This window comes from Marinomonas posidonica (genome assembly GCF_043643765.1).
Taxonomy (GTDB): domain Bacteria; phylum Pseudomonadota; class Gammaproteobacteria; order Pseudomonadales; family Marinomonadaceae; genus Marinomonas; species Marinomonas posidonica_A.
On sequence record NZ_JBHZSP010000004.1, the window covers coordinates 114883 to 230225 of the forward strand.

Annotated in this window: 103 protein-coding genes and 1 pseudogene (1 of these 104 running past the window's edge); 55 read left to right on the plus strand and 49 right to left on the minus strand. The window is 44.4% G+C overall.

Going from position 1 to position 115343, the window contains the following annotated elements; all coding sequences use genetic code 11:
- Nucleotides 1–23: 23 nt before the first annotated feature.
- Complete coding sequence (locus ACHUFM_RS06030) at nucleotides 24–722, minus strand: GntR family transcriptional regulator (protein WP_394180546.1); 699 nt, start codon at nucleotides 720–722, stop codon at nucleotides 24–26.
- Nucleotides 723–1073: 351 nt separating this feature from the next.
- On the opposite strand from ACHUFM_RS06030, the gene ACHUFM_RS06035 reads away from it, so the two are divergent.
- Nucleotides 1074–2540 carry an NAD-dependent succinate-semialdehyde dehydrogenase gene (locus ACHUFM_RS06035; protein WP_394180548.1) on the plus strand — a complete coding sequence of 489 codons (1467 nt, stop codon included), beginning with the start codon at nucleotides 1074–1076 and terminating at the stop codon, nucleotides 2538–2540.
- Nucleotides 2541–2641: 101 nt separating this feature from the next.
- Entirely contained in the window at nucleotides 2642–3919 is a 1278-nt protein-coding gene (gene gabT, locus ACHUFM_RS06040) for a 4-aminobutyrate--2-oxoglutarate transaminase (RefSeq protein WP_394180550.1), read from the plus strand.
- 88 nt (nucleotides 3920–4007) lie between these two features.
- On the opposite strand, the gene ACHUFM_RS06045 is transcribed toward gabT, so the two are convergent.
- Nucleotides 4008–4199: a hypothetical protein gene (locus ACHUFM_RS06045; protein WP_394180552.1), complete on the minus strand. Its 192-nt coding sequence runs from the start codon at nucleotides 4197–4199 to the stop codon at nucleotides 4008–4010.
- 107 nt (nucleotides 4200–4306) lie between these two features.
- On the opposite strand from ACHUFM_RS06045, the gene ACHUFM_RS06050 reads away from it, so the two are divergent.
- On the plus strand, nucleotides 4307–5257 hold the full coding sequence (locus ACHUFM_RS06050; protein WP_394180554.1) for a LysR substrate-binding domain-containing protein: 951 nt from the start codon (nucleotides 4307–4309) through the stop codon (nucleotides 5255–5257).
- A 16-nt stretch (nucleotides 5258–5273) separates the two neighbouring features.
- Here the strand turns inward: ACHUFM_RS06050 and uxuA are convergent, their stop codons facing one another.
- From uxuA to manD, 7 genes are all read right to left on the minus strand, one after another.
- Complete coding sequence (uxuA, locus tag ACHUFM_RS06055) at nucleotides 5274–6461, minus strand: mannonate dehydratase (protein WP_394180556.1); 1188 nt, start codon at nucleotides 6459–6461, stop codon at nucleotides 5274–5276.
- 11 nt (nucleotides 6462–6472) lie between these two features.
- On the minus strand, nucleotides 6473–7939 hold the full coding sequence (locus ACHUFM_RS06060; protein ID WP_394180558.1) for a mannitol dehydrogenase family protein: 1467 nt from the start codon (nucleotides 7937–7939) through the stop codon (nucleotides 6473–6475).
- Nucleotides 7940–7951: 12 nt separating this feature from the next.
- Entirely contained in the window at nucleotides 7952–9226 is a 1275-nt protein-coding gene (locus tag ACHUFM_RS06065) for a TRAP transporter large permease (RefSeq protein ID WP_394180560.1), read from the minus strand.
- Nucleotides 9226–9771, minus strand: a complete 546-nt coding sequence (locus ACHUFM_RS06070; protein ID WP_394180562.1) for a TRAP transporter small permease — start codon at nucleotides 9769–9771, stop codon at nucleotides 9226–9228. The genes ACHUFM_RS06065 and ACHUFM_RS06070 overlap by 1 nt, the downstream gene beginning before the upstream one ends.
- 89 nt (nucleotides 9772–9860) lie before the next feature.
- A complete protein-coding gene (locus ACHUFM_RS06075; RefSeq protein WP_394180564.1) occupies nucleotides 9861–10817 on the minus strand; it encodes a TRAP transporter substrate-binding protein in 957 nt (318 codons plus the stop codon).
- A 46-nt stretch (nucleotides 10818–10863) separates the two neighbouring features.
- Nucleotides 10864–11886 (minus strand): Zn-dependent oxidoreductase, encoded by a 1023-nt coding sequence (locus ACHUFM_RS06080; protein ID WP_394180566.1) that lies wholly within the window; start codon nucleotides 11884–11886, stop codon nucleotides 10864–10866.
- 6 nt (nucleotides 11887–11892) lie between these two features.
- On the minus strand, nucleotides 11893–13104 hold the full coding sequence (gene manD, locus ACHUFM_RS06085; protein WP_394180568.1) for a D-mannonate dehydratase ManD: 1212 nt from the start codon (nucleotides 13102–13104) through the stop codon (nucleotides 11893–11895).
- A gap of 215 nt (nucleotides 13105–13319) precedes the next feature.
- On the opposite strand from manD, the gene ACHUFM_RS06090 reads away from it, so the two are divergent.
- Nucleotides 13320–14042 carry an FCD domain-containing protein gene (locus ACHUFM_RS06090; RefSeq protein WP_394180570.1) on the plus strand — a complete coding sequence of 241 codons (723 nt, stop codon included), beginning with the start codon at nucleotides 13320–13322 and terminating at the stop codon, nucleotides 14040–14042.
- Between the two features lie 3 nt (nucleotides 14043–14045).
- Here the strand turns inward: ACHUFM_RS06090 and ACHUFM_RS06095 are convergent, their stop codons facing one another.
- A complete protein-coding gene (locus ACHUFM_RS06095; RefSeq protein WP_394180572.1) occupies nucleotides 14046–14984 on the minus strand; it encodes a LysR family transcriptional regulator in 939 nt (312 codons plus the stop codon).
- A gap of 391 nt (nucleotides 14985–15375) precedes the next feature.
- On the opposite strand from ACHUFM_RS06095, the gene ACHUFM_RS06100 reads away from it, so the two are divergent.
- The 4 genes from ACHUFM_RS06100 (at nucleotide 15376) to ACHUFM_RS06115 (ending at nucleotide 20686) form a co-directional block, all read left to right on the plus strand.
- Nucleotides 15376–17265 (plus strand): methyl-accepting chemotaxis protein, encoded by a 1890-nt coding sequence (locus ACHUFM_RS06100; RefSeq protein WP_394180574.1) that lies wholly within the window; start codon nucleotides 15376–15378, stop codon nucleotides 17263–17265.
- Nucleotides 17266–17664: 399 nt separating this feature from the next.
- Nucleotides 17665–18693 carry a TRAP transporter substrate-binding protein gene (locus ACHUFM_RS06105; protein ID WP_113873094.1) on the plus strand — a complete coding sequence of 343 codons (1029 nt, stop codon included), beginning with the start codon at nucleotides 17665–17667 and terminating at the stop codon, nucleotides 18691–18693.
- Between the two features lie 123 nt (nucleotides 18694–18816).
- A complete protein-coding gene (locus tag ACHUFM_RS06110; protein ID WP_394180577.1) occupies nucleotides 18817–19374 on the plus strand; it encodes a TRAP transporter small permease subunit in 558 nt (185 codons plus the stop codon).
- Nucleotides 19367–20686, plus strand: a complete 1320-nt coding sequence (locus tag ACHUFM_RS06115) for a TRAP transporter large permease (RefSeq protein ID WP_220150969.1) — start codon at nucleotides 19367–19369, stop codon at nucleotides 20684–20686. The genes ACHUFM_RS06110 and ACHUFM_RS06115 overlap by 8 nt, the downstream gene beginning before the upstream one ends.
- 115 nt (nucleotides 20687–20801) lie before the next feature.
- Here the strand turns inward: ACHUFM_RS06115 and fabF are convergent, their stop codons facing one another.
- A complete protein-coding gene (gene fabF, locus ACHUFM_RS06120) occupies nucleotides 20802–22076 on the minus strand; it encodes a beta-ketoacyl-ACP synthase II (protein ID WP_394180579.1) in 1275 nt (424 codons plus the stop codon).
- A 157-nt stretch (nucleotides 22077–22233) separates the two neighbouring features.
- Here fabF and ACHUFM_RS06125 point away from each other — a divergent pair, with 157 nt between their 5' ends.
- Entirely contained in the window at nucleotides 22234–22809 is a 576-nt protein-coding gene (locus tag ACHUFM_RS06125; protein WP_394180581.1) for a TetR/AcrR family transcriptional regulator, read from the plus strand.
- Nucleotides 22810–23033: 224 nt separating this feature from the next.
- Here ACHUFM_RS06125 and cysQ read toward each other — a convergent pair whose 3' ends face one another.
- Nucleotides 23034–23900: a 3'(2'),5'-bisphosphate nucleotidase CysQ gene (cysQ, locus tag ACHUFM_RS06130; protein ID WP_394180583.1), complete on the minus strand. Its 867-nt coding sequence runs from the start codon at nucleotides 23898–23900 to the stop codon at nucleotides 23034–23036.
- Nucleotides 23901–23942: 42 nt separating this feature from the next.
- Between cysQ and ACHUFM_RS06135 the strand changes: the two genes are divergently transcribed.
- A complete protein-coding gene (locus ACHUFM_RS06135) occupies nucleotides 23943–24362 on the plus strand; it encodes an RNA-binding S4 domain-containing protein (protein ID WP_394180585.1) in 420 nt (139 codons plus the stop codon).
- 76 nt (nucleotides 24363–24438) lie between these two features.
- Here ACHUFM_RS06135 and dprA read toward each other — a convergent pair whose 3' ends face one another.
- Nucleotides 24439–25749, minus strand: coding sequence for a DNA-processing protein DprA (dprA, locus tag ACHUFM_RS06140; protein ID WP_394180587.1), 1311 nt, complete (start codon nucleotides 25747–25749; stop codon nucleotides 24439–24441).
- A 263-nt stretch (nucleotides 25750–26012) separates the two neighbouring features.
- On the opposite strand from dprA, the gene def reads away from it, so the two are divergent.
- The 7 genes from def (at nucleotide 26013) to gmhB (ending at nucleotide 33620) form a co-directional block, all read left to right on the plus strand.
- On the plus strand, nucleotides 26013–26531 hold the full coding sequence (gene def, locus ACHUFM_RS06145; RefSeq protein WP_394180589.1) for a peptide deformylase: 519 nt from the start codon (nucleotides 26013–26015) through the stop codon (nucleotides 26529–26531).
- A 137-nt stretch (nucleotides 26532–26668) separates the two neighbouring features.
- Entirely contained in the window at nucleotides 26669–27691 is a 1023-nt protein-coding gene (gene fmt, locus ACHUFM_RS06150) for a methionyl-tRNA formyltransferase (protein WP_394180591.1), read from the plus strand.
- Nucleotides 27688–29088: a 16S rRNA (cytosine(967)-C(5))-methyltransferase RsmB gene (gene rsmB / locus ACHUFM_RS06155; protein ID WP_394180593.1), complete on the plus strand. Its 1401-nt coding sequence runs from the start codon at nucleotides 27688–27690 to the stop codon at nucleotides 29086–29088. The genes fmt and rsmB overlap by 4 nt, the downstream gene beginning before the upstream one ends.
- A 524-nt stretch (nucleotides 29089–29612) precedes the next feature.
- Nucleotides 29613–30986: a Trk system potassium transporter TrkA gene (trkA, locus tag ACHUFM_RS06160; RefSeq protein WP_394180595.1), complete on the plus strand. Its 1374-nt coding sequence runs from the start codon at nucleotides 29613–29615 to the stop codon at nucleotides 30984–30986.
- A 99-nt stretch (nucleotides 30987–31085) separates the two neighbouring features.
- Nucleotides 31086–32534, plus strand: coding sequence for a TrkH family potassium uptake protein (locus ACHUFM_RS06165; RefSeq protein ID WP_394180597.1), 1449 nt, complete (start codon nucleotides 31086–31088; stop codon nucleotides 32532–32534).
- Nucleotides 32535–32567: 33 nt separating this feature from the next.
- Complete coding sequence (ybaK, locus tag ACHUFM_RS06170; RefSeq protein ID WP_394180599.1) at nucleotides 32568–33041, plus strand: Cys-tRNA(Pro) deacylase; 474 nt, start codon at nucleotides 32568–32570, stop codon at nucleotides 33039–33041.
- A 21-nt stretch (nucleotides 33042–33062) separates the two neighbouring features.
- Nucleotides 33063–33620 carry a D-glycero-beta-D-manno-heptose 1,7-bisphosphate 7-phosphatase gene (gene gmhB, locus ACHUFM_RS06175; protein ID WP_394180601.1) on the plus strand — a complete coding sequence of 186 codons (558 nt, stop codon included), beginning with the start codon at nucleotides 33063–33065 and terminating at the stop codon, nucleotides 33618–33620.
- A gap of 55 nt (nucleotides 33621–33675) precedes the next feature.
- Here gmhB and ACHUFM_RS06180 read toward each other — a convergent pair whose 3' ends face one another.
- A complete protein-coding gene (locus tag ACHUFM_RS06180) occupies nucleotides 33676–34800 on the minus strand; it encodes an MFS transporter (protein ID WP_394180603.1) in 1125 nt (374 codons plus the stop codon).
- Between the two features lie 206 nt (nucleotides 34801–35006).
- On the opposite strand from ACHUFM_RS06180, the gene ACHUFM_RS06185 reads away from it, so the two are divergent.
- The 4 genes from ACHUFM_RS06185 (at nucleotide 35007) to ACHUFM_RS06200 (ending at nucleotide 39919) form a co-directional block, all read left to right on the plus strand.
- Nucleotides 35007–35888, plus strand: coding sequence for a helix-turn-helix domain-containing protein (locus ACHUFM_RS06185; RefSeq protein ID WP_394180605.1), 882 nt, complete (start codon nucleotides 35007–35009; stop codon nucleotides 35886–35888).
- Nucleotides 35889–35960: 72 nt separating this feature from the next.
- The gene (locus tag ACHUFM_RS06190) at nucleotides 35961–38102 is read left to right on the plus strand and encodes a TonB-dependent siderophore receptor (protein WP_394180607.1); all 2142 of its coding nucleotides are present in this window, start codon (nucleotides 35961–35963) and stop codon (nucleotides 38100–38102) included.
- Nucleotides 38103–38118: 16 nt separating this feature from the next.
- Nucleotides 38119–38889 carry a siderophore ferric iron reductase gene (locus ACHUFM_RS06195; RefSeq protein WP_394180609.1) on the plus strand — a complete coding sequence of 257 codons (771 nt, stop codon included), beginning with the start codon at nucleotides 38119–38121 and terminating at the stop codon, nucleotides 38887–38889.
- A 178-nt stretch (nucleotides 38890–39067) separates the two neighbouring features.
- A complete protein-coding gene (locus ACHUFM_RS06200) occupies nucleotides 39068–39919 on the plus strand; it encodes an SDR family oxidoreductase (RefSeq protein WP_394180611.1) in 852 nt (283 codons plus the stop codon).
- 96 nt (nucleotides 39920–40015) lie between these two features.
- On the opposite strand, the gene gyrB is transcribed toward ACHUFM_RS06200, so the two are convergent.
- The 4 genes from gyrB to dnaA all read right to left on the minus strand — a co-directional run bounded on the left by gyrB (nucleotide 40016) and on the right by dnaA (nucleotide 46304).
- Nucleotides 40016–42439 carry a DNA topoisomerase (ATP-hydrolyzing) subunit B gene (gene gyrB, locus ACHUFM_RS06205; RefSeq protein WP_063332327.1) on the minus strand — a complete coding sequence of 808 codons (2424 nt, stop codon included), beginning with the start codon at nucleotides 42437–42439 and terminating at the stop codon, nucleotides 40016–40018.
- Nucleotides 42440–43546 (minus strand): DNA replication/repair protein RecF, encoded by a 1107-nt coding sequence (gene recF / locus ACHUFM_RS06210; protein ID WP_394180614.1) that lies wholly within the window; start codon nucleotides 43544–43546, stop codon nucleotides 42440–42442.
- An 80-nt stretch (nucleotides 43547–43626) separates the two neighbouring features.
- On the minus strand, nucleotides 43627–44724 hold the full coding sequence (gene dnaN, locus ACHUFM_RS06215; RefSeq protein ID WP_063332329.1) for a DNA polymerase III subunit beta: 1098 nt from the start codon (nucleotides 44722–44724) through the stop codon (nucleotides 43627–43629).
- A 32-nt stretch (nucleotides 44725–44756) separates the two neighbouring features.
- Complete coding sequence (dnaA, locus tag ACHUFM_RS06220; RefSeq protein ID WP_394180806.1) at nucleotides 44757–46304, minus strand: chromosomal replication initiator protein DnaA; 1548 nt, start codon at nucleotides 46302–46304, stop codon at nucleotides 44757–44759.
- Nucleotides 46305–46816: 512 nt separating this feature from the next.
- Between dnaA and rpmH the strand changes: the two genes are divergently transcribed.
- From rpmH to mnmE, 4 genes are all read left to right on the plus strand, one after another.
- Entirely contained in the window at nucleotides 46817–46951 is a 135-nt protein-coding gene (rpmH, locus tag ACHUFM_RS06225) for a 50S ribosomal protein L34 (RefSeq protein ID WP_013663328.1), read from the plus strand.
- Between the two features lie 8 nt (nucleotides 46952–46959).
- Nucleotides 46960–47358: a ribonuclease P protein component gene (gene rnpA, locus ACHUFM_RS06230; protein WP_394180617.1), complete on the plus strand. Its 399-nt coding sequence runs from the start codon at nucleotides 46960–46962 to the stop codon at nucleotides 47356–47358.
- 96 nt (nucleotides 47359–47454) lie between these two features.
- Nucleotides 47455–49110 (plus strand): membrane protein insertase YidC, encoded by a 1656-nt coding sequence (yidC, locus tag ACHUFM_RS06235; protein ID WP_063332331.1) that lies wholly within the window; start codon nucleotides 47455–47457, stop codon nucleotides 49108–49110.
- A gap of 119 nt (nucleotides 49111–49229) precedes the next feature.
- Entirely contained in the window at nucleotides 49230–50609 is a 1380-nt protein-coding gene (gene mnmE / locus ACHUFM_RS06240; protein ID WP_394180620.1) for a tRNA uridine-5-carboxymethylaminomethyl(34) synthesis GTPase MnmE, read from the plus strand.
- Between the two features lie 2 nt (nucleotides 50610–50611).
- On the opposite strand, the gene ACHUFM_RS06245 is transcribed toward mnmE, so the two are convergent.
- The 3 genes from ACHUFM_RS06245 to acuR all read right to left on the minus strand — a co-directional run bounded on the left by ACHUFM_RS06245 (nucleotide 50612) and on the right by acuR (nucleotide 53503).
- A complete protein-coding gene (locus ACHUFM_RS06245) occupies nucleotides 50612–51766 on the minus strand; it encodes a glycerate kinase family protein (protein ID WP_394180622.1) in 1155 nt (384 codons plus the stop codon).
- 31 nt (nucleotides 51767–51797) lie between these two features.
- Nucleotides 51798–52787, minus strand: a complete 990-nt coding sequence (gene acuI, locus ACHUFM_RS06250; RefSeq protein WP_394180623.1) for an acrylyl-CoA reductase (NADPH) — start codon at nucleotides 52785–52787, stop codon at nucleotides 51798–51800.
- A 77-nt stretch (nucleotides 52788–52864) separates the two neighbouring features.
- Entirely contained in the window at nucleotides 52865–53503 is a 639-nt protein-coding gene (gene acuR / locus ACHUFM_RS06255) for an acrylate utilization transcriptional regulator AcuR (protein ID WP_394180625.1), read from the minus strand.
- Between the two features lie 653 nt (nucleotides 53504–54156).
- Between acuR and mnmG the strand changes: the two genes are divergently transcribed.
- The 13 genes from mnmG to ACHUFM_RS06320 all read left to right on the plus strand — a co-directional run bounded on the left by mnmG (nucleotide 54157) and on the right by ACHUFM_RS06320 (nucleotide 65713).
- Entirely contained in the window at nucleotides 54157–56046 is a 1890-nt protein-coding gene (mnmG, locus tag ACHUFM_RS06260; RefSeq protein WP_394180626.1) for a tRNA uridine-5-carboxymethylaminomethyl(34) synthesis enzyme MnmG, read from the plus strand.
- A 39-nt stretch (nucleotides 56047–56085) separates the two neighbouring features.
- Entirely contained in the window at nucleotides 56086–56712 is a 627-nt protein-coding gene (gene rsmG, locus ACHUFM_RS06265; RefSeq protein WP_394180628.1) for a 16S rRNA (guanine(527)-N(7))-methyltransferase RsmG, read from the plus strand.
- 3 nt (nucleotides 56713–56715) lie between these two features.
- Entirely contained in the window at nucleotides 56716–57486 is a 771-nt protein-coding gene (locus tag ACHUFM_RS06270) for a ParA family protein (protein WP_394180630.1), read from the plus strand.
- Between the two features lie 46 nt (nucleotides 57487–57532).
- A complete protein-coding gene (locus ACHUFM_RS06275; RefSeq protein ID WP_394180632.1) occupies nucleotides 57533–58432 on the plus strand; it encodes a ParB/RepB/Spo0J family partition protein in 900 nt (299 codons plus the stop codon).
- A 163-nt stretch (nucleotides 58433–58595) separates the two neighbouring features.
- Nucleotides 58596–59003, plus strand: a complete 408-nt coding sequence (locus tag ACHUFM_RS06280) for an ATP synthase subunit I (RefSeq protein ID WP_394180634.1) — start codon at nucleotides 58596–58598, stop codon at nucleotides 59001–59003.
- Between the two features lie 50 nt (nucleotides 59004–59053).
- Nucleotides 59054–59902: a F0F1 ATP synthase subunit A gene (atpB, locus tag ACHUFM_RS06285; protein ID WP_394180635.1), complete on the plus strand. Its 849-nt coding sequence runs from the start codon at nucleotides 59054–59056 to the stop codon at nucleotides 59900–59902.
- A gap of 67 nt (nucleotides 59903–59969) precedes the next feature.
- Nucleotides 59970–60227 (plus strand): F0F1 ATP synthase subunit C, encoded by a 258-nt coding sequence (atpE, locus tag ACHUFM_RS06290; RefSeq protein ID WP_012072127.1) that lies wholly within the window; start codon nucleotides 59970–59972, stop codon nucleotides 60225–60227.
- Between the two features lie 57 nt (nucleotides 60228–60284).
- Nucleotides 60285–60755 carry a F0F1 ATP synthase subunit B gene (locus ACHUFM_RS06295; RefSeq protein WP_013798012.1) on the plus strand — a complete coding sequence of 157 codons (471 nt, stop codon included), beginning with the start codon at nucleotides 60285–60287 and terminating at the stop codon, nucleotides 60753–60755.
- A gap of 11 nt (nucleotides 60756–60766) precedes the next feature.
- Nucleotides 60767–61303: a F0F1 ATP synthase subunit delta gene (locus ACHUFM_RS06300; protein WP_063332341.1), complete on the plus strand. Its 537-nt coding sequence runs from the start codon at nucleotides 60767–60769 to the stop codon at nucleotides 61301–61303.
- A gap of 38 nt (nucleotides 61304–61341) precedes the next feature.
- Nucleotides 61342–62886, plus strand: a complete 1545-nt coding sequence (atpA, locus tag ACHUFM_RS06305) for a F0F1 ATP synthase subunit alpha (protein ID WP_063332342.1) — start codon at nucleotides 61342–61344, stop codon at nucleotides 62884–62886.
- A gap of 78 nt (nucleotides 62887–62964) precedes the next feature.
- Entirely contained in the window at nucleotides 62965–63825 is an 861-nt protein-coding gene (gene atpG / locus ACHUFM_RS06310; RefSeq protein ID WP_394180639.1) for a F0F1 ATP synthase subunit gamma, read from the plus strand.
- A 27-nt stretch (nucleotides 63826–63852) separates the two neighbouring features.
- Nucleotides 63853–65229, plus strand: coding sequence for a F0F1 ATP synthase subunit beta (gene atpD / locus ACHUFM_RS06315; RefSeq protein WP_394180641.1), 1377 nt, complete (start codon nucleotides 63853–63855; stop codon nucleotides 65227–65229).
- A gap of 64 nt (nucleotides 65230–65293) precedes the next feature.
- Nucleotides 65294–65713, plus strand: coding sequence for a F0F1 ATP synthase subunit epsilon (locus ACHUFM_RS06320; RefSeq protein ID WP_063332345.1), 420 nt, complete (start codon nucleotides 65294–65296; stop codon nucleotides 65711–65713).
- Nucleotides 65714–65807: 94 nt separating this feature from the next.
- Here the strand turns inward: ACHUFM_RS06320 and ACHUFM_RS06325 are convergent, their stop codons facing one another.
- Nucleotides 65808–66548, minus strand: coding sequence for a TrmB family transcriptional regulator (locus ACHUFM_RS06325; protein WP_394180808.1), 741 nt, complete (start codon nucleotides 66546–66548; stop codon nucleotides 65808–65810).
- Between the two features lie 121 nt (nucleotides 66549–66669).
- Between ACHUFM_RS06325 and tcdA the strand changes: the two genes are divergently transcribed.
- Nucleotides 66670–67449, plus strand: coding sequence for a tRNA cyclic N6-threonylcarbamoyladenosine(37) synthase TcdA (gene tcdA, locus ACHUFM_RS06330; RefSeq protein WP_394180643.1), 780 nt, complete (start codon nucleotides 66670–66672; stop codon nucleotides 67447–67449).
- A 3-nt stretch (nucleotides 67450–67452) separates the two neighbouring features.
- A complete protein-coding gene (gene yqfB, locus ACHUFM_RS06335; protein WP_394180645.1) occupies nucleotides 67453–67770 on the plus strand; it encodes a N(4)-acetylcytidine aminohydrolase in 318 nt (105 codons plus the stop codon).
- Between the two features lie 145 nt (nucleotides 67771–67915).
- Here the strand turns inward: yqfB and ACHUFM_RS06340 are convergent, their stop codons facing one another.
- The gene (locus tag ACHUFM_RS06340) at nucleotides 67916–68323 is read right to left on the minus strand and encodes a SufE family protein (protein ID WP_394180647.1); all 408 of its coding nucleotides are present in this window, start codon (nucleotides 68321–68323) and stop codon (nucleotides 67916–67918) included.
- 6 nt (nucleotides 68324–68329) lie between these two features.
- Nucleotides 68330–69547 (minus strand): aminotransferase class V-fold PLP-dependent enzyme, encoded by a 1218-nt coding sequence (locus tag ACHUFM_RS06345; RefSeq protein ID WP_394180649.1) that lies wholly within the window; start codon nucleotides 69545–69547, stop codon nucleotides 68330–68332.
- A 158-nt stretch (nucleotides 69548–69705) separates the two neighbouring features.
- Here ACHUFM_RS06345 and ACHUFM_RS06350 point away from each other — a divergent pair, with 158 nt between their 5' ends.
- A complete protein-coding gene (locus tag ACHUFM_RS06350) occupies nucleotides 69706–71283 on the plus strand; it encodes a GntR family transcriptional regulator (protein WP_394180651.1) in 1578 nt (525 codons plus the stop codon).
- A gap of 20 nt (nucleotides 71284–71303) precedes the next feature.
- On the opposite strand, the gene ACHUFM_RS06355 is transcribed toward ACHUFM_RS06350, so the two are convergent.
- The 3 genes from ACHUFM_RS06355 to ACHUFM_RS06365 all read right to left on the minus strand — a co-directional run bounded on the left by ACHUFM_RS06355 (nucleotide 71304) and on the right by ACHUFM_RS06365 (nucleotide 73746).
- Nucleotides 71304–71927: a DsbA family protein gene (locus ACHUFM_RS06355; protein ID WP_394180653.1), complete on the minus strand. Its 624-nt coding sequence runs from the start codon at nucleotides 71925–71927 to the stop codon at nucleotides 71304–71306.
- A 150-nt stretch (nucleotides 71928–72077) separates the two neighbouring features.
- A complete protein-coding gene (locus tag ACHUFM_RS06360; RefSeq protein WP_394180654.1) occupies nucleotides 72078–73274 on the minus strand; it encodes an amino acid aminotransferase in 1197 nt (398 codons plus the stop codon).
- 277 nt (nucleotides 73275–73551) lie between these two features.
- Nucleotides 73552–73746 (minus strand): PA3496 family putative envelope integrity protein, encoded by a 195-nt coding sequence (locus ACHUFM_RS06365; RefSeq protein ID WP_394180656.1) that lies wholly within the window; start codon nucleotides 73744–73746, stop codon nucleotides 73552–73554.
- Between the two features lie 292 nt (nucleotides 73747–74038).
- Here ACHUFM_RS06365 and uvrD point away from each other — a divergent pair, with 292 nt between their 5' ends.
- The 5 genes from uvrD to ACHUFM_RS06390 all read left to right on the plus strand — a co-directional run bounded on the left by uvrD (nucleotide 74039) and on the right by ACHUFM_RS06390 (nucleotide 80823).
- Nucleotides 74039–76252, plus strand: coding sequence for a DNA helicase II (gene uvrD / locus ACHUFM_RS06370; protein ID WP_394180658.1), 2214 nt, complete (start codon nucleotides 74039–74041; stop codon nucleotides 76250–76252).
- Between the two features lie 76 nt (nucleotides 76253–76328).
- Nucleotides 76329–76826: a 2TM domain-containing protein gene (locus ACHUFM_RS06375; protein WP_394180660.1), complete on the plus strand. Its 498-nt coding sequence runs from the start codon at nucleotides 76329–76331 to the stop codon at nucleotides 76824–76826.
- 143 nt (nucleotides 76827–76969) lie between these two features.
- Nucleotides 76970–78025 (plus strand): Gfo/Idh/MocA family oxidoreductase, encoded by a 1056-nt coding sequence (locus ACHUFM_RS06380; RefSeq protein ID WP_394180662.1) that lies wholly within the window; start codon nucleotides 76970–76972, stop codon nucleotides 78023–78025.
- A gap of 260 nt (nucleotides 78026–78285) precedes the next feature.
- A complete protein-coding gene (locus ACHUFM_RS06385; protein ID WP_394180664.1) occupies nucleotides 78286–79398 on the plus strand; it encodes a TRAP transporter substrate-binding protein in 1113 nt (370 codons plus the stop codon).
- A gap of 312 nt (nucleotides 79399–79710) precedes the next feature.
- Nucleotides 79711–80823: a TRAP transporter substrate-binding protein gene (locus ACHUFM_RS06390; protein WP_394180665.1), complete on the plus strand. Its 1113-nt coding sequence runs from the start codon at nucleotides 79711–79713 to the stop codon at nucleotides 80821–80823.
- A 121-nt stretch (nucleotides 80824–80944) separates the two neighbouring features.
- Here the strand turns inward: ACHUFM_RS06390 and ACHUFM_RS06395 are convergent, their stop codons facing one another.
- The 7 genes from ACHUFM_RS06395 to ACHUFM_RS06425 all read right to left on the minus strand — a co-directional run bounded on the left by ACHUFM_RS06395 (nucleotide 80945) and on the right by ACHUFM_RS06425 (nucleotide 89768).
- A complete protein-coding gene (locus ACHUFM_RS06395; RefSeq protein ID WP_394180667.1) occupies nucleotides 80945–81628 on the minus strand; it encodes a 1-pyrroline-5-carboxylate dehydrogenase in 684 nt (227 codons plus the stop codon).
- 12 nt (nucleotides 81629–81640) lie between these two features.
- Nucleotides 81641–84763 (minus strand): bifunctional proline dehydrogenase/L-glutamate gamma-semialdehyde dehydrogenase PutA, encoded by a 3123-nt coding sequence (putA, locus tag ACHUFM_RS06400; RefSeq protein ID WP_394180669.1) that lies wholly within the window; start codon nucleotides 84761–84763, stop codon nucleotides 81641–81643.
- A 313-nt stretch (nucleotides 84764–85076) separates the two neighbouring features.
- Nucleotides 85077–85850 carry a helix-turn-helix domain-containing protein gene (locus ACHUFM_RS06405; RefSeq protein WP_113873143.1) on the minus strand — a complete coding sequence of 258 codons (774 nt, stop codon included), beginning with the start codon at nucleotides 85848–85850 and terminating at the stop codon, nucleotides 85077–85079.
- A gap of 174 nt (nucleotides 85851–86024) precedes the next feature.
- Complete coding sequence (locus ACHUFM_RS06410; RefSeq protein ID WP_394180672.1) at nucleotides 86025–86984, minus strand: NADPH:quinone reductase; 960 nt, start codon at nucleotides 86982–86984, stop codon at nucleotides 86025–86027.
- Nucleotides 86985–86994: 10 nt separating this feature from the next.
- The gene (locus ACHUFM_RS06415) at nucleotides 86995–88383 is read right to left on the minus strand and encodes a TRAP transporter large permease (protein WP_394180674.1); all 1389 of its coding nucleotides are present in this window, start codon (nucleotides 88381–88383) and stop codon (nucleotides 86995–86997) included.
- 3 nt (nucleotides 88384–88386) lie between these two features.
- Nucleotides 88387–88905, minus strand: a complete 519-nt coding sequence (locus ACHUFM_RS06420; RefSeq protein ID WP_394180676.1) for a TRAP transporter small permease subunit — start codon at nucleotides 88903–88905, stop codon at nucleotides 88387–88389.
- A gap of 299 nt (nucleotides 88906–89204) precedes the next feature.
- Nucleotides 89205–89768: a YrbL family protein gene (locus ACHUFM_RS06425; RefSeq protein ID WP_394180678.1), complete on the minus strand. Its 564-nt coding sequence runs from the start codon at nucleotides 89766–89768 to the stop codon at nucleotides 89205–89207.
- Nucleotides 89769–90137: 369 nt separating this feature from the next.
- Between ACHUFM_RS06425 and ACHUFM_RS06430 the strand changes: the two are divergent.
- The 7 genes and pseudogenes from ACHUFM_RS06430 (at nucleotide 90138) to ACHUFM_RS06460 (ending at nucleotide 98899) form a co-directional block, all read left to right on the plus strand.
- Nucleotides 90138–91274 (plus strand): annotated as a pseudogene (locus tag ACHUFM_RS06430) (ISAs1 family transposase).
- A 375-nt stretch (nucleotides 91275–91649) separates the two neighbouring features.
- Nucleotides 91650–92618 carry a PstS family phosphate ABC transporter substrate-binding protein gene (locus tag ACHUFM_RS06435; RefSeq protein ID WP_394180680.1) on the plus strand — a complete coding sequence of 323 codons (969 nt, stop codon included), beginning with the start codon at nucleotides 91650–91652 and terminating at the stop codon, nucleotides 92616–92618.
- 118 nt (nucleotides 92619–92736) lie between these two features.
- The gene (locus ACHUFM_RS06440; protein WP_394180682.1) at nucleotides 92737–94995 is read left to right on the plus strand and encodes an ABC transporter permease subunit; all 2259 of its coding nucleotides are present in this window, start codon (nucleotides 92737–92739) and stop codon (nucleotides 94993–94995) included.
- 11 nt (nucleotides 94996–95006) lie between these two features.
- A complete protein-coding gene (gene pstA, locus ACHUFM_RS06445; RefSeq protein ID WP_394180684.1) occupies nucleotides 95007–96707 on the plus strand; it encodes a phosphate ABC transporter permease PstA in 1701 nt (566 codons plus the stop codon).
- A gap of 20 nt (nucleotides 96708–96727) precedes the next feature.
- Nucleotides 96728–97558 carry a phosphate ABC transporter ATP-binding protein PstB gene (pstB, locus tag ACHUFM_RS06450; protein WP_394180686.1) on the plus strand — a complete coding sequence of 277 codons (831 nt, stop codon included), beginning with the start codon at nucleotides 96728–96730 and terminating at the stop codon, nucleotides 97556–97558.
- A 14-nt stretch (nucleotides 97559–97572) separates the two neighbouring features.
- Complete coding sequence (gene phoU / locus ACHUFM_RS06455) at nucleotides 97573–98286, plus strand: phosphate signaling complex protein PhoU (protein ID WP_394180688.1); 714 nt, start codon at nucleotides 97573–97575, stop codon at nucleotides 98284–98286.
- 115 nt (nucleotides 98287–98401) lie between these two features.
- On the plus strand, nucleotides 98402–98899 hold the full coding sequence (locus ACHUFM_RS06460) for a GAF domain-containing protein (RefSeq protein WP_394180690.1): 498 nt from the start codon (nucleotides 98402–98404) through the stop codon (nucleotides 98897–98899).
- 56 nt (nucleotides 98900–98955) lie between these two features.
- Here ACHUFM_RS06460 and ACHUFM_RS06465 read toward each other — a convergent pair whose 3' ends face one another.
- The 8 genes from ACHUFM_RS06465 to ACHUFM_RS06500 all read right to left on the minus strand — a co-directional run bounded on the left by ACHUFM_RS06465 (nucleotide 98956) and on the right by ACHUFM_RS06500 (nucleotide 107392).
- The gene (locus ACHUFM_RS06465) at nucleotides 98956–99297 is read right to left on the minus strand and encodes an Hpt domain-containing protein (RefSeq protein WP_394180692.1); all 342 of its coding nucleotides are present in this window, start codon (nucleotides 99295–99297) and stop codon (nucleotides 98956–98958) included.
- Nucleotides 99294–101111, minus strand: a complete 1818-nt coding sequence (locus ACHUFM_RS06470; RefSeq protein ID WP_394180694.1) for a sensor histidine kinase — start codon at nucleotides 101109–101111, stop codon at nucleotides 99294–99296. Before ACHUFM_RS06470 ends, ACHUFM_RS06465 begins: the two co-directional genes overlap by 4 nt.
- 12 nt (nucleotides 101112–101123) lie before the next feature.
- Complete coding sequence (locus tag ACHUFM_RS06475; protein WP_394180696.1) at nucleotides 101124–101633, minus strand: putative pterin-binding protein; 510 nt, start codon at nucleotides 101631–101633, stop codon at nucleotides 101124–101126.
- Between the two features lie 157 nt (nucleotides 101634–101790).
- Nucleotides 101791–102804, minus strand: coding sequence for a murein tripeptide/oligopeptide ABC transporter ATP binding protein OppF (gene oppF / locus ACHUFM_RS06480; protein ID WP_394180698.1), 1014 nt, complete (start codon nucleotides 102802–102804; stop codon nucleotides 101791–101793).
- Nucleotides 102801–103775, minus strand: coding sequence for an oligopeptide ABC transporter ATP-binding protein OppD (oppD, locus tag ACHUFM_RS06485; protein ID WP_394180700.1), 975 nt, complete (start codon nucleotides 103773–103775; stop codon nucleotides 102801–102803). The genes oppF and oppD overlap by 4 nt, the downstream gene beginning before the upstream one ends.
- A 9-nt stretch (nucleotides 103776–103784) precedes the next feature.
- Complete coding sequence (oppC, locus tag ACHUFM_RS06490; RefSeq protein ID WP_394180702.1) at nucleotides 103785–104711, minus strand: oligopeptide ABC transporter permease OppC; 927 nt, start codon at nucleotides 104709–104711, stop codon at nucleotides 103785–103787.
- Nucleotides 104712–104723: 12 nt separating this feature from the next.
- Entirely contained in the window at nucleotides 104724–105644 is a 921-nt protein-coding gene (gene oppB, locus ACHUFM_RS06495; RefSeq protein WP_113873158.1) for an oligopeptide ABC transporter permease OppB, read from the minus strand.
- Between the two features lie 131 nt (nucleotides 105645–105775).
- Nucleotides 105776–107392, minus strand: a complete 1617-nt coding sequence (locus ACHUFM_RS06500; protein ID WP_394180704.1) for a peptide ABC transporter substrate-binding protein — start codon at nucleotides 107390–107392, stop codon at nucleotides 105776–105778.
- Nucleotides 107393–107616: 224 nt separating this feature from the next.
- Here ACHUFM_RS06500 and cysZ point away from each other — a divergent pair, with 224 nt between their 5' ends.
- A complete protein-coding gene (cysZ, locus tag ACHUFM_RS06505) occupies nucleotides 107617–108396 on the plus strand; it encodes a sulfate transporter CysZ (protein ID WP_394180706.1) in 780 nt (259 codons plus the stop codon).
- Nucleotides 108396–109247, plus strand: a complete 852-nt coding sequence (locus ACHUFM_RS06510) for a response regulator (protein WP_113873161.1) — start codon at nucleotides 108396–108398, stop codon at nucleotides 109245–109247. The genes cysZ and ACHUFM_RS06510 overlap by 1 nt, the downstream gene beginning before the upstream one ends.
- 64 nt (nucleotides 109248–109311) lie before the next feature.
- Here ACHUFM_RS06510 and phoR read toward each other — a convergent pair whose 3' ends face one another.
- The 7 genes from phoR to ACHUFM_RS06545 all read right to left on the minus strand — a co-directional run.
- Nucleotides 109312–110637 carry a phosphate regulon sensor histidine kinase PhoR gene (phoR, locus tag ACHUFM_RS06515; protein WP_394180708.1) on the minus strand — a complete coding sequence of 442 codons (1326 nt, stop codon included), beginning with the start codon at nucleotides 110635–110637 and terminating at the stop codon, nucleotides 109312–109314.
- On the minus strand, nucleotides 110634–111329 hold the full coding sequence (phoB, locus tag ACHUFM_RS06520) for a phosphate regulon transcriptional regulator PhoB (protein WP_113873163.1): 696 nt from the start codon (nucleotides 111327–111329) through the stop codon (nucleotides 110634–110636). The genes phoR and phoB overlap by 4 nt, the downstream gene beginning before the upstream one ends.
- A gap of 84 nt (nucleotides 111330–111413) precedes the next feature.
- Entirely contained in the window at nucleotides 111414–112268 is an 855-nt protein-coding gene (gene ubiA / locus ACHUFM_RS06525) for a 4-hydroxybenzoate octaprenyltransferase (protein WP_394180710.1), read from the minus strand.
- Nucleotides 112265–112825 (minus strand): chorismate--pyruvate lyase family protein, encoded by a 561-nt coding sequence (locus ACHUFM_RS06530; RefSeq protein WP_394180712.1) that lies wholly within the window; start codon nucleotides 112823–112825, stop codon nucleotides 112265–112267. Before ACHUFM_RS06530 ends, ubiA begins: the two co-directional genes overlap by 4 nt.
- Nucleotides 112826–112831: 6 nt before the next feature.
- Nucleotides 112832–114100, minus strand: coding sequence for an HDOD domain-containing protein (locus tag ACHUFM_RS06535; RefSeq protein ID WP_394180714.1), 1269 nt, complete (start codon nucleotides 114098–114100; stop codon nucleotides 112832–112834).
- Nucleotides 114101–114196: 96 nt separating this feature from the next.
- Nucleotides 114197–114976: an amino acid ABC transporter ATP-binding protein gene (locus ACHUFM_RS06540; RefSeq protein ID WP_394180716.1), complete on the minus strand. Its 780-nt coding sequence runs from the start codon at nucleotides 114974–114976 to the stop codon at nucleotides 114197–114199.
- A gap of 22 nt (nucleotides 114977–114998) precedes the next feature.
- Nucleotides 114999–115343 carry the end of an amino acid ABC transporter permease gene (locus tag ACHUFM_RS06545; protein WP_394180718.1) on the minus strand. 756 nt of this gene lie beyond the right edge of the window, so 345 of the gene's 1101 nt are visible here — the last part of the coding sequence; its start codon lies beyond the right edge, outside the window — the gene reads right to left on this strand; its stop codon occupies nucleotides 114999–115001.

Here is a 115343-nt window from a genome sequence, read left to right on the forward strand (position 1 = left end):
AGTAAAGAGGGCGGTTTAAAAAGCTAAGAAGCAGAAATCTGTTCTTTCTGCTGTCTATGCTCAGCAATCCAGGCAATGACTTGTTGCTTAGTATTCACTAAATGAGCACGTAATAGACGGGTTCCGGCCTCAACATCACCTCGCTTTGCACATTCCAAGAGCGCGTAATGATCCTGACTGGCGTGATCTCGATTATTGAGTTTTCCAATGTGCATACTGACATAGCGATTGGCTTGCAAGGTCACTCGCTGAAGGACTTGCTCCGTTAAATGGCGTCCAGCGGCTTCGTATAGTTTGCTATGGTAGTCAGAATTTAATGGCCCCCAATCCGCAACGTTACCTGTTAGGTAAGACGCATCCATTTGCTTGAGTATGTCTTCACAGGCGGCAAATTGTGCTGCTGTCATATTGGGAATAGCACGGGCAAATAAATCTATTTCGAGCAAAATGCGAATGTCAAAGATTTCTGCAATTTCATCTAAAGAGTGCTTGGTTACCGTTGCGCCACGATTATTTTTGAATACCAACAGACCTTCGGCGTCGAGTCGCTTTAATGCCTCTCGGATCGGCATGCGTGAGACATCGTATTCCTCGGCCAGCAATTCTTGACGGATCAGAGCGCCTTCTTCTAATTCCCCCGAGAGAATTCGCTGACGTAAATCTGCCACTATGACATCCGGTAGACTTTGACGTACCACCGCTCTTTTTTGAGCCAAATTCATTACCTCATCATTTCCATTCTAGTCGTTCGATTTCGGCAAACAGAGCCCTAATCTCATTTTGACCATATCAACGCTCGGCATAGTATAGCAAAGCTAGGCAAGCCGCTGGTATGACCATCTTACTATGAATGCTCATCAAGCTTATCAAGTGTGATACCAGAGCAATACCTCCTGATGAGTATTATGTTTGAACATCATCAAACAAAGCATTGATAGCTTCTCATTTTTCAACGCTTTGCCTTTGCCTACTATCGATAATCACAAATAGTTAATGATCATTGCCAGTACCGCTTTTTGTTACAATTAATTAGGTACTGAATTTTTTCTCCACAGCCAAGTCTGGAGCCTATTATGAATGTCACACTTTCTCAGCCTGAATTGTTGAAAAGCCACTCTTATGTTGGTGGTAAATGGATTGCGGCCAAGTCGGGTAACACTTTTGCGATTACAAACCCAGCCAACGGTGAGCACATTATTGAAGTCGCTGACCTTGGTGCAGAGGAAACCACTCAAGCCGTTGAAGCGGCTGAGAAAGCACAAAAAGCATGGCAAGCACTAACCGCCAAAGAGCGCGCTACCTTATTACGTCGTTGGAATCAACTGATTCTGGATAATCAAGATGATTTAGCCAAGTTGATGACCCTAGAACAAGGTAAACCTTTTGCAGAAGCCAAAGGGGAAGTGGCGTACGGTGCTTCTTTTATTGATTGGTTTGCTGACGAAGCTCGTCGCTTATACGGTGATGTGATTCCGACCTTCGCTAGCGATCGTCGCGTATTAACAATTAAACAAGGTATCGGTGTGGTTGCAGCGATTACACCTTGGAACTTTCCTATTGCCATGATTACTCGTAAAGCCGGTCCAGCATTAGCGGCCGGTTGTACCATTGTCATCAAACCTTCGGACGAAACACCTTTGTGTGCCCTTGCCTTGGCAGAGTTGGCTCATCAAGCGGGTATTCCAGCGGGTGTATTGAACGTAGTGGTGGGTAAAAACGCTAAAGACATTGGCAGCGTACTGACCGGCAACCCAATTGTGCGTAAATTAAGTTTCACAGGTTCAACACCAGTCGGCAAGTTGTTGCTGTCACAATGTGCGCAAACCGTGAAACGTACTTCCATGGAATTAGGTGGTAACGCGCCTTTCATCGTGTTTGATGATGCAGATCTTGACGCCGCTGTAGAAGGCGCCATCAATTCTAAATACCGTAATGCTGGTCAAACCTGTGTATGCGCTAACCGTATTCTTGTTCAAGAAGGCGTTTACGATGCTTTCGCAGAAAAACTAGCACAGCGCGTTTCCAGCTTTAAAACCGGTGATGGCTTCGCCGAAGGCGTCAACATTGGCCCTCTTATTAATGGTGCGGCGGTAAACAAGGTAGAGCAGTTGGTTGAAGATGCTGTCACGAAAGGTGCCAGAGCGTTGATTGGTGGTTCCGTAGCACAAGCTGCAGGGGCGCAATTCTTTGAACCAACCGTCTTGACGGGCGTGACCGAAGACATGGACATTTTCTCTAATGAAATTTTTGGTCCAGTTGCGCCATTGTTTAAGTTCAAGACGGAAGAAGAAGCCGTTGCCATGGCAAACAATACCCCATTTGGCTTGGCTTCTTATTTCTATTCCCAAAACTTAGGTCGAATCTGGCGTGTTTCTGAAGCTTTAGAATACGGCATGGTGGGCATCAATGAAGGTTTAATTTCCAGTGAAGTTGCGCCATTCGGTGGTGTAAAAGAGTCTGGTAGCGGTCGCGAAGGTTCTAAGTATGGCATCGATGAATACGTTGAAACTAAGTATTTATGCATGGGTGGTTTAGCTTAAACCCTCTCTCGTTTGTTTGCTGGGTGATAACGGTCATCCATTTTAGACTTTAAGGCAAAGCCAGTGCGACATTACTGGCTTTCATAACTAAGGTAGTACACATGAAAAACGCTGATTTACAAAAACGCAAAGAAGTAGCCATTGCACGTGGCCAAGGAAACATGGCACCAGTCTATGTTGACCGAGCGGTAAACGCTGAAATTTGGGATGTTGAAGGCAAACGCCACATTGATTTTGGTGCTGGTATTGCCGTAGTCAATACGGGTCACAATCACCCAAAAGTAAAGGCCGCTGTGCAAGCACAGCTAGAGCGCTTCACACATACTTGCGTTATGGTTAGCCCTTATGAATCTGCTGTTGAGTTGGCCGAAAAGCTAAACGCAGCAGCGCCTGGTAATACGCCGAAGAAATCCATCTTTGTAACCACAGGTGCTGAAGCCGTAGAAAACTGTGTGAAGATTGCTCGTGCTCATACTGGCCGTCCGGGTATTATCGCGTTCAATGGTGGCTTCCACGGTCGTACCAATATGACCATGGGCCTAACAGGTAAAGTGAACCCTTATAAAATTGGTTTCGGTCCATTCCCTAGCGATATCTTCCACGTGCCTTATCCAAATGACTACTTAGGCATCACTGAAGAGCAAGCACTTGCTGACCTGCAAATGCGCTTCACTTGTGACATCGAACCTTCTCGCGTAGCTGCCATTATCATTGAGCCAGTGCAAGGTGAAGGCGGTTTCTATATGGCGTCAGCCAGCTTCCTACAGAAGCTTCGTGCGCTATGTGACGAACACGGTATTTTGTTAATACTTGACGAAATCCAAGCCGGTTTTGCTCGTACAGGAACTATGTTCTGCCACGAACAAGCCGGTATCGAAGCGGATCTGATGACGGCAGCAAAAGGCATCGCAGGCGGTTTCCCAATTGCGGCGGTAGTGGGTAAAGCGGATATCATGGACGCACCCATTCCTGGTGGTTTGGGCGGCACTTACGGAGGCTCTCCAGTAGGTTGTGCGGCTGGCCTTGCAGTATTTGACGTAATTGAAGAAGAGAAGCTGTGCGAGCGTGCCGTGCAAGTAGGTGATCACTTTGTCAAACACCTAACTGAAATGCAGCAAGCCTACCCGAACATCATTGGTGATGTGCGTAATGCAGGCGCTATGATCGCGGTAGAGTTCGTTCACGATGGCGATGTAAACAAGCCATACCCAGAGTTAGCGAAAAAATTGTCAGCGAAAGCTGCTGAAAACGGTTTGGTTCTTCTGTCTTGTGGTATTCGTGGTAACGTCATTCGTTTCCTACCAGCGTTGACTATCGAAATGAACATCATCGACGAAGGTATGGACATCTTCAAACGCTGCTTTAAAGAACTTATCTAAAGACTTCCGTTCAACTTATTGCATTCCATGTTGTGAGTAGAGCAAGCCACTTCTTAGGAAGTGGCTTTTTTATGTCGTGGCGATATTCTCAATGATCATGCTTATCAAAGGAATCATAAGGAGGTAGTCCTAAGTCTTTTCTTAAATACTCTGGCAAATTACGGCTCTCTAAATGCACTTCTCGTAATTCTTCACGCCTTTTCCTTTCTTCTCTTTTTTCTTTCAACTTATTGTTTAATAGTAATATTTTTTGATTTAACCACAATAATAGTACCCACATACTCTCACCTCCTATTGAATTATCACTTTATTCTGGAGGCAAAAGCGGGTAAAAACGAACGTTATATTCTTACGGGAAAGATTAGAAAATCTTATGGATTAAGGCCTATGAATCATAGAGTGACCCATCTTAAAGCCAGTCATTATTTCTCCGTTGCCAGTCAGACCCTAAGTTACACCAAAGCCGCGGAGCAACTGAATGTTTCACAGGCCGCAGTCAGTCAACAAATTCGCTTACTGGAAGAATACCTAGGCGTACCGCTATTTTATCGTTCGGGACGTGACATGCGGCTAACCGTACAAGGTAAAGAGTTGGCGAGTCATCTCACACAAGCTTTCGAACACATTAGTCAAGGATTAGAAAGCGTCAAACTCGAGCCAGTGGAAGGAACCTTGCTCGTCTCGGGGTTACAAAGCTATGTGTCTCTATGGCTAATGCCAAGACTGTGGCGTTTCTCAGATCTTCAAAAAGATATTACAGTAAAACTCTTCTCAGCAGACGAACGAATAGACATACATGCGGGCAAAATAGACGTCGGTATTGATGATAATAAACATTTAATAGTCGATAGAGAAGACACGGTAAAGCGGACACTTATATCGTCTGACATTATTCCTGTTTGCTCTCCATCATTAGCGGACAGAATTGGCCTATTTCAACCTACTGATTTATTAAAGTGTTGGATGATTCAGGTAGATGATTCATCTTATCAGTGGAAAGCTTGGTTTGAAGAACTGGAAATTTGCCCTATCAGAAACAAGAGCATTCTTTGGGCGGAAGTGAATTCTTGGTACATGGGGATCAGCGCCGTAAAAGCTGGCCACGGCGTCTTTTTATGTCCGAAGTTTATGGTCCAAAAAGAGCTTGATGAAGGAACACTCGTCCAACCCCACCCAAAAACATTGAATGAAAAGATCGAGTTTTATGCTTATTACGCGAAGAGCTCCCCACGCAGAGCTCGAATTGAAGCTTTTGTCGATTGGTTAAGAGAGGAAAGTAGCGGGCAGGGTGAGAGCATCCTTAAAACAAACACTCATCAACCGCTGCCTTGGCCATAATAACAAGGCTAAGACTCTATTCGCCTTTCAAGACATATTTCTTCAGAGCAAATTCAACACCACGGATTTCAGCTAAGCCCTTCATTCGACCAAGAGCTGAGTAACCGGGTTTAGCGTCACGGCGTAAATCATCCATAATCTGATGACCATGATCCGGGCGCAATGGAATACCTTTGTCTATGCCAGCTTGTTGGCGACGTTGCTCTTCTTTCAATAACACCAGAATCACATCCGAAATGTCTGTATTCCCTTCTAAATGCGCTGCTTCATGAAAACTTCCCCACGTCTCTTCTCGTTGAGTCGAGCGCAAGTGAGTAAAGTAAATTCGATCTGCAAAGGTGGTCGCCATGTCGCACAAGTCGTTATCTTCGCGCACACCATAGGATCCGGTGCAGAAAGTAATGCCATTGGCTGATGAAGGGATTCGCTCAACTAACCATTCAACATCTTGCTTGGTCGAAACAATTCGAGGCAAACCTAAAATTGGACGCGGTGGATCATCAGGGTGAACGGCTAAACTAACACCACAAGATTCCGCTATTGGTACAATATGTTCTAAAAAGTAGGCGAAATTCTCTCTTAATACGTCTTTATCAATATCATCGTATGCCGCTAATGCAGCACGAAAGTTATCTAATGAATAGCTTTCTTCGGCGCCGGGAAGTCCTGCCAATATGGTATTTATTAACTGCTCTTTTTTCTCGTCACTGAGTGCTAAGAAATAAGTTTGAGCTGCGGCTATTTCTGTCTTACTGTAACTTTTTTCGCTATTTGGTCGCTGTAAAATGAATAGATCAAACGCCGCAAAAGCGGTTTGATCAAAACGCAAGGCTCGGGAACCGTCTGGTAAGGCATAAGTAAGATCCGTTCGAGTCCAATCAAGCACCGGCATAAAGTTATAGCACACGGTTTGAATGCCACAGGCTGCAAGGTTTTGAATGCTCTTACCGTAGTTTTCAATGTACTTTTGGTACTCACCCGTACGTTGCTTAATATCTTCATGAACGGGAATACTTTCCACAACGGACCAACGCAGACCCGCTGCTTCAATCTTATCTTTCACCGCTTGGATGGCCGTAACGGGCCACACTTCACCATTGGGTATGTCATGTAATGCTGTAACAATGCCAGTTGCACCGGCTTGACGAATATCTTGTAAGGTTATGGAGTCATTTACTCCAAACCAACGCCATGTATGTTCCATAATAAATTCTCTTACTTATCTTTATTCTGAAAAGCGCTACGCATCAGGCTCTGTACTTTTGTACCAGCTAATAAGCCATCTGCTACACTCGCTAGACGAGTCAGTAACGCTTGGTCCTGAGCCAAGGTCGCGGGAAAGATATCCTTACGCTGCAACAAAGCAGGAATCAGACGCCTCCCATCATTTCGATGACGGCGCACTAATGCGAATAACTCCGTTTCAAGTGGATCATTGATACTTTGTTGATTCTGTTCGGCATGACAAAGAAAGGTGATCCAGCCAGCAATACCAAGCTCTATCGCTGGTACCTTAAGGTGTTTTCCCTGTAATTCGGTTAAACCACTTAACCAACGTTGCGGCAGTTTTTGACTACCATCCATCGCAATTTGTTTAAGCTGATGCTGCAGGCTGTCGTTTTCAAAACGAGATAATAACTGTTGGCAATACGTTGCTAGTTCCGAATGCTTAAAACTAGGTAATGTCGGTGCGACTTCTTGCATCATATAATGCTCAAGGAAGGCTCGAATATCCTTGTCTTGCATGGCATCTGCGACCGTTTTGAAGCCTGCGATAGTACCCAAATAAGCCAATAATGAATGACTGCCATTGAGCATTCTCAGCTTCATCATTTCATAACTAGACACGTCTTCAACCATTTGCACACCAGCTGATTCCCATTGTGGACGACCCGCAGGGAAATGATCTTCCACTACCCATTGGCTAAATTGTTCGCACTTCACCACGGTAGGCTCACTGATGCCAGTGTCCACTTTTATCATCGCAAGGTCTTGATCAGAAACAGCAGGAACAATGCGATCTACCATGGAATTTGGAAACGCGACGTTTTGTTCAATCCATTGGGCAAATTCATCATCTTGTACTTTAGCTAGCGCCACGACCGCACCTTTGGCTCGAAGACCGTTATGAGGCATATTGTCACAAGACAGCACAGTAAAGGCTGCAAGGCCTTGCGCACGGCGCTGTTTCAATGCTTGAAGAATCAGGCCCAAAGCCGTTTTAGGTTGCGATGGATATGCCATATCATGTTGAATTTCTTGCGCATCTAATAACAACTCGCCCGTGGATGGCGCTAAGTAATAGCCTTTTTCCGTAATTGTTAAGGTGACAATCTTGGTAGCAGGCACTGTCATTTTTGACAGTAGCGCTTCTCTTCCTTCATCAGAACCACAGAAAAATGTGTTTTTAATCGCTTTAATTTCTCTTAGATTAGCGTTGCTCGTATCCGCATATTCCACCACATGATAACGATGCCCAGCCGCCTGCATCTGCTCAACCAACTTATGATTAGATCGAATGTTGGCACTGGCGATCATCCAATCACCACCATGAAGTGCAAGTGTTTGCTCTAGATACACAGCTTGGTGAGCACGATGAAATGCACCTAAACCAATGTGAACGATGCCAACATCATGCAAGCTTGGTTCAATTTGGCTATTTATACGTTGAATATTTGTCATGAAATCACCCAATTAACCCAGCAAAGAAGGCAGCCACAATGAGATAGCCGGAACATAAGAAACCAGTAAAAGCACAACAAGGTTACAGAGTAAGAAAGGCCAAATCGCTTTTACAATGGTAGTCATTGGCAACTCACTGATCCCTGCCGCGACAAATAAACACACCCCAACAGGCGGTGTTGTTAAGCCGATAATCAGGTTCAAGACAGCCATCACACCAAAGTGAATGGGATCCATACCAATGCCTTCAGCTACTTTTAGTAAAGTAGGAAAAAGAATAATCAATGCTGCGATGGTTTCCATAAAACCACCGACAATCAACAACACGATATTGATGATTAGGATCACTACCAATGGGTTCTCACTAATGCTAAATATCGCACTCGCTAGCATTTGTGGAATTTGCTCGCTAGTCAGAATCCAACCAAATAAGTTCGCCATGCCCACCAACAATAACAAGCTAGTTGAGCTAAGCACGGTGTCTACTAACAACTTTGGTAAGTTCTTCCAAGTCAGGCCTTTATATACAAACATCCCGACCACAAAAGCATATAGGCTTGCCATAATAGACGCTTCGGTTGGCGTGAATAGGCCGCCAATAATCCCGTACAGGATGATAAAGGTCATCAACAGAGCCCAAAAAGCCCCTTTCCCCACGACGTAAATTTCTTTTAGCGTTGCACGTTTTTCACGAGGATATTGGCGTTTCACCGCAATAATATATGCCGTTACCATCATCGCCAGCCCTAGCATTAGACCTGGTACAACACCGGCTAAGAACATCTTGCCAACGGAAATACCACTTAAAGAACCAACAATAATCATTGGTACACTAGGTGGAATAATCGGGCCAATGGTTGATGACGCCGCGGTTACGGCTGCAGCAAAGGGTTTGTCGTAACCACTTCGAGCCATCCCTGGAATCATTACAGCACCAATGCTCGCTGTGTCCGCCACAGCAGTACCGGAAATGCCGCCAAAGATCATTGAGCCGCCAACATTCGCCAGTCCGAGACCACCACGAATATGGCCTAACAAGGCATTGCTGAAACGAATAATATAATCCGTAATATTGCCGACATTCATTAAATTCCCCGCCAAAATAAAGCCGGGAATACAGAGTAAAACAAAGGAATCCATGCCAGCGTACAAACGCTGAGGCACTATGGTTAGCGGAATACCCGCCATCGTTAAATAAGTAAGCGAGGCAATACCTAAGCAAAACACAATAGGCACGCCAACAAACAACAACAGAAAGAATACGAGAAACAGTAAAATGACTTCCATTATGAAGCTACTCCTTGGTCATCACGCTGAAGCAGAACAAGCAGCACACTAATAAAGCTATAAAAGGCCGTTAACGCGAAGAAAAAAGTCACGGATAGGAATGCCCAGTACATAGGAACCTCTAAAGCTGGAGAGGTCTGCCAGCGTCCTATTTGAGCGTATTTAATAGCATAAGGCAGGATATAAATAGCAAAACTACCAGCCAAAAGGTGACAGAAAATCTGATAAAATTTTGTCCAAAATCGATTCAAAGCGCCTTGAAATAACTCCAAACGCACATGACGGTTATGTCGAATCACCAATCCTGAGCCCATAACAATAAGATAAACAAATAAATATCGAGACAGCTCTTCTGTCCAAATAGGGGAACTGGGCAACAAGAAGCGTGAAACAACTTGCAAGATGACCACAGCAGCAATCGCTAATAGAGCCGACACAGCCAATACAGAAAATACCCAATCAATAATATGCAGCAACCACTGGATACTCTTTTCCAGCTTGCTCACAAAACCTCTTGGGCTATTGGTTTGAGATGAGCTACTCATCGTATTTCTCTCCAAAGAAGCCTATTTTCGCTATATAAACGAAAATAGGCAGTCCGGTCTTAAACGGATTTAGATTTACCTATGGAAATTTAGATCTTTTTATAAAGCTCAAGCTGCTCAGGCGTTAAAGCCTCTTGTACTGCTTTTTGGGCCGCCGCTTTAAAAGCAGCAAGATCTGGCTGTACAAATTCCATTCCACGAGCTTCTAGAGTAGAGCGTAATTTCGCTTCATCCGCGGCAAACATGCCATGTTCATAGCGTTGCATTTGTTGACCAGCCTCTAATACGATGTCACGCAAATCAGCAGGCATGCTATTTAGCTTATCTTGGCCAATCACCACATAAATCCAACTACGAACGTGGCCAGTTAAGTTCACATACTTCTGAACTTCGTAGAAACTCGCACTATTGATCAAGCTAAGCGGATTTTCTTGTCCATCAATTGTATGCTGCTGCAAAGCGGTAAACACTTCGCTAAACGCCATTGGGATTGGTTTTGCCCCTAGTGCTTGCCACGTTTTTACAAACAGAGGTACATTAGGTACACGCAGTTTCAAGCCATCTAAATCACTTGGAGATTGAATTTTACGATTAGAGGTTAAATGACGAGGACCACGTTCAAACCAAGCAATCGGTTTCAGTCCTGTACGTTCAGAAATCTGTTCGCTGATTTCTTTACCCACTTCGCCATTTACCGCTTTTGTAAGTTGTTCAGAGCTGGTAAAAGCATAAGGAACCGCCATCAGCGCCGCTTTTGGTGCCCAGTTCTGTAGAGACTCACCCGTAATCGTCATGTCAGCAGTACCAAGCTGAATGCTATTAATAACATCCATTTCTTTGCCTAACTGCTCGTTAGGGTAAAGCTTAACGTCAATGCGACCATTTGATTTTGTTTCGGCGACTTCTTTGAATTTCAACGCCGCTTTATGCCAGATATTGTCTTCGTTAGCTGGGTAGCCAAACTTCAACGTAACATCAGCAGCTTGAGATAGCCCAGCCAACAAGATAGATGACATGACGGCGACTTTTAACATTGGTTTAATCATGGTGAACTCCGTTTTTATTATTAGATTTATACTCTAGGGTTATCAATTACTTACTCATTTCAACAAGCACTTTACGAGTAAGCTCAGGGTGGTTTTCCATTAGCTGAATACCATCGCCAATGTCGTTTAAAGCAATCCGATGGCTAATTAATGCCAAAGGATCTAAACGACCTGATGCAATCATTTCAAGCACTTGAGGAAAACGACGATTGTTAAGGCGCGAGCCCACAATCGTCAGTTCTTTCTTAATCACTTCAATTTGAGCCAAGTCACTTGGTGTTGAACTAAAGCCCAACAAACCAATACGTCCTGCAGGGCAAGCGATACGGAGAATTTCAGGTAAAAGAGCAGGAATGCAAGCAGCGTCAGCAATTAAAGGCACACCTTCGCCATTTGTCCATTCTAGGATACAGTCTTCAACTTTATTTACTCGACTATTAATGACATCCGTCGCACCAAGGGATTTCGCCGTTTCTAAGCGCTCATCAACAATGTCCGTCACGATAATGCGCTCTATGCCCATCGCTTTCGCCACTTGCACTATGGTCAAACCAATCACACCAGCACCATAAACCAGCAAGGTATCGCCTGGAATTGGCCCCATTCGAGACAACACATTAGTGGCAATAGAGTAAGGCTCGACTAAGGCCGCTTGCTCAAGTGTGACATTGTCCGGAAGCACTAATACGTTGCTTGCTGGCGCACTGGTGAACTCACCAAAGCCGCCATTACGATGAACGCCAAACACTTGTAATTTTGCGCACACATTAAAGCGGCCTGCACGGCAGGCATAACATTCACCACAGCTAATAACTGGATCAACACAGACTTTATCGCCAATTTTTACATGGGTGACGCCTTCGCCAACGGCGGAAACAACCCCCGAAAACTCATGCCCCGTAATTCGAGGAAACTGAACAAAAGGGTTCTGTCCGTGAATAATATGCAGATCCGATCCGCAAATTCCCGCAAAGGCGGTTTTAATTAATACTTCTCCAGCTTCAGCAACAGGCTGTTTGATATCAATTAAGGCATAGTCATTTACATTCGCTACTTGAAACGCTTTCATAATTTTCTACCAATTCCACAAGGTGCCATCTTCTAGGCGATTAACCGGAAGATAAGCAGGTTTATAAGGGTATTTCGCGGCAAGTTCTTCATCAATATCGACACCATGACCAGGAACGTCACCAGGCGTAAAGAAGCCATCTTTAAACTCATAAGCATGAGGAAAAACTAAATCGGTTTCCTTGGTATGTGGCATATGTTCTTGAATCCCAAAGTTAGGCACCCAAGTATCAAAATGCAGCGCTGCGCCCATACAAACAGGGGAAAGGTCCGTCGCACCATGAAAGCCTGTTTTGACATGGTAGATAGAAGCAAAATCAGCGATACGGCGTACGTTGGTAATGCCACCAGCATGGGTAATGGTTGCTCGGATATAATCGATGAGCTGATTTTGAATCAACTCTTGGCAATCAGACAAGCTATTGAAAACTTCGCCAATCGCTAGGGGAGTCGTCGTATGCTTACGAATTAATTCATAGGAAGACTGATTCTCAACGGGCGTACAATCTTCTAACCAAAATAAATGAAACTTCTCGATTTCTTTGCCTAAACGCGCCGCTTGAATTGGCGTGAGGCGGTGATGCACATCATGCAGAATATGTAGATCTTCCCCAAACTCTTTGCGAACAGCAGCAAAGAGTTTGGGAACATGATTAAGGTATTTTTCCGTCGACCAAACATTTTCAGAGGGTAAAGTAGAGTCTGCAGGCTCATAAGGTTTACCTGCTTCTTTGGAAACACCATAGGTAGTTGGTATACCTGGTATACCACATTGCACTCGAACGGCTTTATAACCAAGCTCAACATGCTTACGAACTTCTTCTAGGCAGGAATCAATATCTAACCCTGTAGCATGCCCATAGACCATCACTTTCTCACGACTTTTTCCGCCAAGTAATTGGTACAAAGGCATTCCCGCTAATTTCGCCTTTATGTCCCACAAAGCCACATCGACGGCTGCAATAGCCGTCATGCCAACAGGACCGCGTCGCCAATAAGCGCCACGATATAAATACTGCCAAATATCTTCTATTCGCTGAGGGTCTTTACCTATTAGGGTAGGGATAACATGATCTTCAAGGTAGGCAACAACGGATTTTTCACGACCATTAAGCGTTGCGTCGCCAATGCCGTAAATACCTTGGTCAGTCTCTATTTTTAATGTAACTAGATTGCGGCCAGGGCAAGTCACGATTACTTTTGCTGATCGAATTTTCATGGATAAAGGTACCTTATTATTTTTTTGGCATACCAAATTTCTATAATCGGACAAAAATAACTGAATAAATAGATTAAAACAAGCGAAAACAAAATATTGGCATACCAATATGATTTATTCTTTGTCTATGCTGATTAAAATATCGACTTCTTATACAAGTTACGTAAAAATGGCATACCAGATTATTGGCAATATAGAATCACTAAGAATCCACCATGGCAGAACGACTCTACAGAGAAATTGGCGAAAGCATTAAACAAGAGATAGCAAAATCGAACATTAAAGTTGGAGATAAATTGCCAACGGAGCGCGTCTACGCGGAACTATTTGGCGTCAGCAGAACCTTAGTCAGAGAAGCTTTTATCATGCTGGAAATCGAAGAGTTGATCGAAGTTCGAAAAGGCTCTGGCAGTTATTTAAAAAACCACCTTTCTTTAAAAGCAAACAGTAAGGTGTCAGATGTGGGTCCATTTGAACTCTTACAAGCACGCCAAGAAATAGAAAGCTCCATCGCGGCTTGTGCAGCGCTGGTAATCACAAAACAAGAATTACAAACATTACAAGACCTACTAGAAATAGAAAGCGCGGAGTTGGAGTCAGTAGAAAAAGCCAATAATGCAGACAGAGACTTTCATTTGCTAATAGCACAATCCACACAAAACACCGTACTTCTAGATACTGCAACGCGCTTATGGGATATGCGCGATGGTAACCCTATGTGGAAAAAACTTCATGCCCGCATACAGGATACGTCTTACCATGACCAATGGTTAGAGGATCACAAAAAAGTACTCGTTCAACTGCGTAAACGGAATGCGGAGGGGGCAAGACAGGCTATGTGGCAGCATTTAGAAAACGTTAAACAAACCTTGTTTAAGCTCTCAGACACAGACGCTCCAGATTTCGATGGTTATCTTTTTGCCCAACCGCACAGCTAGACATTAATAAGGTGCGACGATGAGTTCTTCTACCGTCTGATGTAATACTCGAAGGAATAACTCGCGAGGTTTATTCGGTTGAGTGGTTTTCTTACAAATCACAGCGACGCCTAAAGTATAAGACTTACTGTTAGGTGCAACCGCAAGAATGTCACCTTTGTCTACATAGGGTTGAGCATATTGCTCAGGCAAAAAGCCTATGTATTGGCCTGATAAAATGAGCGCTAAACGACTATCGTAAAAATAAGATATGGCGGTGAGGTTCATATGAGAAATTTGCTCACTCACGGCTTCATGAGGCTTTAAACCAGCATGAGTCGCAGGGTAGACGTCAGCTTGTTCTACTTGATTAACTTCAGATAAACTCGCTAATGGATGATGCTTACCGCAATACAGATGACAGTCGTCGCTGTACAAATGCACGTAATCTAAACCATCTAACTTACGATGATAAGGAATGAAACCAATATCCGCTTCATCATTTAATATCATTCTTTCTATATTTGACATGGACGATACATTAGTGGTGATGGAGACTTCAGGTGCTTCACTGACAAAACGCTGGATTAATTCAGGAAAGTGACTACGCGGATCCAAGCTCACCTTATCTGACAAAGCCAAGCGCAATTTGCCTGTCAAACTGGCATTCAAGTTATTCACTGTGGTTCGAAACGCATCCAAAGATTCCAAAAGTTTTTCTGTCATCTCATAAATAATGATGCCTTCTTCGGTCAGGGAAAATCCCCCTCGGCCACGTTTGCACAATACTAAGTTCAAGCGAGCTTCTAGGTTCGAAATATGCAAGCTAATGGTTGATCGACCAATGTTTAATGAGGTTTCCGCTGCAGAAAAGCCGCCACAGTCCACTACCGTCTTGAATACTTTAAGCTGTTTGATTTCATAATCACCAACTTGTCCTAGTGAATAGTTTTTTGCGCTCATCTCTGCCTCATTCGCCTTCGTGATTCATTATTATGAGTCAATTATCCTTCTTCTGACCTTAACAGGGTAGACACTGACATCCCTTATTCTTTGCAATTTTAGCAACTAAGTTCGTTGATCCTCTAACTTTACATTGATTGATCCTACTTTCATCCGACTTAGTGCTTGATTAAGGTTATATAGGTCGAACACTCTCATGATCTCAATAATCTGATTACTGAGAAAGTAACGTGTTTGCTCGGTTATACCTTAGAAATGGACTTTTGCCTATCGCATCTTTCATTTCGACCTTCCAGCATATTTGTTTTTGGCCTGTCTATCTATTTGGGTAGGCGGGCTTTTTTAATTTTACAAATAGCCTATTTGAAAAAGCGATTCTAGGGAGCTTAATATGTCGATCGCGTTATCCGTCCGTCAGAAACTCATCGCCATAGTGATCATGGTATCTATTGGTTATGCTGGTTTTGGCGCTTATGCCATATATAACTTGGCAAAAATGTCGAGTGCCGCCGACGATGCCAGTCAATTAAGCGCACTGACCACTCAAGTAAAGAACACTGAAGTAGTATTGTTAAAATTTGAACGCACCATGTCGGTCGTCACAACAGACAGTCTACCTCAAGTTCGAAATACACTGGCCAATATTCAACAAAATACAGCAGCAGGGTTTAATATCGAAGCAGATCTCGTCGGAAAGCGTGGCGCGCAATACCTTGAACAAAGCCAAGCCATTCTACCGAAGTATATTGAAGCGCTAGGCCAGCAACTCACACAATTAGAAGCCTTAGGGTTGGACGAAAAATCCGGGGCGTTGCGAGTGCTAAATCAATCAGCGCAAGTTCTAGAAGAGCAATTCAGCACATTGGCAAGCTTTGCAGCCAGTTTTAAAGAAGTGCGTAACCAAGAAAAGAACTTCCTAGCTTATCGAGACGAAAGTCATAGAAATAGTTTGTTTGAAGCCATTAACCAACTAAAAAACAACGTTAATAACATAGGCTTTGGGGATGTTTTTAACCCTTTTATTAAAACTTATGAAGACGCCTTAACTCCTGTTATTCAACGTGCAATGGCCATTGACTCTCAACAAATCGCACTGGCTAAGTTGAGTCATGATTTTACGGAATTAATGGATCAAAGTGCCGACTATTTACAGGGCACGCTACTATTGCAAGCTCAACAACGCTCTAAACAGACAGCACAGCAAGCACGCAATTCTTTAATCATCGCTTGTTTATTACTGACAGCCTGTATTGGCTTTGTCTTGATTGGCGTTATGCGCTCCTTAAATCAGAATCTGTTTTCTGTATTAAACGTATTAAAGCAAGTTGCACACGGCAAACTCACCTCGCAACGTTTTCAGGTGAATACCACTAAACCAGATGAATTCCAGCAGCTTTCCATCGCCTCTTATCAAATGTCGAATGAGTTGCATCAATTAGTGGGCCATCTACTGTCCAGTAATCAACACCTCATTGTCACCGCCGATGAGTTAGATGCCGGCATTCAAACCATAATTACTGGCAGTCAACGCATTCGTGATCGTAGCCATACTTTAGCGGCCTCGACAGAAGAAATTTCAGCCACAGCTGACACCGTCCGTAATATGACACAAGCGGTGGAAAGTGGCGCTCAACTGGCTTATGAATCGGCCAGTCATGGTGCGAAGACGATGGAGCAAGCCATGACCAGCATTGGTGATGTAGCAGACTCTATTCAGCAGACTAATAATCGGGTTGATCGACTGGGGGCGTTATCAAAAGAAATCGATGTGGTGATTGAGCTAATCGTTGGTGTTGCTGAGCAAACTAGCCTATTAGCTCTGAATGCTGCCATTGAAGCCGCCAGAGCGGGTGAGGCCGGCCGAGGATTTGCCGTAGTTGCGGATGAGGTCAAAGCGCTATCAGAGCAAACCGTAAAAGCGTCTGGCGACATTACCAACAAGGTAGAGAACATTCAGCGAGAGACACAAGCCGTCATTGAAGCCATGGTTCAAAGCTTATCGAAGGTTGAGCAGAGTCGGAATCAGGGTGAGAACGCGGTCACCACCATACATCAGATTGAGAAAAATACCTTAGACGCCATGAAAAACAGCCAAGAAATCAGCCAAGCGATTCAAGAAGTGGCGTTAACCACGACACAAATGGCACAAGACATGGATATCATCGCCCAAGAGATCAAAGAAAATCACTTTGCCACAGAATCCATTCAATCTGCTAACGATAATATTCACCAACAAACAAAACAATTGGCGAAACAAATCCAGGGGTTTGAACTGTCTTAATGGGCTTGAATGATTGATTCTCAAAAGTTAATTACTTAACAAGCACCAATTTAGGGCATCGACACATCGAAACGATTGTCTCGCTATTCGTTTTAAAATTTGCAAAAAATATGCATATTTTTCAATGCGATAGAATAGATTTACTCATGTTATTATTGACTTAAAATAAATCTTATCTCGCACCATATTGATGCATTGAGGCATCTTTGTGGTGCGGTTTTTTATATAGTTAGCTGATTTTAAAAGGCTTTTTAATTTTTCAATAGTTTGATGATGGCAAAACTTTAGATGGATTTTGTATGCTTTAACGCCTGTTGGCTTTTTGAAAGTATCCAATACAAGTTGTCACAACATCTGGTTGATGACCTTTTTCTGCAAACTTTGTTTATGAGGTAGTTCATGTTAAAGACGATTCAAAAAGCAAAAAAACGTTTGGTCGCAAGTTCGTTAGCAGTGGCGCTTGGCTTAGGAGCAGTGGCTTCTACCGCGGCTCAAGCAGCAGACCACAACTGGCGTTTCGCTAACCTATACAGCCGTGGTAGTGCATTCGGTGAAGTATACGAAAGCTTGGCGAAAAACATTGAAACTATGTCTGAGGGCCGAATTAAGGTCCAAGTTCTTTACTCTGGTGAAGGCGTTGGTACAACCGGTATCCTAGGTGCGGTTAAATCTGGTCTAATCACTATGGGCGCGCCTTTCCAATCTATGCACGCTGGTGAGCTTCCTGCGGGTATCGTAGAAATTGGTCTACCAGGTGGTACAGACGATGCTGCTGAATTGACAACCTTGTTCCAAGAAAAGGGATGGGCACCAATTCTTAAAGAAGCTTACGGTTCTCAAGGTCTTGTTTGGCTTGACCCATACATCCAACCTGCTGTTTATGTACTGACCAAAAAACCAATCAACTCTATTGAAGATTTCCAAGGTTTGAAGATCCGTGCACCAGGTGCTTACGGTAAATTCCTTCGTAATCTAGGCGCGTCTCCTGTTTCTCTAGCTTGGGGCGAAATCTACACGTCACTATCAACTGGTGTAATCGACGGTTCTATCGGTTCTAACATGATCGACCACCGCGACGGTAACCATGTTGAAGTAGCAAAATACATGTACCCACTTCCTCTAGCTGGCGCTCAGGTGTTACCTATCATCGTAAACCGCAGTGCTTGGAGCAAATTGTCTCCAGACCTACAAGCGATTGTTTCTGCAGCGACAACGGTTCACGCTCGTGATCAGTTGACTAAGTCTAAGCTTTGGGAATCTCAAGCGGTAGCTGAAATGGAAGAGAAAGGCCTACAGTGGAGTCCTGCACCAAGTGATGCAGATAAAGCTGCTTGGCAAGCTGCTGGTGCTGGCTTGTGGGATGAATACGCTAAATCTGACAAATACAGTGCTGAGTTGATTGAAGTACTACGTAAAGAAGCGAACTAATACTGCTTTTCATCAAAGGATTGATACAATAAACAAAGGAGACATATTTTATTGTCTCCTTTGTTTTTAATAATTTGTCATAACGCACAACCAACCCTTCCCATCCTTTTAAGGTATTACACAATGATAGAGACAGCGATTAGGCGCTATTGCCTAACCATTCATGCGCTGGTGGCCTTTGTCGGCAAATCCATATCTTATTTGATGCCGGTTTTGGCGTTTGTGGTAGCCTTCGAAGTGTTCTCACGCTACTTTCTAAACAAACCGACCATCTGGGCATACGACTTATCCTTATTTATTTTCGGTTATATTGCCGCTTTAGGTGGTGCCTACGCGCAACAGCAGCGAGCACACATCAACGTCGATATTCTTTACAACAAAGTATCGCCACGTATGCGCAGTTTGTTCAATATTATTTCTTTCTGCCTCGCCATCTTCTTTGTCGCCATTATCTGCAAAATGAGTATCGGCAAATTCGAGGAAGCCTTACAGTTTAACTATCGCCGTCAAAGTGAATGGGCACCTCATATGCACCATTACTGGGTCATGATGGCCGTTGCCAGCTTTATGCTTGGTCTGCAATTGAGCAGTGATTTATTAGAAGAAGGTTTTCATCTGATTACTGGCAAGACATTACTTCCAGATTCCATTCGAAATGTAGAGGAAACGCCTCATGATTAGTATCGAACTGCTTACCGGCGTTTTATTACTTTGTATTCTTGTCACCTTCGCGCTGGGTGCACCAGTTGGTTTGGGCCTAGGCGGTATCGCGATGGCGGTAGGTTACATCACATGGGGTGACGGCCTTTTTAATGTGATTCCTACCACTCTAGAAGCAACTCACTTTAGCTTTATCTTGTTGGCCATTCCTTTGTACATTTATATGGGCCAGCTACTAACACGCTCTGGTATCGGCGATGCTATGTTTAACGCCAGTCAGATGTTAATTGGTAAAGTACGTGGCTCATTAGCCATTAGCGTTATTATCGTATGCTCTATGATTGGTGCCATGGTTGGTATCATCGGCGCCGGTATTATGACGTCCGGCAGCATTGCTTTACGCCCTATGCTAGAACGTGGTTACAACAAACGTTTGGCCTTGGGTGTGATCATGGCAGGTGGTGGTTTGGGAATTTTGATTCCCCCTAGCATCCCAATGATCATGTTTGCTTCGGCGACACAAAACTCAGTAGGGCGCATGTTCATAGCGGCCTTGGTGCCGGCTTTAATCACCATTGTGTTACTAATCACTTATGTGGTGATTGCTTGTAAGCTGGATCACAGCAAAGCTCCTTTGGATAAAGCCCCAGATGTACCACCTACGCTAAAAGAAAAATGGTTCACTGCACGTGATGGCCTGTTGTCCTTACTACTGATTGTGGCAGTGCTAGGCAGTATTATCATGGGTGTTGCGACGCCAACAGAGTCTGGCGCAATCGGTGTCGTGGGTGCCATTTGTTTGGCCATACTGTTTAAGCGTTTTAAACCTCGTATGGTTCGTAATGCTGGCATGCAAGCAGCCTTGTTGGTCAGTGTCGCCATGTGGATCATTTTTGGTGCTACGGTCTTCAGTAACTTCCATCTTTTGATGGGGGTACAGAACATGGTTGCCAGCTTCACACAAGACCTTGGTTTATCGCCAATGATGGTCATCATTATGTTCCAGCTAATCATGTTATTGCTGGGTTTCATTATTGATGAATTCATCATTGTTTTAATGTGTGCGCCAATCTTCACACCAATTGCCGTTTCGTTGGGTTTTGATCCTATTTGGTTTGGTATCTTGATGATTCTTAACATTGAGATAGCCGTACAAACACCGCCTTATGGTTTTGCTTTGTTCTATTTGAAGGGCATCGCACCACCAGGCATCACTATGTTAGACATCTACAAATCCGTAACCCCCTTTGTTCTTATCAAACTCTTGGTGTTGATCATTTGTATGTGTTTCCCAGAGTTAGTCATGTGGTTACCGAATAAACTCATGGGATGACGATTGTATTCCTGTCACTCTAGGCGAATAAAAAATAAAAGCGGCTCTGTGATCAAAACAGCGCCGCTTTTTTAATGGCTTTATCTTTTAGTATTTTACTGGCTATGAGCCATTTTTATTGCTCAAACCGCTTTAAAATAATCGCAGCATTCACCCCGCCAAAGCCAAAACTATTAGACAAAACATAGTCGACTTTTTTGTCACGTGAAACCAACGGTACCAAATCCATATCTGCGATGCTGTCTTCCGGCTGATGTAAATTCAGTGTCGCTGGTAACGTACCAGTGAGAATACTTTGCGCACTGAAAATGGCTTCCACACCACCCGCAGCGCCAAGTAAGTGCCCAATAGAGGACTTAGTAGAAGAGACCGCCACTTTGCTCACAGAGTCGCCAAAGATACTTTTTAGCGCATTAATTTCACCACGATCACCAACAGGAGTTGATGTCGCATGGGCATTAACATAGCCAATTTGGTCAGCGCTGATACTAGCCATGGTCAAGGCGGCCGATATCGCACGCGCAGCCCCTTCGCCGCTCTCAGGGCCTGAGGTTAAATGGTAAGCATCAGCACTGGTGCCGTAACCGACAATCTCAACCAGTGGCGTCGCACCTCTGGCTAGAGCATGCTCTAGGGTTTCCATAACAATGAGACCTGCACCTTCCCCCATGACAAAACCATCTCGCTCAGAGTCAAAGGGCTTTGAGGCTTGCTCTGGGTTGTCATTATTGGTTGAGAGTGCTTTCAAAGCACCAAAACTAGCCAATGACAAAGTATCAATACACGCTTCCGTGCCGCCAGCTAAAGCTACCTTAGCTTCACCAAATCGCAGCAAACGCATAGCATCTCCTATGGCCTGAGCACCAGCAGCACACGCAGTAACAGGTGTACCAAGAGGGCCTTTGAAACCATACTTTAGAGACACATTACCTACGGCAAGGTTGGCCAGAAAGGCGGGTACTGTAAAAGGAGATATTCTTTTTGGTCCTGATTCCTGTAATGTTGTATGGGCTTTCGTAATGGTGGGGAAGCCACCTATGCCCGTACCAATCACAGTGGCCGTCGCTTGTTTTTCTTGTTCCATCTCAGGTAGCCAATTTGCCTGTTTTAGCGCTTCATCAGCGGCCGCTAAAGCAAACAATGTAAACAGATCTACTCTTTTTCTTTCTTTTGGTAACAGATAGTCGGATTCATTCAATCCATTCTCTTGCTCCGTAATACTCGGCACTTGCCCAGCGATCTTAGTTGATAAGTTTGCGGCAATGGACTCGGGTAAAGCACGAATACCAGATTCACCAGAAATCAGCCTTTTCCAAACGGATTCGACGCCAACGCCCAGTGGCGATACCAAGCCCATTCCGGTAATAACGATTCGATCTTGTGACGACATGAGTTAACCCTCGGCATTTCAAATAAGTGGTTTTGCATTTTTGATCGTTTTATTTGATCTCTGCAAAATGACCTTACCCATGCTAGAGTGAGACTTAATATGATCAAGATAATATTTTATTTTTACTGCAAGATGGCTACATTAAGGAGGGAACAAGATGCCTTATACTCAGCAACACAAGGAGCAAACTCGCCAACGTATTTTAGTCGCGGCGGCAAAATTGTTTTGCTCTAGAGGGTTTGATCGTGTGACGTTAACGCAAATTATGTCAAAAGCCAATATGACGCACGGAGCTTTCTACGCACATTTTTCCGGTAAGAGTAGCCTTTACGAAGCGGCCATGCAATTCGCAGCCTCTCACGCTTTTTGGGCACGAGACGACAAGCGAACCGAAGGCAAAGAGACTCATCTTAAGGCACTCGTGACACGTTATTTAAGTTGGAGCAAGACAGATCAAGATCATCCTTCGCCTTTGGAATTTCTTGTGACGGATGCGGCCCACAAAGAAGAAAAGGTAAGGCAGGCATATCAAGCGTGTTTCGACACCTTGGTGGAACGTTTGGCGACCATTTTAAAAAAAAGAGGTAACCCTGAGGCGGAAGCCTTAGCGGAAGAAACCGTAGTTTCGTTAGTCGGAACCGTTTCGATTGCACGCTCCATCAGTCAACCATTACAAAATGACTTCTTGAAACGGGCACATGAACGCATTGTGTCTAGATTGAAAATGGCTTGAATGATCACCTTTATAGCGACATAGCAACATAGCGACATAGCGACATAGCGACATAGCGACATAGCGACATAGCGACATAGCGACGATGATGTCTCGTTATTATAAATAAAACAGACAAGATCAATAAGATAAAAGCCATGTGTTTCACGTGAAACACATGGCTTTTATCTTATTCTTTCTGCGGACTATGAATCAGATAGAAGTTCACCAACAATCCGAATTAACTAGTCTGTTTCATTGCCTTTGTTTTCGTACCAGCGCATGATAATTGGAGCAATTTCATCGCCAGAAACAAAGAAGTGACCGTTTAATAAGGTCTCTCTTTGATTGTATCGAAATGGTTTTCCTTCTGGCGTCACCAGCATACCACCCGATGCTTCAATAATCGCCTGTTGCGCCGCCGTATCCCATTCACTGGTGGGGCCACGACGTAGGTGTAAATCTGCAATCCCTTCTGCAATGCGACATCCCTTAATTGAACTGCCTTTTGGCAACTCTCTGACTTGCTCATAATTGGCTTTTAGCGTGTCTTTTAAATCAATAGGCAGAGCAGGGCCATGACTGCGACTGGTCATGACAATAATAGGCTCTCTTGGCTCTCTGACATTAATGGATTCATACGTCGCTTCTCGTTCTACGTCGTCATGCCATTTAATCGCGCCAACCGGCAAGTCTCGCCAAGGTTCCGTTACGCCAAAGTAACCTTCTGATGTGGTTGGCAAATACACCATGCCAACAATGGGTTTGCCATCTTGCACTAATGCAATGTTAATGCTGAATTCACCATTTCGCTTAATGAACTCTTTGGTGCCATCTAAAGGGTCAACGATCCACAGGCTTGGCCATTTAACGCGCTCTTCAAATTTAACCGTCTCTTCCTCAGACAATATTGGTATGTCAGGTGTAAGTACTTGCAAACCCGCAATAATCACACGGTGAGCTGCTAAGTCAGCCGCCGTCACAGGGCTATCGTCCGACTTCTGTTGAATTCCTAAATCGGCACGTTGATAAATTTCCATGATCGCTGTGGCTGCATCGTGTATTATTTTTTGTAGCGCTTGAAAAACGGGGTGTTGATTAACGTCCTGCATAACAGCCTCAATATGACAACAATATAGGTCAATGTATTCCTTATGAGTAAAACAGAAAAACAGTCAGAACTACAAGCTGTTCGTTTAGATAAGTGGCTTTGGGCGGCACGATTCTTCAAAACTCGCTCACTCAGTAAAGACGCCATTGACGGTGGTAAGATTACATACAATGGCAGTAAGGGCAAAGCCAGTCGTAATGTTGAAGTCGGCGCTTTGATCGGCATTCGAATAGGCTGGGATGAGAAGGTCGTCGAAATCAAAAGCATTAGTGGGCAAAGAAGAGGCGCGCCAGAAGCAAGGCTGCTTTATGAAGAAACACCAGAGTCCATTGAGAAACGGGAAAAAAGAGCATTGGAACACAAGTCTTTTGGTGGTCGCATCATGGCAGATCATAAACCAAATAAGAAAGAGCGTCGTGACATCAAACAGTTAAAACAAGACATCTTTGGTGGCATGGATTAACAAACACTCTATCTATATGTATCCGCTTATACGTTGCTAATAAGACCCTGTGTTGCTCTATTAAATACGCACATAGCTAAATACGCACATAGCGACCGTCTTTATTTTCTAAGCAAGCATTCAACTCTAATTCCATGAGTGCTTGCATTAACCCACTTGCATTGAGCTTAGTCGCACGAGCCAATTCATCAAAGTCCATTGCTCTTGCTTGATCCTCGATACAGTTAATGATCTGTTTCGCATTTGATGAGAGTGATTTTGGAATCTGCTTAGGCTTGTTATCTTGTTTGAAGAGAACCGCCTGTCCAGCACAAGCCTCCGATGAAGAAGCCTGTGTCAGCCTTTCTTCGGCAGTAGGCGCATCATGCTCCGTCGTCCTATTCATTGGCAAACAGTCATTAGGGCACTCATCAAGAATGTCTTGAACGTTACGAACCAGGGTCGCGCCTTGACGAATAAGCTGATGACAGCCTGCTGAATTCATATCGTTAATCCGACCAGGTAAGGCAAACACTTCTCGATTCTGTTGTAGCGCATAACTGGCGCTGATCAGTGAACCACTTTTGAGAGACGCTTCAGCCACCAGTACCCCCATGCTCAAACCGCTTATGATTCGATTTCTTGGGGGAAACAAGCTAGGTTTTGGTGTTGTTGTTAGTGGGTATTCACTTATTAGCAAACCTCCCTGATCTAATAGTTGTTGAAACAATAAGGCGTTCTTTTGCGGGTATAAATGTTTGAGTCCTGTCCCCATCACGGCAACACTAGGGGTCTGGTTAGAGGCTAATGCGCCTTGATGCGCTGCGGTATCGATCCCCATTGCCCCACCACTAACAATGGCAATGCCCAACGCTGACAATTCATAGGCCAGATGAAATGCCATGTCCCGTCCATAACTTGAACAGCGTCTTGCACCGACAATGCCAAATTTAGGGACGCTCAATGCTGTTAAACTTCCTTTTGCATACAGTAACACAGGGGCAACACTAATTTGTTTTAACGACTCTGGGTAGGCAGGATGTGTTGGTAAAATAAGATGATGATTCTGTTGCTCTAGCCAAGCAAGAGAGTCCTGACGTTTCTTTTCTTGCACATCGCTCAAGCTGCCTGTTGTTAAATACGCCATGGCTTCACGAGCGGTGACATCTGGCCATTTCAAAGATCTCAAAACATCATAAGATAATACGTCGTCAATTTGCTTAGCTGGCGGATGACTAGTAGCATGCGGATCATCCGATGCTAAAGTGTGCACGTCAGAGAGTTTTGAATCCTCTACTTCTATATGCATTACATAGGTGAATAGGCGAGAGAGACGAGCAGGGCCAATACCGGATAAAAAGCTCAAGCAAAGCCAATCTTCTTGGCTCAATAGGGAAGGGCTAGACATTTTTCGCATCCTTGCAAAACGAGTATTTGCTATTGGCATCCTGCCAAGTCGCATTTTGGTGATTCTATATGATTAAAATAGAGCACAACTATCAAACCCATTGAATCATATTGGGTAAAAAACCGCCACGAGAAGACTGCCCAATCCAACTACATGCGTTACAATACACCTATTAACCTATGCAGCGCATGGAGACTAAATCTTTCACGTTTTGTTCTCCTTTTGCCTGCCAACATATTTAGAAGAGATTATTGGAATACATCATGGCGGTTTTACCTGTACTTGAATACCCAGACCCACGCTTACGCAAAGTAGCGGAACCTGTTAGCGATTTTACGGATGAGTTGCAAACTAAAATCGATGACATGTTAGACACCATGTATGATGAAAATGGCGTTGGTTTAGCGGCGACTCAAGTAGACTATCATTATCGAGTGGTTGTGATGGATCACTCTGAAGAACGAAATCAACCCATCATTTTTATCAATCCTGAATTTGATGTTTTAGATGATGAGCCAAATGAATTTCAAGAGGGTTGCTTATCCGTTCCAGGTTTTTATGAACACCTGTATCGTGCCGCAAGAGTCAAAGTGAAAGCCTTAGATCGACATGGCAAACCATTTGAAATGGATGTTGATGAGCTTATGGCCGTATGTGTACAACACGAAATTGACCACCTAGATGGAAAATTGTTTGTTGATTACTTATCGCCACTTAAGCGTAATCGCATTAAAAGCAAGCTCGAGAAAGCCCATAAACTCGCTCAGAAAAACGCAAAATAGCAAAATTCATTGTCGTCCAGTTATTATCCTGCGACATAGAAAACAGAAAGAGCATTTGAACTTCGTGAGCATTATTTTCACGGTAAATCGTTATCAAAATCAGGCCTCTGGCCTGATTTTTTCGTTAAGGAATCCACATGACATCTTCACAACTTCGCATTGTTTTTGCTGGAACACCCGATTTTGCAGCGGCCAGTTTACAGGCTTTGATTGCGCATAAAGACCAGAACCAATATGAGTTAGTGGGTGTTTACACCCAACCAGATCGCCCTGCAGGTCGAGGACAGAAACTGGTGCAAAGCCCAGTGAAGCAATTGGCGGTTCAGCATAACATCCCGGTTTACCAGCCCATTAACTTCAAACAAGAAGACGATAAAAAGCAGTTGGCTGAGCTAAATGCCGATATCATGATTGTGGCCGCGTATGGCATCATTTTGCCAAAGGACATTCTAGAGACACCGAAAATGGGTTGCATCAATGTACACGCTTCCTTGCTGCCTCGTTGGCGTGGGGCAGCTCCAATTCATCGCGCTATTATCGCAGGAGATGAGTTAACAGGAATTACCATTATGCAAATGGACGTTGGACTCGATACCGGCGACATGCTGCTAAAAGCAGAATGTGAAATTGGCACTACGGAAACCTATGCTTCACTGCATGATAGATTAGCCACGTTAGGGGGAACGGCACTGATTGACGCCTTAGAAAGGCTGAAAGTGTCTGAGATAACCCCTGAACCCCAAGACGAAGCCAGCACGTGTTATGCGGCTAAACTCACCAAGCAAGAAGGTAATCTTGACTGGTCTCAAACTTCTGTGTTGCTTGCACGTCAAGTAAGGGCATTGTCACCTTGGCCAGCAGCCTATACTTATAGCCAAGTGGGCAGTATGAAAATTCATGCTGCAAGCAGCTTAAATTCATCGTCAGTGTCCGCAATGTTAACCTCCAATACAGAGCAACTTACTGCTGGCACTATCCTGAAAAGCGATAAGAGTGGTGTCCTTGTTAGCACTGGTGAAGGCAGCGCATTACTGATTACTGAATTGCAGTTTGCTGGAGGTAAACGCATGAAGGTACAAGATGCTCTAAACGGCAAACACAAAACCGCAATAGAGGTTGGTAAGCAATTCAGCTCCACTGAACAGGCAGCGCAATCATGAGTCAAATAGAACAAGTCTCAACACAAACTCCTCGCCAAGTCGCGATACAAGTGTTAACCAATGTCTTGCTTCAACAGGGCTCCCTAAGCACACAGCTAAACCGATTACAGGGACAGCTGGCCGCAGACCAACAAGCCCTGCTAAAAGAGTTTTGCTTTGGCGTTTGTCGCCAATACCCAAAACTTAACAGCATAGCTCTGAGCTTGTTAGCGCATCCTTTTGAAGAGAAGGATACAGATCTTTATACGATCCTTCTTTTAGGTCTATATCAATTGTCCTACATGAAAACGCCAGATCATGCTGCAGTAAATGAGTCTGTCGAGGCCTGTCGAGAACTTAACAAGGACTGGGCAACCAAACTCATTAATGCCGTCTTACGGCGTTATCAACGAGAAGAAATTGAGATTATCGATAACCTTAAGCAAATGCCTTCGATTGAATTCAATCACCCCAAATGGCTCGTTAAGCGTTATAAAAAACATTGGTCGGAAAACTTTGAGCAGATAATTGAAGCCAGCAATGCTCATCCGCCAATGTGCATTCGAGTTAATCTGGATAGAGTTTCACGTGAAACATACCAGTCGACATTAAGTGAATTAGGTATAGAAACAAAAATTGGTCGTTTATCAAAAGCTTCTTTGTACCTAACTAAAGCCGTATCTGTAAATCAATTACCAGGTTTTGAAGATGGCCTCTGCAGCGTACAAGATGAGTCTGCGCAATTGGCTGGTGAGATATTAAAGCCGACCATGGGCGAAAGGTTACTTGATGCTTGCGCTGCACCAGGAGGCAAAACAGGTCACTTGCTAGAATGCATGAGTTTTTCTCAAAGTGAAAAGACCAGCAGTCAAATGGCAGATCAAAAGAGCAGCTGTCAATTTCCCTCTCTAACGGCCATTGAGTTAGAAGAGTGGCGTCTTGAGAAGATCGAATCCAATCTAGAGCGTCTTGGTTATTCTGCCGAGTTACTTTGTGCAGACGCTTCCAAAGTCACCGCTTGGTGGGACAATCAAGTCTACGACAAAATCCTTCTCGATGTGCCTTGTTCCGCTACAGGGGTTATTCGCCGCAACCCAGATATTAAACTCAATCGTAAACCTACGGACATTGAAGAGCTGACACACATACAGAAAAACATTCTTAGTGAGATATGGGCGACACTAAAGCCGAAAGGCCATTTGCTCTACGCAACGTGCTCTTTAATGCCAGAAGAAAATGAACAACAAATAGCGGCATTTTTGTCTGAACACGTAGATGCTAAGGAAGTGGCTTTAGATCATTTGAATGCAGACTTAGCTCTCAATTGGGGGCGGGATGTCAGTCATGGTAAGCAATTATTTCCGACTCTAAATGGAAACGATGGTTTCTATTATTGCTTACTACAGAAGTCCGCTTAAGACGAGCTAAGGAAAGCAGAAATACGATTTTTTAACTTCAGTCTTTCCTAGAGTTGGTTATAAACACAAAGCGATCAACAGCAAATCGTAACTTAAAAAGCCTCTTAACCTCACTCCATGAGACTCTGTGTTTCATGTGAAACACAGTTAAGAGGTTTTTTATATTCATGGAAACAGATTCAAATCACTTTAAACAAAGCGAATTAATCCCCTCTATAATGAAAATAATTGATCTCTAAAAATAATTATCAGTATTTTGGCAGATCAAGTTAAATAATCTTGCTTATGTAGGTAGACTTTACCCATTAGACAATGAGCTTATACTTGCCGTGGGCAATAGGCCGATTATCTCAAACTTACTTGTTAATAATAAGTAGTACTAGAGAGCAAGTGATGAGTAAGGCAGGTCAATGGCGTTCTGATGGTCTAACAACGAAACTCTCGGACAAGTTCGAGTCAACCTTAATAAAACTGAATTGAACAAGAAACAGTAGGGCGATCGATAGGCTCTGCTAAGGCGAAGTATGAAAATCATCATTATTGGAGCCGGTCAGGTTGGCGCGACTCTGGCTGAGAATCTAGCAAGCGAAGATAACGACATTACGGTCATTGATACCGATTTAAATCGCCTTAGAGAACTGCAGGACAGACTCGACATCCAAACGGTAGAAGGCAGTGGGGCACACCCAGATGTGCTTCATCAAGCAGGCTGTAATGATGCAGACATGTTGATCGCTGTTAGTAACCAAGATGAAACTAATATGGTGGCTTGTCAGGTTGCCCACACTCTGTTTAAAACACCAACCAAAATTGGTCGGGTTCGATCCAGTGCTTATTCAAACTACCCCGAGTTATTCAGCGATCAAGCTTTGCCAATGGACGTACGCATCAGTCCTGAAAAAGAAGTGACTAAGCATTTGAGCCGATTAATTCGTTACCCGGGTGCTTTACAGGTAATGGAATTTGCTGAAGGCAAAGTACAACTAGTGGTGGTCAAAGCCGAAAAGGGTGGTCCTCTGATTGATCAGCCTATCAGCTATTTGAAAGAGCATATGCCTTCTATTCAAACTCGAATCGCAGCCATTTATCGTGACGGAAAATCCATTTCACCAGATGGCAATACGTATATTCGAGCAAATGATGAAGTGTTCTTTTTGACCGCTCAACGGGATGTACTGGATGTCATGAGTGAGTTACGTCCATTGGACACACCTTATCGTCGCATCATTATTGCCGGTGGCGGTAACATAGGTGAACGTTTGGCACAGAGTTTGGAGAAAGAATATCGCGTCAAAATTATTGAACGCGATGTAGAACGTTGTCGTTATCTATCGGAGACTCTCGACAACACGATAGTACTCAATGGAGATGCATCCAAACAAGAATTGTTACTGGAAGAGAATATCGAATCCACCGATGTGTTCTGCGCACTGACAAATAACGATGAGGCCAACATCATGTCTTCTATGTTGGCCAAAGTGTTGGGCGTTCGTACTGTCATGACCATTATTAATAACCCGGCCTACGTAGATATAGTACAAGAGGGCATGATCGACATTGCCATCTCACCACAACACACCACCATTAGCTCGTTGTTAAGTTATATTCGTCGTGGTGATGTGGTGAATGTTCACTCTATGCGTAAAGGTGCTGCGGAAGCTCTAGAAGCCGTGGCCCATGGTGACCATCGTTCATCAAAAGTGGTCGGGCGTAGTATCGCTAATATCAATCTTCCTGAAGGGGCCACCATTGGAGCAATCGTACGCGGTGATGATGTCATGGTCGCCACCAGTGAATTGGTGATTCAGGCAGAAGATCACGTCATTATCTTTGTAACAAACAAAAAACAGATACCAGCGGTTGAGCAACTCTTCCAAGTAGGATTGACCTTCTTTTGATGACGGTCTGTTAAATGAAAGTTATTGAGATTAACACCAGATTACAGCGATTGTTCGGCACTAGCATCTCAGCCAGTAGCCGAATGTTAGGACATAGATATGCATTTTAAGGTCATCTTACGGGTCATCGGATTATTGGTCATGGTGTTCAGTGTGTCGCTGATACCACCCATTATTGTGTCTCTTATTTACGACGACGGCGTTTTATCTGCCTTTTTGTATGCATTGGGGATCAACCTAATGGGCGGCTTTATGCTTTGGTTCCCTGTACGCAAAGAAAGAGGGGAATTAAAAATTCGTGATGGCTTCTTAGTAACCGTCTTATTCTGGTCGGTATTGGGATTATTCGGTTCTGTACCTTTCTTTCTTGCCGAAACACCAGACTTAACCTTTACCGATGCCTTATTTGAATCCATATCTGGTTTGACCACAACCGGTGCCACCATTCTGACGGGCATCGATGTGTTACCCAAATCCATTCTGTTTTATCGTCAGTTACTTACTTGGTTAGGCGGCATGGGTATCATCGTTCTCGCAGTCGCCATTATGCCAATGCTCGGCATTGGTGGTATGCAGTTATATCGAGCGGAAACCCCAGGGCCTGTTAAAGACACTAAGCTCACGCCGCGAATCGCAGAGACAGCAAAAGCCTTATGGTATATTTACGCGACGTTAACGTCCGTTTGTGCTTTGGGTTATTGGATTGCAGGCATGAGTTTGTTCGATGCTATTTGCCATAGTTTTTCTACCGTGGCAATCGGCGGTTTCTCAACCCATGATGCCAGTATCGGTTACTTCAACAGTGTCGCCATCGAGCTGATTTGTACCTTCTTTATGATCGTATCAGCCTTTAATTTTGCGTTGCACTTTTATGCTTGGCGACACAAAAGCGTATGGCATTACTTCAAAGATCCTGAGGCACGCTTCTTCCTGCTCATCTTGTGCAGTACCGTGATACTGTCTACCTTGGTGTTGGCCATGACAGCTACCTTTGATTGGACTACTTCATTGCGTTATGCCTTGTTTGAAAGTGTGTCCATTGCGACGACATCGGGCTTCGGTACCTCAGACTTTTCCACTTGGCCGCATTTCTTGCCTTTCTTGCTTATCGTGACCTCGTTTGTTGGTGGCTGCGCCAGCTCAACCGGTGGTGGTATGAAGGTCATTCGTATTCTATTGATCCTCAAACAAGGCATACGTGAAATCCAACGCTTAATCCACCCTAACGCAGTGATTCCCGTTAAGGTGGGCGGTAAAGCCGTACAAGAGCGTGTGGTATCTGCAGTATGGGGTTTCTTCTCAGCTTACTTATTGGTTTACGTCATCTTGATGATAGGCCTAATGGCGACGGGCTTGGACCAAGTAACCGCTTGGTCGGCCGTGGCTGCCACCTTAAATAACCTAGGTCCCGGACTGGGCGAAGTGGCCAGCAGCTTTACCAGCATTGGCGACCCAGCTAAATGGATGTTGTGTTTTGCTATGCTGCTTGGCCGCTTGGAAGTCTTTACCTTACTGGTATTATTCACGCCAATGTTCTGGCAGAAATAGTGACTTGATGAATTCAATTAGGATGACTCAGACATGACACCCGCCATCGATCAGCTAAAAAAACACAAAATCTCTTTTACATTGCATGAATACCAACATGATACACATTGCCAAAATTTTGGCGAAGAAGCCGCGAGCAAACTTAACTTAGCGCCAGCGACCGTGTTCAAAACGTTATTGGTTACTGATGAAAAGCAATTTTTCGTCGCCATTGTTCCCGTAACAGGGCAACTCAATTTAAAGCGCGCTGCCAGTGTCTTTGGCGTTAAGAAACTGCGTATGGCTGACGCCAAAGAAGCGGAACGCATAACAGGCTACTTAGTGGGTGGTATCAGCCCAATAGGACAAAAGAAAGCACTGATTACCTGTGTCGATGAATCCGCTCAAGCTTACCCTAAGGTGTATGTGAGTGGCGGACAAAGAGGACTGGACATAGGGATAGCACCGCATGACCTTAGTCAGCTATGCCGCCAGACTCGCTTTGACAACATTGCGCAAAACACATAAAACATTAGCAAGAGAAGACTCATGCCACAAATCAAACCCATCATCCTGTTAGATAGAGACGGCGTCATCAACCAAGACTCCGATGCCTATGTAAAATCCGTGGACGAATGGCAGCCTATTCCAGGCAGTATCAAATCCATCGCAGCGTTATCAAAAGCAGGATTTCAAATTTTTGTTGTGACCAATCAATCAGGCATCGCTCGAGGCTACTATGACGAAGCCACTCTGCAAGCCATGCATAATAAAATGGCCAGCTTAATTGCTGCAGAAGGCGGGACGATTCAAGGCATTGAGTATTGTCCCCATGGGCCAGACGACAACTGCTTGTGCCGTAAGCCTAAAAGCGGCATGATCGAAAAGATAGAAGCTCAGTTAGGTGTTAGCTTCAACAACATCCCAGCTGTCATGGTAGGGGACTCATTACGAGATTTACAAGCAGGACATGCCAGAGGTTGTCAGCCAGTATTAGTACTAACCGGAAAAGGTCGTCAAACTCAGTACAAGGACATTCCTTTTGCGTTTGAAGTTTACACAGACTTAGCCGCCTTTAGCATTGCGCTACTGCATAAATACAACTAATTAATACAACAACAAAGCCAGTATGTAAGCACTTACATACTGGCTGATTTAATCATTATCTTGTCATTCTGGATAAACGATACCAACTCAAAGCAATCATACTGATCAAACACGCCAGTAAATAGGGAAAAGCATCAACACTAAACAGTTCAATGATTGGGCCTGTTAACGTTGGCGCGACTAAGGCGCCTAAACCACAACACACAAACACAAAGGCCGTGCGTTTACCATTTAACGCCATGATGCTATTGGCATATGAAAACACCATAGGAAAGAAAGCAGAACACCCCAGTCCCAACCACAATGCCACCAGCACGAATGAAGCATCCGTCAGCATCATGACTAAGACCCCAGAAACTGCTATGCACAAATGCAAGTTCACTCCTTGTTGAGGGGTGATAAAACGCAATAAGGGGACAGAGACCAAACGACCAATAGAGATACTGACGAAGAACCAGGTAACCAGAATGGCCGCCGCATTTTGTTCTACGCCAGACAACACAGCATAGGTACTAATCCAGCCAGCAATGGTAATTTCAAAACCAACATAGAGGAAAATCACCGTCACAAAGGCCAAAAAAGTGGCTTTCTGTTTCGTCTCTGGCACTACTTCTTGCGCTCTGGCTTCAAACGTTGGACTAGGCTGTCGCCATAACAACAAAGGTAAGAAGACAGCATAGATAGCAACTAACCAATAACCCGCACCGTAATCTTGTCCTAACCATCCAGAAAACACCAAAATCAATGGTGCTAACATGGAGCCGGCACTGTGGCAAAGGTGCAATACCGTCACATAAGAACCGACTTTTTCCTTATGCAGCCAGATCATCATCATGTTACCGCCTGCGTTAGCCGATACTTCCGTGGCGCCCAGCAAAAAGAACAACACCATCAACATTGTTAAACTGGTTGAGAAGGGCACCAACACCAAGGCGACAATCATAATGCCCAACATAAGCATGATGTAATGATGTCCTTGCCAGCGTTCGTACATGCGTCCCGCCAACAAAGCGCCGAGAATATTGCCGATAGCGCGTGCTGTAAACACAACAGAGATCTCTGCAACCGAGGCATCAATCAGATCAGCTAAATAAATTAAGCTCGGCCCCAGCAAACCGGCAACGGCACCAATCGCTATAAACATTGCACAATACAAGCTTGTACGGGAAAGTTCTTTCATCGTTGCTCATCCAAAAGTATTCATCTGCTCGTCTTTCAATGACTCACATGAGGTTATTATTGTTCACAATCTGCAGGATTTAATCATGCAAGCTGATTAAATCCTAGGGCTTTTCAAAACACTTTAAACAACTGAACATAGGTCATTGGCAGCGCCGTTTAATTAGATGATAATAGTTATTATTTGATGTTGTGCCAGATACCCATATGACAAACCAAGACAAGTTGAATCGCATTGAAAAGGTGCTCGACTATATCCATGACCATTTAGATGAAACCATCCATGTGGCCGAATTAGCCGAGAAAAGCTGTTGGTCACGCTGGCAGTTTCAACGCGTCTTTGGTGAAGCCACTGGACTAACGGTGGCACAGTACACTCGAGAGCTAAGACTTAGCCATGCTGCAGAACTGCTTCTGTCCAGCCAGCAACGACATTTAGACATTGCGATGCAATGTGGGTTTGATTCGGAAATCAGTTTTTCCCGCGCCTTTAAGCAAATGTTCCACACCACACCAAGAGACTATCGTCAGCGCGGCATACGCCAAGGTTTACGCACTCCATTACAATATCGACAAGCTAATCATAGAGTCGAAGCGCCAAAAGCCTTTACCCAAATTCGCATCGAAAACCGCGATGCTTTTCAACTGAAGGCGCAATCTGATTGGATCTATGGACCTTTTTCAAACCAGCCAGACTTTCAACATAAGGTCAGGGAATTATGGCGCAAAGTCGACAGTGAAGTAGCTGATGATAATTCAAAAGGACAGCCAATTGGCGTCATTGATACGCAATTTTGTGCCAAACACCCTGAACAAATGCATTATTGGGCCAGCTATGCAGAACAAACCATGCTGCCTGACAATTACCCAACACTGACCGTGCCCGCTCAGGAATACGCCGTTATTCCCGTTCACGGTAAGGTTCAAGCCATTGAAGAAGCGGTTCGCTGGTTTCTGTTTTATTGGCTACCGGATTCTGATTACAACGGCGTGTCTGGTTTTGAACTGGAAATGTATCAATCCCACTATGATCCTGCCGATCCAAGCAGTTATATGGAATATTGGCTACCGATTACACAGAGAAAGTAAGGTAAGAGTCATAACTTGCACCAAATCGTTAAGTTTTCCAAAGGTGATATCAATAGAATGAGAGTCATTCTCATGACTAACATTATTCTCGGAGCAACAATGAAATCGACTCAGTCATTTCGACCTACTTTGATCGCCTTAGCAATCGCCGTTGCGACAGGTCAAGCCATCGCGGAAGATACCATCGATACCAATGACCTAAGCACCATTGAAGTAAAAGGCCAAACCTATCGTAACACGGCCACCAAAACCCAATTGGATACAGAAGAAACACCACAAGCCATCAGCATTATAGAATCAGAAACACTTGAAGAGCGTGGGGTAGAAAGCTTATCGGAAGCAGTACGATATACAGCAGGCGTTCACAGTGAACTGCGTGGTGGCTCAATCACACGCTTAGATTTGTTTAACATTCGTGGTTTTGATAACACCTTAGTTTACTACGATGGTTTGCCTTTGTTATCTAACGGCAATAATTTACAAGCCCAAATTGATGCCAGTGCCGTAAGCCAAATTGAAGTCTTTAAAGGACCAGCTTCTACCTTGTATGGCAGCATGCCTCCTGGTGGTATGGTCAATATGATCAGCAAAACCCCTCAAGCTATCAGCCAAAACTCTATTGAAGTATCAGTCGGTAGTGACAATAAAAAAGAAGCGTCATTTGATTCAACTGGAGCCATCAATGATGACGTTAATTATCGATTAATCGGTCTTGTCCGTGATAAAGATGGTCAAGCAAACACGACTACAGAAGAACGTATTATGATTGCACCTTCATTAGACATTAAGGTCAGTGAAGATACGCTTGTAAATCTCAATATGTATTATCAAAAGGACCCAAGTATGGGCACTTTTGGCGTACTACCTGGTGTAGGAAGCATTTACGATAATGAATATGGGAAAGTGGACTCCGACACTTTTCTAGGTGATGTAAATTTCAATACGTTCGATAGAGAGTTTTTGATTTTAGGCTATAAGATTGATCATAAAATCAATGACACTTGGAGCTTTTTACAAAATGCTCGTTTTACCACTGCGGAATCTTACCAAGAAATGGCCTATGCAACAGGTCTACAGTCAGATAACCGTACAGCCAATCGTACCGCTTATATAACGGATGAAGAGTCTGAGAGTATCAGTATTGATAACCAATTTTCTGGTGTCTTTGACATAGGAAATGTAGAACATAATGTTCTTTTAGGTGTTGACTACTTACAAACCAAGTCAAACTTTAAATACCAGTACGATTCAACAACAGTACCAACAATTGATCTATATAACCCGGACAATAATCAATTTACGGCAAACGACTTAACTTTTGTTGATTATAGTGATCATGACTACGAAAGCTCGCAATTAGGTTTATATCTACAAGACCAAATGCGCTTTGATCAACTCATTTTGATTGCTGGTGGTCGTTATGATCAATACAAGTATGAAGAGAGCGGTTATAACTATGGAAGTCCAGCAACAAAAGAGATAGACCAAACTCATTTTAGTGGTCGTCTAGGCGCATTGTATGAATTCGAAAACGGTGTATCCCCTTTTATCAGCTACTCACAAAGTTTCGAGCCAATTATTGATACTCGGAATTCTGGAAAGGACTATGACCCAACAACATCGTCACAATGGGAAACGGGCTTGAAATACAACGCAAATGATTTCAATGCCAGCTTAGCTATCTACGAGATCACCAAAAACGATATTCTAACGACGGATCCTGATGATGTTTATCGCAAAATACAAGTAGGCGAAATTCGTTCTCGCGGTATTGAATTGGAAGTCCATAAAGCTCTAACAGAAGAAATCAAACTATCAGTCGCCGCTAATATACAAGATGTTGAAATCATTAAAGATAATTCCGGTCTTCAAGGTAACACACCGATTCGTATCCCCGAAAAACAAGTCAGTACTTGGCTGTCTTACAAACCGACGTCCGGGAAACTGGTAGGAACAAATTTAGGAGCAGGCATTCGTTATGTCGGCGATATGCAAATGGATGCTGCAAATTCAGATACTATGCCATCCTATACTCTTGTGGATGTTTCGGTAGGCTATGATCTAGCGCAACTGTCACCTAGCTGGAAAGGAGCAAGCATTCAATTGGCTATTTCAAATCTGCTTGATGAAACCTACTTCAGTTGCTACAGCACAACAAATTGCTGGTTCGGAGCAGACCGTTCTTTTGAACTAACAGGGCGTTATGAATTTTAATGAGGTTAAAAACTAGATGGAGTCTTATCTAGATGAGTTATTTCACACTGCTCGACATTTGATTCCCGTATTGGATGGTCAACGACCTAGCCAAACGCATCATCTAGAAGCAGCCAAGACGCGATCGGATTCCCCCGAGTCTTGGCCTGACGTGGCAGAACTCATTGCTTCTCTTCATCACACGATCAATAAGGCGCATCCGGAAACGGGTGCGCCTTATTGGCGTATTCGCAGCTGGGGATTACTCTGCTGGCAACCCATTTATTTGGCCCTAATCTGCGTTTATCACTTACGCGCCGTGCCAAGTAACATCGCCACTATCAAACAAAAACAAGTGGGGGAAATGGTTTGCGGTTATCAACTGGCAGACGATCAATGGCTCGACCAAAGCTCACATAAGGCATTGATTGAACATCTAGGTCAGGGCTTACATAGATTATTCCAATCCTATCAGTCAGAGTTGATTGCCCAGCAGGGTGGTCGTCCAATCCTTTATCAAGCCTTATTGGCTGATCAACTGATTGAAACCATGCTGTATCTGCAGAGTTATGTGCAGCAACAAGATCAACAGAATCACCATCACTTCAATTTAACAGCAGAATTTCTTCTCTGGGCAGACGTTTTAGCCCTACCAACGAAAGCCTTACAGCGATTACAAGTCGATCAAACAAGCCAAGGACCTCAATTTGTGAGGCAAACCTGTTGTTTACATTTTCGCAGAGAAGAGGGTAACTTCTGTGCTTCTTGTCCTAAAACCAATAAGCCAAAGAAAAATAAGGTTTTATAAGTACCAATAAATAAGTGAGTACTTACTTAATAATATAAAAACCTCATCTTTGAATCATTTTATTAAATAATTATGATAAATCTAATACTTACCTTTTAGTATGTACTTACTAAAAGTTTGTTAGTGATGTATTCTGCTCTGTATCAAGTTTAAAAAATGACTCAATAGGAGATACATTATGATTTTAGTCACAGGTGCAACAGGTCAACTCGGTAACCTAATTGTTAACAATCTGATCAAACGTGGCACACCTGCCAACCAAATCGTGGTAGCTGTCCGTTCTCCAGAAAAAGCACAAACGCTTGCTGAGCAAGGTGTGGTCGTTCGTAAGGCAGATTATTCAGATCCAGCGTCATTAAACGCAGCGTTCGAAGGCGTTAAACGCGTGGTACTAGTGTCTTCAAGTGAAATAGGCCAACGCTTTCCTCAGCATAAAAATGTGATTGACGCGGCAAAGCAAGCTCACGTTGAACTATTGGCTTACACCAGCATAATTCGCGCCCAAGAATCACCATTGGCCTTAGCCGAAGAACATGTACAAACGGAACAAGCTTTGGTGGCATCCGGTGTCCCATTCGTTATGCTTCGTAATGGCTGGTACTCAGAAAACTATACGGCTTCCGTAGCGATGGCGCTAGAACATGGTGCCGTACTCGGCAGCGCAGGACAAGGTAAATACTCAACAGCCGCACGCCAAGATTATGCTGAAGCCGCTGCAATCGTCATCACCTCAGACAACCAAGCAGGCAAAACTTACGAATTGGCAGGTGATGACGCCTTTACACTAGCAGAGTACGCTGCCGCAATTAGTGAAGTGACAGGTAAAAGCGTGGTGTATCAAGATTTGCCTGTTGAAGAATACACTAAGGTTCTGGTTGGCGTAGGCTTGCCAGAGGCTTTTGCTGGCTTATTGGCAAATTCCGATGTGGGTGCATCAAAGGGCGGGCTGTTCAGTGACAGCAAAGACCTAAGTACTTTGATTGGCCGTCCAACCACGTCAATCAAAGACAGTATCAAAGCCGCTCTCTAATAAATTCAGCCTATCTATGCAGGTAAGCTTTTTTAGGCATAAAAAAAGGCTAGACAGTGTGTCTAGCCTTTATTGTTTTATCGCTATAAAGACGGCTTACACGTCTAGGTTAGCCACGGTAAGCGCATTGTCTTGAATGAAGTTACGACGTGGTTCCACTTCATCACCCATCAAGGTCGTGAACATTTGATCCGCAGCCACAGCATCGTCTATAGTCACACGCAACATACGGCGAGCATCAGGATCCATGGTGGTTTCCCATAGCTGATCTGGGTTCATCTCTCCCAAACCTTTATAACGTTGAATGGTCATGCCACGGGAGGCTTCTTTCATCAACCAAGCTTTCATTTCTTCAATTTGAGTGACTGGCTGACGGCGTTCACCACGCTGGATGTAAGACTCTTCACCAAACAACTCGGCAATGGTTTCTGACATGGCCACAATGCGCTTGTATTCAGGCGAATTAAAGAAAGCCGCTTCAAAACGGTAACGATTCGATACACCGTGAGACATGATGTCGACAACAGGTAAGTAAAGGCTGCGTTCTTCATCTTTTTCAACAGCAAAGTCAAAACGGAAGCCAGTACGCGCATCTTGTGGCATTTGCAGTCGAATTTCTTCCACCCAAGCAGACACCGCTGCTTCGTCTTTCAGGTGCTCTTGAGTCAATTCTTTACAGTACAGAAGTTTACCCATGACATCTTTAGGATACACACGAGCCAAACGATCAACGTCTTCTTCAATATGGATGTAGTCACGCACCAGCTTCGCCAAAGGCTCACCTTGAATGCCCGGAGCGTCTGCATTAACGTGCATATGAGCACCGTCCAACGCCACTTCAATCAAATGCTGATCAAGCGCGGCTTCATCTTTGATGTACTGCTCTTGCTTACCACGTTTAATCTTAAACAGAGGTGGTTGGGCAATGAAGATATGACCTCGTTCGATGATTTCAGGCATTTGACGGAAGAAGAAAGTCAGTAGCAAGGTTCGAATGTGAGAACCATCCACGTCCGCATCCGTCATGATGACGATGCTGTGATAACGTAATTTATCGGCGTTAAACTCGTCACGACCAATACCACAACCCAATGCAGTAATCAGTGTGCCAACTTCCGCCGATGACAGCATTTTGTCAAAACGGGCTTTTTCCACGTTCAAGATCTTACCTTTGAGCGGCAAAATGGCTTGGGTACGACGATCACGACCTTGCTTAGCAGAACCACCCGCAGAGTCACCCTCCACTAGGTAGATTTCAGACAGAGCTGGGTCTTTCTCTTGGCAATCTGCCAATTTACCTGGCAAACCAGCAATGTCCAATGCACCTTTACGGCGAGTCATATCACGAGCACGACGCGCCGCTTCACGAGCACGCGCCGCATCAATCATCTTGTTAACAATGATTTTGGCTTCCGTTGGTTTTTCCAGCAGGTATTCAGCGAAACGTTTTGCCATTTCTTGCTCAACCGCGGTTTTTACCTCAGAAGACACCAATTTATCTTTGGTTTGCGAGGAGAACTTAGGATCCGGTACTTTCACCGACACGATGGCGGTCAAACCTTCACGGGAGTCATCACCTGTTGTCGCTACTTTTTGTTTCTTCGCTAAGCCTTCTGACTCAATGAAGTTGTTCAAAGTACGAGTCAAAGCGCCACGGAAACCAGCAAGGTGAGTACCACCGTCGCGTTGTGGAATGTTATTGGTGTAACAGTAGATGTTTTCCTGGAAACCTTCGTTCCACTGTAACGCCACTTCCACTGCGATACCGTCTTCTAGGTCATCACGTTGACAAATAAAGTGGAAAATGTCGTTTATCGGTGTTTTGTTGGTGTTCAAATGCTCAACGAAAGAACGTAAGCCACCTTCATAATTAAAGAATTCTTCTTTACCACTGCGTTCATCTTTTAAGTGAATCGCCACACCAGAGTTCAAGAAAGACAATTCTCGTAAACGCTTCGCTAGAATATCGTAGACAAATAAAATGTTGCTAAAGGTGTCTGCAGAAGGTTTAAAGTGAACCGTTGTACCGGCACCATCCGTATCGCCAATGATAGCTAATGGCGCTTGAGGTACACCATGAACATAGTTCTGTTCATAGATTTTGCCATTTTTGCGAATGGTCAAGGTCAGACTTTCCGATAGGGCGTTTACTACCGAAACACCCACACCATGCAGACCGCCCGAAACCTTGTAAGAGTTATCGTCAAACTTACCGCCAGCGTGCAGTACTGTCATGATAACTTCGGCTGCCGATACACCTTCTTCTTCGTGCATGTCGACAGGAATACCACGACCGTTATCCGAGACAGAGATAGATTCGTCTGGATGGATCAACACCGTAATGGTGTCACAGTGACCCGCTAAAGCTTCATCGATGGAATTATCGACCACTTCAAAGACCATGTGGTGTAAGCCCGTGCCATCGTCCGTATCACCAATATACATTCCGGGACGTTTACGAACGGCATCAAGCCCTTTGAGCACCTTGATACTGGACGAATCATAATTATTTTCACTCATTTAACTCTCCTGCAAACCTTTGCTCAATAATGACAACTCGCCTTGCTGCATAACAAACTGACGAACGTCTGTGCTGTCGGCCCAAGTAAAATCCGTTGTGTCAGGCTCAACACTGGTAATAAAAATTTGACTGTTCAAAGATTCCAACAACTGACACAGTTTTTGTCTGTGTTGGCTATCCAGTTCAGCCGGTAAATCGTCCACTAAAAACACAAGGGGACGACCCATATCAATTAACAACTGCCCTTGGGCAATTTTCAACGCCGATACCACCAGCTTTTGTTGACCACGAGAAAGCGTATCCAAAGCATCTCCCGTCGCGGTTTTCACCCGTAAGTCCGCTCGTTGTGGGCCGGTATGGGTGTAACCCAGCTCAATGTCTCGATCACGTCCGGCTTCAACCGCCATTTGTAATGTTTTTTGCGCATCCCAACCTTGGAAAAAATTCAGATCCACCTTAAGTTCATCCGTAAGCTGAGATAATACTCGGTGAAAATGTGGCGTCAGCTTCTCAACGTACTTTTTTCTCGACAGATTGACTTGCTCTCCCAGTCGGATCAATTCTTGATCGAAAGCGGATAACAAACTAGCCGATATTTTACCACGTCTGAGCAAGGTATTCCGCTGTTTTAATGCTTTTTGCCAGCCTCGCCAAGCAGAAATAAACTCATGATCAAAATGAAACGCACCCCAGTCGATAAATTGTCGCCTTATACTGGGAGAACCCTCTAATAATCGAAACGCATCTGGGTTAATTAATTGCACTGGCAAGCGCTCAGCCAACTCAATAACAGACTGTGCTCTTTGCCCTTGAATTCTTACGTCAATTTGACCATCACGATGTCGTTGCAGTCCCACACGCGTATTTCGACCATCCGCTTGCGCAAGCTGAGCGAAGATCAAGCAGGCTTCATTTTCATGTTGTATGTAGGTTTTGTGTTTGTGGCTGCGAAAAGAACGGCCAAAAGATAACAAATGGATGGCTTCTAAAACCGAGGTTTTACCACTGCCATTTTTTCCAACAATGAGATTCACTTGCGGCGAAGGTTCAAAACGCACACTAGAAAGGTTGCGAACATGAGAAATGTCCAAACGCACCAGCGGCATAATCGTTAAACCTTGATAAGGAGAGGAACGACCCGCTTACTGACGCAAGCGGGCGCGAACATTAGATGTTCAATACGCCATTACAAGCGCATTGGCATCACAACATATTGTGCAGCATGACTTTGTGCTTCTTCAATCAAGGCACTGGAATTAGAGTCGTTCAGTGACAAACGTACTTCTTGAGAGTCCACGACGCCCAGTACGTCCAACAAGTAACCGACGTTGAAACCTACTTCCATATTGTCGCCTTGGTATTGAACCAACACAGATTCTTCCGCTTCTTCTTGTTCCGGGTTGTTCGCGAACACTTGCAACATACCATTGGACAGAATCAAACGGACACCACGGTATTTTTCATTGGAAAGGATAGACGCTCGTAAGAACACCTGACGCAATTCCAAACGGTCAGCAATGACGATTTTTTCGTTATTACGTGGAATAACGCGATGATAGTCGGGGAATTTTCCGTCCACGAGTTTTGAAGTGAACACGTAATCCGCCACTTTGGCACGAATGTGGTTCGAGCCTATGGTCAACTCTACGCTTTCATCTGTGTCACTCAACAAACGATTGAGCTCCAATACCCCTTTACGCGGTACGATTACTTGCGTCAAATCACCACTGACTTGAGCGTCTTCCACCGCGGTCGCCAAACGGTGACCGTCTGTTGCCACCACGCGTAATTGACCATCCGCCACTTCCAATAACATGCCGTTCAAATAATAACGAACATCTTGGTTCGCCATAGCAAACCCGGTGCGATCAATCAAACGACGCACACTGTTCTGTGCAATGGCAACGGTCAGATCACCCTGCATATCTTGAATATTCGGAAATTCATCTGCAGGCAAAGTCGACAAACTAAAGCGTGAACGTCCAGAACGGATCACCGCTTTTTGCTCATCTAAAGTAAATTCAATTACAGCGCTGTCTGGCAGGCTCTTGCAAATGTCCATCAATTTACGAGCAGGTACCGTAATACGACCTTCTTCGCACTCATCGAGTGGCACATGACCAACCAATTCGACTTCCAAATCGGAGCCCGTTAACGTCAATATTTGGTCTTTCACTTCCACCAAAACATTGGCTAATACCGGCATGGTTTGTTTGCGTTCTACAACGCCAGCCACTAGTTGAAGTGGTTTGAGAAGTGTCTCGCGGACGACTGAAAATTTCATTATTTTCCTCGTAAACTCAAAGTCTTAGACCATTAGGTGGTCAGAATTCGCATCAATTGTTTGTAATCTTCACGGATATCCGAATCCGTATCTTGCAACTCTTTAATCTTCCGAATCGCATGCAACGCCGTGGTATGATCTCGACCTCCAAAGGCGTCGCCAATTTCTGGCAAGCTGTGATTCGTTAATTCTTTCGCAAGAGACATGGCCACTTGTCGTGGACGTGCCACAGATCGACTACGGCGTTTCGATAATAAATCACTGATTTTGATTTTATAATATTCTGCTACGATGCGCTGAATATTATCAATGTTCACTAGCTTATCTTGCAAGGCCAAAAGATCTTTTAATGACTCGCGAACAAAATCCGGTGTGATGGCTCGACCAGTAAAGTGTGAATTGGCAATAACACGCTTCAACGCACCTTCTAATTCTCGAACATTAGAACGAATCTTCTGCGCAATAAAGAAGGCCGAATCATACGAAAGCTTAATACCGCTTTCATCCGCTTTGCGCATTAAGATCGCCACACGAGTTTCCAACTCCGGAGGTTCGATGGCGACCGTAAGACCCCAACCAAATCGCGACTTCAAACGATCTTCTAACCCTTGGATTTCTTTCGGGTAGCGATCACAAGTCAGGATCATTTGTTGACCGCCTTCTAATAAGGCATTGAAAGTATGGAAGAATTCTTCTTGGGTACGATCTTTTCCGGCAAAAAACTGAATATCATCGATCAATAACGCATCCACAGAGCGGTAATAACGTTTGAAGTCATTAATGGCGTTAAGCTGTAGTGCTTTAACCATGTCCGCCACAAAACGCTCAGAATGAAGATAAACTACTTTGGCGTTAGGGTTATGGCGCATTAATTCCGTTCCCACGGCTTGCATTAAGTGGGTTTTACCTAAGCCAACACCGCCGTAGATAAAAAGTGGGTTATACGCACCACCTGGATTCTCCGCTACCTGTAATGCAGCTGCATGAGCTAACTGGTTAGATTTACCCTCGACAAAGTTATCAAAGGTAAAAGAATTGTTGAGGTTCGCGCCATGGTTAATACCACCTTCAACTTGCACCTTGCGCTTTGGCGGTGTGAGGGGCAATTGACCTTGTTCGTATGGTTCTGGATCACCCTTTAAGCCAGCGGTTGATAAGGTTAAAGGCGCTTCAAATTCCAAATCCGCATGGGGAGCGTCTTCGTCATCCATTAATCCAAAACCCGGACGATAACCCGATTCAGATACGGTTTTCGTATTTAACGAATTCACTGGCGGATTCTGATGCACTGGTGGCGGTGGAGGAGGAGTTGGGGACGCCGTTGCAAAACCTGGTGATTTTACTACCAAGCTTAACGCTGGTGCAGGATCATCTCCGGCAAATTCAGACAATAACTCTTTAATACGAGTTTGATACTTGTTACTCACCCAATCCAACACAAATCGATTGGGCGCACTTAAGCACAGCTCACCACCGGTCAGCATTTCGGCTTCAAGTGGACGAATCCAAGTGTTGAACTGAGATGTGGAAAACTCACTCTGCAAGCGTTGCAGACACAGATTCCAATGCTCCAAAGACACTGTAAACGTACTCCCTGGTTGAGTGACAGACAAGAAGCGGATTTTACCTTGGATAACTTGAGTTATCCACACATTAAATAAAAAAATCCTCTCCGCCAAATAAACGGATATTTGTTAATAACAGTAAGAGTTATGCACAGCAGTAGATAAAAGATAGACAATGTGTATAAAACAACTAGTTATACACATAAAAATAAGACTTTGTTTTGCTTTTTTTCACAGCGCTGATAAATTTTAATGCAATGTTTTATAAACAAATTTTTATTAAAAAACCGTTTCCTGTGCATATTTTTCCATTTTTAAAAAAATCTTATCCACTTTCTTTGTATTAAGCTGTGTATAACCACTTTAATGCTTTTGTGGTTAAATTTTTACCAATAAAAAGTCAGCAAAGCATTGAACTTACTATAGAAAGGCTCTAAAATCCGCGCCCTGATTTGACAATCAAATGCTGAGGCTTGGCGATCGCTAACCCTCAAAACTGAAACACTGCTTCAGTGAGAGAAACTAAAATGAAAAGAACTTTTCAACCTAGCGTATTGAAACGCAAACGTAACCACGGTTTCCGTGCTCGCATGGCAACTAAAGGCGGACGTCAAGTTATCGCTCGTCGTCGTGCTCGCGGCCGTAAGGCTCTAAGCGCATAAACACGCTGATGACCGATTATTGTTTTCCCCGGCAAGTCAGGCTACTGAATGCCGGGGATTATCAATCCGTTTTTAACGACACTTCTGCAAAAGTCTTTGCTGGCGAATTCCTTTTATTGGCATATAAACGTAACGATGACCAAACTCGGTTAGGTCTCATTGTGTCTAAAAAAACCGATAAAACCGCCGTAGGTCGAAACCGTATCAAACGCTTGGTACGCGAGTCTTTTCGTCATCACAAATTGACGACGACAGGACTAGACATTGTCTTCTTAGCACGCAATGGCATTAAAGACATTGACAATAAATCGTTAAGACCAAGACTGGATAAGGCTTGGTCACAATTGGCCAAAAAAGCAAAAAACCCTTCCCAAATGAAAAAACGCTCGCATTCTAAGCAGAAATAGGCTGAAAAAACTGCCAAAGGCTGGTTTAATAGCGCGTGATTTTTCTAAAGGTTCACTGAACCTACTTTGTCTAACCAAACAAATTAGTTGAATACCATGGATTTCAGACGTTACTTTTTATGGGGCGCGCTTTTTATCAGTGGCTACCTACTGTTTTTACAGTGGAACCAAGATTACGGTCAACAAACGACCCAAAGTGTGGCTCAAAGCACCCAATCTCAAAATGAGACAAACCCTCAATTAAATGATGATTTGCCTCTAGCAACTCAAAACGATGCGCAAGCCAGCAGCGAAATTCCTCAAAGCGTCAGCAGCATCGCCCCAGGAAAGTTGATTGAAGTCACCACAGATACATTACGTGTGGCCATCAACCCAGTTGGCGGTGACTTAGTGGAAGCCGCTTTATTGGAATACAAAAAAGAATTAGGGCAACCTGATCCGTTTGTTATCCTGGAAGATGGTTCAGACAGAACCTATGTCACACAAAGTGGTTTAATCGGACGAAATGGTCCTGATGCCTCGACAGAAGGCCGTCCAGTATACCAGTCAGAACAAACCGCCTATCAATTAGCTGACGGAAAAGATTCTCTGGATGTAAACCTGTATTACACCGATGCAAACGGTGTTAAATACACAAAAACCTTCCGCTTCATGAAGGGGACTTACCGTATTCGTCAGCTTATTACTGTCGATAACACGTCAGCGAACACTTGGCGCGGTAATTTGTTTGCCCAGATTAAGCGTGATAACTCTCCGGACCCAAGTAAAGCGACGAGTATGGGTCTTCAGCCATACCTTGGTGGTGCGATTTCTGACGAAGAAACTAAGTACAACAAAATTTCTTTCTCTGACATGGAAGAAGAGCCTGTAAAAGTCACCACCACACAGGGTTGGGTTGCCGTACTGCAGCATTATTTTGTGTCGGCTTGGGTACCTGAACAGGGTCAAAAAGTCACACTACAAGCACGTACTAACAATGGTTATAACATCATTGGTTTTACGGGCTCAGCAGTGGAAATTCCAGCGGGCAAACAAGGCACAATGAGTTCGACTTTCTATGTTGGTCCTAAATTACAGGGTCAACTTGAAGCAACCGCAGAAAACCTAGACTTAACCGTTGATTACGGTTGGTTATGGTGGCTTGCAAAACCGTTGTTTTGGCTACTGACCTTGATCCAATCTTTTGTGATCAACTGGGGTGTGGCCATTATCCTAGTGGTTGTTGTCGTAAAAGCCATCTTCTTCAAGCTGTCTGCGACCAGTTACCGTTCCATGGCAAAAATGCGTAAATTTGGTCCTGAAATTGCCAAATTGAAAGACAAATATGGCGATGATCGTCAGAAAATGTCGCAAGCCATGATGGAATTGTACAAAAAAGAGAAGATTAACCCTCTCGGTGGCTGCTTGCCCATTCTAGTACAAATGCCGGTTTTCTTGGCCTTATACTGGGTATTGATGGAATCAGTTGAATTGCGTCAAGCACCATTCATTCTTTGGATTAACGACTTGTCTGTTATGGACCCATACTTCATCCTGCCAATCTTAATGGGCATCAGTATGTTTGTTCAGCAATCATTGAATCCAACGCCACCAGACCCAATGCAGGCGCGTATTATGAAGATCATGCCAGTGGCATTCTCGATCTTCTTCCTATGGTTCCCTGCAGGTCTTGTATTGTATTGGGTTACCAACAACACCTTGTCAATTCTTCAACAGTACGTGATTACCAAACGGATTGAGAAAGAAAACTAGGACAAGACCTGTTGAAAAACATAAAAAGGCTTCCTACACGGAAGCCTTTTTACGTTTCACTTGCTATATTTCTTTTGCATAAACATTCAGCCAATTTTGACAAATAACAGAGCCTAACTATGACGGATTTTCATTACACCACTGACCAAGACACGATTGCCGCTCAAGCTACCGCGCCTGGCCGAGGAGGTGTTGGCATCATTCGTTTATCTGGCCCTAACAGCCTTGCCATTGCCAAACGCATCATAGGCTTTGAGCCAAAACCACGTTATGCCCATTATGTACCTTTTAAACAAGCTGACGGCGAGCAACTGGACATGGGCTTAGCTATTTACTTTCCAGGGCCAAACTCCTTTACAGGAGAAGATGTATTTGAACTACAAGGTCATGGCGGCCCAGTCATTATGGACATGTTACTTAGTCACTGTTTGCATCTTGGTGCTCGTTTGGCGCGTCCAGGAGAGTTCTCAGAACGTGCTTTCATGAACGATAAAATGGATTTAACCCAAGCGGAAGCCATTGCCGATTTGATCGACAGTACCTCTGAGCAAGCGGCAAAATGCGCGTTACGCTCCTTACAAGGTGCGTTTTCTAAGCGTGTTGATGAATTAGTTGAAGCCTTAATTCATTTGCGAATTTACGTGGAAGCGGCCATTGATTTTCCCGAAGAAGAAATTGATTTTATCGGTGATGGCAAAGTCGCCAGTGAATTAAAAGGCATCCGAACAAAACTTGATGATGTCCTAAAAGAAGCCAACCAAGGCGCTTTAATTCGCGAAGGTATGAATGTGGTCATTGCAGGTCGACCCAATGCAGGTAAATCCAGTTTACTCAATGCGTTATCTGGTAAAGAATCCGCCATCGTCACCAATATTGAAGGGACTACGCGTGATGTGCTACGTGAACACATTCACCTTGATGGCATGCCATTGCACATTATTGATACGGCGGGGTTGCGTGATAGTCCAGATGAAGTGGAGCGTATCGGTATTCAACGTGCATGGGATGAAATCCAAAAAGCCGACCGTATTTTGATGATGGTAGACAGTCAATCCATCGACAGCAAAGACCCGAATGAAATTTGGCCAGAATTTATGGCCAAATTGGGTAACCAAAATGCCATTACTGTGATTCGTAATAAAGTGGATTTGACGACAGAGCAAATTGGTTTAGAAGAGCACCAAGGTGTGCCTGTGATCTCCTTATCGGCCAAGACGGGCGATGGGATTCAACACCTTACAGATCATTTAAAAACTGTGATGGGCTTTGACAGTACAACCGAAGGTGGTTTTATTGCTCGTCGTCGTCACTTAGAAGCCTTAAATAAAGCCAACCGTTTCCTTGAAGCAGGTCATGAACAGTTACACGGTTATGGTGCAGGGGAGTTATTGGCCGAAGACTTAAAAGAAGCCCAACAAGCGTTAAGCGAAATCACTGGCGCGTTCACCAGTGATGATTTGCTAGGACGCATTTTTGGCTCTTTCTGTATCGGTAAATAGTACTAGAATGCCTTCCCTAATTGCAGACAAGCCGCCACATTACGCGCTGTGGCGGTGACATTCTGTTCGGCGTCTGCCAACACTTGATCCAACTCTGCTAAGCCGGGAATAATCGGAAAAATGGCTGTCATTCCGTGAGCCAATATCGCCTCGGCATCTTCCCCAAAGCAACCCGCGATACCTATCACCGGCACATCTGCGGCTTTGGCTTGCAGTAACACTCCCATAGGCGTCTTACCAAACACCGTTTGTCCATCAATGCGACCTTCACCGGTAATCACTAAATCCGCGTCTTTTATTTTGTCAGCAAACCCAACGCAATCCATGACGATGTCGATGCCTGGTTTTAATTCCGCGTTCAACAAAGTTTTCATAGCAAAACCCATACCGCCAGCCGCCCCAACACCAGCAACAGTACGTTGATCAGCAAAACCGGATTTGACCATCACATCTGCAAAATGACCGAGGGCAGTATCCAATTTATTAATCATGTCTTGGCTAGCGCCTTTTTGTGGCCCAAAAATCGCTGATGCGCCATTTTCACCACACAAAGGATTGCTCACATCACAAGCCACTTCAATCTGACAGTGCACCAATTTAGGGTGACTTTGGCTGACATCCACTGTCTCAAGATCCATCAAGGCCAAACCACCAGCTCCTAAAGGTTTACCTGCAGCATCCAAAAAATGCATACCCAAGGCTTGTGCCATGCCTAAACCTGCATCGTTAGTTGCACTGCCGCCCAAGCCTAGAATAATGTGCTTGATACCACGGTCTAAAGCATCTTTGATCAGTTCACCAGTACCATAGCTTGTGGTGATGTAAGGATCTCGTTGAGATCGAGGCACCAAATGCAATCCAGACGCAGACGCCATTTCAATTACAGCCGTTGCCACTGATTGCTCATCAGACCTTCCTAAAATGCCATAATGTGCTTCGATTTTTTTGCCTAGAGGTCCCGTCACTTCGAGAAAAACCATTTCTCCTTGTGTCGCATCCACCATAGATTGCACGGTTCCTTCACCGCCATCCGCCATAGGTAATTTGATGTATTCAGCATGGGGGAAAGTTTGTCGAAAACCCATTTCAATGGCAGTGGCAACCTGCATTGCCGTGAGACTTTCTTTGAAGGAATCCGGTGCAATTATGACTTTCATAGGTATCCTTATTAATTAGCAAGATGACTCATCAGTCTTCGGTCAGATTCACCAACACGCGACCACGTACTTTTCCATCAAGCAATTTATAGGCCGTTTCGATGGCTTGGTCTAACGGAATGTCTTCGCAAATCTCTTGGTAATCACTGTCTTCTAATAATTCACTCAAACCTTGCCAAGCTTCTAAACGATCCGCAATAGGGCGCATGACACTGTCGATGCCTATCAAACGCACACCACGAAGAATAAAAGGCGCGACTGACGCTGGAAAGTCCATACCTTGAGCCAAACCGCAGGCGGTCACAACACCACCATATTGGGTAGAAGCACAAGCATTCGCTAAAGTATGACTACCAACACAGTCCACCACACCTGCCCAACGTTCTTTTTGTAAAGGTTTGCCGCTCTCTGACAAACTGGCTCGATCAATAATGTCCGCTGCGCCTAACGATTTTAAATAGGTTTCTTGACTCATTCGTCCAGTAGAAGCCACCACTCGGTAACCAAGGCGACTTAATAAACGAATTGCAAAGCTTCCCACGCCACCGTTAGCCCCTGTCACTAAAATATCACCGAATTCAGGCAATACGCCCTGTTTTTGTAACGCAAGGACAGACAACATAGCAGTATAACCTGCGGTTCCTACCATCATAGCTTGTTGAGGCGTCATATTTTTAGGTAATGGAATTAGCCATTCACTCCTTAGACGGGCTTTTTGAGATAAGCCTCCCCAGTGTGCTTCACCCACTCCAAAGCCATTCAGTAACACCAACTCTCCAGATTGAAAACCATCACTTTCAGAATCGATAACACGTCCGACTAGGTCAATACCGGGTACCATTGGGTAGCTTCGAGCAATGCGACCTTTTCCAGTAATGGCCAAAGCGTCTTTATAATTCAATGTACTGTAAAGCACATCCACTAACACATCGCCATTAGGCAGTTGATCTTCGCTTAAATTGGTTAATGTACATTGCTGCTGACCTGATTCAGTTTGCTCGATAAAAAGACTTTGAAACATGTATCACTCCTTTTAGACCGATCGTCTATTTAAATAGTTAAAAAAACCAGATGATGTCCATCTGGTTTACTCGCCAGTTACTCTGGCTTCAAGATATTTGCTAAATAAAAAGCCATGTAGCTTTCCAATGGCTGACATGACTTTAATAATCTTGCTCGATGCACTGCGCCTTCCCAACCTAACCAAAAAATTTGTGCCATTTGATTGGTATCGTTTGTAAAAGAGAATGCTCCTTCCGCTTGTCCTGCCAATAAATACTGCGCTAGTTTGTCTTGCCAGCTCTGATAACACGCTTGAATTTGTTGATTGAAAACTTCAGACAAGAGCACAGACTCTTGTTCAAGGTTGCCCACTAAACAACCGCGTTTAAAGTCGTGCCGAACCATGCCTTCACAAGCATCTTTTGAAAACTCTACTAGCCGTTGCTGGTAGGGGATTTCTTCATTCAACAGAAAGTGATCAAGCTTACTCTCAAAATATTGTTGATAAGCCTTCAATACAGCTAAACCAAACGCTTCTTTATTGGAAAAATAATGATAAAAAGACCCTTTTGGCACCCCTACGGATTTCAGAATCGGCTCAATGCTGCTAACCGTAAAGCCTTTCTCCGTCAGCATGGCCATGCCAGCCCGAAGTAGCGCTAATTTAGTATCTTCTGATACGGATGCTTCGCTCTTGGGTCGACCACGAGGTCGCCTCGTTTTCAGTTCAACCATGACACCAACCTATCCATTCAATGTTATTAAAATAGACTAGTCGTCTACTAAATTCAAATGTGTATAAAGCGTTATAACGATTAGATGAATACACTGTATTTATCAACAGTAATAACGCGTTCAAATAAAAATTCTGAGTTTATTTTCACTTTCTTTCTGTGGATTGTTTTCTTATATTTTTTCAAAAAAAACCACGTTAAATTATATTTTTTACTTAATAAACATAATGTTATGAAAACAAAATTGCTTTGAAATGACTGTTGATAACTTTGGTGATAGGTTGAAAAAAAGTTTTGCACAGTTTTTAATAAAAAAGAACTCTAAAATCCTTTCTGTATAACTCGCCTATTTATACACAAGAATAGATTATCCACATAACAGGAATAAGAGCCCTTTTATCACATCTTGTTATGTTCATAACTTAATGAAAATAAAGGTTTTTTAATGTTTGTTAACAGATTTTTGCTTGCTATATAGACATAACATTAATAAAAAACACTATATATACTTCTTTATTTAATAATATTGATGACCGGATAAAGCGGACGTTCATCCCTTTCTTTTTCAAAATTAGCCTTTATACTAGGCGCCCTTATCCGAAGTTGATCGTTTTTTATTCATTTATTCTACTTACTAGTAATATCGAGGTTCCCGTGGATTTCCCAAGCCGCTTTGATGTGATTGTGGTGGGTGGCGGACATGCCGGCACTGAAGCCGCTTTGGCTGCTGCTCGTATGGGGGTAAAAACCCTTCTGCTATCGCACAACATTGAAACTTTAGGACAGATGTCCTGTAACCCAGCCATAGGTGGTATTGGGAAGTCCCACTTAGTGAAAGAAATTGATGCTTTAGACGGTGCTATGGCATTGGCAACAGATCAAGCGGGTATTCAATTTCGTACCTTGAATTCCCGCAAAGGTCCGGCTGTACGCGCTACTCGCGCTCAAGCCGATCGTATCTTGTACAAAGCCGCAATACGTCACCAACTCGAGAACCAAGAGAATCTTTGGTTATTTCAACAATCTGTTGAAGACTTGATCGTTGAAGACGGTGCAGCTCGTGGTGTTGTTACTCAAACCGGTATTCGTTTTAACAGTAAAACGGTTGTGCTAACCGCAGGGACATTTCTTGGTGGCGTGATCCATATTGGTTTACAAAATCATGCTGGTGGTCGAGCAGGGGATCCTCCTTCCATTGGCTTGGCGGAAAAACTGCGAGCTTTACCTTTTCAAGTGGATCGACTAAAAACCGGAACACCACCTAGAATTGATGCGCGATCAGTTGATTTTTCTCAAATGCAGCCACAACCTGGCGATGACATCACGCCGGTGATGTCCTACATGGGAAGTCGAGATCTACACCCTCGTCAAATTGAATGCTTCATCACGCATACCAATGAGCGTACCCACGATATTATTCGCAGCGGCATGGATCGTTCTCCTATGTATACGGGGGTGATTGAAGGGGTTGGTCCTCGTTATTGCCCGTCGATTGAAGATAAAATTGTGCGTTTTGCAGACAAGAATTCCCATCAAATTTTCATTGAACCGGAAGGACTAACGACGCATGAATTGTATCCAAATGGTATTTCGACTTCATTGCCATTCGATGTACAAATTGAGCTAGTTCGTTCAATGAAAGGCATGGAGAATGCGCATATAACGCGACCAGGTTATGCCATTGAGTACGATTATTTTAATCCACAAGGCTTAAAATACTCGCTTGAAACCAAACACATGCCAGGCCTGTTCTTTGCCGGTCAAATTAATGGTACGACAGGCTATGAAGAAGCGGGCGCGCAGGGCTTATTAGCGGGTGCAAATGCCGCTTTATTGGCACAAGAAAAAGCCCCTTGGACACCTCGACGAGACGAAGCTTACCTCGGAGTTTTGGTTGACGATTTAATTACCATGGGCACCAAAGAACCGTATCGCATGTTTACCAGTCGTGCTGAATATCGCCTGATTCTACGTGAAGACAATGCGGACATGCGTTTAACTGAGAAAGGACGGGAAATCGGCTTAGTGTCTGATGCTCGTTGGGCGGCTTTCTGTCAAAAACGTGAAGCCATTGAGCAAGAAACACAACGCTTAAAATCCAGCTGGATTGTGCCGAATTCAGCGGAAGCTGAGGCCATTAATCCTAAATTGGAAACGCCAATCAGCCGTGAATACAGCTTATTGGATTTGTTGAAACGTCCAGGCATTGTTTATCAGGACATTGCGAATCTAAAAAACAGTCCTGAGCAGAGTGTTGATGAACAAGTTTCAGAGCAAGTTCAAATTACCGTGAAATACGCGGGCTACATCGCTCGTCAGGCAGAAGACATTGAGCGCTTACGTCGCCAAGAAAATACGCCGTTACCTGCGGATTTGGATTACAGCCAAATGGAAAGTTTATCGAATGAGATCAAACAAAAATTGAGCGAAGCGCGTCCGGAAAGTCTTGCTGCGGCGTCCAGAATTCAAGGTGTGACGCCTGCTGCGGTGTCCTTATTGCTAATTCATTTGAAAAAGCGTGCCATTGCTAAGAAAAGTGCCTAAAATCAGCAGTCGAAACTTGCCAATTTAAACGGATCGATTGTGACGCACTTTGATACCATCCAAACAGGCGCCCAACAAATGGGCGCTGCTTTATCCGATGACACCATTCAACGCCTTGTAAGTTATCTTGCGATGTTGGAAAAATGGAATAAAGCCTATAATTTGACCGCTATTCGTGATGTCGAGCAAATGATTTCATTGCATTTACTCGACAGTTTGGCGACCTTGCCTTACATCTTAGGTGAAAAAATCATCGATGTGGGCACCGGACCTGGTTTACCTGGTATGGTGCTTGCTATATGTTATCCTGATAAAGCGTTCACTTTGTTGGACAGTAATGGCAAAAAAACCCGTTTTTTGACTCAAGTGAAAATGGAATTGGGCATGGCGAACGTCACGGTAGCCAATGAGCGAGTTGAAAAACATCCGCATCAAGGTGAGTACGATCATGTTATTTCGAGAGCCTTTGCCTCGTTGCAAGACATGATTAATTGGACTTTGCCACTTCCTAAACAATCGGGTAACTTTTTAGCTATGAAGGGTGTTTACCCTCATGAGGAAATAGCGGCACTGCCGAAAGAGGTAGAAGTACTTTCGATAGATCCTCTTTCTGTGCCAAGTGTTCAGGCAGAGCGCCACATGGTTGTAATGGCGCGTAAAGGATAAAGCATGGCTAGAATCATCGCAGTGACAAATCAAAAAGGTGGCGTAGGCAAGACGACAACGTGTGTCAACTTGGCAGCCTCGCTGACGGCTATGAAGCGTCGAGTATTACTTATTGATTTGGACCCACAAGGAAACGCGACAACAGGCAGCGGTCTCAGCAAAGAAGAATTAGACACCAGTGTCTATGATGTGCTGGTGGGCTCTCATGGTGTGAAAGACGTCATGAAAAAATGCTCTCCTGGTGATTACTGGGTGTTGCCTGCTAATGGCGATTTGACTGGGGCAGAAGTGGCTCTGTTGGATTTGCCCAGTAAGGAAACTCGCTTGCGAGCTGGACTTTATGAAGTGGATAATGATTTCGACTACATTTTGTTAGATTGTCCGCCAGCCCTGAATATGTTGACGGTTAATGCCTTGGCGGCATCGCAAGGGGTATTGATTCCAGTACAATGTGAATACTATGCACTGGAAGGTCTAACCGCATTGTTACAAACCATCGAGCGCATTACCCAAGCATTAAACCCTTCTTTAGAGGTCGAAGGTATCTTACGAACCATGTATGATCCTCGTCCTAGTTTGACTCACGATGTGTCGGTACAGTTGCATAAATACTTTGGCAATAAAGTATATGACACTGTGATTCCTAGAAACATTCGATTGGCTGAGTCACCAAGCTATGGTTTGCCTGTACTGCATTATGAAAAGCAGTCTCGTGGTGCTATCGCGTATTTGGCACTCGCTGGTGAATTTATTCGTAAACGAGCAGCGGCGTAATTAGGTTGAAATCAAACCTGCTTTAATTGCAATTAAGGTTAATGAAATGACGATGAAAAAAAGAGGCCTAGGTCGAGGTTTAGATGCGTTATTGGCACCTCAGACGAGTGTGACCAAAGATATAGATAATGACTCGGCAGATGAGCAAATTAAAGGGCTGACTTATTTACCTGTTGATTGGCTATCCAAAGGGAAATTTCAACCTCGTCGTGACATGAATACTGCACAATTGGAAGATCTTGCAGCGTCGATTCGCACGCAAGGCATTATGCAGCCTATTGTGGTTCGTCCTATTAGTGGCAGCGGCCCAGATCAATATGAAATAATTGCTGGTGAACGTCGTTGGCGTGCTGCAAAATTAGCTGGTTTAGAACAAGTACCTGTCATCGTACGTCATGTGGAAGATGCCGATGCGGTAGTGTTGGCGTTGATTGAAAACATTCAACGAGAAGATTTAAACCCAGTAGAAGAAGCGCTAGCTCTCCAACGTTTGGTTGAAGACTTTCATTTAACTCAACAAGAAGTGGCTGATACTGTCGGTAAGTCTCGTTCCGCGGTTGCCAATCTATTACGTTTGCTTGGTTTGACCCCAGAAGTCAGACGTTTGTTGGAGCATGGCGACATTGAAATGGGACATGCTCGTGCTTTGTTACCATTAGAGCATGATAAGCAGATACAAGCCGCGTCACAGGTGGTAACCAAATCTTTGTCGGTTCGAGAAACGGAAAGATTGGCGAAAAACTATCAGGTTAATAATGATCATTCGACTGACACTAAGCCTGCTTTGCCTGATTTGAGTGCAGAAGCTGAACGCATTAGTCAAAAAATTAACGCGGCTGTGAAAATTCAACCAAGTTCGAAAGGAAAGGGCAAATTAGTCATCGAATATCGAAACCCTGAACACTTGGAGCTCTTGATTAGCGAGTTATTAGAGCAAAAAGGATGATTTATTAGAAATGTGTATTTTTGTAGCTAATATCAGAGCCTTTTAAAGTGATTTAGCCGATCACTTTAAGTTGAACCCCGTCGCTATTACCCCTATAATGCCTCGAATTTTATAAATCGCCACATTGGTTGCACTTTTGTAGTGCGCTATAGAGAGTTTAGAAATGGGGAATCAAAAACCGCGTCGCGCAAGTGAAATTCTTAGCGCAAAAAAGAAAGCGGTATTACGTTTCTTGCTGTTACAACTATTTCTTTCTATTTTTACTGCGCTGGGAATTTTTTTGATTGCTGGTGGTCTGTATGGGTACTCTTTTCTTTTAGGGGCTCTGTCCAGTATTATCCCGAGCATGTTTATGGCATGGCGGATGTTTGGTAAAAAAGGCACGCAGCCGGCGAAAGAGATGGTCAGAACATTTTATCGTGGAGAAGCGAGTAAATTGGCTATGACAGTGTGTTTGTTGTCGCTGGTTTTTCTACTGATAAAACCCTTATCTGCGGGGGCTTTTTTCGCAGGTTTTGGGATCGCTATATTGAGTCACTGGCTCAGCCCTATTTTATTGCGAAACGCATAAAATAATGGGTATAAAAGAATTTTAATCATTGAGAGAGTGTGGGTATTAGTATGGGGATTGAAAGTCCAAGTGCTGCATCTTATATAAAGCACCACCTTCAGAACTTGACCTTTGGTCAACACCCTGATGGGACATGGGGATTTGCTCATAGTGCGAAAGAAGCCGCTGAGATGGGATTTTGGGCCATCCATGTGGACACATTGGCCGTTTCGGTCGCTTTGGGTCTATTGTTTTTATGGTTGTTCCGTATCGCAGCGAAAAAGGCGTCGACCGATACACCAACAGGTTTACAAAATTTTGTAGAGCTAATGGTTGAGTTTGTTGATGGCAGCGTGAAAGAAACCTTCCACGGAAAGAGTAAAGTGATAGCGCCTTTGGCGTTAACCATCTTTGTGTGGGTGTTCTTGTTGAACTTGATGGACTTAGTACCGGTGGATTTCTTACCGGCTGTTGCTCAGTTTATCGGAGTGAATGTATTTGGTGCGGATCCGCATCATGTCTATTTTAAATTCGTACCAACAACGGACTTGAATGCCACTCTAGGTATGTCGTTGTCTGTTTTTATATTGATTGTGTTTTACAGTATCAAAGTAAAAGGCATCAGTGGTTTTGTTGGCGAATTAACCTTGCAACCATTCGGTAAGTGGATGATTCCTTTCAACTTGTTGTTAGAAGGTGTTGGTCTGCTTGCGAAGCCTGTATCACTAGCGTTACGACTATTTGGTAACTTGTATGCTGGTGAATTGATCTTCATTCTGATTGCTCTATTACCATGGGGTCTACAGTGGGCACTCTCTGTTCCATGGGCAATCTTCCATATTTTGGTCATCGTGCTTCAAGCTTTCATCTTTATGATGTTGACTATCGTCTACCTGAGTATGGCGCACGAAGATCACTAAAAGTGTGTTCTTAAAGTAATAATTTTTTAAACCTTAAATCTAAAACTGTGAAAATGTAGGAGTTAAAATGGAAACTGTAGTTGGTCTTACTGCGATTGCTGTAGCCCTTCTGATCGGTCTAGGTGCCCTAGGTACTGCGATTGGTTTCGGTATCTTAGGTGGAAAATTCTTGGAAGGCGCTGCGCGTCAACCTGAGATGGTTCCAATGCTACAAGTTAAAATGTTCATCGTAGCGGGTCTTCTAGATGCCGTAACTATGATCGGTGTAGGTATTGCATTGTTCTTCACGTTCGCGAATCCTTTTGTTGCTTTGGTCGCTGGTTAATATTCTGCAAAACTTTGCAGAAATAAATTTTAAACGACTAAAAGCGAGGGTATTAGCGTGAATTTAAATCTCACACTTGTAGGCCAAGCTATCTCGTTTGCCATTTTCGTCTGGTTCTGCATGAAATTTGTGTGGCCACCAGTGATTGCTGCGCTTGAAGAGCGTAGCAAGAAAATTGCAGACGGTTTGGAAGCAGCGAATCGTGCCTCACGTGATCTAGAATTGGCCCAAGAACAAGCCGATAAGATTTTACGTGATAGCAAAGAGAACGCGGCCGAGATTATTGAACAAGCCAACAAACGTGCGAACCAAATGATCGACGAGGCAAAAGAGCAAGTGATCGCTGACGGTAAACGTCTGCGTGAAGCGGCTCAAGCTGAAATAGAGCAAGATGCATTGCGTGCTAAAGAAGCATTGCGTGCTCAGGTTTCTGCTCTAGCATTTGCCGGCGCCGAGAAAATTTTGGGAGCCACCATTGACGAAAAAGCACATAGCGAGATCGTTGAACAGCTCGCCAAAGAGCTTTAAGCGAGGGTCTAATGGCTGAATTAAAAACAGTCGCGCGACCGTATGCCAAAGCGGCTTTTGAAGTAGCGAAAGAGCAAGGCCAGATTGCACAGTGGGCGGATATGCTAAGCATATTGGCTGCTGTGACAACCGAACCTAAGCTTCGTCAAGCTCTTGAAAATCCCGCTTTTAGTGCGGAAGAAAAGGCAAACGCTCTAGCGGATGTTTGTGCGGAAGTAGCAACAGAACAAGGAAAAGCATTTTTGCTGGCCCTTGCTGAGAATAAGCGTTTAGCGCTTCTTCCTGCTATTTCAGAACTTTTTGTTCTGTTTAAACTGAATTATGAGAAAGCCGTAAATGTTGAATTTACAACTGCTTTCGATTTATCAGCAGAGCAAACACAAGCATTAGCGGATTCATTGAGTAAAAAGTTGGACCGTACTGTCAACTTAACCAGTGAAACAGACGTAAGCCTAATTGGTGGCGTGGTTATCCGTACCGGTGACTTAATCATCGACGGTTCAGTACGCGGTAAATTAGCGAAACTGTCCGAGGCGATAAACTCCTAGTGTTCCGTTAAGTCGAAACCAGGGTTGAGGAATTTAGCATGCAGCAACTGAATCCATCTGAGATCAGCGAGATTATCAAGAAGCGCATCGAGAACCTCGATGTTTCTTCTGATGCCCAGAATGAGGGCACAATTGTCAGCGTGGCAGACGGTATCGTTCTGATCCACGGTCTGGCAGATGTTATGTACGGGGAAATGATTGAATTCCCTGGTGGTGTTTACGGTATGGCCTTGAACCTAGAGCGTGACTCTGTCGGTGCGGTTGTATTGGGTAACTACCAAGACCTTGTTGAAGGTCAAAAAGTAAAATGTACAGGTCGTATTCTGGAAGTTCCAGTAGGACCTGAATTGCTAGGCCGCGTTGTTGACGCTTTAGGTAATCCTATTGACGGCAAAGGCGCAGTTGACGCAAAACTAACTGACAAAGTTGAAAAAGTTGCGCCTGGCGTAATCGACCGTCAGTCAGTTGATCAACCAATCCAAACGGGTTACAAGGCAATTGATGCCATGGTACCGGTAGGTCGTGGTCAGCGTGAGTTGATCATCGGTGACCGTCAGGTCGGTAAAACGGCTTTGGCGATCGACACCATTATTGCTCAGAAAAACAGTGGCATTAAATGTGTGTACGTTGCGATTGGTCAAAAACAATCTACTATTGCCAACGTTGTACGTAAGCTTGAAGAAGCTGGCGCGATGGAATATACCACTGTTGTTGCAGCTGGTGCTTCTGATCCTGCGTCTATGTTGTTCCTTGCGCCGTACACTGGTTGTTCAATGGGTGAATACTTCCGTGATCGCGGTGAAGACGCACTGATTATTTATGATGATTTGACCAAGCAAGCTTGGGCTTACCGTCAAATCTCTTTGCTACTTCGTCGTCCACCTGGTCGTGAAGCTTACCCAGGTGACGTATTCTACCTTCACTCTCGTCTTCTTGAGCGTGCTTCTCGTGTTAGTGCAGACTATGTTGAGAAGTTCACTAACGGTGAAGTAAAAGGCCAAACAGGTTCTTTGACTGCTTTGCCTATCATCGAGACACAAGGTGGTGACGTATCGGCTTTCGTACCAACTAACGTAATCTCCATCACAGATGGTCAGATTTTCCTTGAAACGAGCTTGTTCAACTCTGGTATTCGTCCAGCGATGAACGCCGGTATTTCCGTTTCTCGTGTTGGTGGTGCAGCGCAAACTAAGATCGTTAAGAAACTTGGTGGCGGTATTCGTCTTGCTTTGGCTCAGTATCGTGAATTGGCGGCATTCGCTCAGTTCGCATCTGACCTAGACGAAGCAACTCGTAAGCAGTTAGAACACGGTAAACAGGTGACAGAACTGATGAAACAAAAGCAGTTCTCTCCAATGCCTGTTGCTGATATGGGTGTGGTTCTTTACGCTGCTAATGATGGCTACCTTGAAGATGTTGATACAAGCAAAATTGCCAGTTTTGAAAGTTCTTTGTTGAGCTACATGAACAGCGAACACGCTGATCTAATGGCTGACATTAACAAAACAGGCAATTTTAACGGCGAGATTGAAGCGACATTTAAAGCGGCAATCGAGAAGTTTAAAGCGACGCAAACTTGGTAATGTGGTTGGTGACAAGTTAACCTTGTCACCATCTTCTTGCAGTTTGTGAAATAACATTCTCACAAGGGCAGTTCTATTATGGCAGTCGGAAAAGAGATACGTACTCAGATTTCGAGCATTAACAATACGCGTAAAATTACTCGTGCCATGGAAAAAGTGGCCGCGAGTAAGACGCGTAAAGCTCAGGATCGTATGGCCGCTTCTCGTCCGTATGCGGAACGAATTCGCCAAGTAGTTGGTCATTTGGCCAACGCGAATCCTGAGTATAAACACCGTTACCTTACCGAGCGTGAGGCGAAGCGTGTTGGTTATATCGTAATCTCTTCTGACCGTGGTTTGTGTGGTGGCTTAAACGTAAACGTGTTTAAAGCTGCTATTAAAGAAATGAAACAGTTCGCTGAATCAGGTGTTGAAGTTGATATCTGTGCGATTGGCTCAAAAGCCGTTTCATTTTTTCGCAACTACGGCGGAAATGTCACAGCAGCTCACACAGGTTTAGGCGATGCGCCTAAGGCCGACGATCTTGTTGGTAGTGTGAAGGTAATGTTGGACGCTTTCGATGATGGTCAGATTGATCAATTGTTTGTGGTTTCTAACGAGTTCGTGAACACCATGACTCAGAAGCCAACAGTTGAGCAGCTTCTACCATTAAAAGCGGAAGAGAATACAGAGTTACAGCACCACTGGGATTACATCTATGAGCCGGAAGCCGTTGAAATTTTGAACGAGTTATTGGTTCGTTATATCGAATCTCAAGTGTATCAATCAGTGGTTGAGAACATTGCCTGTGAACAAGCAGCTCGTATGCTTGCGATGAAAAATGCAACAGACAATGCTGGTGATATCATTGATGAATTACAGCTGGTGTACAACAAGGCTCGTCAAGCAGCGATTACTCAGGAAATTTCTGAGATAGTCAGCGGCGCGGCAGCGGTTTAAGGTATTAGGTATTAAGAGGATCCGAACATGAGTAGCGGACAAATCGTACAGATTATCGGTGCGGTTATCGACGTGGAATTCCCACGTGATAATGTGCCAAAAGTATACGACGCCCTCACAATCGAGGGTAAAGAGTTGGTGTTGGAAGTTCAACAACAGCTAGGCGACGGTATTGTTCGTACCATCGCTATGGGTTCCACTGATGGCATGAAGCGTGGCCTTCCAGTAACAAATACTGGTCACCCTGTTTCTGTCCCAGTTGGTACTCAAACACTAGGACGTATTATGGACGTTCTAGGTAACCCAATTGATGAAAAAGGCCCTATCGGTGAAGAAGCACGTTGGTCTATCCACCGTTCTGCTCCTTCTTACGATGAGCAAGCATCTGGTAATGAGCTACTAGAAACGGGTATTAAGGTAATCGACCTTGTATGTCCTTTCGCGAAGGGTGGTAAAGTTGGTCTGTTTGGTGGTGCCGGTGTAGGTAAAACCGTAAACATGATGGAACTTATCCGTAACATCGCGATCGAGCACAGCGGTTACTCTGTATTCGCAGGTGTTGGTGAGCGTACTCGTGAGGGTAACGACTTCTACCATGAGATGACGGATTCGAACGTAATCGATAAAGTATCTCTAGTATACGGTCAGATGAACGAGCCACCAGGTAACCGTCTACGTGTTGCTTTGACTGGTTTGACGATGGCTGAGAAATTCCGTGACGAAGGTCGTGACGTACTTTTCTTCGTAGATAACATCTACCGTTATACGCTTGCTGGTACGGAAGTATCTGCCTTGCTAGGTCGTATGCCATCTGCGGTAGGTTACCAGCCAACTCTTGCTGAAGAGATGGGTGTACTACAAGAGCGTATTACGTCAACTAAGACGGGTTCTATCACATCGGTACAAGCGGTATACGTACCAGCCGATGACTTGACTGACCCATCTCCAGCGACGACTTTCTCTCACTTGGACGCGACTGTTGTATTGTCTCGTGATATCGCTGCTTTGGGTATCTACCCTGCGATTGATCCTCTTGATAGTACTTCTCGTCAGCTTGACCCATTGGTTATCGGTCAAGAACATTATGACGTAGCACGTGGTGTTCAAATGGTATTGCAACGCTATAAAGAGCTAAAAGACATCATTGCAATCTTGGGTATGGACGAGTTATCTGAAGAAGATAAGCAAACGGTTAACCGTTCTCGTAAAATCCAACGTTTCTTGTCTCAGCCTTTCTTCGTAGCAGAAGTCTTCACTGGCGCACCTGGTAAGTATGTTTCTTTGAAAGAAACCATTCGTGGTTTTAAAGGCATTCTTGATGGTGAGTACGATGAGCTTCCAGAGCAAGCCTTCTACATGATTGGTAGCATCGACGAAGCGGTCGAGAAAGCTAAGAAACTTTAACCATTACGCCTAGCAAGAGTGCTGTTTGAGCACTTTTGCTAAGCATGACTAAGAGAGGCAACTTATGGCTATCACAGTACACTGCGATATCGTAAGCGCTGAGCAAGAGATCTTTTCCGGTACGGTTCAGTCTCTTGTGGCTGCAGGCAGCTATGGCGATCTGGGCATTATGCCTGGTCATGCGCCATTGTTGACGACTCTGCAACCAGGTCCTGTTCGTGTGGTTAAAGAAAACGGTGATGAAGAGTTTATCTTTGTGTCTGGCGGCTTCCTAGAAGTTCAGCCACACCGCGTTACTGTTTTGGCTAACACCGCCACTCGTGCCAATGATCTGGACGAAGAGGCAGCACTAAAAGCTCAGGCGCATGCTAAAGAGCTTTTAGCGAATCAAAAACCTGATGTTGACTACACTCGTGCGACAGCTGAGTTGGCAGAAGCCGTTGCTCGTCTGCGTACACTTCAACAGTTTCGTGATCATAAATAATCGAAATGGTTGAGTAAGCGTCAAAAAAAGCAGCCCTTGGGCTGCTTTTTTTATGTCTTACTTTTTTATGTCTTATAAGCCGAACCAAATGGGGTTATAGCATTTTCCATAAGGTATCGAAAATGATCTGTTGGGCCTTTGCTATGTCCTGAGATTCCAGTACCACGGCCGATGGAAAATTATTGCTGGCGAGGGAAATAATGGCACATTTTGGTGGATAAATAGCAATGTAACTGGCGTCAACCGCCCCTTCTGTTTTAATCCATTTACGTTCGGACAGCTCCGCATCTTCACCACCGTCACCTAAAGCGATAACTTTTACATTGATCCCCAGCTTAATTCGTTGCTTGGTATAATTTGGAAAAGGGCGATACAAATACGGTCTTATGGGTTTGGATGAAAAGACACAATATTCTTTGTTATCCTGCTCGGAAACTACGTTTAGAATGTCCCGCAAAACCCATTCAATGCCATCATCTCCTTCATAATAACGCACATTCGTCTGGTGATAGTCCGGCTGTTGCTGGTGCAAATTTGGGATAATGGTGTTTTTTAACGATTCAATGGTTTTGTCCAAACGTTGACGTTTTTCCTCAGCCAGATCAAGTAAAATGTCTGGACTTTCCGCGGAGAAAAAGCGGCGTTTCCCCTTGGGGAAGTAGCTCACAACTCCTTTGCTTTGCAATTGCTTTAAGGATTCATAAGCACTACCACGGTTCACACCACTGTGTTCCGCGATATCTCGAATCGATGATGGACCTAATTTTAATAGGGTTTGATAAAGCAAGGTTTCTCGTGCTGTTAGTCCGAGTTGTTCAAACGCATCTTGGCTCATGGCGGATAAGGACACCTGATTAAAAACAAATAAGTGAGTAGAATACACCGAATAAGCGTGACACGCAGGTCTATTGTCCATGCGATAGACAAAGCGTACAGAGAAAAGTTTGGAGAGAAAAGTGACAGATGAACAACGATTTGGTGGCATTCGCCGCTTGTATGGCAATTTGGCTTATGAAGCGTTCCAGCGCTCGCACGTTTGTGTCATCGGGATTGGCGGCGTGGGCTCGTGGGCGGCAGAGGCATTAGCACGCTCCGGTATTGGTCGTATTACCTTGATCGATATGGATGATGTGTGTGTGACCAATACCAATCGTCAAATTCATGCGTTAGAGGGCAACGTTGGTAAAGCCAAAGTGGATGCCATGCAAGAACGCATCGCCTTGATTAACCCTGACTGTCAGGTGACTTGTGTAGAGGACTTCATTACCCCAGACAACCTTGCTGAGCTGCTCTCTGAGCCGTTTGATTACATTATTGACGCCATTGACAGTCTTAAGCCAAAAGCGGCTCTGGTGGCTTGGTGTAAACGTAACAAGCGAAAAATCATTACGGTTGGTGGTGCGGGCGGACAGATTGATCCAACACAAATCCAAATCGCGGATTTATCACGCACCGAACAAGATCCGCTCGCGGCCAAGTTGAGAAATTATCTGCGCCGCCATTATAACTTTCCTCGTAATACCAAGCGACGCTTTGAGATTGAATGTGTTTATTCCCTTGAACAGATAAAATACCCACAATTGGATGGAAGCGTTTCTGAATCTCGACAAAAAGGGGATACAGAAACCAAGATGAACTGTGATACGGGTTTTGGTGCCAGTACCGTGGTCACCGCAACCTTTGGTTTTGTGGCGGTGAGTCGAGTGTTACAAAAACTGGCTCACAAGGTGGACTAAGTAATGATACCGACCACAATGACTTTCTTTGAACGCTTTGAGGCCGATATTCTATCTGGCAAAAAGACCATTACTTTGCGTGATGACGCTGAAAAGCACTATGTTCCTGATTCCGTAGTAACTGTGTCTACTTTCGAAGATGGTCGTGAATTTTGTCGATTGAAAATAGTGTCTGTCGAGCCTGTTTTGTTTGACGCTTTAACGGATTATCATGCCGAACAAGAAAACATGACACTGGCTGAATTAAGGGAAGTGGTTCAAAACATTTACCCAGGGATTCAACAGTTGTATTTGATCTCTTATCAACTGCTTTATGCATAACAAACAAGCTGATTCTGCTCATCTAAAACAAAGAATGTCCCGCCTGACATCTTGTATGCAATATTAATATCTTGTTGTCATGTGCTACTGAAAATCTTAGTAAAACCAAGATCAATAGCTTAAAGCAGGATGGTAACGAATGATTTTAGTTCGATACTATCCTATTCAAAATCGCTAACACACCATTGGTTCTAGAGCTGGTTAAGTAGCTTGATAGGTTAAGTTCGGCTAGCTCTGCTTTGAGGTCCATTTGTTGGATATCATCCCGTGTTTTTCCTTGTACTAAGCTTAAGATGGCAACGAGTACACCACGCATGAGTTTGGCGTCGCTGTCAGCTTTGAAGTGGCGTTCATTACCTTTTTCTTCAACGATTAACCAAACAGCGCTTTCGCAGCCTTTTATTTTGTTTTCTTCTATTTTTTCGTCGGCGGACAAGCGCGTTAAGGTTTTGCTTAACGTTACTAATGCTTTGAAAGTGTCTTCTTTGCTTCGGCAAGCCTGTAGTTGGGCTTTTATGTTTACAGGCTTTTGTTGTTCTAAAGAGTCGGTCATCGCTTGTTACTCGTCGTCTAATAAATCAATTGCTTCGATTAAAACGTCGCAGAAACGCTCTGCTTCTTGCAAAGTATTATAACAAGCAAAGGATGCCCTGAGTGTTCCCATGACTCCAAGTTGTGCCATCAAGGGTTGGGCACAGTGGCTGCCTGCTCGAACAGCGATACCTTGGCTATCCAAATAGGCGTTGAGATCCAATGTATGGATATTGGGTACAGATAACGACACCAATGTGGTGTGCTGCTCAGGAGAGTATATTTCCACATTAGCGGCTTTTTGTAAGGTCACCCATACATGATGGGCAAGCTGTTGTTCCCAAGCTAGCATGCTTTGTCTGTCTTGTTGGTCGATAAAGTCGCAGGCGGTGGCCAAACCTATGGCACCTTCCATATGAGGAGTGCCCGCTTCAAGACGATAAGGTAAGACATTGAACTCAGTGGCTTGGTAAGACACCTTAGACACCATTTCGCCACCAGTTTGATAAGGCATTAACACTTCTAAAGCGTGGTGTTTGCCGTACAACACGCCAATACCGGTTGGACCATACATTTTGTGGCCTGAAAACACATAGAAATCACAATCAAGTTTCGCCACATCCACTGGGTAGTGAGCCACGGCTTGTGCGCCATCGACTAAGGTAAAAGCGCCGTGTTGTTTGGCCTGTTGGATAAGCATCTCAATGGGAGTATGAACGCCAATAGCATTAGAGACTTGTGTGACGGCAAAAATCTTAGTGCGTTTAGTAAAATAGTGAGTCAATTCCTCTTGCCATTGAGCATCTGATGTTAAAGGCAATACGCGCAGTCGTGCGCCTGTGCGAAACGCCAGTTGCTGCCAAGGCACCAGGTTAGCGTGATGTTCTAAACTGGTGATGAGTATTTCGTCACCGGCTTGAATCAGGTGTTCTAAGCCATAGGCCACAAGATTAATGGATTCTGTGGTGCCTTTTGTCCAAATAACCTGACTTTGTTCTGGCGCATTAAGGAATTGCGCCACGCGCTGTCGTGCGTTTTCAAACTGGTCCGTGGCCATATCACTCAAATAATGGGCGCCACGATGAACATTCGCATTGGCGGTTAAGTAATAGTTTTGCATGGCTTCTAACACACTTAATGGTTTTTGTGTGGTGGCCGCGTTATCCAAATAAATAAGAGGGTTGTCGTAGGCCTGTTGAGCCAAAATAGGAAATTGCGAACGAATGGAAAGAGGGTCGAATGCCATAACTGCCTAATATCGGTGATTCTTAGAAAACATCCGTAAAATTGTACCTTAATAGCCATAAAATTCAGGAATTAATGGCCTTTTACTTGCGTTTTTTTTAGACAGAGACAATGATTGATAACAGTTATAAATTTATTGTCTTAAAAAGGTACAAAGCCGTGGCGGATTTTTTATATAAGGGTGTCGTAGACTGGTTTTTGGAGCAAGTGTCGCAGGGTGTACTCAATCCTGGCGATAAAATGCTGTCACTGCGCGCTTTATCTAAGCAGCTTGGACTCAGTTTGAATACGGTCATTCATGGTTATGAATTACTAACAAAAGACGGTTGGATCGAGTCTCGCCCTAAATCTGGCTATTTTGTCTGTCATCGAAGCGAAGTAAAGCCGGCTTTGTTACTGGCTGGTGAGTCTCTACATGTCTCAACAGGACAAGACACAAAATCTGCTTGGGCATGCTTAGCTCATCACGGTGCTCTTGTGGATCAAGCCAATGCCTATGGTCAAAGCTCGTCTAAACAAGAAGACGATGCTTTGCCTGTCTTGGGTAAAGGCCATTTGGCAGTTCGGGAAGTGGTCAATGATTACTTGAAAGACATGGGCATTAAATCAAGAGCGTCCCAACTTTGGTTAGGGCGTTCCCCGTTGGCGATGTTGACTCAAAGTATTCAAACACTGACCGAGAAAGGGGACTCGGTTTTAGTGATTACGCCTTGTGATCCTAGATTGACCAGTACTCTACAAAGCTTGGGCCGTCGCGTTATTACCATCTCAGCTGGTGATCGTGGTGTGGATTTGGATTTGGCCATTCGTTGTTTGCGAGACGAGCCGATCAAACTCATCGTTTTACCAGGCCAGTTTGCTTTCCCTGCTGGGCAATTGATCAGCAATTTGAGTTTACGTCGCTGGTTAGCCATTATCGAAGAAACTCAATTACCAGTGATTGAATGGGACTTGTGTTCACATTTGGCTTATCGCAGCGGGCCATTATTGACCTATAAATCGTTAGATCAATCGGATCACATTGTTTACATAGGTGGCGTTGAGAGTAAAACCTCTGAGATGACAATGGCGTGGTGTTTACCGGGTCGCCATCATGAAGTATTGGATGGGGCTTTCTTAGCGGCTGACATGGCGTTGAATGATGTGCAGCAGGCTTGCCTGAGTGACATGCTTAAGATCAATAGCAAATCGTCTGTTATACGTCGAGCAAGGGACGTTTGGGCGAATGCAGAACGAATCAAAGCCTATTTAGATGAACAATTAGGAGACCAGATTAGCCTAGTTAGCAGTAAAGGTGGGATGGCGTTATGGATGCGCTTAGCAAAACCGGTCAATAAAGAGACCATGCCTGCTTTGATTGCGAGCTTTCGTCATGTCATTGTCCCTGGTGGTTTATTAAGCCTAGAGCAAGACGCAGATCACTGGCTCGCATTGAATGTGACGGTGGACGACGTCACGTCGGCTGTTAGTCTTTTAAAAGATTACTTATTGCCTGACTTGGGGATGTCTGAAGCCGCTTCTGACATCAATGTTGAAGTGACTTCCGGGCTGCCACAAGACGCTTTAACGAAACAAGAGTCATCCACAGAAGATCACGTTAACGCAACAACGGAACTGTCAGCAGATCAGCAAGAAGTTGAGACGTCCCGGGATAAGAGTCGGTCGGAAGAAGAAAGAAAAGCGCCTGAACCTCTCTATAACCCCATGTTGGATTTAATTAACCATGATTTTGGTTAGTCCAACCTCTATTAAGGTGCTTAAAGCGCCTTTTTAATGCTCTCAAGCATGCTCAAATGGTTTTGATAATCCAACGGAATGGAAATTAATTGATCGCCTTTTAATAAAGCTAATGAAGGAAAAGAGTTTAGATGTAAGTGCCTTGCTTGCTCTATTTCTTCTTCCAACAAAGCTTCTTTTTCAACGTGTATCATGGCTTTCTGAAAACCTTCGGCTTTTAATCCTATGTGTTCAGCACATTCGGTTAAGGTGTCTAAATTAGAAGGGTTTTTGGCGTCCAAATAATAGGCCTGCTGAATGGCATGGTACATTTCTTCTTCCAAACCAAAGTCACGAGCCACATAGCAAGCACGACAAGCAGGATAGGTAGAGCGTCTGGGTTCGTTAGTTTGCCAAAAATCGAAATTGAACTCTGTGCCGAGTTGTTGGTGAATGTTTTGCCAAGTCGCTTGTAACTTAGTACGCATGTCATTTGGCATGGGCGCATCAGAATCGACTGCTAAACCGCCTAGCATCGGCTGTATCGATAATTTTTCTTCGTCAATAAGCCCTTGAAGTGCTTTTTGGAGTTTGCTCCAAGTGGGGCGAAACCCCCAACACCAGCTGCACATTGGGTCATAACAATAAATCAGTGTAGCGGTCATTTTGCTCTCCTCTATAGACGAACTGTGATTACGCCAATAAAAAATACGGCATGACAAATTAGCAAATATGAACCAGAAGAGAAACAAAAAAGCGGCCATCCGTTTTAAACCGATGGCCGCTTCTCAGACTTATTTTAGCTTCGGCCGTGTTTAGCCTTTGATTACTTGAGCAATGGCTTCACACAAAGGGGCCATATTATCGTGCGTCATGCCCGCTACGTTAATACGTCCAGATCCGACAATGTAAATCCCGAACTCATTACGCAATTGGTTGACTTGATCTGGCGTTAATCCAGAGAAAGAGAACATACCTTGCTGCTGTGAGATGAAAGAAAAATCTTGTTCTACGCCTTTCGCTCTCAAGGTATTCACAAACAGGCTGCGCATTTCATGAATTCGTGTGCGCATGGTATCCAATTCGCTCTCCCATAAAGCATACAGCTCAGCGTCGTTCAAAATTTCAGCAACCACCGCTGAACCATGAGAAGGCGGGTTCGAGTAATTGGTGCGGATACAGCGCTTGATTTGAGTGAAAGCCGATTCCGCTTGCTCACTGGTTTCACAGACAATGGTTAATGCCCCAACACGTTCATTATATAAGCCAAAGTTCTTAGAGAAAGAACTGGCAATCATCATTTCAGGCACATGATCCAAGAAGGTTCTTAGGCCTTGGGCATCGTCGTTTAAGCTTTGTCCGAAACCTTGGTAAGCAAAATCAAACAGTGCTAAGAAACCTTGCTTACTGCAGAGCTTCGCTAACTGATACCACTGCTCTGGCGTTGGGTCGATACCGGTTGGGTTGTGACAACAGCCGTGAAATAACACCACATCGCCTTCAGGTACTTGCGATAGGCTAGCGAGCATGGCTTCAAAGTCTAATGTTTTGCTGTCAGCGTTATAGTACGAGTAACTGCCTACTTCTAAACCGACTGATTGGAAAACCGATTGGTGGTTTGCCCATGTTGGGTTGCTGACCCAAATAGTGGCTTCAGGAAGGTGTTTTTTAATGAATTCAGCCGCAACGCGAAGGGCACCAGTACCACCAGGAGTATGGGCAGTCTGAGCAAGTTGCTTGCTAATAATCGGGTGACCTTCACCAAACAATAAGGTTTGTACGGCACTGCGGTAATTAGGTCTACCTTCAATGCTTAAATAGGTTTTTGATGTTTCCTGGAACAACAAACGCTCTTCTGCTTGTTTTACAGCCTTTAAAATAGGCGTGTGGCCTTGTTCATCCTTATACACACCAACACCAAGGTTAATTTTGTTTGGGTTGGGATCTTTTTTGTAAGCGTCGTTCAGACCTAAAATTGGGTCCGCTGGAGCAGCTTGGATATGTTCAAACATGTTAACTCCCCAAGAGGGTTATTTTCTTTTTTATTATGGATTAGAAGATATTAAAAATCAGATATATGGTACTCGAAGACGTGAGTAACCGCTATAAATCAGGTCAAAAAGCAGGAGGAATTACTGTATTAAAATGTCATTTATCGTTAGAGCGTGTTTTTTTATGGTGAAGAGAGCTCCCCAAATACCAAATCGGCTTGGTTGACAGGGCTTCTAGCACGCTGCGCCTAGATTATTAGGTTGGGGCTAGGTATGTTTGATAATAGTGGTGATTTACTTAATCGTCCCAACCATTAGAAATGTCGTGATGTAAGCGTTTCTGTTCTAGGTGCTGTTCAATAGCGCGTCTCGCTTTTAGCATTCTAGCGGCATCATCCTTTTGATTGCGCTGTTTTTTTTCATTATCCAAACTAATCGAAGCGTGTAGAATATCTGTTTTTACTTCGGTTAGTGTTTCAGACAAATTGCTCATCGTAACCCCCTTTCTAGCCTTTCGATGACGTAGAAATGCACAGAGTACTGTCATCGATCGTTGAAAAAAGTCAAAATAGACAGACAACTTAGTTAAGGAAGGTGCGAATAAAGGGCAATCTACACGCCGACCCTTATGGGGATCAGAGCAACGCGAAAATGGTTGCTGTCGCCAGTGGCGCTTATTTGTACCTTCCCTAAAAACGTATAAAAAACGTAAATCGTTCAAAAATCAATCTATTTTTTACACGTTTTTTATGACAAACACATTAATTTAATTACGGCGGACGGTAATGGACGTTTCTTTTATCCTGGATTCATTGAATGACAAGCAACGCGAAGCGGTGGCAGCACCATTGCAAAACAGCTTGGTGTTAGCAGGGGCTGGATCAGGAAAAACTCGAGTATTAGTACATCGCATCGCTTGGCTGATGCACGCTTATGAGCTGTCTCCATACAGTCTAATGGCGGTAACTTTTACCAACAAAGCGGCTCGAGAAATGCAAGGGAGGATTGAAGAGCTGGTCGGCGTACCACCACAAGGTATGTGGGTGGGAACCTTTCATGGACTAGCACACCGTCTGTTACGCGCTCATTGGCGTGATGCGGGCTTGAAAGAAAACTTTCAGATCATGGACAGTGATGACCAACTGCGGTTGATTAAGCGCATCATGCGAGAGTTAAGCATTGATGATACCCGCTGGCCACCCAAACAAGTGGCGTGGTTTATTAACGGACAAAAAGACGAAGGCCGTCGTGCCGCCCATGTACCAGACAGCCATGACCCTTTCACGAAAGGCATGCGTGAGCTTTATTATCATTATGAAGAAGCCTGTGAACGAAGTGGATTATTAGACTTTGGTGAATTATTACTGCGCGCTCATGAGTTGATGCTCAGTACGCCAGCGTTACTACGTCATTACCAAGAGCGATTCCGCCACGTTTTAGTGGATGAGTTTCAAGATACCAACACCATTCAATACGCTTGGCTACGTGTCATGGTTGGCGATCAAGGTACGATCACGGCTGTAGGGGATGACGATCAGTCTATTTACGGTTGGCGTGGGGCGAAGATCGAAAACATCCATAACTTTAGCAAACACTTTGACCATGTTCAGACCATTCGCTTGGAGCAGAATTACCGTTCCACTGGCCATATCTTGAACGCGGCCAACGGTTTGATTCAACATAATGACGATCGGTTAGGCAAAGAACTGTGGACCGACAGCGGTGAAGGGGAACCCATTTCTGTCTACGCGGGTTTTAATGAACAAGATGAGGCGCGCTTCATTTTAGGCATCATTAAAGAATGGCGGGATAAGGGAACATCGCTCACGGACATGGCGATTCTATACCGTTCCAATGCTCAGTCTCGGGTGATTGAAGAGTGCCTTGTTAGGGAACAGATTGCTTATCGAATTTATGGTGGGCACAGATTTTACGACCGGTTAGAAATTAAAAATGCCTTGGCCTATGCTCGTTTAGCACTGGATCCAAATGATGATGGTGCCATGGAACGAGTGGTGAATGTTCCACCTCGTGGTATTGGTGAGCGCAGTATTGGTACGTTAAGAGAGATCGCGCGTGATCAAGGTTGCTCTATGTGGCAAGCCGCACAAGAAGTGGTGCGACAGTCTCTTATGCCGGCTCGTGCTACGAATGCGATTAAAACCTTCCTGCATCTTATTGAAGGTCTCAGTACGACGGTTCAGCAGCCAGATTTGAATCTCAATGACATTTTTGAACAGATCATCGATGAAGCCGGTTTGATTCCTTTTCATGAGAAAGAGAAAGGGGAGAAAGGCGAAGCACGCATTGAGAACTTAAAAGAGTTGGTCGGCGCCGCTGGTGGCTTTAGTTGGAACGACGAAGAGGAAGAATTTAGTTCGCCTCTGATGGCCTTTTTAGATCAAGCGGTATTGGATGCTGGCGATCAGCAGGCGGACGAATATCAAGATGCAGTGCAATTAATGACCTTGCACTCGGCAAAAGGGTTGGAGTTTCCTCTGGTGTTCTTAACGGGCGTCGAGGAAAACGTTTTCCCCAGTAAAATGTCATTTGAAGAGCCTGGCCGTTTAGAAGAAGAGCGACGCTTGTGCTACGTCGGTGTCACCCGAGCGATGGAAAAGTTATACATGACTTACGCTGAATCTCGTCGTTTATTTGGCAGTGAATCTTTTAACAGTCCATCTCGCTTTATCAAAGAAATACCACAAGAATGTCTGCAAGAAGTGCGTCTGCGTTCGCAGATCAGCCGTCCAGTGTCCTTACAGCGACCTGATTATCAAGCCGAGAAAGAGAAGCTGCAAAACAGCCGTGTCTTAAACCGTTATCAAGCACCAGAAGTGAATGTCAGCATGGGTGATCGTGTAAAACACCCCGTGTTTGGTGAAGGCTTAGTGGTGAACTACGAAGGTCAAGGGCCACAAGCACGCGTGCAGGTTAACTTTGATGACGAAGGCAGTAAGTGGTTGGTGTTGTCGTTTGCCAAATTAGAAGTGATGTAACTTATTGAAAATAAACAATTGTCACTTTTTTGTCGCCTAAATGTCGTGACATTTTTTTGAATGAGTATTTAGTCTGATGAAAAACGTTGAGCGGGATTTAAACATGATAGTAAAAACACTTAGATTGCAAAGAGGTTGGTCCCAAGATCAGCTTTCACAGTTATCAGGATTAAGTGTTCGTACTATTCAGAGAATTGAAAAGGGAAATTCTCCCGGCTTAGAGTCATTAAAATCCTTAGCTGCCGTTTTTGATGTGTCCATAAACTCTCTTCAAGGAGAAAAGGAAATGACCATTCAGACTGAGTATCAGCATGAACAATCCGAAAATTTTGAAGCAAATATCGCTCAAATAAGAGTGAATAAAATCGCTAAATTTTATCAGCGTGCGATTCGATATGGTGCCATTATCTGTCTGTTGTTCGCGATCAATATTTTTACTAGTACAGCGTATATATGGGCGGTTTGGCCCATGCTTGGCCTCGGTGTTAGTTTAGTTATTCGTGGCTTAGACGCATTTGGTTACATGAATTGGTTTGGTCCGGAATGGGAAAAGCGGCAATTAAATAAAAAATGAGGGTTTAGCATTGTCAGCCTGATGCTTTGTATTAGGAATGAGGATGCGTTGCTCATTCCTTTCTTCACTATTCTATTCAGCAAACCTTTCCTATCCCCTGTAAACTAATGCCATAACAAAGATAAAAGTAAGGGAGAGAAGTGATGATTCGAGTAGGACTGATTGGTTTTGGTTTGTCTGGTCGGGTGTTTCATGCGCCTTTTGTGGCAAATGATCCACACATGTCGTTAGCCTATGTTTGCAGTTCCAAAGCGGACGAAGTTACCGCCAGTTGGCCTGATGTGGCGGTTGTGGCGTTAGCAGAAGACGTTTTTACCGCACCAGATGTCGATTTAGTAGTGATTACGACGCCCAATCAGCTGCACTTTGATCAAGCCAAGCAGGCTTTGGAAAATGGTAAGCATGTTCTATTGGAAAAACCATCTGTCACCAGTGTTAAGCAAATAGAGTTTCTCTGTACCCTTGCTAAGCAGAAAAATTTGATCTTTTGTGTGTATCAAAATCGTCGTTTTGATGGTGATTTACGACGTTTAAAGTCTCTTATCGACAGTGGTGAGCTGGGTAATCTCAAACACTTAGATTCTCGCTTTGATCGCTTTCGTCCTTTCCCTCAATCCCGCTGGCGTGAAGAGCCAGGGGTTGGGACGGGTATCTTTTGGGATCTCGGGCCGCATTTATTGGATCAGGCCTTGTTTTTGTTTGGTCCTCCAAAATGGTTACACGCCAGCATTGATCGTTTGCGCGAAGCGAGTCAAACCCATGATTGGTTTGAAGTGGAACTGGGCTATGAAGATAAAAGGGTTCGTTTGGCCTCCACACCGTTTGAAGCAGGTGATATGCGCCGTTTTAACGCAAGGTTTGATAAGGGGAGTTGGCAATGCCTTGGTTTAGACCCGCAAGAAGAGGCTTTGAGAGCAGGGCAAATGCCTTGGCAAGAAGGCTTTCCATCACAAGCTCAACAACAGACGAACAAACGTTTCATTGCACATACTCAAGATGATATTGAGACCATAGTAGAGGCGTCGACGGCAGGGCAATACGCGTCATTTTACGCGCAACTAAGACAAGCTATCTTAGGCCAAGCGGATGCCCCTGTTTCTATGACCCAAGCTTGCCAATTGATCTATTTGCTTTGTTTAGCGGAGCAATCAGCCGAGACTGGGCAGCGTGTCTCATGGCATTACGCGACTCAATATTAGGAATTTGCTTAAATTCTGACTTTTTATTCAAAAAAGGTTGAGCAAAATTCCTACACTTCTTATTATCTGTCGCCCTTTTCGTGTTTTTTGCAAGAAAAGGGCACTTTTCTGTCTGATCTATAATAAAAAATACAATCGATGGCGCATTTAGGGTGCTCTATTGATTCAACCTATCTCAATGTTTGGTGATGAAGATTACACCGACATGTCACAGACAGCATCTCATCATAATTAAGTAACTGGCTTCCTAAGGGAAAAAAATGCGTAAATTAATGGTAATGGGCAAATTGGCGTTCGCTGGTTTATTCGCCCTTCTTTTGGTCGCTTGTGGCGGCTCTGAAAAAGTTAAAGACACAGCACAAGCAGAACAGAAAGCGAAAACTATCCACTGGAAAATGGTTACCACTTGGCCAAAGAACTATCCAGGTTTGGGCACAGGTGCACAAGCATTGGCTGATAACATTAAGCTGATGTCGAATGGTCGATTGGACATCAAAGTCTATGCTGCGGGCGAATTGGTGCCAGCATTAGAAGTATTTGATGCGGTGTCTCGTGGCACAGCACAAATGGGTCATGGTGCGTCTTATTACTGGAAAGGCAAAGTGCCAGCGGCGCAGTTCTTTACCACGGTACCGTTTGGTTTAACGGCACAAGAATTCAATTCTTGGGTGGCCTACGGTGGCGGTCAAGAATTGTGGGATGAGCTATATGCTCCATTCAATTTGATTCCAATGGCTGCGGGTAATCCTGGCGTGCAAATGGGTGGTTGGTTCAATAAAGAGATTAACTCCTTGGCGGATTTTCAAGGTCTGAAAATGCGTATGCCTGGGTTAGGTGGCGAAGTCTTGAAGAAAGTCGGTGCGATGCCAGTTAACTTGCCTGGTGGTGAAGTCTTTACCGCGCTACAAACAGGCACCATTGATGCTACCGAGTGGGTTGGTCCCTATAATGATTTAGCGTTTGGTTTATACAAAGCGGCTAAGTACTACTATTTTCCTGGTTGGCATGAGCCTGGCTCTGCGGTAGAAGCTCTTTTTAACAAAGAGGCGTTTGAAGCGCTTCCTGCTGATTTACAAGCCATTGTTCGTACGGCGGTTAAGCAAGCTAATCTGGACATGATCAATGAGTTTACCGCTCGTAATAATGCGGCCTTACAGACTCTAATCAATGAACATCATGTGGTATTGAAAGCGTACCCTGCGGATTTATTGTTAGCGCTTAAAAAAGCATCTTACGAAACCATTGCTGAGGTAGCTGCACAAGACCCGCAAAGCCAGAAGGTTTATGAGTCTTTTAAAACCTTCTTAAATTCTGTCAGCGCTTGGCACGATGTGTCTGAGCGAGCATTTATTAACGCTCGTGCCGCTGAATAGACATGGACTATAGGTTGGCCGTTTCAGCCAATCATTCCAGTGATAAATAAAAAACGCTTTTCTCTGTTGAGGAAGGCGTTTTTTGTTTTACGCCGAAAAAATCCTCTAAATCAACAATAAATAACAAAAAGGCCTTGAGAGCAGGCTCAGCAATTCATACTATCTCAATCACTTAGTGCATAAAATGTGTCTATCGAGTTCTGTTTTTTTACATATTTAAAGGCAGGCATGTGATTAGGGTTGCATAAATAGATTTTTTACCAAGCTAAGTCCTATAAAAATAAGTGAAACTAGCCTCTTGAGGGATAACGAATGAGTAAAATAAAAACCTGGAGTAAGTTGGCATTGCTCGGCTTAACAACGGCGACTTTGGTAGCCTGTGGTGGTTCTGATAAAGCGGAAGAAACCGCAAAAGTGGAAACCAAAGCAGAAGTTATCAATTGGAAAATGGTCACCACTTGGCCAAAGAACTTCCCTGGTTTGGGAACGGGTGCTGAAAACCTAGCGAAAAGCATCAATGAAATGTCCAATGGTCGTATCAACATTAAAGTCTACGCAGCGGGTGAATTAGTACCGGCACTTGAAGTATTTGATGCTGTGTCTCGCGGTACGGCTCAGATGGGTCATGGCGCAGCGTATTACTGGAAAGGCAAAGCCCCAGCCGCACAGTTTTTCACTGCGGTTCCTTTTGGTTTCACAGCACAAGAAATCAACTCTTGGATTCATCATGGTGGTGGCTTAGCACTGTGGGAAGAAATTTATGAACCTTTTAACCTAATCCCTATGGCGGCCGGTAACACAGGCGTACAAATGGGTGGTTGGTTTAACAAAGAAATCAACTCGCTAGAAGACTTTCAAGGCTTGAAAATGCGTATCCCTGGTTTGGGTGGCGAAGTCTTGAAAAAAGTCGGTGGTATTCCAGTTAACTTACCTGGCGGTGAAATCTTCACTTCCTTGCAAACGGGTGCGATTGATGCGACCGAATTTGTTGGTCCATACAATGATCTAGCCTTTGGTTTGTACAAAGCAGCGAAATACTACTACTACCCAGGTTGGCATGAGCCAGGTTCTACTATGGAAGCCATCTTTAACAAAGAAGCGTTTGAGGCCCTGCCGAAAGACTTGCAGTTGATCGTTCGTGCAGCAGCTCGTCAGGCCAATGCGGAAATGTTGGATGAATTTACCGCGTTGAACAACTCTGCATTACAAACCTTAGTGAATGATCACAATGTGTCTTTGAAACCTTTCCCTGAAGATGTGTTGTCTGCTTTGAAGAAAGCATCTGCAGAAACGCTAGAAGAAGTGGCGGCAGCGGATCCAATGAGCCAAAAGGTATATGACTCCTTCAAAGACTTTGGCAGCAAAGTTCGAGCATGGCACGAAGTTTCTGAGCGTGCTTACATCAATGCTCGTGAAATTGATTAAGCGTCACTGAGTTGATAAAAAGCGAGTTTACAAAACGTAAACGCATAAAAAACGCCTTTTGTCTTAGACAAAAGGCGTTTTTGTTTTGGCCTGTAAGGCAGAACTAAAGTGCAATGGGCGTTTAGTCGTTCATGCTACCCAGTTCTAATAGAGTCGCATTACCACCGATCGCTGTTGTGTTGTTCGACACGGTGCGTTCTGTCACGAAGCGCAGTATGTAATGCGGCTTGGCGATGGTCGACAGCTTTTCACTCTCTGTTTCTGCAACTAACTGACAAATAAGTCCAGATTTTGCTGCGAGCGTTTGATTCAATACCATGGCTTGTGCTGGTTCACACAATACAGCCACGCCAGCTAAATCGTCTGCTTCAATGAGTGAATCTTTAGCGGACTCGGCAATGTTCTGAATCACCCCTTCAGGGACAAAAGGCGCAATGTAATCCATGATTTGCTGACCTTCTGAGCCAACCGTAATGACGGGATTACCAGCGATTAACGCCGTAAAAACTTGTCCAACCAAGCCCACTTTCGCTTTATCCGAGGATATCTCGGAATAGCATAAGAAAGCACCTCGTCCTTGGTTGGAAAGTTCGTTACTTTCACCGGTTGGTCCCGGCATGATGCGAGTTTCAGCGATTTCTTTACGGGCATTTTCAATCTGCCATGTCGCCATTTGCTTTTGCTCGGCGGTAAAGGCATACAGGCTTTGCAGCAATTTCTCTGCACGGCCATGAACACCCAACATATCCCATTTTTCGAACACAGCTTGCGCGACCTGAATTTGAATAGGTTTTACGATTGTCATATCTGTCTCCCCTTAAAGGTCTTGTTCTGTCGCGAAACGTTGTAGGTAGTGAGGTCCGCCTGCTTTTGGTCCGGTACCAGATAAGCCTTGGCCACCAAATGGTTGTACACCAACTACGGCACCGACTTGGTCACGGTTAATGTATAGGTTGCCGACACGAGCGCGGTTAGCGATACGCGCACACGTGGTCTCGTTGCGGCTGTGTACGCCCATAGTTAAACCAAAACCAGATTGGTTGATGGTGTCGATGATTTTGTTCAGATCACGTGCTTTATAGCGTACTACGTGCAATATAGGACCAAACTTTTCATCGGTTAACTGGTCAATACTGTCGATCTCAAAGGCCGTTGGTGGCACAAAGGTGCCTTTGTTCGCAAGGGTTGGTAATTCTGTCTGCGCGATTAGTTTGCCCACCTTGGTCATGTGTTCAATGTGTTCAAGCAACATCGTTTGTGCTTTTTGATCAATTACCGGGCCCACATCGGTACTGTGCAGGTAAGGCAAGCCAACGCTTTGTTCTTGCATCGCGCCCTTGATCATTGGAATCACGCGATCGGCAATATCCTCTTGAACAAACATCACACGTAAAGCAGAACAACGCTGACCTGCTGAAGCAAAGGCCGAGCGTACTGCATCACGAACCACTTGCTCTGGTAAAGACGTTGAGTCAATGAGCATGGCATTTTGACCGCCGGTCTCAGCAATCACCGGCACAGGTGCAACATCACGTGCGGCTAGGGTGCGGTTGATCAATTGTGCGGTACCTGTAGAGCCTGTGAATGCCAAGCCAGCAATGCGCTTATCGTTGGTTAAAGGAGCACCTACGCTGGCACCATCACCAGGTAATAGGTGTAAAACATCGCCTGGCACGCCAGCTTGATGCAACAATTCGATGGCACGTACCGCGATTAAACTGGTTTGCTCCGCAGGTTTAGCAACGACTGTGTTACCGACGACGAGCGCCGCGACCACTTGGCCTGTGAAGATAGCCAATGGGAAGTTCCATGGGCTGATGCAGGTAAACACCCCTCGTCCTTTCAACTGTGCCAGTTTTTCTTGGCCTAGGAAGTCAGTGTACTTGTGTGGTTCCGCAAAGTTACTACGAGCTTGTTGTGCATAGTAACGACAGAAATCCACGGCTTCGCGAACTTCGTCAATGCTGTCCTGAATGGTTTTACCCGCTTCACGATGACAAAGTGCCATCAATTCAGGGTAATTTTCTTCCATGAGGTCGGCCATTTTATCTAGGCAATCGGCTCGTTCTGAGGTTGGTCGCGCGGACCAAGCAGGGAAGGCCGCTTGCGCTAAATCAATGGCTTTAGCCACGGTTGTTTGGTCTGCCCAATCAATCTCACCAACCGCTTGGCCGTGGTCGTATGGGCTCTTGATGGCGTGTGTTTGTCCGGTTTCGACTTTTTCACCGCCAACAATAGGGTAAGCGCGCCATTGCGTTTCTTGTCCCATGAAGGTATCAATCTGCGCTTTGAAAGGGCGCCAATCTGATTCAATTTCTATGTTTGGTCCGAAAGAGTTTTTGCGATCCGCAAACAACTTGCTAGGCAAATTAATATGAGGGTTGGCCAAAGATTGACGGCTTTCCAATGTCGTCACTGGGTGATGTACCAGATCTTCAATTGGATAACTGGCATCAATCAAGCGGTGAACAAAGGAGCTGTTCGCCCCATTTTCCAGTAAGCGACGTACTAGGTAAGGTAGCAAGTCTTTATGGCTGCCTACTGGGGCATAAATGCGCACACACAAATCATTTTCTTTGATTAGGTGATTGTATAAAGCATCGCCCATACCGTGTAGACGTTGGAATTCAAATTCGTCATTTTGAGCACCCAGCTGCTTCGCTAAGCAACTAATGGTCGCAATGGTATGTGCATTATGGCTAGCAAATTGTGGGAAAATGTTGGCGCGGGTGTGTTCACTCAATAGGAAGTGGGCACAAGCAAGGTAAGAAACGTCGGTCGCTTCTTTACGAGTGTACACAGGGTAACCATCAATGCCACGCTGTTGGCAGAGTTTGATCTCAGAGTCCCAGTAAGCGCCTTTTACTAGGCGTACAGGAATGCGATCGCCTTGTTCTTTGGCCAAGGCCGCAAGCCAAGCTAGTACCGGTAGAGCACGCTTAGAGTAGGCCTGAACGACCAAACCAAATAGTCCCCAACCCTGTGATACTTCATCACGGTACAGTTTTTCGAACAAATGCAGGGAAAGTTCCAAGCGGTCTGCTTCTTCGGCGTCTATGGTGATGCCAACGTTAAGCGCACGTGCTTTGGCGATTAAGCCTTTGACGCTGTCGAACAGCTCGCTCATCACGCGCTCTTCGTTAGCCACTTCATAGCGAGGGTGAAGTGCGGATAGCTTAATTGAGATGGTTGGACGATGACCCTTGTTGTAAGTGTCTTTACCAACGGATTCAACGGCTTGCTCGTATGAGCGTAAGTATTTTTGAGCGTCGTCAGCGGTTAACGCCGCTTCACCCAACATATCGAACGAATAGGTATAGCCTTTATCGCGATAGCCTTTACCACGAGATAACGCTTCCTTGATGCTACGACCTAATACAAATTGATGCCCCATGATTTTCATAGCTTGGTTCATGGCTTTACGGATGACGGGCTCTGACACTCGATTAACCATGCGATTCACTAGGTTAGCAGGTGTGCCATCTTGGCGTTCATCCATGGTGACTATTTTACCAGTGAGAAGCAGTCCCCAAGTGGATGCATTGACAAAGAAAGAGTCTGAATTTTTAGCGTGGGAAGCCCAGTCTGCGACACTTAATCTGTCTTTGATGAAGGCGTCAGCGGTTTCCTTGTCAGGTACACGCATTAGTGCTTCGGCAAGACACATTAACAAGATGCCTTCTTTTGTATCCAGACTGTATTCCAGTAGCAGTGCATCAATCATAGACATGCTGTCGTCATCTTTACGCACTTCCGCAATCAGCTTAGATGCCGCATCAGTATGACTGGCTAGCTCTGTTTCCGTGGGTTTTGCCAAAGGCAAAAGTTCTTTTAACCAGCTTTCTTCGTCCGCTTTGTAAAGAGGGGATATGAGCTGCCACAACTCATTGAGTGGCTTTTGAATGAAGTTAGGTTGTAATACCTCAATCGCTTTAAACATGGTTGTTTTCTCCCGCGGGCAGCAATAAATCTCGTGTTAATTTGACGGCCGCACATTGTGATAGAGCACATATCACCTTGCTGTTGACTTGCATCCCTAAGTCAGCAAAGCGTATGTCTGGATAATGGGCACACTTTAGTGACAGAAGGGGGAAACTGTCTTTCGAAAAAATCGTTTTTTTTTATAAGAAAATCCGGCTCATGGGCGACGATAGGGTATTTTGCCTACAAGTTCGGTTTTTATGAGGGATATAACGTAAAAAGAAACCTGCCTGTCACTCTCTTAAAGATAGAAGAAAAAGACCGTTTGTCTATTATCGAACACTAAATTGCTTCTGATAACGCAGGGGCGTGATGCCGAGGGTTTGCGAAAAAATATTGGTCATCGCACTTTGGCTGGAGAAACCGCACATTTCTGCCACCTGAATCGGTGGAAAGCCTTCCTGTAATAACGTTTGGGCACGTTCTAAGCGTTTACGCATCAAATATTGATGAGGCGTCATACCGGTGCGATCTTTAAAACGCTCATGAAATTGGCTGACACTGAGGAAGCAGAAGTTAGCCAGTTGATCAATGTGCACCTTACGAGACAGGTTAAGTTCGATGAATTGGTCCAGTTTGTCGATGTCTAACTGGTTACCACGAGTACGTACATCTTTGCTGTTGACCTGATGGCGAATCGCGCTAAGCAAGGTGTTACCACAGGCTCGGGCTAAAATTGGATCATCTGGGTACTGTTGTAATTCCCCTGATAAGGCTGATGCTAAAATTTGCAGACGTGGACTGAGTTCAAAATAGGCGGCCTGATCAAAAATTCGAGAGACTATTTCATATTCTTCATCGGTAATGCTTTTTTGCGGTGGGACTGGCAGGTTGACCACCATGATGCGGTTTTCGCCTAACCCTGCGAAAGCGTGGGAATTGGCCGAGGGTAAAATACAGCCTTCACCTGAATGCAATTCTTTGCCTTTTCCCTGAATATCGAAGTCTGTATTGCCATCTAACACAATCACCAATTGATGGTAGTCGTGGTCGTGGGCATCCGCTTCATTTGGGAGGCTAAATACATCGGATTCAGACGAGGTCAAAATTCACCTATAGGATTTAATTTAAAAAAGAAGTATAGCCCTGTTGGATTGCCTTTGACAGAGTGTTTTTTTGGGAGATGGCGCATTTTTCATCCTTTTCCGTCGAAAAAACGACATCAAATAAAAACGGCGCGGTCAATTGACCGCGCCGTTATGGGTTTTGCGCCGGTTAAATTAGCTAACTCGGATAACAAGGTTTCCTAAGGCACCCGATTTGAGAACATCGTCATGAGCTTGGGCTAGCTCAGTGAGTTCATAGGTTCGGCGAATTACTGGTTTCAACATGCCTTTTTCAAACAAAGGTTTAAGCGCTTTAGCAATCAAGGCCAGCTCAGCTGGTTTGACATTGGCAAGTGCCACACCAAATACTGCTGCATCACGTGCCATTAAGTCACGTGGATTGATTTCGACCGTACCACGGTTTCCGACCACAGCAACTCGACCACCAAAGGTCAGTGCTTTTAAATCTTGATCTAAATTGTGGTTTGCTAACATTTCAATGATGACGTCAAAGCCAGTTGGCAAAGACTGGAAAGGCGCTAAATGGTCACCTTGATTGTGCATGATGACAGTTTCAACACCTTGTTCACGTAACAGTTTGGCACCGTCTTCAGTTCCTGCACTGGCAACCACATCCATACCTGCTGCAAGAGCCAGTTGAACCGTTGCGATACCAACGGCCCCTGTGGCGCCGTGTACCAGTACTTTATCGCCAGTTTTTGCATTGGCTCGACCAAATAACGCGCGATGCGCTGTGGTATAAGGAATGCCTACGCAAGCGCCTTCTTCGAAACTTAATGCATCGGCTAACGGATAGGTATGTGTCGTCGCGCAAACACAGTACTCTGCCGATGAGCCGCTTAAGTTGCGGCTGAAATAAACTCGTTGCCCTACTGTAAACTCTGTGACATCACTACCAATGGCAGAGATGGTGCCTGCACCATCAGAACCCGGTGTATGAGGGAAACTGGCAGTGTAATTATTCGTGCCTGAACGAATGTAGGTATCGACAGGGTTTACCCCAGCAGCACCGACTTTCACTAAAATTTGGTCGGCAGCTGGAGTGGGTTGGGGAGCCTCTGTCAAAGCAAGAGCGCTGGCAGGACCATATTCTTGAATTTGCATTGCTTTCATAAAACTATCCTCAGTCTGCGTAGACTTGTTCAGGTAACCAAGTAGCAAGGTCAGGCCAGATTGACAGCATCAGCAAGACAACCAGCTGGATGATGATAAATGGCACAACCCCTTTGTAAATGGATTGTGTTTTGACTTCTGGTGGTGCCACACCACGTAAATAGAAGAGGGCAAAACCAAATGGTGGTGTTAAGAAAGACGTTTGTAGGTTAATTGCCATCATAATACCAAGCCACACTGGATCGAGTCCCATTGCCAACAGTACAGGCGCCACGATTGGTACAACAACGAAGGTGATTTCGATGAAGTCTAGGATGAAGCCTAGGAAGAACATCAATAACATCACCACAATCATGGCACCCACAACGCCACCAGGCAGTTGAGAGAAGAAGTCTTGAATCAGTTCTTCACCACCGAACCCGCGGAATACCAATGAAAATAACGAGGCACCGATCAAGATCATAAAGACCATACAGGTGACCTTAGTGGTGGAGTAGACCGCCTCTTTTAGTGTTTTTAAGCTCAATTTACCACTTACCCAAGCCAGTAGGGCCGCGCCTAGTGCTCCAACGCCTGCCGCTTCAGTTGGGGTGGCTATACCGGTTAGGATGGAACCCAGTACAGCAAATATTAGAATCAGCGGCGGTAATAAGCCTTTGAATAATTGCAGTGCCAATGGCTCAGTTGAACCGCTGCGCAATTCTTCACGTGGTACCGCAGGGGCTTTATGAGGCTGTAGCCAAGCAACGATGATGACATACAAAATGTAGAAGGCAACCAGAATGAGACCTGGGATTAAAGCACCAACAAACAAATCACCGACGGAAATGGTTTTCGGTGAAAAAATTCCCATCTCCAGCTGAGCTTTTTGGAAAGCGTTGGACATCACGTCGCCCAGTAGTACTAAGGCAATGGATGGTGGAATGATTTGTCCTAAGGTACCTGTCGCACAAATGGTTCCGGTTGCAAGTGCAGGGTCATAACCACGGCGTAACATAGTCGGTAATGAAATCATCCCCATGGTGACCACGGTTGCACCGACAATCCCTGTACTGGCGGCCAACAACATACCGACAAGAATAACGGAAATACCTAAGCCGCCACGCATGGTGCCAAACAGCATGGCCATGGATTCCAAAAGGCGTTCGGCAAGTTTGGATTTTTCCAAGAGCACGCCCATTAACACGAATAAGGGCACGGCAATGAGGGTTTCGTTACGAACAATACCGAATAAACGGTTTGGTAGGGCTTCGAGGAAGACGCCATCAAATGTCCCAAATAATGAACCAAACGCCGCAAAAATTAAGGCCGTACCGCCAAGAGAAAATGCCACTGGGTAGCCGAATAATAAGCAAACACAAACGCCTGCAAACAGCCATAAAGGTAAAAATTCAGCCATGGGTTAAGTCCTCTGAGCAGCGCGAGCGGCCGTAATAACGCCAAGATTTTTTAAAATATCGGCCATACCTTGAATGATGAGGCTAACCATCATTAAAGGAATCAGGGTTTTAAGCAGATAAACGAAAGGTAAGCCACCAGGCTCTTGGGAGGTTTCTAATACACGCCAAGAAGCACCAACATATTCTAGGCTTAAGTATGCGGTATACAGAGTAAAAGGTAACAGGAAGAAAACCCCGCCTATCAGGTTGACCCAAGCTTTTTTGGTTGCAGAGAAGTCGCGGTAAAACACATCCACTCGAACGTGTTCGTCTTCTTTGAAGGTATAGGCCGCACCCAACATAAAGACCAGAGCATGAAAATAGAGAACCGATTCTTGTAATGCAATGGAGCCAATACCAAAACCATAGCGGAGCAGAACAATGAGGCAGGTAAGTAGCATCATCATCAATGTGAGCCAAGCAACGCATCTCCCCGTGTATTGGGAAATGGCCTCAGCCAAGCAAATTAGTTTGTTAAACATTAAAATACCCACAGTTTTTAATCATTATTATCGGACGCTTCCCCCACAGGAAAAATCCGACCGATAGTCTATTGGATAACGTATCGCTTGGGAATATTACAGAAGGTTTGAAAGGCAAGTTAGACGGTATTTAAAGGGAATTAAGTGATTTTGATAGTAAATGCAGTGAGTGAGTATACAGAATACGCTAAAAAACAGACACGACTTGGTCGAGTCTATTTATTAAAGTACTACTTAGTTTGGTTTTTACGACAAAATAGTAAAATTTACTATCATTGAAACTCATGTTGAAGATTGGACTAGGGGCTCGGCAAGTTTTTTGCTTGAAAAATTCTATTAATTTGAACCCTTGCTGCCTTTAGTGATTTTCTTGTGCGCCATCGAGTTAAAGGTGCAATATAACCATAAATTGGAAAGATGGTTTTTTTCGGCGGCACTAAACCGTCGATGATAAACAGCTTGTTGTTAGATAAGACTAAATTCCTTAAGCCTGAATCAATAAAAGAAATGGCATTTTCAAATAAATATTGTTCAAGTTCAGAGAGTAATTCCTCAGTACTGTTTTTATCAGAGTCCTCTCTTCTTAAGTAATCTTCAAGAACGACTGTATTAGAACCTGCAATCAAGTCAAAGACCAACCCCTGGCCTAGAGTTGTTTTAACAAAACCATAGCATTTTGGTATATGTCTAAATGTTATACGTTTTTTATTTAAATGGCGGTAATACTTATATTCTCTATGGTTGATGTCATCTACCATGTGCTCTTTTAGTATTTTTATACACTTATCGCTTTCGTTTGGGTGCTGATAGCAATTTCTAGTTTTACCGCTGCCAATTTTTTTTGCGTTTTTTAAATCAATCATTGGTCTTACATCTTATCTTAAATCCGCTTAATTCGTATTAAGTGACTGAAAGGCTATGCCGTAATTTTTTGCTTACTTAAACCAAATATCATACCTATGATATTCCGTGTTCGAATCCGGCATCCTTATGCTTTTTATTTATAAAACCAGCTTCAATAACCGCTATTTTAACTCGCTCAAATAAAGGGAGCAATGTAAAGAAGCTGAAAACAGGCGTATTTAAAGTGGTGTGCCTAGTAAGTTGAAATAAAAAGTGCCGCCTTTCCAGGGCAAGAACGTGAATGTTTTTTAACCAATTCAGTGTCAGTTTAGTGAGTTGACTTACTGATAAGCCTAGATCAAGACTACGCAATTTTTAAGTGGCAAACTCTGGACATTGACGCTTTTTCTCAGCATTTCAAGAACATTCAAGACCCAAGACAAGCGGCTAAAATCACCTATTCTCTATTTGATGTTCTATTCTTATCCATTTGTAGTGTGGTTAGCGGAGCTTCTGGCTGGGAGGATATTGAAGATTTTGGAGAAGCACATCGCCTCTAGTTACAGGAAAAAGGGCTTTTTCCTCAAGGTGTGCTCACTCACGATACCATTGCTCGTATCATTTTCCGGCTCAACACCACTCAGTTTCGAGAATGCTTTATTAACTGGGCGAAGTCTGTCTCAAAATTGACCTCTGGAGAGATCATTGCCATTGATGGTAAAACACTCAGAGGTTCTTATAACCGAGAGGATCGCCAATCCGCCATCCACATGGTCAGTGCCTTCGCCACACTCAATGGTGTCGTCATGGGGCAAATAAAGACAGAAGAAAAATCGAGTGAAATCACGGCTATCCCAGCATTACTAAGGCTTTTGGATATAAAAGGCAGCCTTGTCTCTATTGATGTCATGGGATGTCAGAAAAACATTGCAAAGCAGATTGTGACACAAAAAGGTGATTATCTTTTAGTGGTAAAAGGCAACCAAGATGGCTTACACCGTGCGGTTAAACAAGCTTTACAGAGAGTATTTATCTTCCTGTTGATCCGAAACAGATACAAATTACCCGGGGGCATGGACGCTACGAAGCCAGAGAATATAAGGTATTACCTGCTACGGCTTTAGTAGGGGAATTTGAAGAATGGACAGGGGTGAAAACCATTGGTGTCGCCAATGGGTTATCGTCTTGAAAAGAAAGCCCAGCAATACTCTTTAGAATACCGCTATTACATCAGTTCTGCAGATTTAGATACGTCCCGATTTGCCGAAACAGTTCGAGGTTATTGAGGCATAGAAAATAGCTTACATTGGGTGCTTGATGTCTCGATGAATGAAGACAAATGTCCAATCTATAACGGAGAATCGGCCGAAACATTAGCCACGATGAGGCATTTTGCTTTAAACATGCTGCGAGCCGAAACGAGCAAAAAGGCCAGCATCCGGCGCAAACAAAAAATTGCCAGTATGGACATAGAGTATTTGGATAAGGTGCTAGCGGCAGGCTTAAAAGTCGTGGCAGAAGAGTAAATGAGATGGGCAGAGCTGATCGAAATATGTTCACGCTCTTACTCTGGTTACACTTCGCACTTCGGACTTGAATTCAGGCCCTAGAGGTGGCGTGAATAAGTCTACTAATCCTCAGTCTTTCAGAGAAAGCGTCAAACAAGGCGCAACTCTATATACTGGTGATATCACACTTCTTGATGTTCAGAAATTCTATGATGTATTTAAAATATTGCTTAATGTGTATGTGCAATAGAGACTAACCTATCTAGAGTTTATTTTTGAAATATTTCATTCTTTAACATTTTTGTCATATTCGCCTTTTATAGTGAACAACATCGAACGAGCTATGGGCAGTTGCTCATAAATATTTTGATTACAACCACTGAGGTTTATGTGATGAAAAAACTAGTTGCAGGTCTAGCAGTAACAGCAGCAATGGGCGTTTCTGTTAACGCTGTTGCCGATGTTGATGCAAATTTGATGTCTTACAGCAAAGCAAGTGGCGTTTCTGGTAATATTTCAAGTGTTGGCTCTGACACATTGGCTAACTTGATGACATTGTGGGCTGAGGATTACAAGCGTTTATACCCAAATGTTAACATCCAAATCCAAGCAGCTGGTTCTTCAACTGCGCCACCAGCATTGACAGAAGGTACGTCTAACTTCGGTCCAATGTCTCGTAAAATGAAAGACAAAGAAGTCGCAGCTTTCGAGAAAAAATACGGTTACAAGCCAACTGCAATTCCAGTTGCGATTGATGCTCTAGCGGTGTTCGTACACAAAGATAACCCAATCAAAGGTTTGTCTCTTCCTGAAGTAGATGCGATTTTCTCTTCTACTCGTAAAGGTGGTCACAAAGAAGACATCACTAACTGGGGTAAAGCTGGCCTAACGGGTGCTTGGGCGAACCGTGATATTCAAATCTTTGGTCGTAACTCAGTATCTGGTACTTACGGTTACTTCAAATCTAACGCTTTGTTCAAAGGCGACTACAAAAACTCTGTAAACGAGCAGCCTGGTTCGGCTTCTGTTGTGCAGTCTGTTTCAACGTCTCTTAACGGTATCGGTTACTCTGGTATCGGTTACAAAACCTCTTCAGTGCGTGCGCTTCCTTTAGCGAAGAAAGAAGGTGGTAACTACGTTGAAGCAACACCTGAGAATGCGGCAACGGGTAAATATCCATTGTCTCGCTTCCTATACGTTTACGTAAACAAAGCGCCTAACAAGCCACTTGCTCCTTTAGAGCGTGAGTTTGTGAAAATGGTACTTTCTAAAATGGGGCAAGAAGTGGTTGTAAAAGACGGCTACGTTCCACTACCAGCGAAAGTGGCCAACAAATACCTACAAACTTTGGGTATTAAATAAGTTGTTGCTATAACGAGCTTATGAAATGAGAATTAAAAGTAGGAGGGCTGAAACGCTCTCCTACTTTTCTCTGTTTCATAAGCTGTCACAAAAATGTCACACAAAAAGATGAATGCGGATGACTAAATCAACTGACCATCAGATGCCGGAGCTGGATTTTGATACACCAGCATTAAAGCGTCATCGTAAAATTCGCGCCCTGAAAGACCGTATGGCTGGAATGGGTATCGCAGTCGGAGGCAGCAGTGTCATTCTCGCTGTTCTTTTGATCTGCTTCTACTTACTTTATGAAGTTGCGCCTTTGTTCTCAAGCGCATCCATTGAACCAGAAGCGAACTATAGCTTACCTGCGGCAGATCAAGGTGAAAGCTTATATTTGACCACTGAAGAGCAAGCTGAAGTGGGGATGCGCGTTGCCAGTAATGGCAGCATAGTGTTCTTTTCCGTGGCTGATGGCAGTGTCATAAAAACGGTCAAAAACCCTAGAGCTGAGAAAATAACGGCTTTTGCGGTGGAATCTGATACCAGTCAATTGCTCGCCTTCGCTTACGAAGACGGTAAAGTCATCATTTCGAAACACGTTTATCGAATTACTTACCCTGATGGTAAACGTAAAATCACCCCGGCTGTTGAATACCCATATGGTAAAGATGCGATTGATGTCGCCGATTTTCCGATTCAACAGTTGTCTTTTAGAGACGGCGATGAAGGCTTTACTTTAGCGGCCATTGGTGAAAACCAGAGTGCGGTGACCAAGGTAACAAAAGACGTTAACTTCATTACAGAAGAAGTGGAACTGAGCGAACAGCGTGAGCTGCTTCCTTTTGTAGCAGATGTGACCAGCCTTCTGATCAGTGGTGATCAACGTTATCTTTATGTGGCAACTCACTCAGGTGAGCTGAGCGAATTTGATCTTCGTGATTTCAGTAACATTCGTCTAAAAGACAACATTGCCTTATTGAGTGGTGATGCCAAATTGGTGTCGATGAGCTACTTACTTGGTCAGTCATCTATCATGGTGGCGGATTCTACCGGTCGCGTGAGTCAGTGGTTTAATGTTCGTAACAACGACACGAATGAAGAAAAGCTGACTTTTATCCGCGACATTAAACAACCTGTTTCACTAGTGAATGTTGCCATGGAGCAACGTCGTAAAGGCTTTGCTACCTTAGACGATCGTGGTGTGGTCGCCATTTATAACGCCACTTCTACTCGTCAGGTAATCGACGAAAAGTTGAGTGATGCTACGGCGAAACTGATTAGTTTTGCGCCTCGAGCTAATGGTTTACTACTGGAAGACAGTAAAGGTTTGCATTTCTTCTATGTGGACAATGAGCATCCTGAAGTCTCTTGGTCTTCTATCTGGGGTAAAGTCTGGTATGAGGGTTATCAAGAGCCAACGTATACTTGGCAGTCTTCTGCGGCAAACAACGACTTCGAACCAAAGTACAGCCTGATGCCACTAGCCTTTGGCACATTAAAGGCAGCGTTCTATGCCATGTTAATGGCGGTGCCATTAGCCATCTGTGGTGCTATTTATACTGCTTATTTCATGGCGCCAGCTTTGCGTCGTAAAGTTAAGCCTGTGATCGAGCTGATGGAAGCGTTACCTACCGTTATCTTGGGCTTCTTAGCTGGGTTGTTCTTTGCCCCTTTCTTGGAAGAAAACCTAGCAGCGACCTTCAGTGTGTTGGTGGTCTTACCTTTGGGTATTCTGTTGTTTGCTTACCTTTGGTCTCGCTTGCCACAAAACATTCGTTGGTTGGTACCGGAAGGTTGGCAGCCATTGTTGTTGATTCCTGTCATAGTCTTCCTTGCTTGGGGCTGTTTGGCAGTAAGTCCTGCGATTGAGTTGAATTTCTTTGATGGCAATATTCGAGGGTGGATAACTAATGATCTTGGTATTACCTTTGATCAACGTAATGCCTTGGTGGTGGGTTTCGCAATGGGCTTTGCAGTCATTCCGACTATCTTCTCTATTACCGAAGATGCCATCTTCAGTGTGCCGAAAGCGTTAACCCAAGGGTCTTTAGCATTGGGTGCGACTTACTGGCAAACCATGGTTCGAGTGGTATTACCAACGGCTAGCCCAGGTATTTTCTCTGCCGTAATGATCGGTATGGGCCGTGCTGTTGGTGAGACGATGATTGTACTCATGGCAACGGGTAATACCCCAATTATGGACATGAATATCTTTGAAGGCATGCGTACTTTGGCTGCCAACTTGGCGGTAGAGGTACCGGAATCTGAGGTGGGTAGCTCACACTATCGTATCTTGTTCTTGGCGGCGTTTGTGCTCTTTATCTTCACTTTTGTGGTGAACACAGTCGCTGAAACCGTGCGTCAGCACCTACGCAAAAAATACGGGTCGCTATAATGAGTACTGATATGAAAATGAAGAAAAAGTCCGTATCTGAATGGGTTAAATCCGGTGATCCTTGGGTTTGGCTTAATGCGGGTGCGGTGGCCATTTCCGTTATTATGGTCATTGGCTTGTTATTATTGATCGCAGTGCGTGGTCTTGGTCACTTTTGGCCGGCTGATGTGGTGGAAGCACGTTACGAATTGCCTGGCACTCAAGCTTACAACATAGTCGCAGAACGTGTTGAAAGTGTTGAGGTACCTGCCGCTCAGTTGCGTGAAGCCGGGATTGATATTCCCGATCATCATAAACTTATGCAGCGTACCCTGATGAAAACAGGTAACCGTGATATTTACGGTTCTGATTTTCGCTGGGTGATCGATGAGTACCTAACGGATGTGAAGCGTCCAGAAATGCTGTTTACTGCTGAGCGTCATGAATGGGGTAACTTGTATGGCTATTTGCAGTCGGTGAAACAAGATGGTCAAGTCGTGTCTGAAACCAATGATACGACACCAACGGAGTCTGCATTAGCCACTTGGGCAGCGTTTGAAAGCAGCATTGATCGCGCGACAGATATTTTCGATGAAATTCATGAAATTGAAAAAGGCGACATAGGTAAAATTAACTACGGTCTTGAGCGCATTCGTTTAGAACAGCGTCGTTTGGAACTGAATGGAGAGCTTACACCTGCTGCTGTGGCCGATCTGGCTGTCGAACGCAGTCAATACGACGAAGAATACAAGCTGCTGCAACAGAGCTTGATTGACCTGTACGCGAAAATTAATCGCGACACCTTTGTTGTTCAAGCAATGGACGGAACCGTCCATGAGCTTCCCGTTGCAAAAATCGTTCGAGCTTACCGTGCCAATGCCATGAACTTTGGTCAGAAAATGGCGTTTTACTTTGCTAAGTTAGGTGAGTTCCTATCGGCGGAGCCACGTGAAGCCAATACGGAAGGTGGGGTTTTCCCTGCGATCTTTGGTACGGTAATGATGGTCTTGTTGATGACAGTATTGGTGACTCCATTTGGTGTTGTCGCGGCGGTTTACTTGCGTGAGTATGCGAAACAAGGTGTATTAACACGTATTATTCGAATCGCGGTAAACAACTTAGCTGGTGTACCATCGATTGTATATGGTGTCTTTGGTCTGGGCTTCTTTATCTACTTTTTAGGATCTGGTATTGACCAAGCCTTTTTCCCAGAAGCCTTGCCTTCGCCAACCTTCGGTACAGGTGGTTTGATGTGGGCATCCATCACTTTGGCCTTGCTGACCGTGCCTGTGGTGATCGTGGCGACGGAAGAAGGTTTGTCACGTATCCCTCGTAATGTGCGTGAAGGTAGCTTGGCTTTAGGTGCGACCAAAGCCGAAACCTTATGGCGAGTTATTTTGCCGATGGCCAGCCCAGCGATTATGACTGGGGTTATCTTGGCGGTTGCCCGTGCTGCGGGTGAAGTGGCGCCATTGATGTTGGTGGGGGTGGTGAAATTAGCACCGTCATTACCTTTAGATGGCAATTATCCATACATCCATTTGGATCAGAAATTTATGCACCTTGGTTTCCACATTTATGATGTTGGTTTCCAAAGTCCGAATGTAGAAGCGGCACGTCCATTAGTGTACGCAACAGCCCTATTGTTGGTCGTGGTGATTGCACTGTTGAATTTAGCAGCAGTGACCATTCGTAACCACCTACGTGAAAAATACAAATCGCTGGAAATGTAAGCGGCGGAGAAGAGATTATTATGAGCGACGTAAAAACACACTCAATTGACATTTCAGCGATGCAACGCAGCCAACAGGCTTTGCGTATTGAAGATGAATCCGTTTGCCTTTCGGTGAATGATTTACACCTTTTCTATGGTGAAAAGGAAGCTTTGAAAGGGATCGATATGATCATCCCTGAAAAGAAGGTGACCGCTTTTATCGGACCTTCAGGTTGTGGTAAATCCACCTTGTTGCGTTGTTTCAACCGCATGAATGATCTAGTAGACAGCTGCCGTATTACGGGGGAGATTAATCTACACGATCAAAACATTTATGCAAAAGGCACGGACGTTGCAGAACTGCGCCGTCGTGTTGGTATGGTATTCCAAAAGCCAAACCCATTCCCTAAAAGTATTTATGAGAATGTGGCCTACGGCCTGCGTATCCAAGGTATCAATAAAAAGCGTATTTTGGATGAAACGGTCGAATGGGCATTGCGCTCAGCGGCATTGTGGGACGAAGTAAAAGACCGTTTGCATGAAAGTGCACTGGGTATGTCTGGTGGTCAGCAACAACGTTTGGTTATCGCTCGAACAGTAGCAGTGAAACCTGAAGTTCTTTTGTTGGATGAACCCGCGTCAGCGTTGGACCCTATTTCAACCTTGAAAATCGAAGAGTTAATCCACGAATTGAAAAATGACTTCACCATCGCCATCGTAACCCACAATATGCAGCAAGCCGCGCGCGTATCGGATTACACTGCGTTTATGTACTTGGGTGATTTGATTGAGTTTGGTGATACCAATACGCTGTTTACTAACCCAAGTAAGCAACAAACGGAAGATTACATCACAGGACGCTACGGCTAGGTGGAGGATTTATCATGCAAGAATTAACAACAGATCATATTTCTCAGCAGTTTAATAATGAGCTTGAACAGCTTCGTCAGCACTTTTTAACCATGGGTGGCGTGGTAGAAAATCAGGTTCAAGATTCGATTCAAGCGCTTTTGGACGCTAATGGCTCTTTGGCGGAAGATGTGAAAGATAAAGATGCGACGGTGAATCAGTTAGACGGTTTGATTGATGAGGAGTGCACACGCATTCTGGCCAAGCGTCAACCAGCCGCATCGGACTTACGTATGATCTTATCGATCAGTAAAGCCGTTAGCGAACTGGAGCGTATGGGGGACGAAGCGAAAAAAATTGCCAACTTGACCCTCAATTTGATCAACGAAGGTGAGTCGCCACGAGGTTATGTGGAGATTAATCGTATTGGTCAAATGGTGTCTCGAATGATTCACGATGCACTAGATGCGTATGCTCGCCTTGATATCGATACCGCCATTAAAGTGGCGAAACAAGACCGTGCGGTTGACCAAGAATACAATACGGCATTGCGTTCTTTGGTGACTTACATGATGGAAGATCCGCGCAGTATTTCCCGTGTGATTAATGTCATTTGGGTACTCCGTTCTCTTGAGCGTATTGGCGACCATGCGCGTCATACCTGTCAGCATTTGATTTTCATGGTGAAAGGGGTGGATGTACGTCACGTACATGTGAACGATTTGGCAGGCGAAGTTAAAGACGCATAAGCCTTTAAGGCTCTGGTCTTCAGTTAAGGAGACCAGAGTCTATCTCCTCTATTGCATTTAGCTCTGCCACATCATTTGTTACCATCGGCTTTTCTTTTTGATTGGTTAGGCACAGATGTTTACTCCAGAGACTTCCTCAGAATCTTCAGAACACTATTATCAAAGTCTAAATGAGCAGTTAGCCGCTTTATTGACCGATGAGACCGATTTTATATGCAATGCTGCTCAGTTTTCGGCGTTTATCATGCAAACCCTCGATGATTTGAATTGGGCGGGTTTTTATTTTGCACGTGATAATGAATTGGTGCTCGGTCCTTATGTGGGTAAAGTGGCTTGTACTCGTATTCCTTTTGGTCGAGGAGTGTGCGGTAAAGCGGCGATGACGGCGACCACTCAACGCATTGCGAATGTGCATGAGTTTGAAGGTCACATTGCCTGTGATGCGGCGTCAGCGTCTGAACTGGTTGTGCCGATATTCGTCGGTGAGACTTTGTTGGGTGTGTTTGATATTGATAGCCCTAGTGTGGCGCGCTTTTCTGAGGTTGATCAGGTTGGCATTCAAGCTTTGCTGGCGACTTTTTTACAGGCCACAACCATTCAGTGGTCGATTTAGTTTTTAGCAAAGATAGCGGTTAGTGAAATGACCGTTAGTGAATGTTATCGTTGATGCTATTTGAGCATGGAAAAGTAGCCGGAAAGCGCCATTAGCGTCTCTTTATGAACATCTGACACACTCTTAATGGTCGTTTTGATCGGTGTTTCGTCTCCTTTTCCTGCGGATTTTTCAATGATCTCGCATTGTTGGGCAAATTGTTTGGCCGCCATGTTGAGACTGGCCGATTTTAGGGAGTGACTGACCTGCTTTAATGTCTCGAAATCTCGCTCTTCCCACGCTTTCAGTAATTGCTCTAATTTAAGGGTACTGTCTTGAACGTATTCAAGACGAATTTGATTAACGGTATTTTTTCCCAGTAATTCTGTTAGGGAGTCTAGATAGGCCTTGTCTATCATTTGCTGTCCTTATGTTTTGGTTGATCTAAAAATAAAGCCTTAATCAGTGGTGATAACTTCCTTTGTGTTAGAGGGAAAGAGAGCCTTTTAGGGGCTAAAGAGGCGTCTTTAAAGTCTAGTGAATGATAGCTCCATAGAGTAGTGCCTGTCTTAACACAATCTAAGAGACGTTCTTCTAAGTGACGGTCGAAACCTGAGAATTTTCCTACGAGAATGAGGTCGAATTGATCTAATGAACTATGCCCATCGTCTTCTTGGGCTAGGTTAACCTTAATGTTAAAGCTGGTTAGCTGTAGCTCAATGATTTTGGCTAAGTTCATGTCTTGCTCAAGAATCAGTGCCGTTTTTTGCGGTTGAGGCGATAGAGAGACAGGCTGTCTGTGTGTTGGAGAGTCTTGCTCTGCTGGCACATAAAATGGTAAGTCGACCCAGAACTCACAACCTTCATTCTCAACACAGGAAAAGTGCATTTCGCCCTTCATTAAATAGATGAGCTGATGACATAAGGCCAAATCTAAACCGACTGTATTAGCATCTGGGCTGTCTGCCTGGTTTGGTAGATTTGGGTTTACTCGTAGGCTTTGCTGCAGGTTGTTGGGCATTCCTAAGCCTGTGTCTCGTATGGCCAATTGCATGACTCGTGTCTCATAGGTGCCATCTGGTAAAAGGACGGTTGGTGCGGCTAAGGCCGAAGGCCGCAATTGAATACTGATACTGCCCGCAGGACAATGGGCAATCGCGTTTTGTAACAAGGCTAAGACAATTTCTTTGAAGCGGCCAAAGTCCAAATGCACAGAATCAGGCAAGGCTGGATCAATGTATAACGCACAGGCTACATTTTTGCGGGACATTTGCGCTTCTGTTAGCTGAACAAAGGCTTCCATTTGTGTTTTTAAATCATCTGTTGAAGATTGCAGACAGAGTTTTTGCGCCTCTAAGAGTGATAGGTCGGAGAGCATTTCGATGGTATGTAATAATTGTTGACCAGACTCTTCAATGTGTTTGATTAAGGCGTCAGGAACGCTGTACGATGGCTGGTTAAGTGTTTTTGCTGTGCCCAATATAGCGTTGATAGGGGGGCGAACTTGCTGGTTAATGAAGCCTAATAAATCTGCTTTGTCACTGCGGGAGTTTTGCATATCGGCTTTGAGCTGCTTATTACGTTCATGCGCAAACTTTAATTGAGAAAAGCTTTTGGCCATAAAAAAACATAAGCAGAGCAAGCAGAGTAACAAAGCGATGGACAGTAGCTGAATGTAATGAAGTTTGGACTGTAGGGTTTGATGTTGGTTGTTGATGAAAGCATTACTGCCATTGTTTACCAAGCCGACAAATTCATTCAATTGAGGATCCAGTTTTTGTATGCGGTCAATGAGGCTGGGTAAGTAACTTAAATCCCCTTCTTCTAGCTTGCTGATATGATAGCTAAGCAGTTCTAGTTCGCCGTTCATGATGTTTAATAAGCGTGTTGTGCGACCACCTTCAAACTCTCGTACCAAAGAGCCAACTTCCCCATCCCTTAATAAGTCAATGCGGCTCATAAGCAAATCGTATTCAAAATAAGCCTGGCCATTGAGCGGTAGGTCTGGTGCTTTTAACAACACCAGATAATTAAGCAGGCGATAGGTCTGTACTTGTAACTGTAGGGCATTCCAAAGAGCGCTTTCGAATACTCGACGGCTATTTTGTTTGGCGCTGTCGCTGGTGTAAGTAATGATGCCGAACAGTGCGATGGTGATGATGATAATCAGCACAATAAAGCCGTACATCATCCATTGTTTGAATCGTGATAACCAGTTATGTCCTTTTAACATTGGCAAGTATCCTTACTCCGCCAACGGGGCGATTTTGATGTGTTGGATTTGCCAAATAGAGCGGCCATAGTAGACTTCTGACTTTAAATTCGGATTATGGTCAAATGGGTAAATCACCATAATAGGGCCAAGATTACGCACACTCATTGGTACTCCGTCACGATGGGTCGCAAAGATAGCACCGTTGATTTTAAAGTCCTCAACCGGCACCTTGGTCATGTATTTATTGAGCGCCGTGACCTCTAACATGGTGCCTTTTGCTTTGAGTGTTTCCAGTAAGTCAGCGGCTGAAAATCCTCGATAAGAATGGGCGCCTTTTGTCCAAGGATTTTTCGTGGTGACAGAGTATTGAGGTAAGGCGGTTAACATAGGGAGATCGAAATTAGCCGCTTGGTTGGCATTGGTGTTTTCGAAATCACCTTCGACTGTCAGTATGATTCTTTGCTTAGGTTGCTCTAGAGCTAAGCTTGGTAAGGAAATAAGGCCAACGAAAATCAGAAGTATGGAGATGACTGAGTTCATATTTCGCCTCTTACGAACAGATGAAAAGTGACATTAAGGAAAAATTATTGACACAATGATCAACTTATCAAGAATGCCGTTTAAAAGCCAGTTTGCGTCATGTCTTTTAAGGGCTGGGGGACTTGGCTACCTATCTGGCAGCCAGTCTTGAATAGCTTTAAACTAACTCTAGCAGTCTAGAGCAGGCTGCTTGATGTGAACGATCGTTGGCAATGAGGCTAAGTGGTGGTTTGTGTTCCGCACAGTGTTCATTGGCATGAGGACAACGAGTTCGGAAGACACAGCCAGACGGCGGACTGATCGGGGAGGGTAAATCTCCAGCTAGAAGCTGAATGTTTTTGTTGCGTTCTATTTTTGGGTCTGGAACCGGTACGGCCGATAATAGCGCCTTGGTGTATGGATGCTGAGGGTTATCGTATAACGAGGATTTGTCTGCTAACTCAACGGCATTGCCGAGGTACATCACCAAGACTCGATCCGAAATGTGCTTCACCACACTCAAATCATGGGCAATAAACACCAGCGACAGCCCCATCTCTTTTTGCAGTTCTTTTAATAGGTTAACCACTTGTGCTTGAATGGACACATCCAGTGCCGAAACCGGTTCGTCGCAGACCACTAACTTAGGTTTCAAAATGAGTGCTCGAGCAATACCAATACGCTGACATTGGCCACCAGAAAATTCATGGGGATAACGATTAATAACGTTTGGTAGCAAGCCAACACGGGCCATCATTTGACGAACTTGCTCCTTGACCTGTTGTTTTGATAAATGTGGTTGGAAGGTATGCAAAGGTTCGGCAATGATGTCCCCAACAGTCATTCGTGGATCCAGTGAGGCCAATGGATCTTGAAAGATCATCTGCAGTTCTTGGCGCTTAGCTCGCATTTGCTTCTTGTCTAGCTCGGTTAAATTCTCACCTAACCACACCACATCCCCTTGAGTAATGGGCACAAGACGAAGCAAAGCGCGCGCTAAGGTGGATTTACCACAGCCGGATTCTCCCACCACTCCTAAGGTTTCCCCGGGGTATATCGATAGATTTACCCCATCCACGGCCTTCAATGCTTTGGCCTTGGTCCAGGGCCAAGCATTATCCGCTTTAATATTAAAATGGACTTTTAAATCGCTGACTTCCATTAAAGGGGTTTTGCGGGTTTGTACGTTCATGATGCCACTCCCCAATCGGCAGATTTATGACAGGCCCTTAATTTTCCAACTTGATACTCTTCCAACGTCGGCACTTCTTTCACACAACGTTCTTCTGCAAATTCACAGCGCGAATGGAATGGGCAACCAGAAGGTAAGTTAAGCAGGTTGGGTGGGTTACCAGGAATGGTCGTCAGTATGTCGCCTTCACTGTCCAATCGTGGAATGGCTTGCAATAAGCCTCTGGTATAAGGGTGAGTCGGTTGATAAAAGACATCTTCCGTTGAGCCATATTCCATGGTTTGACCTGCGTACATCACTAACACCTTGTCGCATAATCCTGCCACCACACCCAGATCGTGTGTGATCATGACAATGGCGGTGTTGAAGTCATTTTTCAGTTCATTCAACAAGGTCAAAATCTGTGCTTGTACGGTCACATCCAGTGCCGTTGTTGGCTCGTCAGCAATCAATAATTTTGGCTGACAGAGTAACGCCATGGCAATCATCACACGTTGGCGCATACCACCAGAAAATTCGTGTGGGTACATATTCATACGTTTGCGTGCTTCCGGCATTTTAACTGCATCGAGCATTTTAACCGCTTCTTCAAAGGCGTCTGTCTTGATCATTCCTTTATGCAGCATTAAGACTTCAATCAGCTGCTTACCCACTTTCATATAAGGGTTAAGCGAGGTCATTGGGTCCTGGAAGATCATGGCGATTTCTTTTGAACGAATGCGATTCATCTGTTTGTCGGATAAGCTCAGGATGTCTTGCCCTTTAAAACGCGCTTGCCCCTCGATAATACCGTTTTTGGCCAGTAGCCCCATTAAGGCAAAGGCGGTTTGGCTTTTTCCTGAGCCGGATTCACCAACAATGCCCAGGGTTTCTCCTTGTCCAAGGGTGAAATTTAAATTATTGACCGCGGTAACGAAGCCATCTGGGGTGCGGAAATTTACCCGTAAGTTATCCACTTCTAGCAAATTCATAAGGCCTCCTTAGCGGTCTTTAGGATCAAGCGCGTCTCGTAAGCCGTCGCCGAGGAAGTTAAAACAGAATAGGGTGACCACTAAGAAACCCAGTGGCCAAGCTAGTTGCCAAACCGCGATTTCCATATTCTGCGCGCCTTCTGAAATCAACGCCCCCCAACTGGTCATAGGCTCTTGTACGCCCAAACCAAGGAAGCTGATGAAAGACTCAAGCAGAATCATATTCGGCACCAGCAAGGTGGCGTAAACCACAACAATGCCCAGTACATTTGGCACTATGTGTCGCAAAATGATTTTTGGGGTGGAGACACCGCAGGCATAAGCCGCTTCAATGTACTCTTTGTTTTTCAGACTTAGGGTTTGCCCGCGTACGATCCTCGCCATGTCGAGCCAGGAAATCGCACCAATGGCGACAAAGATGAGAAATATATGTCGGCCAAATAAGGTCATCAAGATGATGACGAAAAACATGAAAGGGAACGAATTTAAAATTTCCAGAAAGCGCATCATCACGCTGTCGACTCGTCCACCAATATAGCCAGACGCGGCACCATAAAGTGTACCAATGACAATGGCGACGGCACTGCCCATGATGCCGACAAGTAAGGAAATTTGCCCACCTTGTAAAGTTCGCACAAAAATGTCGCGGCCTAAGGTGTCTGTACCAAAGTAATGGCCGTTTTCAATGTTCGGACGGCCAAGGACTGAAATGTCGGATAAGGCTTCCCAATCAATGTCATCGTAATTCCATTGACTGAATAACGGGCCAAGTAATGCGATGGAGGTAATCAGAATTAATAAGATCAAGCTGGTGACTGCGGCGTGATTAGAAAAAAAACGGCGACGTGCGTCTTGCCATAAACTTCGACCTTCAATTTCCGTGACTTGTTCGGCGAACTGCTCAACGACCTGGATTTTATCTTGTGTAGTGATCATATTCGGGTGGCCTTAATAACGAATTTTAGGGTCAATAACAGCGTATAAAATATCAACAACCGCGTTGAACAATATGGTCAATGTGCCCACTAAAATGGTGACGCCCATGACCATGGAATAGTCGCGATTAAGAGCGCCATTAATGAAATGTTGACCGATGCCGCCGGTCCCAAAGTACACATCCACAATCACCGAGCCGGTGACAATCCCGACGAAAGCAGGGCCCAAATAGGAGATAACGGGAAGCATGGTAGGGCGTAGGGCGTGTTGAAAGATGATGCGATGCTTTGGCAAGCCTTTAGCGTGTGCTGTGCGAATGAAATTTGAATGCATGGTCTCAATCATGCTGCCACGTGTAATACGGGCGATCTGCGCGATATAACTAGTCGACATGGCGATTACTGGCATGATCAAGTAAGGCCATGCGCCACCATTCCAACCACCAGGCGGTAGCCAGTGGTTATAAATGGAAAAAAATAGGATACAAAGTGGAGCCAATACAAAATTTGGCAACACAATACCTAGATTAGCGAAGGCCATCACAGAGTAATCTATCCAAGAATTCTGCCTTAGGGCCGCAATAATGCCGCAACCTACGCCAAGTATCAGAGCAACAAGAAACGACCAGATGCCTATTTCGGCAGAAACCGGAAAGCTCTGGGCAATCAGTTCATTAATGGTGAAGTCTTTATAACGAAATGAGGGACCTAAATCCCCTTGTAATAAACCGCCTAGGTAATAGAAGTACTGATTAATAACAGGCTCATCCAAATGGTATTTGGCATTGATGTTTGCTAACACCTCAGCAGGTAGAGCGCGTTCACTTGAAAAAGGGCTGCCGGGAGCGGCATGCATCAGAAAGAAGGATATCGTGATCAATACCAACAAGGTGGGAATCGCTTCTAAAATGCGCTTTGAGATAAATGTAAACATAGTTATTACCGGATTATTAGACTCGTCAATAGAAGGCTAATATTTGCAACCTGTAGAGGGTTCAAAAGATACCCAACGACGTTAGCCGTTGGGTATGGTTTTCAACAGACGCTTGTTATTAAACGAGAGTCTTAGTGCTTGATGATGTACATGTCGCGAACGTACACGTTATCTTCTGGGTTAGGCATGTAGCCGCCTAAATAGCTTTTCACTAGGCGCTTCTCGGTATACTGATAAATGGGGGCGACTGCCATGTCTTGCTCAATGGCAATCTCTTCTGCCTTGTTATAGTTTTCAGCAGGGTTCTGCATGGTGCGAGCATCGTGTAGCAGCTTATCGTAGTTGGCGTTGCTGTACTTACCGTCGTTATTTCCGTGAGTGGTTGTTAGTAGATCAAGCATAGTGGAGGCTTCGTTGTAATCCCCAATCCAACCGGCACGAGCAACGTCAAATTGCTGATGTTTTTTGGTTTCCAAGTAGGTTTTCCATTCTTGGTTTTCCAACGTCACTTGTACTCCTAAGGTTTTTTTCCACATGGAAGCAATCGCAATGGCGATCTTCTTATGGTTCTCGTTGGTGTTGTACAGAAGCTTGAAGGACAGTGGGTTGCTCTTATCGAAGCCGGCTTCTTCTAGTAAGGCTTGCGCTTTTTGATTACGCTGCTTCTGAGTCCAAGTCGCGTAATCCGGTGTCTCTGGGTTAAAGTCATTGACCACTTCTGGGGTGAATGAATACGCAGGGATTTCACCAACGCCTGTGACGTATTTGGTAATCACATCGCGATCAATGGCATAAGATAAGGCTTTACGGACACGGACATCGTTGTAAGGCGCTTTGGTGGTATTAAATTGGTAGTAATAGGTGCCCAATTTAGGTGTGACCACGACTTCGTCAGGAATGTCTCGGAGAAGTTGTTTGTAATGATCGTTGGGTAATTCGTAGCTCAAATCCATCTGACCCGCTTGGAAACGTTTTAGCTCCGCATTAGGGGATTCAATTGGCAAATAAGTAACTTTGTTGATGACGGTTTTCGCATCGTTCCAATAGTGTTGGTTACGAGTAAAGACCATCTTCTCGTTGACAATCCACTCGTCCATTTTATAGGCACCGTTTGAGACCATGTGTTCAGGTTTCGTCCAATCATCGCCCCACTTTTCGACCACTTTTTTCGGCACAGGAAACATGTTTTGGTGTGAGGTCATCTTCACAAAGTAAGGCACTGGACGCTCTAATGTGACTTGGAAAGTATAATCATCAAGCGCTTTGACACCTAAAGTCGATGGCTCGGCTTCGCCAGCGATGATTTTGGAGGCGTTTACAATGGATGGAATTTCCATGAACCAGGCATAAGGAGAGGCCGTTGCAGGATCAACAGAGCGAGTGAAGGCAAATACAAAGTCTTCTGCGGTAACGGGTTCGCCGTTAGACCATTTTGCGTCTTTACGAAGGTGGAATGTGTATTGAGTGTTGTCCGCGTTAACATCGTAACTTGTTGCGACACCTGGGATTTGATTGCCGTCGCCGTCTTGATTATACAAACCTTCAAATAGGTCTTTAGAACGAATAGAGCCTGGTGTGCCTTCAATTTTTTGCGGATCAAGCGTGGCTGGCTCTGAGCCACCACCACGAACTAATTCTTGTTTGTCGGCTAAGACAACACCTGCAGGTACATCTGCGGCTTGCACTTGCAGTGTGCTAATAGACGCGACCAGTACGGCACTGGCGATGAGTGTTTTTGAGATAGTCATATCGTTCCCTTTGTTGGTTAGCTGTTAGATGTGCTCTGTTATTGTGAGGCGTTTGAATTGCACCATTCAGATTCGCCCTTAAGCTTCCATAGTTCATTAATTAACAAAAGGTCACAATCGAAATTCCGTATTGCCTTATACGTCTAGTAAATGTGGAGACGTGAAGGGGCTCGTGATATTCTCAAACAGGTTTGATAGGAAAGATTGATAGGGTTGAATTTATTTTGATTACACAACCATTTAAAGCGGCTGGGGCTTTTTTGAAGGCCTTACCGTTAATTGCGTCAAAAGAATTAAGACTGTTTATTTTAGCGCCACTACTGGCAAACTTTTTGTTGATTGCGCTGATCTACATGGTGGCGTTTAGCTATTTTCAAGACATATTAAATTGGGCGATGGGTTTTTTACCGGATTGGCTGTCGTTTATCAGCTGGCTCTTGGATTTGATTTTTGGGGCGGTCATCGCGGTCTTATTGTTTTACAGCTTTTCAATAGGAGTCAATATATTAGCGGCTCCTTTTATGGCGTTTCTAGCGGAAAAAGTAGAAGAAAAGACCACTGGAAAAGTGTTTGATGAACGTCTGACTGCCAGTGTAATTTTGGCGGTGATTGGCCGTAGCTTGCAACGAGAGATGCAGAAGGTACTGTACTTTGTTCCGCGTTTCTTACTACTGCTAGTACTTTCTTTTATCCCTTTAGTGAATGTCATTGCGCCGGTTCTGCTGTTATTGTTTTCTGCTTGGATGCTTGCCCTACAATATATGGACTATGCTTTTGATAATAATAAGGTGTCGTTTTACGAGATGCGAATGGCCCTTAGAACTCAGCCACTGTTGTGTTGGACGTTTGGTGGCATAGTAATGGTGTCTTTGACCATTCCACTGTTTAATTTGTTTGTGATGCCAATAGCTGTAGTGGCAGCGACTTTATTATGGGTATCCATCTTTAGGGTAGAGAATGGAGATTTCTCTGCGTTGTTAAACTCTCATAATGGAATGAAATAATGTCGCTTAAAATATTGGTCGTGGACGATGCTTCGTTCACACGAGATTTGATTCGCCGAACCTTACGTAAGCAGTTTCCTGCCGTAGAGATTGAAGACGCTGTCAATGGCCGTAAAGCTCAGCAGTTAATGAATAAAACCCAGTTTGATATGGTGTTATGTGACTGGGAAATGCCTGAGATGACGGGCGTTGAATTGTTAAAGTGGTGCCGCGAACAACCTAAGTATCAAAAAGACGATGTGCCTTTTGTGATGATTACCAGCCGAGGCGACAAAGATCATGTAGTGGAGGCGGTACAAGCGGGCGTCACAGATTATTTGGGCAAGCCCTTTTCAGGTGAACAGCTGGTCAACAAGGTGTTAGGAGCGGCGAAAAAGCATAAGTTGGCTGGGAAGCTGACGGCACAAAAACCTAGGGCGGCGAGTGGTTCACCACAGGGTATCGCGGCCGCTTCCATTGATGTATTGATGGGTGGAGGAAGCGGTGCGACCAAAGCGGCGAAAACGCCTAAAATCGTGAACCCAAGTGAAGCAGAAGTTAGCGTTAAAGATGTTAAAATTCCAACCTTAGTTCGCTTTGAAAATAAGCAGTTTCGTTGCATGGTGATTCAATTCAGTAAGCAAGAAGCGTCTATGCTGATTAAGAGTGATGACGTGGTGCCTCAAGTATTAGGGCAAGCAGTACTGGATTTAGAACACAAATCCACCATTAATCGCCTAAATTACTACGTACAATCTGTGGCCACGACAGAAAAGAAGCATGACTCAACTTTCTTAACCGTTGGTTTGCGCTTAATAGATCAAGATGCAGAAAAAGAAACTTTCATTAAGAGTTTGTTTGACGCTTTATAAGTCTCGACATTGAAAACTCATACAGTGAGCAAGAAGGCGCTACAGGTGACGGTAGCGCCTTTTTTTATTCACTTAGGGTGCTGGTGGTTTGGGTGACGGTATCTTTGCGTACACGGCTAGCAGGGAAGTGACAGGAGAAGGTACTGCCAGTGCCAGGCAAGCTGCGGATTTGTAGTTTGGCTTCATGATGTAAGAGAACGTGTTTCACGATGGCAAGCCCTAAGCCAGTGCCACCCGTTTTTGAGCCACGTCCCTTATCAACTCGGAAAAAGCGCTCTGTGAGCCGCGGGATGTGTCGAGGGTCAATTCCTAACCCTTGGTCTTTTACTGAAAAAATGCCATTCAACTCACTGGATTCCCATTTAATATTGATCTCGCCACCGTCAGGTGAGTATTTGACAGCATTGACAATTAAGTTGGAAAAAGCACTGTAGAGTTCTTTATAAGAGCCATAAATTCGAGCGTCTTCAGAGATCTGAGTAACCAACTTGTGTTGATCCGTCATGATGGCCGTGGTGGTTTTTAGAATCGCCTCTACGATGTCTGATACGCGATACCATTGATTCTCTTCACGTTTGTCATCGCTCTCAAGACGAGATAGCAACAATAAGTCTTCAATCAGTTGTTCCATCCGAACAGACTGCTCTGCCATGTTTACGATGCCTTTTTGCATGCTTTTGGGCAGGTTGTCTTTAAACATATCTAAGGTTTCAACATAGCCTTTAATGACGGTTAGAGGGGTTTTTAACTCATGAGAAGCATTGGCGACAAAGTCTTTGCGCATCTGCTCTAACAGGTGTAATCGCGTCACATCACGAACGAAAATAAGATGATCGTTTTTATCGTATAAGGTGGTTTGAACTTCTAGGTAGACACCGTCTTTTGCTGGAGACTTAATGACCAGAGGTTCGCCAAAACGCTTTTGCGAAAAATAGCGGAAGAATTCTGGGCTGCGCACAATGTTGGTTATCACTTGTCCACGGTCAACGGGTCGCATTAAGCCTAAGAAATGAGCTGCTGAATTGTTCCACCATTCGAGGTTGCCTTGGTTGTCCGCCATAATCACACCTTCTTTGAGTGCGCTGGTGGAGCTTTCAATCCGCGTTAAGGCTTGTCGCATACGACGTTTGGATTTTCGCTGTTTCTTTTGCAAGCGATATACTGCGTCAAACACTTCTCCCCAAATACCACTCGACTCTGGCGGAGCGGCACGTCCTGAATGACGTAGCCAGTTATGGAATTGATACAGCTGGTATAGCTGCCAGTATAAGGTTCCTAGGGTATACAGCAGTAGAACAGCCAAAAAATGGCCAAGGATATAGCCAATTACGGCACAGGCGATAAAACCTGTTAACCAAGAAAGAATGGTGTTCCGCCAAATGGTTTTCATACCGACCTTTTTGCTGAAAAACGGTAACCTGTGCCTCGCACGGTTTGAATCAAGAAATCATGACTGTCACCAATGGCTTTACGTAAACGACGAATATGCACATCAACGGTACGCTCTTCGACATAGACGTTGCCTCCCCAAACTTGATCCAATAGCTGTGCTCTTGAATAGGCTCGTTCTTGGTGAGTCATTAAAAATTTGAGTAAACGATATTCTGTTGGCCCCATGTCCAGAGGACGAGCGCCAATAGTGACACGTTGACTAATCGGATCTAGGGTAAGGCCTTCGACTTCGATGGGTTCATCAATGCCCTGTGGCGTTGCTCGGCGTAGTACGGCTTTGAGACGCGCCACTAATTCACGTGGTGAAAAAGGCTTGGTGATGTAATCATCCGCCCCGACTTCTAAACCTTGAATTTTATTGTCTTCTTCACTTTTGGCCGTCAGCATGATGACTGGAATTTCGGCCGTGGTACTGTCTTTTTTGATGCGGCGAGTTAACTCGATACCGCTGCCACCAGGCATCATCCAGTCGACCAAAATTAAATCTGGTCGATGGTCCACGATAATTTCGTGAGCTTGCTGAATATTTTCGGCTTCCATGTATTCATAGCCAGCCATCTCTAAAGCAATGGCAATCATCTCGCGAATAGAAGATTCATCATCAATAATTAAAACTTTTTTACCGGTCACAGGATCTACCCTCATCTCAGGAACGGTTTTATTAAAGCGAGCAATTATGACAATTTAGTTAAACTGTCATAACTTTGCCACATATTAAGTAAAATAGCTGATAACCAAACCGATAAAGACACAGCATCCAATGCGGTTGTTCTCTAGAAAAGAGCGAAAACAAGCTTGCCTATCTCTGTCTTTTGCTTGTTGATATTGCTTATAAAACAACCAGATGCAAATCAACAAAGCCAGAAAATAAGGCCAACCCAGTGTGGCGAAGAAGCCGATCCATGTCAAAAGGGATAAGGTTAAAGCTTGTAAACACACAATGACCAATAGATCGTACTGGCCGAAGAGTATTGCAGTCGATTTGATGCCGACTTTTAAATCGTCTGGTCGGTCGGTCATCGCGTAGTAAGTGTCATAAGCGATCGTCCAGAAGCAATTAGCCAGAAACAGCATCCACAGAATAGGGTCGTTTAAACTGCCTCCTTGTGCGCTGTAAGCCATAGGAATGGCCCAAGAGAAGGCCAAACCAAGAAAAAGCTGAGGCAGATGGGTATAACGCTTCATAAATGGGTACAGAGCAGCCAAACCAAGACCGACAAAGGACAGTAATATGGTTTGCAAATCAGTTAATAGCACCAAACAGAAACTGAGTAAGGATAAGCCTGTAAACAGAGCAAGGGCTTCTTTTTCAGACACTCGTCCAGAGGGGAGAGGACGGTTCTTCGTTCGATCAACATGGCCATCTACCTTTCGATCCGCATAGTCATTGATCACGCAACCTGCCGATCGCATGCTAAATACCCCTAAGACGAAAATCACTAACAAAGACCAGTCTGGTCGCCCATCGGCGGCTAGCCAAAGCGCCCATAAAGTGGGCCACATTAAGAGTAATGAGCCGATTGGGCGATTAAAACGGGTGAGTTCTGCGTAATCTTTTAGCTTGTTCATAGCAATCCAAAGGGCGATTTGAAATGAGAGATTGTGTCAAATATGGCTTCATTTACCAAGATACCAACACCATATTGATGAAATACCGAGCGTCTTGCCCAAACACTATGGGGTTGATCTGGAAACATCGCCGCAGGTAATTCCGTAATTTCAATCGGGCTACGGGAGAGGGTGCGATGTTGGAAAAGATAACCGCCTAATGGCTTGTCTTTTAAATGAGGAACTTGACGCCAGTGACCAAGTAACGAGCGAGCAGGAATAATTGAGCGAGCATAGATCACGGTTTGACCATCCAGTTTTAACAGGACAGTGCGGATGCGGACGGCTTCTCTTGGCTTTAATTTGAGCTTACGCCTTTCTCGCAGACTGGCCGTGCCCCATTTATCTTCAATCACGTCGACACTGAGTTTGCCAATGCGCTGTAATTTACTGGTTAATGATTTATCTGTGGTTAACCAAGGCCATAAATAGCTGGGTATTTTGGTTTTACTAACACAATGAGCAGGTTGCCAACGGTAGTCAAATTGTTTGGTGGCAAGTGAATTAAGGCGAGTCATACAATGTTAGGCATTCATTTTATCGATAAGAGAAACCATCTTATGTAGCTCATGAGAAGACTGATATACCTCTTTTCGGCACGTTTCTGCTTGCTCTACGTCTAAGCCCACTTCGACCAACACCGATGGATCTATATCCAAATCATTGCGCAGTTGATGAGAAACATAGAGAAGTTTGGCTAATGTAGCGTGTTCACCATAATAGTGTGGCTTTTTGCTGTAGCGAATGGCTGTCCAAATGTTGTCTGGTAAACTCCAGTAACGTAACAGCCAAGACCCTAGCTGTTCCTTGGTAAAGTGCAGGATTTGCATTTCGACTAATTCACTGGGTAAGTGTGCATTGGCTTCATAATATCGGGATAAAATCGAAAAGTGCGGTGGTAAAATACTACTGATGGCCAAATAACCGAAGTTTTGCAAAAGACCGGCAAGATAAGCGTGACCCAGTTTAGGACGTTTTTCGTTGGGCATGGCTTTTACTAAGGCTTCCATTAAGACGGCATTGGAAACCGAATCCAACCAAAAATTTTCATAATGTCTTGGACCATTATCAGGCGCGTGGAAGGCATTGCCCATCGATAAGCCCAGCGCCAGATTCATCACCATATCAAACCCCAGCACCCGAATGATGGCATCTTCGACTGACTCAATTGTCCCAGGGGCACCATAGTAAGGGGACGACGCCCAACTGATGACCTGTGCTGCTAAGCTTGGGTCCAGTGCGATGACCTCACACAATTCATCCGTGCCAGCGGTTTGGTCTGCGGACAAGCGGATAATACGGTGAGAAGAAGCCGGTAGTGGTGGAATCTCTAAGGTTTCTTCGAGGCGCTGTTTAAGACGAATCGACTGAAAACGGCCAAGCGCTTCTAGTATCTGCTCTTCATCATTCTCATGATTATCCGCCGGACGTTTGATGTTATCGATATCGAGTGAAATGTCTTCAAAGCGATTCAAAGGGCCGCTAAACATGGTTTTCAATTCATCGGAGCGGATTTCATGATACGGACCGTCGGACTTTAATCGTATCAGTACTTTTGGCTCGGCTAATAAGCTGGATTCAATAATGCTCGACACACTGTTGGGTTTGATCAGTGGGTCGCCCTCACTGTTGAAGTTAGTGATGGGTTCAAAACGTCGTTTAGTGATGCGAGAAACAGCGGCAATGTCTAACATATGTTGTTCAGGAAAAATCACCTGTAAACGGCCTGTATGGTCTGCTAGATGTACCACTCGCAGTCGCTTGCTGGGCTGTTGATCGGCTGAGATTTCCATATATTTTCTCTGTTAGAACAAGGATTAATTAAACTAAAAAAGCCCCTATGATAGGGGCTTTTGCAAATATAACAGATTTTAAAGATAAATATCGAATCAGTGATTCAAAATTTGGCTTAAGAAGTTTTGCGTGCGGTCATGCTGTGGATTATCGAAGAACTCGTGAGGCCCATTGGCTTCAACGATTTCGCCGGCGTCCATGAAGACCACTCGGTCAGCAACGGTTTTTGCGAAGCCCATTTCATGAGTCACACAAACCATGGTCATGCCTTCTTCTGCTAATTGAACCATAACGTCCAATACTTCTTTGATCATTTCTGGGTCAAGTGCCGAAGTCGGTTCATCAAACAGCATGATGCGTGGCTGCATACACAAACCACGAGCAATCGCTACACGCTGTTGTTGCCCACCAGAAAGTTGGCCTGGGTACTTCAAGGCTTGGTTCGCGATTTTGACGCGTTCCAAGTAGTGCATCGCCATTTCTTCGGCTTGTTTCTTTGGCATTTTACGAACCCAGATTGGTGCTAAGGTTAGGTTCTCTAAAATGGTCAAATGTGGGAACAAGTTGAAGTGCTGGAACACCATACCAACGTCTTTGCGGATCGCTTCGATGTTTTTCAAGTTGTCATTCATTTCAACGCCATCGACGAGAATTGTACCTTTCTGGTGCTCTTCTAGGCGGTTAATACAGCGTGTCATCGTAGACTTACCGGAACCGGAAGGTCCACAAACAACGATTCGTTCACCCTTCTTAATACTAAAGTTGATGTTTTTAAGTACGTGGAAATCACCGTACCATTTATTGACATCATTAAACTCGATAATTGCTTCTTCGCCCTGCGCTAGTTGGGCACGAGCCATATTGGTATTTGTCATTATATAGACCTCAAATTCTTAACTAATTTCGCTTGTGCCCAGTTTCTAATTTACGCTCGATTCTCATACTGTAGCGAGACATGCCAAAACAGGCCGCCCAATAAATAAAACCGGCAAAGGCATATCCTTCAATGGTCATTCCGAGCCAGTTAGCATCATGAGTTGCGGCTTGAATACGACCAAGTAGATCAAACATCCCCACAATGTAAACCAGAGTGGTGTCTTTAAATAAACCAATGAATGTGTTTACGATCCCTGGAATGACTAATTTTAATGCCTGCGGCAAAATGACTAAGATCATCGACTGCCAGTAGGTTAATCCCATCGCATCAGAGGCTTCATATTGACCTTTCGGGATAGCTTGTAA

Coding starts and splice junctions, on each gene's coding strand:
- phoR (WP_394180708.1), bottom strand. CDS start 110,637: ATGAAAACCATTTGGCGGAACACCATTCTTTCTTGGTTAACAGGTTTT.
- ACHUFM_RS06180 (WP_394180603.1), bottom strand. CDS start 34,800: ATGAAAGAACTTTCCCGTACAAGCTTGTATTGTGCAATGTTTATAGCG.
- ACHUFM_RS06500 (WP_394180704.1), bottom strand. CDS start 107,392: ATGACTATCTCAAAAACACTCATCGCCAGTGCCGTACTGGTCGCGTCT.
- manD (WP_394180568.1), bottom strand. CDS start 13,104: ATGAAAATTCGATCAGCAAAAGTAATCGTGACTTGCCCTGGCCGCAAT.
- ACHUFM_RS06125 (WP_394180581.1), top strand. CDS start 22,234: ATGCCTTATACTCAGCAACACAAGGAGCAAACTCGCCAACGTATTTTA.
- ACHUFM_RS06275 (WP_394180632.1), top strand. CDS start 57,533: ATGACGATGAAAAAAAGAGGCCTAGGTCGAGGTTTAGATGCGTTATTG.
- ACHUFM_RS06360 (WP_394180654.1), bottom strand. CDS start 73,274: ATGTTTGAACATATCCAAGCTGCTCCAGCGGACCCAATTTTAGGTCTG.
- ACHUFM_RS06270 (WP_394180630.1), top strand. CDS start 56,716: ATGGCTAGAATCATCGCAGTGACAAATCAAAAAGGTGGCGTAGGCAAG.
- putA (WP_394180669.1), bottom strand. CDS start 84,763: ATGTTTAAAGCGATTGAGGTATTACAACCTAACTTCATTCAAAAGCCA.
- acuI (WP_394180623.1), bottom strand. CDS start 52,787: ATGTTTCAAAGTCTTTTTATCGAGCAAACTGAATCAGGTCAGCAGCAA.
- ACHUFM_RS06465 (WP_394180692.1), bottom strand. CDS start 99,297: ATGATAGACAAGGCCTATCTAGACTCCCTAACAGAATTACTGGGAAAA.
- ACHUFM_RS06345 (WP_394180649.1), bottom strand. CDS start 69,547: ATGGCATTCGACCCTCTTTCCATTCGTTCGCAATTTCCTATTTTGGCT.
- ACHUFM_RS06195 (WP_394180609.1), top strand. CDS start 38,119: ATGGAGTCTTATCTAGATGAGTTATTTCACACTGCTCGACATTTGATT.
- ACHUFM_RS06050 (WP_394180554.1), top strand. CDS start 4,307: ATGAATCATAGAGTGACCCATCTTAAAGCCAGTCATTATTTCTCCGTT.
- ACHUFM_RS06200 (WP_394180611.1), top strand. CDS start 39,068: ATGATTTTAGTCACAGGTGCAACAGGTCAACTCGGTAACCTAATTGTT.
- ACHUFM_RS06420 (WP_394180676.1), bottom strand. CDS start 88,905: ATGTTTAACAAACTAATTTGCTTGGCTGAGGCCATTTCCCAATACACG.
- ACHUFM_RS06380 (WP_394180662.1), top strand. CDS start 76,970: ATGATTCGAGTAGGACTGATTGGTTTTGGTTTGTCTGGTCGGGTGTTT.
- ACHUFM_RS06425 (WP_394180678.1), bottom strand. CDS start 89,768: ATGATTGATTTAAAAAACGCAAAAAAAATTGGCAGCGGTAAAACTAGA.
- ACHUFM_RS06410 (WP_394180672.1), bottom strand. CDS start 86,984: ATGAAAGCAATGCAAATTCAAGAATATGGTCCTGCCAGCGCTCTTGCT.
- recF (WP_394180614.1), bottom strand. CDS start 43,546: ATGCCGCTGGTGCGTTTGGACATTTCTCATGTTCGCAACCTTTCTAGT.
- ACHUFM_RS06075 (WP_394180564.1), bottom strand. CDS start 10,817: ATGATTAAACCAATGTTAAAAGTCGCCGTCATGTCATCTATCTTGTTG.
- gyrB (WP_063332327.1), bottom strand. CDS start 42,439: ATGAGTGAAAATAATTATGATTCGTCCAGTATCAAGGTGCTCAAAGGG.
- ACHUFM_RS06415 (WP_394180674.1), bottom strand. CDS start 88,383: ATGGCTGAATTTTTACCTTTATGGCTGTTTGCAGGCGTTTGTGTTTGC.
- ACHUFM_RS06070 (WP_394180562.1), bottom strand. CDS start 9,771: ATGAGTAGCTCATCTCAAACCAATAGCCCAAGAGGTTTTGTGAGCAAG.
- gabT (WP_394180550.1), top strand. CDS start 2,642: ATGAAAAACGCTGATTTACAAAAACGCAAAGAAGTAGCCATTGCACGT.
- ACHUFM_RS06080 (WP_394180566.1), bottom strand. CDS start 11,886: ATGAAAGCGTTTCAAGTAGCGAATGTAAATGACTATGCCTTAATTGAT.
- ACHUFM_RS06440 (WP_394180682.1), top strand. CDS start 92,737: ATGACTAAATCAACTGACCATCAGATGCCGGAGCTGGATTTTGATACA.
- atpA (WP_063332342.1), top strand. CDS start 61,342: ATGCAGCAACTGAATCCATCTGAGATCAGCGAGATTATCAAGAAGCGC.
- ACHUFM_RS06090 (WP_394180570.1), top strand. CDS start 13,320: ATGGCAGAACGACTCTACAGAGAAATTGGCGAAAGCATTAAACAAGAG.
- atpG (WP_394180639.1), top strand. CDS start 62,965: ATGGCAGTCGGAAAAGAGATACGTACTCAGATTTCGAGCATTAACAAT.
- cysQ (WP_394180583.1), bottom strand. CDS start 23,900: ATGCAGGACGTTAATCAACACCCCGTTTTTCAAGCGCTACAAAAAATA.
- yqfB (WP_394180645.1), top strand. CDS start 67,453: ATGATACCGACCACAATGACTTTCTTTGAACGCTTTGAGGCCGATATT.
- ACHUFM_RS06320 (WP_063332345.1), top strand. CDS start 65,294: ATGGCTATCACAGTACACTGCGATATCGTAAGCGCTGAGCAAGAGATC.
- oppF (WP_394180698.1), bottom strand. CDS start 102,804: ATGAACGTACAAACCCGCAAAACCCCTTTAATGGAAGTCAGCGATTTA.
- ACHUFM_RS06105 (WP_113873094.1), top strand. CDS start 17,665: ATGTTAAAGACGATTCAAAAAGCAAAAAAACGTTTGGTCGCAAGTTCG.
- ACHUFM_RS06355 (WP_394180653.1), bottom strand. CDS start 71,927: ATGACCGCTACACTGATTTATTGTTATGACCCAATGTGCAGCTGGTGT.
- gmhB (WP_394180601.1), top strand. CDS start 33,063: ATGCCACAAATCAAACCCATCATCCTGTTAGATAGAGACGGCGTCATC.
- pstB (WP_394180686.1), top strand. CDS start 96,728: ATGAGCGACGTAAAAACACACTCAATTGACATTTCAGCGATGCAACGC.
- atpB (WP_394180635.1), top strand. CDS start 59,054: ATGGGGATTGAAAGTCCAAGTGCTGCATCTTATATAAAGCACCACCTT.
- uvrD (WP_394180658.1), top strand. CDS start 74,039: ATGGACGTTTCTTTTATCCTGGATTCATTGAATGACAAGCAACGCGAA.
- ACHUFM_RS06460 (WP_394180690.1), top strand. CDS start 98,402: ATGTTTACTCCAGAGACTTCCTCAGAATCTTCAGAACACTATTATCAA.
- ACHUFM_RS06110 (WP_394180577.1), top strand. CDS start 18,817: ATGATAGAGACAGCGATTAGGCGCTATTGCCTAACCATTCATGCGCTG.
- ACHUFM_RS06035 (WP_394180548.1), top strand. CDS start 1,074: ATGAATGTCACACTTTCTCAGCCTGAATTGTTGAAAAGCCACTCTTAT.
- ACHUFM_RS06065 (WP_394180560.1), bottom strand. CDS start 9,226: ATGGAAGTCATTTTACTGTTTCTCGTATTCTTTCTGTTGTTGTTTGTT.
- oppD (WP_394180700.1), bottom strand. CDS start 103,775: ATGAATTTGCTAGAAGTGGATAACTTACGGGTAAATTTCCGCACCCCA.
- ACHUFM_RS06390 (WP_394180665.1), top strand. CDS start 79,711: ATGAGTAAAATAAAAACCTGGAGTAAGTTGGCATTGCTCGGCTTAACA.
- ubiA (WP_394180710.1), bottom strand. CDS start 112,268: ATGAACAAGCTAAAAGATTACGCAGAACTCACCCGTTTTAATCGCCCA.
- ACHUFM_RS06190 (WP_394180607.1), top strand. CDS start 35,961: ATGACTAACATTATTCTCGGAGCAACAATGAAATCGACTCAGTCATTT.
- dprA (WP_394180587.1), bottom strand. CDS start 25,749: ATGTCTAGCCCTTCCCTATTGAGCCAAGAAGATTGGCTTTGCTTGAGC.
- ACHUFM_RS06530 (WP_394180712.1), bottom strand. CDS start 112,825: ATGACTCGCCTTAATTCACTTGCCACCAAACAATTTGACTACCGTTGG.
- uxuA (WP_394180556.1), bottom strand. CDS start 6,461: ATGGAACATACATGGCGTTGGTTTGGAGTAAATGACTCCATAACCTTA.
- rnpA (WP_394180617.1), top strand. CDS start 46,960: ATGACCGATTATTGTTTTCCCCGGCAAGTCAGGCTACTGAATGCCGGG.
- oppB (WP_113873158.1), bottom strand. CDS start 105,644: ATGTTTACATTTATCTCAAAGCGCATTTTAGAAGCGATTCCCACCTTG.
- ACHUFM_RS06060 (WP_394180558.1), bottom strand. CDS start 7,939: ATGACAAATATTCAACGTATAAATAGCCAAATTGAACCAAGCTTGCAT.
- ACHUFM_RS06435 (WP_394180680.1), top strand. CDS start 91,650: ATGAAAAAACTAGTTGCAGGTCTAGCAGTAACAGCAGCAATGGGCGTT.
- oppC (WP_394180702.1), bottom strand. CDS start 104,711: ATGATCACTACACAAGATAAAATCCAGGTCGTTGAGCAGTTCGCCGAA.
- ACHUFM_RS06325 (WP_394180808.1), bottom strand. CDS start 66,548: ATGAGCCAAGATGCGTTTGAACAACTCGGACTAACAGCACGAGAAACC.
- ACHUFM_RS06540 (WP_394180716.1), bottom strand. CDS start 114,976: ATGACAAATACCAATATGGCTCGTGCCCAACTAGCGCAGGGCGAAGAA.
- trkA (WP_394180595.1), top strand. CDS start 29,613: ATGAAAATCATCATTATTGGAGCCGGTCAGGTTGGCGCGACTCTGGCT.
- ACHUFM_RS06185 (WP_394180605.1), top strand. CDS start 35,007: ATGACAAACCAAGACAAGTTGAATCGCATTGAAAAGGTGCTCGACTAT.
- ACHUFM_RS06030 (WP_394180546.1), bottom strand. CDS start 722: ATGAATTTGGCTCAAAAAAGAGCGGTGGTACGTCAAAGTCTACCGGAT.
- ACHUFM_RS06165 (WP_394180597.1), top strand. CDS start 31,086: ATGCATTTTAAGGTCATCTTACGGGTCATCGGATTATTGGTCATGGTG.
- atpE (WP_012072127.1), top strand. CDS start 59,970: ATGGAAACTGTAGTTGGTCTTACTGCGATTGCTGTAGCCCTTCTGATC.
- rpmH (WP_013663328.1), top strand. CDS start 46,817: ATGAAAAGAACTTTTCAACCTAGCGTATTGAAACGCAAACGTAACCAC.
- def (WP_394180589.1), top strand. CDS start 26,013: ATGGCGGTTTTACCTGTACTTGAATACCCAGACCCACGCTTACGCAAA.
- fabF (WP_394180579.1), bottom strand. CDS start 22,076: ATGTCGTCACAAGATCGAATCGTTATTACCGGAATGGGCTTGGTATCG.
- ACHUFM_RS06510 (WP_113873161.1), top strand. CDS start 108,396: ATGTCGCTTAAAATATTGGTCGTGGACGATGCTTCGTTCACACGAGAT.
- pstA (WP_394180684.1), top strand. CDS start 95,007: ATGAAAATGAAGAAAAAGTCCGTATCTGAATGGGTTAAATCCGGTGAT.
- phoU (WP_394180688.1), top strand. CDS start 97,573: ATGCAAGAATTAACAACAGATCATATTTCTCAGCAGTTTAATAATGAG.
- ACHUFM_RS06475 (WP_394180696.1), bottom strand. CDS start 101,633: ATGAACTCAGTCATCTCCATACTTCTGATTTTCGTTGGCCTTATTTCC.
- ACHUFM_RS06385 (WP_394180664.1), top strand. CDS start 78,286: ATGCGTAAATTAATGGTAATGGGCAAATTGGCGTTCGCTGGTTTATTC.
- ACHUFM_RS06395 (WP_394180667.1), bottom strand. CDS start 81,628: ATGACAATCGTAAAACCTATTCAAATTCAGGTCGCGCAAGCTGTGTTC.
- atpD (WP_394180641.1), top strand. CDS start 63,853: ATGAGTAGCGGACAAATCGTACAGATTATCGGTGCGGTTATCGACGTG.
- ACHUFM_RS06535 (WP_394180714.1), bottom strand. CDS start 114,100: ATGGAAATCTCAGCCGATCAACAGCCCAGCAAGCGACTGCGAGTGGTA.
- ybaK (WP_394180599.1), top strand. CDS start 32,568: ATGACACCCGCCATCGATCAGCTAAAAAAACACAAAATCTCTTTTACA.
- mnmE (WP_394180620.1), top strand. CDS start 49,230: ATGACGGATTTTCATTACACCACTGACCAAGACACGATTGCCGCTCAA.
- fmt (WP_394180591.1), top strand. CDS start 26,669: ATGACATCTTCACAACTTCGCATTGTTTTTGCTGGAACACCCGATTTT.
- ACHUFM_RS06375 (WP_394180660.1), top strand. CDS start 76,329: ATGAAAAACGTTGAGCGGGATTTAAACATGATAGTAAAAACACTTAGA.
- yidC (WP_063332331.1), top strand. CDS start 47,455: ATGGATTTCAGACGTTACTTTTTATGGGGCGCGCTTTTTATCAGTGGC.
- dnaN (WP_063332329.1), bottom strand. CDS start 44,724: ATGAAATTTTCAGTCGTCCGCGAGACACTTCTCAAACCACTTCAACTA.
- ACHUFM_RS06095 (WP_394180572.1), bottom strand. CDS start 14,984: ATGAGCGCAAAAAACTATTCACTAGGACAAGTTGGTGATTATGAAATC.
- ACHUFM_RS06045 (WP_394180552.1), bottom strand. CDS start 4,199: ATGTGGGTACTATTATTGTGGTTAAATCAAAAAATATTACTATTAAAC.
- ACHUFM_RS06280 (WP_394180634.1), top strand. CDS start 58,596: ATGGGGAATCAAAAACCGCGTCGCGCAAGTGAAATTCTTAGCGCAAAA.
- ACHUFM_RS06365 (WP_394180656.1), bottom strand. CDS start 73,746: ATGAGCAATTTGTCTGAAACACTAACCGAAGTAAAAACAGATATTCTA.
- ACHUFM_RS06300 (WP_063332341.1), top strand. CDS start 60,767: ATGGCTGAATTAAAAACAGTCGCGCGACCGTATGCCAAAGCGGCTTTT.
- rsmB (WP_394180593.1), top strand. CDS start 27,688: ATGAGTCAAATAGAACAAGTCTCAACACAAACTCCTCGCCAAGTCGCG.
- ACHUFM_RS06135 (WP_394180585.1), top strand. CDS start 23,943: ATGAGTAAAACAGAAAAACAGTCAGAACTACAAGCTGTTCGTTTAGAT.
- ACHUFM_RS06340 (WP_394180647.1), bottom strand. CDS start 68,323: ATGACCGACTCTTTAGAACAACAAAAGCCTGTAAACATAAAAGCCCAA.
- ACHUFM_RS06245 (WP_394180622.1), bottom strand. CDS start 51,766: ATGAAAGTCATAATTGCACCGGATTCCTTCAAAGAAAGTCTCACGGCA.
- ACHUFM_RS06470 (WP_394180694.1), bottom strand. CDS start 101,111: ATGTTAAAAGGACATAACTGGTTATCACGATTCAAACAATGGATGATG.
- acuR (WP_394180625.1), bottom strand. CDS start 53,503: ATGGTTGAACTGAAAACGAGGCGACCTCGTGGTCGACCCAAGAGCGAA.
- ACHUFM_RS06100 (WP_394180574.1), top strand. CDS start 15,376: ATGTCGATCGCGTTATCCGTCCGTCAGAAACTCATCGCCATAGTGATC.
- ACHUFM_RS06115 (WP_220150969.1), top strand. CDS start 19,367: ATGATTAGTATCGAACTGCTTACCGGCGTTTTATTACTTTGTATTCTT.